Below are 85,001 nucleotides of genomic sequence, written 5' to 3'. Positions count from 1 at the left end.
CCGCCCTCTCTGTTTCTTCAGACGCTCACTGGTTCAGCACGTACACCGGCGCACCGTCCTCGGCCCCGCCCCGGGAGCGGATACAGGCGTGCCGGCGCAGCAGCCGCAGACACTCGTTGACGCGCCGCACCGAGAGACCCGTACGGGCCGCGATGGATTCGAGGGGCTCGCGTAGCTCGCCCTTTTCGACGAGGACGGGGGCGATCACGACGGCGACCGTCCACACGTCCTCCGTCACGGACAGCCGCTGCCGCCAGTCGGCCAGGACGGATTCGGTGGTGCGCGGCGCTGCGAGGTGACGGCCGGGCCTCCGCACGTCGAGGACGAGAGTGTCGAACCGGTCCGCGATGCGTTCCATGGCCCGGACCATGGCCTGTTGCACGGCGAGGGTGGCCTTCTGCGTGGCCAGAGTCTCCCTCTGGACGGTCAGCATCTCCCTTTGCAGCGCGATCGATTCGCGCTGTCCGTTCGCGAGCTCCTCGTCCAGCTGAAGGTTGTGCGTCTCCAGCCGGACGATGGCTTCCGCCACCTGTTCCGGCATGGCGTAGGCGATGGGAGCACCGGGGTCGGCGGGCTGCACCTCGGCCTCTTCCAAGGTGTAGGAACCCTCCCGCTGGACCGTCTCGATCACCTCGGCGGCCCACTGCTTGAAGGGGGCGCAGGCGGGCTTGGTGCAGGCGTTGACGAGGAGGATGAGACCTTGGAGAGAGATGACATTCAGGTCTCGGCGCCACTCCCTACCTGCGGGAATGCTGAGACCGTAACCTCCAGTTAGGGTCTCAAGACACTCTCGATGCTCTTCGGGAACATGGTCGGAGAGCGCCTTCTGCGTGTTGGTGTGCCCGAGTTCCTTGCACACATCCACCGCCGGGAACCAGTGGGTCCCGTCCGGCATCGTCAGCCGGCGGACGCGCGCCCCTGTCGCCGCGTACACGAAGTCGCTGACGTCGATCGCCTCGTGCCGGTGGGACGAGTCGGGCTGCTTGCTGGGTTCGATCATGTGAACCACCTCCGCTCCGGAACGTAGAGCGGGGCAAACCGAATATGCCAACTGAATACGGGAGCTTCACGATTGAGGGTGAAGCTTGTCTAAAACGGCAGACACCGGAAAGGAAGTCGGTCTTCGCCGACCTGAATCAGCGCGATGAACCGGTGGCCGTCGGTGCCGGTGACAAGGCCGTCGACGAGTGCGCATTTCGGCGGCGGCAGCGGCCCGCACCCCGCTTCATGCCACCGGACGTCACCGGCAGCCGTACCGAGCGGACGTAGACGCGTCCGGGCTGGGCCAGTCGTTTCGCCACCGGTGTCAACTCATCCTTGTGGCGAGGCACTTCGATCTGCTCAGACGGAGGGGCCGTAGTCGGCACGTGGTGTGGCAAGCCGCCCGGCGATCCGCGCCAGCCAGCCACTGGGCGAGTACGGCGCCGGTGCGTCGACTTCCATGCCCAGTTCGGCGACGGCGAGGGCGTAGTCGGACTCGTCCAGGTCCAGGGCGAGCAGCTCGTGGAGTTCACCGACGAGCCGGGCTACGAGCTGGGGGTCGGTGGAGGTCCGGTAGTCGTCGACCGCGGCATCGTGGTCGTCGAACTCGTCCGGCATGTCCTGTGAGAACCAGCCGCCGAGGAACTGGCCGAGTTCGGGGAAGCGGGCGTGCCACTCCCAGTGGGTGGTGGGGGCGGCCGGGGGCGGTACTTCGCCGGTGTCGATGCTGTGCCTGATGTGGTCCGCGAGGCAGTTCAGCCACGGCTGGATGTCGGCTTCGGGCAGGCCGACGTCGGGGATGGCGTAGAACTCGCCGAGGCGCAGCCGGAGCCGTCCCGGTGGGTTGTCGGCGTAGTCCCGCAGTTGCCGTTCCGCGATGGCGAGCGCCCAGGGGCGCTGGTGCCAGGTGTGGCGGAGGTAGGCGGTGAGGGCCTGGCCGGGCCGCTCCGGGGTGTCGTCCGCAGGCTGACCAAGGTAGGCACGCATCACATGGTCGAGTTCGCCGTAGCGGCGGTCGTGTTCTAGGGGGCTCAGGGGCACGGTCGTCAGCCTCTACAGGTCGCTACAGGTAGATCGGGAACGTGGCGTGGACGGCGAAGCCGTGCGGGCGGGAGGTGTCCCGCTTGAGGATCACCCTGGCCGCGTGCACGTCGACCGGCTCCCGGCCGGCCAGCATCATCGCCTGCAACAGCACTCGGCCGACCGGCTCGGACCGGGACGGCCAGGAGGCCTCGATGGTCAGGCGGGGGCGCGTGGACTGAGCGAGCCAGCGGTGGATGAGCTGCTCGTTCGCGGAGACGACCTGCTGGGTGGCCCATTGGGCGGATTCGCGGTCGGGGTAGGTGGAACTTCGGGTACGCACAGGCCTCGGCTCCGTCGGATCAGTAGGTGTTGAATCGCCAGAAGACGCCGACTTCCGCCGACGAGACGGCAATGAGCCCGAGGTCCGACATGTAGTCGGTGACGCCGAGGCCACCGGTGACGGAATGGAAGAAGTCGGCATTCGGGTCGCCGCTCGCGTTTCCAGCCGTTGTATGGAACGTGCAGCCTGGCGAATATCGGCTCAGCAGTGTGCGGGCATCGCTGAGCAATGCCTCTCTACGGTCCGAGAAGTCGGGGATGTTCTTCACCTGAAACCACTCGTCCGTCAAGGCCACAAGCAACTGTGCGGCCGACTCGGGTGCCACCTCGTGAAGAATGTCCCCCAGTCCGCTCTCAGTGGAGACGACGAACGGAAAAGAATGTCCCCGTTCCGGATCTGCCGCATTCTCCTCGCTGTCCCAGTCCAGCGTGACCCAGCCGCGTGGATCACCACAGGAGCGTGCCATGACGGCCAGGACATCGGTGCGCCAGTCGGTGTGGTCGCGCGGTCCGGTCGCCACAAAAGCGTACTCGTCCTCGAACAGGCGCAGCGCTGCCGCTTCCCATTCCTGCTGTGTGGGCGGATTCATCACGGATTCTCGTGGTTCTGTCAGGGGATCGGCATGGAGGTGAGGACGACGAAGGGCGGGTTCAGGTGGTCATCGTACTTAAGCACGGTCCTGATTCCCTTGACCCTGACGGCTTTGGCCTGCATACCGCCGTCCTTGTAGCCGCTCTGCGGGTCGTTCGGGTCGGTGGGTTGCTTGGAGACGCTCCGGCCGCTGTACTCCCCGTTGGGCGCGGTGCCGTCGAACGACTCAGGTCTGCTGTTGTTCGTGGGTGGCGGCGGGCCCTTCAGCCACGCCGTGATCTCCGCGGAATTCCGGTCGATGTTGTACTGGGTCAGTTCCTGGGCACTTTCGACGGTTTCGAAGGTCGAGGCCGCTCCGATGCTCGGTTTTCCGTACGGCCAGGACTGCGTGGGCGGATTGCCCTGGTCACGCAGGCGCTGAGCGAGCTGTTCGTCGGTCTTGCCGACGTGTTTGTCGAGGGTGTGTCCGCCGCCGAGCCATTCCATGCTCGCCAGGTCGATCTTGTAGACGCCGTTCTTGGTGTCATCCGGATTGGTCCACTTGTACTCGTTCTTGAAGGAGTTGAGCGCTCGCATGCCGAAGGCCTCGGCCCTGGCGTCCTCCGCGACGAAGGTGGGCGCGCTTCTGAGAGCCTCGTCCAGTTCCCATTCCAGCGCGAGGAGCGTGGAGGCGGCCTCGCTGAACTTCTGCTGGTAGATCTCGACGGCGCGGTCCGCGGCCGCCCGGTCCATGTGCCTGCGGAAGGCCATCACCAGTTCGCCGAACATGTCGGTGGCCGCCAGTTTGAGCAGTTCGAGCGGGTCGAGCCGGGTGGTCAGGTCCTTCGCCATCTCCTCGGCGGCGTGCTTGGCGAGATTGGTGGTTGTCTCCCGGCAGGTCCGGGCGACCTGGACCAACTCGTCACACGTCTTCTGCAGGGTGTCGGCGGTGTGGTGCAGCACCTCCAGGATTGGTCTGCGCTGCGCGGGCGCCACATCCCCTGCCGTCTTCCAGCTGCGGCCGCCCTGTGTGTCGACCTGTCCCTGCGCGTTCCGGCTGCGGCCCCAGGCGGTGGTCCCCCAGATCGACTGGCAGAACCCGTTCATGGCGCTCTGCCATTCGTTGTTTCCGTGCGGGGCGGTGATGTAGCTGATGGCTGAGGTGAAGTTGTCGCCGGCCTTCAGCGCCGTGTTCCCGGCTTCCCGCCACGCGGTGGCCATTCCGTTCAGATCGTCCTCCCGGGCACCCGGCGTGATCTCATGGGTCTTGCCGAGGTTCAGCCCGTACTCGACGGCTGGCCGGATGATGTTCGCGAGAAAGTCCGGAATCTCACCGAGCACCCCGGAGATGGCCCAGGAGCCGGCGTCCTGTCCGGTACCGGACCATTTGATGTCATTGATCTTCCCGTAGTCGGGCGCTTTGTCGATGACGACGGGCGGTGTGTGGCGGGGCGGGGGGCCGTACATGCCTCGCGAAGCCCAGTCAGCCGCCTGGTAGTTGTTGGCCGTGAGGGTCAGGCCGACGGCGACGCCGCCGACACTCACCACGCTGGCCGCCCAGGCCTGGAGGAACTTCTCGGCGATCTGCATATAGGCCTTGGCGAAGGCATCGGGCCCCGCCCCCGTGCCTGCCGACTGGCTGTACTGATTGAGGGCGTTCACCAACGTCGTCGCGCCCTTGTCGTAGTCGAACTGCCCGTCGCGCACCACGGCCGAGGTGTAGTAAAGGTGCTGCGGTTTCAGTTCGAATCCACCGCTGGCGCCGGGTGCCGCCGTTTTGAGCTGCTCCCGTTCCTGCTGACGTTCGGAATCGCTCGGAAGGCTTCCCATCAGGCCCCTCCCCAGCCTCGCAGAACCGCCTTGTGGGCGGCCGCGTAGTTGGTGTGGCCGGTGGTGACGTACTCGTGAAGCCACTTCTGGGCCGCCTGGAGATCCTTGGCGGAGCGGTCCCATTCGTCGAGTTTCTGGACGAAGATCTCGCGGGCCTCGCCCTTCCAGGACAGGACGACCGGCTCGACACGGTCGTAGAGGTCGTCGAGCTTGCCGTTGAGCTTCTTGAGGATGTCTTCCAGCTCGACGGCGAGTTCGTGCAGCGTGCTGAAGGACACCGCTATGTGGTCGTCGGCGGGCTGCGATCCGGTCGACATGTCATCCCCCTGGTACTTCCTGCGTATGTCGATCCCGCAGGTATGTCGTGGCTCCTCGTATCAGTACGAGTCGAGACTGCTGCGTGGTTGCGCCGGAGCGCCGGTCGCCTCGGCCCCCGTGTTCGGGGTGGAGAGCCTGTTGACTTCGCTGTCGATGTCGACACGGATGCGACGCATTTGTTCGAGTACGCCGAGATCTCGTTCGGAGAAGCCGTCCCGGCTGAGCCGTACTGCTTCCTCCAACTGCTTCATCACCTCACGGATGCGCACGGCGTCCTCGGCGGCCGCTCGGTGGAACTCCCGGTACGTAGTGGCCGCCGGCCCGCGCCAGCCGGCCTCGATCCGGTCGACGAGTTCGTCCATGCGCCGGACCTGCTTGTCGAGGTGGTCCTGCATGCTGTCGAGGTCTTCCGCGAGCTTCGTCAGATCCTTGGACGAAACGCGAAGGTCGGCGCCCCCGCTCTGCTCTGGTCCCATTCCTTGAACCATGTCCTATGCGTCCCCCCGGACATAGGCAACACCACCGTCTTACCGATGCCGTCATCCTAAGAAAGACGACTGACACGGAGGCCAGGTCTTTCACCGGCTGTGTTCAAGAACGACCAAAGTGAAGACAGAAACGTGACGGAACGACAGCACGGCACGCTCGGGGATGGCGTGCCGGAAGGCGTTTGTCGCGCACCGAGCGCCGGGCGGCGACCCCAACTGCCGTAAATTTGCTGCATGGTTACGGGGGAGAGGGCAGCAGCCCGCCATGCGAAGCCCAAAGCCGAGGCGGGTGTCGGGCGGGCATCTGTGCTGATGGCCGGCGGGACCGTCGTCTCGCGGGCCAGTGGGCTGATCCGGCAGGTGCTGCAAGGAGCGGCACTCGGGACGGCGCAGTTCGCCACCACGTACAACACGGCCAACACCGTGCCGACCAGCCTGTACACCCTGCTGATCGGCGGTGCGCTGAATGCCGTGCTGGTGCCGCAGCTGGTACGCGCGCGTGCCACGCACGCCGATGGCGGGCGGGCGTACGAGCAGCGGCTCATGACCCTCGTCGTCAGCGTGCTGGCCGTCGGGACGGCGCTCGCGGTGTGGGCGGCGCCGGAGATCGTGAGCCTGTACCTCCGGGACACGCCCAAGAAGCATGACGCGTTCCGGCTGACCGTCGTCTTCGCCCGGTTCCTGCTCCCGCAGATCTTCTTCTACGGCCTGTTCGCCATCTACGGCCAGATCCTCAACGCCCGCGGGAAGTTCGGCGCGATGATGTGGACGCCGGTGCTCAACAACGTCGTGCTCGTGGCGATGTTCGGCGTCTATCTCGGGATGATGAGCGGCCCGCCCTCCATTGCCGACGTCACCGATACCCAGGTCCGCTGGCTCGGTGTCGGTACGACCCTCGGGATCGCCGTCCAGGCCCTCGCCCTCGTTCCCTTCGCGCGTGCCGCCGGTTTCCGGTTCCGGCCCCGGTTCGACTGGCGCGGCGCGGGGCTCGGCTCCGGGATCCACGCGGCCAAGTGGACGCTGCTGTTCGTGCTGACCAACCTGGTCGCCCTCACCGTCGTCACCAACTACGCCAACACCGCCGACCAGCAGCTGCCGAACGCGGGCGTCGGCTACACGGCGTACAGCTATGCGCAGACCATCTGGATGCTGCCCCAGTCCATCGTCACCGTGTCCCTGGTCACGGCCCTGCTGCCGCGCATGAGCAAGGCGGCGGCCGAGGGGCGGATCGCCGACCTGCGCGCCGATCTGTCCCGGGCGCTGCGGGTCAGCGGGGTCGTGGTCGTCCCGGCCGCCTTCCTGTTCACCGTGCTCGGCCCGGACATCGCCACCCTCCTCTTCGCCCATGGCGCCGCCGACCCGGCCACCGCGCAGCCGCTCGGCCATATGCTCCAGGCTTTCGGGCTCGGGCTGATCCCCTTCTCCGCTCAGTACCTGCTGCTGCGTGGCTTCTACGCCTTCGAGGCCACCCGTACGCCGTTCTTCATGGCCGTGTGGATCGCGGTCGTGAACATCGCCCTCGCCACCGCCTGCCATCTGCTGCTGCCCGCGCGCTGGGCGGTCACCGGTATGGCCGGCGCCTACACCCTCTCCTACTTCGCAGGCCTCGCTCTCACCTCCCGGCTGCTGGCCCGCCGCATGGGTGGCCGTCTCGACGACGGCTCCCTGCGCGGCACGTACGCCAAGCTGCTGTGTGCCGGCGCCGGGGGCGCGGTGGCCGGCTGGGCGGCTGCCCGGGGCTGTGCCGGGGTTCTCGGACACGGTACGGCGGGTGCGATCCTGACGACCACGGCCGGGACGCTCGCCCTGGCCCTCGGCTATGTGGTGCTGGCCCGGGTGCTCAAGGTCGGCGAGCTGCGGCGGCTGCCGGGTCTCGGCTGACACCGGACGCTCCCTGGAGAACAGGACCCTGACGTTGCATCAGGGCGCGGTCAGGGTGCTGCTGGGGATGTCACCGATGGTGGTGGTGTGGTGCCGGGCGGCACGCTGATGGCATGACGAAATCCGCTGCTGCTCGTCCCGGTTGCTCCCTCGTCCGCCGCGTCGCTGGTGTCGCCGGCGTCGCCCTCCTCGCCGGTACGGCGGCGGTGGGTGCGTCGGGTGTGGCCTACTCCGCGCCGTCCGCCGCCCCCGCCCCTCCGGCGGTTCCTTCTGTTCCCTCTTCCGTGGCCTCTTCCGCGACCGACTTCAGCGACTGCCCGGCCCTGCCCGAGGGGGTCGACCCGGCGCGGTGGAGATGCGAAGTGCACACTGCGGCACCGAAGCTGACCATGGGCAAGATCACGGTGACCCTCGCCCCGATCACCATGACGCACGCCGAGGGGCCGTTGCCGGACGGCGGCAAGGGGCAGGTGTGGGGTGCGATGCACAGCTCCCCGACTGCCGTACCGGGAGGCCTGACCGGCACCCCCGCGGGCGACCACGCGACCGCCCTGGGGCTGGCGATACAGCCGGAGTACGGGGGCCGGTCCGACTTTTACACCGGTCAGTTCAGCCTCCGCTTCCGGCTCCTGAGCCCGCTGCTGCCGCCTGGCTGCACCATCGGGGCCGGCGAGCCCGTCGACTTCCAGCTGAAGCGCTCGGGGCCCTCCACGTGGATATCCCAGGACCCTCCGGTGATCGATTTCTCGGCGTACGACGACACCTTCACCGCTCCGGCCGCCGGACACTGCGGACCGCTCACCGGAGCCCTCAACCGCCGGCTGGGCCTGCCGGCGGCCGGGGGGAACCTGATGTCGTACGACGCCTCGTACACCTTCACGACCTACGACCGGCTCCCGGCGAAGAACGGCGGCTGACCCCGCCTTCCGGTCAGGGCCGCGCTGTGCCGGACCGGCGGCCGGTTCAGCTCCGTCGGCGGAGTGCGTTCAGCAGGGCCGCACCCCGCTCGGCGTCGTCCACGCTGAACGCGAAGTCGCTACGACGGCCCCGGGGGCGTACGACCAGGCAGTCCCCGGCGCGGAGCATGACCGTCGTGCCGAGGCCGCTGAGGCGGTAGCCCCAGCCGCCGACCTGGGAGGGCAGCCGCTGTTCGGCGTGGGCGGACTCGATTGCGGCCGGGGACCAGTGGCGGGCGGGCCAGCCGAGCGGGCCGAACGCCACCTCCAGACCCGCTTCCGACACCTTCGCCCGAAGAGAGGAGAAGAGAGCACCGGCGAGGGCGGTGACACCGCAGGCCACGCCCACCGGCCACAGGACGGCGGGGTCGGCCAGGCCGACGGCCAGGGCCACCAGGGCGCCGGCGGCGATCAGTCCGGTGGCCGCCGACAGCACTTGCAGCCATGGGTTGGCCGCGTACGAGAACCACACCAGTCGCTGGCCCTCGGGCAGGTCCAGCTCGGGGGATGCGGGGACGGAGGAGGCGGGGGTGGCGCGGACGGTCATGCGCCAGGCGACGGCCAGCGCGGCCGCCGTGAGGGCCAGGATCAGCACGATGACCCAGGCCGGCTGGCGGGCCTGGTGCCAGTCGGTGTGGTCGAGGTTCGCCCGGACGATGGACGCCTGCGCGCCGACGAGGACCACACCCGTGGGGGCCAGGGTCATCGCCCGCCAGGGGCGCACGGTCGTCGTTGTCCAGGAACGGCGCCAGGGCACGGACACCGCGAGGGCGAGCAGCAGCCAGACCCCGGCCGGGAACAGGGTGTCCGCCCACAGCGGCATCGAGCCGTCAGGGGCGGCGCCGCCGCTCCAGTGAGTGGCCAGCCGGTCCGGCAGCCGGCCGTGCGCGGCCCAGGGCAGGCCGGCGAGGAGGGCGGTGACGGCCGCGATCCACGCCGCGGTCCCCCAGCGCGCGGCCCGGCTCCGGCCGCCTTTCAGATCGTCCCCGTCCGTCATGGTGTCGTCCCCCGGATCATGTCGATGAGGTCGGTGCGGCTGTAGCCGAGCCGGGATGCCTCCGCGACCAGCTCCCGCACCCTGATCTGCAGTCCGGAGCGCCGGGCGGCCCCTTCGGCGACGGTGATCCCGCGGCCCCGGCGGAACTCCAGCAGGCCTTCGTCCCGCAGTTCGCGCAGGCCGCGCAGGACCGTGTTGACGTTGATGTCCAGGGCCTCGGAGAGCTCGCGGGCCGAGGGCAGGCGGTCGCCGGCGCGGCACTCGCCCTCGGCGACGGCCCGCCGGATCGCCGCCGCGACCTGCTCGTGCAGGGGGCGGGTGTCGGTCTTGTCCAGACGCAGCAGCATGGTGCCAATGACGCTAGCACCATTCGCTTCATCTGGCGATGCGCTCAACGCCTCCCTGATGGGGACCTGACGGGGGTCCGGGCAGCAGAACGGGCCCGCCGCTCATCGCGACGGGCCCGTGGGTGTCTGAGGTGGCGTCAGCCGAGCCGGGCGAAGCTGTAGTTGAGGAGCTTCGTGGCGTCCGTGGCGCGCTGTGCGTACGTGGTGGAGGCCAGGACGGTGCCGATGACCGTCTTGCCGTTGCGGGTGGCGGCGAAGACGAGGCACGCACCGGCCTCGGGGCCGGAGCCGGTCTTCACGCCGATGGTGCCGCTGTAGCTGGAGAGCAGCGTGTTGGTGTTGGTCCACGTCTGCATCGTGCGGATGCTGCCCGTCTTGGTGACCGTCTTGGCGGTGTACGCCTTGGTCTTGACGATCGCACGGAACGTGGCGTTCTTCATCGCGCTGCTGGCGATCTTCGTCAGGTCGCGCGGCGTCGAGTAGTTGTTGCCGTTGCCGATGCCGTCGAACGAGTCGAAGTGAGTGTTCTTCAGGCCCAGGCTGCCGGCGGCGGCGTTCATCTTGCCGATGAAGTTCTTCACGCGTGCGTCGCGGGTGGTGCCGGAGCCGTAGGTGTCGGCGAGTGCGTAGGCGGCGTCGCAGCCGGACGGCAGCATCAGGCCGTACAGCAGCTGGCGGACGGTGACCTTGTCGCCGACGATCAGGTGCGCCTGGGAGGCGTTGTTCTTGACGACGTAGTCGCTGTAGACCTTCTGGATCGTCACCTGCTTGTCGAGGTTGAGGTTCGACTGGGCGAGCACGACCTTGGCGGTCATGATCTTGGTGGTGGATCCGGTGGAGCGACGCGTGTCCGCTGTCTTGTTGTACAGCGTCGCGCCGTTCGCGTTGTTCATGACGTAGCCACCCTTGGCCACGATCGAGGGCGCCGTGACGGCCTGCGCGGGAACCGCGGTGAGGGCACCGGTCGCGAGCAGTGCGCCGGAGGTGACGGCGACGGCGGCGCCTCTGCGGATGCGGGTCCTGCGGGTGCCGTGAATGCCGGTAATCAAAGTGAGATACCCCGATTGTCTTGAATGCCCCTGAAGTGCGGCCGAGTTGAGATGGCAAGAGCAGGGGGCCGCACAGGTGTGACACGTAAGTAGCACAGATGGTTGTGCGGTTGGTGCCCGTGATTTCGGTCACGTCCGCATGATGGACGCCGCCCCCGCATGCGTACGTGTTGTATCTATCCTGTGGGCATGAACACGGCCGTCCAGCAGCCCGCCCCACCGATGAACCACCCCATGAAGCAGCCGACGAACCAGCCGGAGACCCGGTCGATGAAGCAGCCTCCCGCGGCCGACCGCGTCTACACGCATGTCAAGCAGGGCGTTCTCGACCGTCGTTACGAGGGCGGGACCCTGCTCACCGAGGGTGAGCTGGCCGAGGCCGTCGGGGTCTCGCGCACGCCGGTGCGCGAGGCGCTGCTGCGGCTGGAGGTCGAGGGCCTGATCCGGCTCTACCCGAAGAAGGGCGCCCTCGTGCTGCCCGTCTCCGCGCAGGAGATCGCCGACGTCGTGGAGACCCGGCTGCTGGTCGAGGAGCACGCGGCGCGCAAGGCCGTACCCGCGCCGCCGGGCCTGCTGGAGCGGCTGGCCGAGCTGCTGGAGCGGCAGAAGGCGCAGGCCGCCGCCGGTGATCTGGCTGCGGCCGCGGTGACCGACCGGGCCTTTCACGCCGAGGTCGTGCGCAGCGGAGGCAACGAGATCCTGTCCCGGCTCTACGACCAGCTGCGCGACCGCCAGCTGCGGATGGGCGTCGCCATCATGCACTCGCACCCGGACCGGATCGCCAAGACGCTCGCCGAGCACGAGGAGATCCTGGACGCGCTGCGTGCCGGGGACGCGGACGCGGCCGTCGGGGTCGTGCACCGGCATGTGAGCTGGTTCTCGCACCTCGCGCGGGGTGAGGTGCGATGAGCGCCACCAGCAGCAAGGCCACCCTCCCGGGTGACCCGCCGGGCGGCCGACGCGCCGTCACCGTGTGGTCCATAGGCGTCGCCGTCTACTTCGTCGCCGTCATCTTCCGTACGTCACTGGGCGTCGCGGGCCTGGACGCGGCCGACCGCTTCCACGTCAACGCCTCCGCGTTGTCCACGTTCTCCATACTCCAGCTGCTGGTCTACGCCGGCATGCAGATACCCGTCGGGCTGCTGGTCGACCGGCTCGGCACGAAGAAGGTGCTGAGCATCGGCGCCGTGCTGTTCACGGCCGGGCAGCTCGGCTTCGCCTTCTCGCCGTCGTACGGCACCGCACTCGCCTCCCGGGCGCTGCTGGGCTGCGGGGATGCGATGACCTTCATCAGCGTGCTGCGGCTCGGCACCCGCTGGTTCCCGGCCCGGCGCGGGCCGCTGGTCGCGCAGCTCGCGGGGCTGGCCGGCATGGCGGGCAACCTGGTCTCCACCCTGGTCATCGCCAGGCTGCTGCACGGCATCGGCTGGACCCCGGCGTTCGCGGGCAGCGCGCTCGCGGGGGTCGTGGTGCTGGTGCTGACGCTGCTGTTCTTGCAGGACCATCCCGAGGGGTACGAGCCGGAGCCGTCGCCGCATCAGGGGGCGGCGTATGTGCGGCGGCAGATCGCGGCGGCCTGGCGGGAGCCGGGGACGCGGCTGGGGCTGTGGGTGCACTTCACCACACAGTTCCCGGCGATGGTGTTCCTGCTGCTGTGGGGCATGCCGTTCCTGGTGCAGGCGCAGGGGCTGAGCCGGGCGACGGCCGGTGAGCTGCTGACGCTGGTCGTGCTGGCCAACATGGTGATCGGGCTCGTCTACGGGCAGATCGTCGCCCGGCATCATGCGGCGCGGCTGCCGCTGGCGTTGGGGACGGTGGGGGCGACGGCGCTGCTGTGGGCCGGGACGCTGGTGTATCCCGGTGCACATGCGCCGATGTGGCTGTTGGTGGTGCTGTGTGCGGTGCTCGGGGCGTGTGGGCCGGCGTCGATGCTCGGCTTCGATTTCGCTCGGCCGGCCAACCCGCCCGAGCGGCAGGGGACGGCGTCGGGGATCACCAACATGGGTGGGTTCATCGCCTCGATGACGACATTGTTCGCGGTCGGGCTGCTGCTGGATGCCACCGGTGACGATTACGGCGTGGCGTTCTCCGCGGTGTTCGTGTTGCAGGCGCTGGGGGTCAGCCAGATCCTGCGGTTCCGTGGGCGGGCTGCTAGGCGTGAGCGTGAGCGGCTTGTCGCGAGCCGGGTGGAGACGGTGCACGTGCCTGCGGCGTAGCCGTGTTCTCCCACCCGCGCACCGCCCGTTTCCAGTTGGGTCGAGAGGCTGGACGACCTGCTGCGGGGATCGCCGTCGGCGGCTGCCCGCCACGGCATCGCCTACGGCGTCACCGCCCAGCCCACCCGCTGCGGCCTCACCGCGAAGTTCCACCCGCTGTGGCGTCAGCGCGACGCCCCGCCCGTTATGGCGTCACCGCGAAGTTCCGCAGGATCGCGGCCGTCAGTTCCGGGTCGCCCTCTGTTTTCACTCGGTCTGTGGCCGCTTCCGGGGTGATGCGGCCGCAGGACAGGCGGACGTAGGTTTCCCAGTCGAGGGTGAGGGTGGCGGCGGGGCCGAGGGCCGGGGCTGTTTCGAGGGTGCCGCGGCCCTGGATGTCGACGCGGATCGTGCGCAGGAACTCCACCGGGCCGTGCACGTCGAAGACGATCGCCGAGCTGCGCGGGGCGCCGGCGTCCTTCGCCACCACCTTGGGGAGTGCTTCGAGGAGGACATCGCGGGCCACGTGCGCGCCCGGTGAGTCGAGGTTGCCGGGGCGGCCCAGGGCGGTGCGCAGGTCCTGCTCGTGCACCCAGACGTCGAACGCCCGGGTGCGGTAGGCCTCTTCCAGGGTGATGTCCTTGCCGAGCGGCCCGCGCACCGTGGTGTCGGGGTCGCGGGACTCGTTGCGCAGCTGGCGGTTGCGGCGGATGACCGTGTACTCCAGCTCGGCCGTCATCTCCGGCCCGGTGTGATGCCGGCGGCTGTCGACCTGCATCTCCATGTACCGCTGGTGCTCGGTCCGGACGTGGAAGAGGTCGCGCGGCAGGGAGTGGATCGGGCGCGGGTCGCCGAGCATCTCGCAGTCCATGCCGATCACGTGGGACACGACGTCGCGCACCGACCAACCCGGGCAGGGGGTCCGCCGGTTCCACTCGCCCTCGACGAGCGACTGGACCATCTCGGATATCGCGTCGATGGAGTGCGTCCAGGCGTCGGCGTAGGGCTGGAGGGTGGGATGCAGACTCACGGAACGGGACCCCTCGGCGGTCGGTACACGGGCAGGTTGCGGCGGCGTTGCCAGCGGGCGGCGGCGGCACGGCGGCGGGTGTCTGAGTGGCTAAGTTACGCTGCCTTCAGGCACCCCGGCAGTGCTTTCGTGTGACGATCGTAGGCCTGTGTGGACGACTCGAATGCCAGGACGGTGGTAGTGTGCGCGCCTCGCTGATCCAGATCGCCGTGAACGAGGACGAATCGGTCGACTCCCGGCGGCAGCGGGCGGCCGCGCTGGTCCGCCGGCAGGCCGGGTCCGATCTCGTCGTCCTGCCCGAGCTGTGGACCACCGGTGCCTTCGCCTACGAGGACTTCACCCGCGAGGCCGAGCCGCTCGACGGGCCGACGTACGAGGTCATGGCCAAGGCCGCGAGTGACGCCGGGGTGTGGCTGCACGCCGGTTCGATCCCCGAGCGAGACCCGGACGGGCCCGTCTACAACACTTCTCTCGTCTTCTCTCCCTCCGGCGAGTTGGCCGGCGCCTACCGCAAGATCCACCGCTTCGGCTTCGACAAGGGTGAGGCCGTGCTGATGGGCGCCGGGCAGGAGCTGGTGACGGTCCGGCTGCCCGAGACCACGCTGGGCGTGGCCACCTGCTACGACCTCCGTTTCCCCGAGCTCTTCCGCGCACTGGTCGACGCCGGTGCCGAGACCTTCGTACTCCCCGCGGGCTGGCCCGAGCGGCGGCGGGCGCACTGGACGCTGCTGGCTCAGGCGCGGGCGGTGGAGAACCAGGCGTTCGTGCTCGCCTGTGGAACGGCCGGGACCCACGCGGGAGTTCCACAGGCGGGTCACTCGATCGTGGTGGATCCGTGGGGCGAGGTGCTCGCCGAGGCGGGCCCGGACGAGGAGGTCCTCACGGTCGACTTCGACCCGGCGAAGGCTGTGGCCACCCGCGAGCAGTTCCCGGTCCTGAAGGACCGGGTGCTCGGCCTGCGACCGCCCCGGTAGTCCGCCTTCAGTCCGCCTTCAGCCCGCCGTCAGTCCTCCTCCCGCTCCTTCTCCGCCAGGTGGATCACGCACACCGCCACCGCGATCAGCAGCGCCGGGTCCGTGTCCTCCCGCACGACGTCGACGCCGTAGGTCTCGCGCAGGTGCAGCCAGCGGCGGGAGATGACCGCGAGGAGTTCGCCGTCGTACTCGACGACGAACTCGCGGTCCAGGATCTTTCCGCTGACGTCCAGCTCGGTGCCGTCCGCCATGGTGACCCGGTAGTGGTTGCGCAGCAGGGACAGCCGCTTGCGCTTGATCCTGGCCAGGCCCTCGCCGTCCCGCTCGATCACCATCGTGTCGCGCAGGGCGAACATCTTCTGGTGGATGTCGATCAGGACGCGGCCATGGGTGTCCTTCAGCTCGAAGGTGTCCCGCAGCCGCATCGCCTTGCCGTCGACGAGGTACACCTTGCGGCCGTGCTCGTCCTCGATCCAGTAGTCCTCACCGATGCCGAGGAGCCGGTCGCGTACGTGGAATCTCATGCGGGTACCGTTCCCCGCCGCTTGCCCGCCATCACCGGCTCGCCGGCCCGAAGCGTCTGCGGTACGCCGACGGGCTCAGGCCCGTCTCGCGGCGCAGGCGGGCCCGCAGGTTGGCCGCCGTACCGAGGCCGCTGCGGGCCGCGACGACGTCCAGGCGCTCCTCGCCGCGCTCGATCAGCCGGCAGGCCAGCGCAACGCGCTCGCCGGTGAGCCAGGCCAGCGGGGTCGTGCCCAGCTGGGCACGGAAGCGGCGGTGCAAGGTGGCGGGGCTGACGACCGCGCGGGCCGCCAGGTCGGCCACGGTCAGCGGTTCGTCCAGCCGTTCCTGCGCCCAGGCCAGCAGCGGGCCGAGCGACTCGTCGGGCACGTGGGGCAGCGGGCGCTCGACGAACTGCCGCTGGTCGCCGTCCCGGTGAGCGGCGAAGACCAGGCGCCGGGAGACGTGGTTGGCGATCTCCGCGCCGTGGTCCCGGCGCACGATGTGCAGGCCCAGGTCGAGCGCCGAGGCGCTGCCGGAGGCGGTGAGGATGTCGCCGTCGTCCACGAAGAGCACGTCCGGCTCCAGTCGTACCGCCGGGAAGCGGGTGCGGAAGGACTGCTCCCACATCCAGTGGCAGGCCGCCCGGCGCCCGTCCAGCAGCCCGGCTTCCGCGATCGTGAACGCGCCGGAACAGAACCCGACGAGCCGGGCGCCACGCGCATGTGCCCGGCGTACGACGTCCAGTACGCGCTCCGCGCGCGGGACCTCGGTGTCGGGCCGGTTCGGCACGATCAGCGTGTCGGCGTCCTCGGCGGCCTCCAGCCCGGCCACCCCGGTGAGCGTGAAGAAACCGTCCCGCATCCGGGTCAGCGGGTCGGCCGCGCACAGCTGGAAGTCGTACAGCTCCCGGCCGAGTTCGGGCCGGGGCAGCCCGAAGATCTCGATGGCGCAGCTCATCTCGAAGGGGTTGGAGTTCTCGTCGACCACCAGCACGACACGGTGCGAGGATCCTTGCGGCATGTGCTATTCCTAGCACTCGTCGGCCGTCCCGTCGCCCCCGACGATGAACCCATGGAACCCACGGAACCCACAGAACCCGTCTCCCTGGACAAGGCCCTCGCCTCCTTCGACGAGTGCTGGAGCCCCCGCATCGTCGCCGCCGTCAACGACTACGACGTCCGTCTCGCCAAGTTCGAGGGCGAGCACGTCTGGCACGTGCACGAGGACACCGACGAGTTCTTCCTGGTCCTCGACGGCGAGGTGCACATCGGTCTGCGCGAGCCGGCCGGGGAGCGCACGGTCGTGCTGACCAAGGGATCGTTGTTCACCGTCCCGCACGGCACCTGGCACAAGCCGTCTGCCCCCCGGCGCGCCGAAGTCCTCCTCTTCGAGCCCACCAACACCCTCTCGGTCGGCGACCAGCACGAGGAGGTGCCCGACTACGTGGACGTCACGACGGGCCACGCCCTGACCTGATCGGACCGACAGAGCTGTCGGCGTCCGCGGAGTTGTCCACAGGCACTTCAGCGGGTGTCGGAGTCCGGTGGCACTCTTGGGGGCATGACCGACTCCGCACCCCGCCGAGCCCGTGTCCGCGCCCCCGAGCTGATCGGCAAGGGCGGCTGGCTGAACACGGGCGAGAAGCAGTACACCCTCGCCGACCTGCGCGGACGCATCGTCGTCCTGGACTTCTGGACCTTCTGCTGCATCAACTGCCTGCACGTCCTCGACGAGCTGCGCGAGCTGGAGGAGAAGCACCGGGACACGGTGGTGGTCATCGGTGTGCATTCCCCGAAGTTCGTGCACGAGGCGGAGCACCAGGCGGTCGTGGACGCGGTCGAGCGGTACGGCGTGGAGCACCCGGTGCTGGACGACCCGGAGCTGGCCACCTGGAAGCAGTACGCGGTGCGCGCGTGGCCGACGCTGGTCGTCATCGACCCCGAGGGCTACGTCGTCGCCCAGCACGCGGGCGAGGGCCATGCGCACGCCATCGAGCGGCTGGTCGAGGAGCTGGAGGCGGAGCACGCGGCGAAGGGCACCCTGCGCCGCGGCGACGGCCCGTACGTGCCGCCGGAGCCGGAGCCGACGACCCTGCGCTTCCCGGGCAAGGTCCTGCTTCTGCCGTCCGGGAACCTCCTGGTCAGCGACACCACCCGGCACCAGCTGGTGGAGCTGGCCGCGGACGCGGAGACCGTCGTACGGCGCATCGGTTCCGGTGCGCGCGGCTTCACGGACGGCGGCCCGGGGGAGGCCTCCTTCAACGAACCGCAGGGTCTCGCGCTCCTCGACGACGGCTCGGTGGTCGTGGCCGACACCGTCAACCACGCGCTGCGCCGCCTGGACCTCGCCACGGGCGCGGTGACCACCCTGGCCGGCACCGGCCGGCAGTGGTGGCAGGGCTCCCCCACCTCCGGCCCGGCCCGCGAGGTGGACATGTCCTCGCCGTGGGACGTGGCGGTCTTCGGCGGCAAGGTGTGGATCGCCATGGCGGGCGTCCACCAGCTGTGGACGTACGACCCCGCGGCGGGCACGGTCGCCGTGGCGGCGGGCACCACCAACGAGGGCCTGGTGGACGGCCCTGGCGCTGAGGCCTGGTTCGCCCAGCCCTCCGGCCTCGCGGCCACCGCCGACCGGCTGTGGCTGGCCGACTCCGAGACGAGCGCCCTGCGCTGGGTGGACCCGGACGGGCACGTCCACACCGCCGTCGGCACCGGCCTGTTCGACTTCGGCCACCGGGACGGTGCCGCCGGGCAGGCCCTGTTCCAGCACCCGCTGGGCGTCACCGCGCTGCCGGACGGCTCGGTCGCGGTCGCCGACACCTACAACCACGCCCTGCGCCGCTACGACCCGGCGACCGGTGAGGTCACCACGCTCGCCACCGATCTGCGCGAGCCCAGCGACGCCGTGCTCGTCGGCGCGGACATCGTGGTCGTGGAGTCGGCCCGACACCGGCTGACCCGGCTGAGGCTGCCGGAGGAGGCGGTGCGGGTGGAGTCGGTCGCCCACCGTACCCAGCGCGCGGCGACCGAGGTGGCCCCCGGCCGCCTCCGCCTGGACGTGATCTTCCAGGCCCCGGCGGGCCAGAAGCTGGACACGCGGTACGGCCCCTCGACGCGCCTGCTGGTCTCCTCGACCCCGCCCGAGCTGCTGCTCAAGGGGGAGGGCGCGGACACGGACCTGAGCCGCGAACTGGAGTTGAACCCGGCCATCACCGAGGGCGTCCTGCACGTCTCCGCAATGGCTGCGAGCTGCGACGACGATCCTGCCAACGAGTACCCCGCCTGCCATGTCCATCAGCAGGACTGGGGTGTTCCGGTCCGGCTCATAGCGGGCGGGGCGGAGCGGCTGCCGCTCGTCCTGGCCGGGATGGACGAGCAGTAGCCGGGCGTTGCCGTCAGACGCCGTAGCCGTCGTGGTAGCCGTCGACATGGTGGTGGCGGTGGGGTTCCTCCTCCACCACCGGTGTCGTCGGCGGGACCACGACCCGCCGGCGCCGCGCGATCCCTGTGAACGTCACGACGCCGATCAGTCCCACGGCCATCAGGATCAGCCCGACGACCGGGAGGTTGACGCCCTTCATGTGCCAGTCGGTCGCGAACGTCAGGATGGCTCCCGCGGCGAGGAGGATGATGCATCCGCCGAGCCCCATGGGAATTCGCCTCCCTTTCCGGTTCCGGAATCTCCGGTGCCGGCCGGGTACCCGGCGGTTCGCGAACTAGCCCTCCAGGAAGGCCGTGAGGGCGTTCGCCAGCAGGAACGGGTCGTCGGCGCCGCACAGTTCGCGGGCGCTGTGCATCGACAGGATCGCCACGCCGATGTCGACCGTGCGGATGCCGTGCCGGGCCGCGGTGATCGGGCCGATGGTGGTGCCGCACGGCATGGAGTTGTTGGAGACGAAGGACTGGAAGGGGACGTTCGCCTTCTCGCAGGCAGCGGCGAAGACGGCGCGGCCCGAACCGTCCGTGGCGTAGCGGTTGTTGACGTTGACCTTGAGGATGGGGCCGCCGTTGACCCGGGGGTGGTGGGTGGGGTCGTGGCGCTCGGCGTAGTTGGGGTGGACGGCGTGGCCCGTGTCGGAGGACAGGCAGATCGTGCCGGCGAAGGCGCGGGCCCGGTCCTCGTAGGAGCCGCCGCGCGCGTAGACCGAGCGCTCCAGGACCGATCCGAGCAGCGGGCCGTCGGCGCCGGTGTCCGACTGGGAGCCGTTCTCCTCGTGGTCGAACGCGGCCAGTACGGGGATACGGGTGAGCGGGGCGCCGGAGGTCGCGACGGCGGCCAGGGCGGCCGCGCCCGCGTGCACCGACAGCAGGTTGTCCATGCGCGGCCCGGCGAGCAGCTCGCGGTCCCGGCCGAGGTAGGCCGGTGGTTCCACGGGGTGCACCATCAGGTCCCAGCCCGCCGCGGAACCGGCCGCCAGGCCCGCCTCCTGCTCCAGGAAGGCGATCAGGTCCCCTTCGCGCACGTCGTCGCCGAGGCCCCACACGGGCTGGAGGTGCCGCTGCTTGTCGAGCTTGAGGCCCTCCGTGGAGACCGAGCGGTCCAGGTGGATGGCGAGTTGGGGCACGCGCAGCAGCGGGCGGTCCACGTTCACCAGGACCGAGGAGCCGTCGCGCAGGGTGAGGCGGCCGGCCAGGCCCAGGTCGCGGTCCAGCCAGGAGTTCATCAGCGGGCCGCCGTAGATCTCGACGGCGACCTGGCGCCAGCCGTGTGCCCCGCTGTCCGGCCGCGGCTTGATACGCAGGTTGGGGGAGTCGGTGTGGGCGCCGATGATGTGGAAGGGGGTGTGCGGCTCGGCGCCCTCGGGGACGTACCAGGCGACGATCGCACCGCCGCGCAGCACGTACTTGCCGCCGCTCGTCCCCTCCCAGGCGTCCGTCTCCGCGACCTGCCGGAAGCCCGCCTTCTCCAGCCGCTCCGCGGTGGTGGCCACCGCGTGGTACGGCGACGCTCCGGCCGCCAGGAAGGACATCAGGTCGTCGGTGTGGCCGCGGTCGAAGCGGGCTGGTGCGCTCATGGGGTTCACCTTAACGACGTGCACGGGCTCGCTCCCGGTATGGGAGCGAGCCCGTGGGACCGAATCGACGGGACTAGAACGCGGCCTCGTCCAGCTCCATCAGGTCCAGCTCGACATTCCCGGCGACCTTGCGGGCCAGGGTGACGCCCGGCAGGACGTTCGCCGCGAAGAACTTCGCCGCGGCGATCTTGCCGGTGTAGAAGGCCTGGTCCTTCGCCGAGGCCGTGGCCAGCTTCTCGGCGGCGATCGCGGCGCCCTTGAGCAGCAGGTAGCCGACGACGACGTCACCGGAGGCCATGAGCAGGCGGGTGGTGTTCAGGCCCACCTTGTAGATGTTCTTGGTGTCCTGCTCGGTGGCCGCGAGGTCGGTCAGCATCAGGCCGACGATCGCCTCCAGCTCCACGGCGGCCTTGGCCAGGTGCTCACGGGCGCCGGCCAGCTCCTCGCCGCCGGTGCCGAGCGCCAGGAACTTCTTGATGTCCTCGGCGAGGGCGTTCAGTGCGGCGCCCTGGTTGCGGACGATCTTCCGGAAGAAGAAGTCCTGGCCCTGGATCGCCGTGGTGCCCTCGTAGAGGGTGTCGATCTTGGAGTCCCGGATGTACTGCTCGATCGGGTACTCCTGGAGGAAGCCGGAGCCGCCGAAGGTCTGCAGCGACTGGGCGAGCTGCTCGTAGCCCTTCTCGGAGCCGTAGCCCTTGACGATGGGCAGCAGCAGGTCGTTCAGCGCGTGCTCGGCGGAGGCGTCCTCGCCGTTCGCCTCCTTGACCTGGATCGCGTCCTGGATCGAGGCGGTGTACAGCACCAGGGCGCGCATGCCCTCCGCGTACGCCTTCTGCGTGATCAGCGAGCGGCGCACGTCCGGGTGGTGGGTGATGGTGACCTTGGGCGCGGTCTTGTCCATGAACTGCGCGAGGTCCGGGCCCTGGACGCGCTCCTTGGCGTACTCCAGCGCGTTCAGGTAGCCCGTGGACAGCGTGGAGATCGCCTTCGTGCCGACCATCATGCGGGCGAACTCGATGATGCGGAACATCTGGCGGATGCCGTCGTGCTTGTCGCCGATGAGCCAGCCCTTGGCGGGGTGCTGGTCGCCGAAGGTCATCTCGCAGGTGTTGGAGGCCTTCAGGCCCATCTTGTGCTCGACGTTGGTGGCGTAGACGCCGTTGCGCTCGCCCAGCTCGCCGGTCTCGAAGTCGAACTCGTACTTCGGGACGAGGAAGAGGGAGAGGCCCTTGGTGCCGGGGCCGGCGCCCTCGGGGCGGGCGAGCACGTAGTGGAGGATGTTCTCCGACATGTCGTGCTCACCGGAGGTGATGAAGCGCTTCACGCCCTCGATGTGCCAGGAGCCGTCCTCCTGCTGGACCGCCTTGGTGCGGCCGGCGCCCACGTCGGAGCCCGCGTCGGGCTCGGTGAGCACCATCGTGGAGCCCCACTGCTTCTCCACGGCGATCTTGGCGATGTGCTTCTGGACCTCGTTGCCCTCCTCGAAGAGGATGCCGGCGAAGGCCGGGCCCGAGGAGTACATCCACACGGCCGGGTTGGCGCCCAGGATCAGCTCGGCGTAGGCCCAGATCAGGGAGCGCGGCGAGGTGGTGCCGCCGATCTCCTCGGGCAGGCCGAGGCGCCAGTACTCGGAGTCCATGAAGGCCTGGTAGCTCTTCTTGAAGGATGCCGGGACGGGCGCGGTGTTGGTCTCCGGGTCGAAGACCGGCGGGTTGCGGTCGGCGTCGGCGAAGGACTCGGCCAGCTCGTTCTCGGAGAGGCGGGTCAGCTCCTCCAGGACGCTCTTGGCGGTGTCGACGTCCATCTCCTCGAACGGGCCGGTGCCGTACACCTTGTCGCGCCCCAGTACCTCGAAGAGGTTGAACTCGATGTCGCGGAGATTCGACTTGTAGTGCCCCATGGCGACGGCTCCGTAGAGGGATCGGCGAGGCACTGTCTCCTCGCAACCTAAGTTCACGTACCAACAAGTAGCTACGATGATGCTACCCGTCGGTAATAAGACGCAACCCCTATCGCTCCGAGTGTGAGAAGGGTCTACTCGGCCCCGCTCGCCGGCGGCGCCGCCCACCGGCCCGGGATGCTCGGCGAACGGCAGATGGCCGCCGGGCGGCTCCGCCGGCCGGGCCCCGGGTGTCCCCGCCGTCACCGCGCGGTGCAGCCGGGGCGGGATCAGGGCGTCGCCGGCTGTCGAGACCATCAGGGTGGGTGCGGTGATCCGGGCGGGGTCCGCCGTCACGCCCAGCCGCTCCACCGGCTCCACCTGTTCCGCTGTCCCCGCCGGTACCCCCGCCCCGGTCTCCTCGGCGGCAGCCTCCAGCGCCGCCGGGTCCAGTGCCGCCAGTGCGGCGGGGCTCAGGCAATGCGCGAGCAGGAACCGGTCGAGCCGGCCGGGATCGCCCGCCTCGGCAAGCTCGCGCCGGCCCGCCTCGACGAGCTCCCGCCACACCCGCGCGGTCAGCCGCACCTGCGCGTCCGCGCGGGCGAAGGGCGCGGTCGGCACCAGCGAGCTCACCCGCTCCGGGTGCCGCGCGGCCGGCCGGAGCGCCACCGCGCCGCCCAGTGAGTATCCCGAGAGGGCGAACCGGAACCGGTGCCGGACATGACGTACCCCCGAGTGCGCTATCCGTAGTGGATCTGTAGCGGTCGCTAAAGAAAACCGTAGCAAGATTCCCTAGCGATCGCTATATAAATCTCCCGTCACTCATCCGGACGCCCTCGCTCGGTACGCTTGCGCCCATGTACGGATACGGCCAGCCCATGGACGGCGGCGCTGCTCAGCAGCAGTACGCCCCGCCGCAGCAGCAGATGCCGGGCGGTGTCGGCGGGTACGGCCAGCAGCCGCCGCTCTACCCGGAGCCGTCCCCGCCCTCCCTCGCGGACGCGGTGCGCGCCTTCACCACCGGGCAGATGTCCGCCGAGGACTTCCAGCAGATCTTCGCCACGTCGAAGGTGTACTGCCCGCGCGGCGACACCCCCGGCTTCCTCGCCCTGCACAACACCCAGCAGCCGGTGATCCCGATGTTCACCTCGCTCAAGGAGCTGCGCCGGTACGCGGGCAAGGAGTCCAAGTACTTCGTGATCACGGGGGCGGAGGTCATCGATCTCCTCCCGACCGGCTACGGCTTCGTCCTGGACATGGAGGGCGAGCACCGGATGGTGTTCGACGCGAAGGCGGTCGAGCAGATGGTCGACTTCGCGATGCGCCGGATGTACGGCGGCTGAGCCGGCGTGTTCCACGCGACCCCGGGCCCGGAGGGAATTCCCTCCGGGCTCTCTCTGTTACGGGTGGCAGAAAGTTCAACGCTCAACTAAAGTGGGCGCACAAGGAGGTACCGACCATGCCTGCAGTGACCGTCGAGAACCCGCTGACGCTGCCCCGCGTGACCGCGCCGGCCGACGCCGTGGCCCGCCCCGTGCTGGCCGTCACGACCGCGCCGAGCGGCTTCGAGGGCGAGGGTTTCCCGGTGCGCCGGGCGTTCGCCGGGATCAACTACCGCCACCTCGACCCGTTCATCATGATGGACCAGATGGGCGAGGTGGAGTACGCGCCGGGCGAGCCCAAGGGCACCCCGTGGCATCCGCATCGTGGCTTCGAGACCGTCACCTACATCATCGACGGCGTATTCGACCACCAGGACAGCAACGGCGGTGGCGGCACCATCACCAACGGCGACACCCAGTGGATGACAGCGGGCTCGGGCCTGCTGCACATCGAGGCCCCGCCGGAGTCCCTCGTCGTGTCCGGCGGTCTCTTCCACGGCCTGCAGCTGTGGGTGAACCTGCCTGCCAAGGACAAGATGATGGCCCCGAGGTACCAGGACATCCGGGGTGGCCAGGTGCAGCTGCTCACCTCGCCCGACGGCGGCGCGCTGCTGCGGGTCATCGCGGGTGAGCTGGACGGCCACCAGGGTCCCGGCATCACGCACACGCCGATCACGATGATCCACGCGACCCTCGCCCCGGGCGCGGAGATCACCCTGCCCTGGCGGGAGGACTTCAACGGCCTGGCCTACGTCCTCGCGGGCCGCGGCAGCGTCGGTACGGACCGCCGGCCGGTCCACCTCGGCCAGACCGCGGTGTTCGGCGCCGGGTCCTCGCTGACCGTCCGCGCGGACGAGCGGCAGGACAGCCACACCCCGGACCTGGAGGTCGTCCTCCTCGGCGGACAGCCGATCCGTGAGCCCATGGCCCACTACGGCCCGTTCGTCATGAACACCCGCGAGGAACTCCAGCAGGCCTTCGAGGACTTCCAGAAGGGCAGGCTGGGCACCGTTCCCGCGGTGCACGGCATGACCGAGAGCGGTCCGCGGGGCTGACGGCGACGACGGGGCCGGGTGGGGGCCGGGCGGGCCTCACCCACCCGGCCCCGCACGGCGGGACACCCGTCGGCGGGCGTGATCCGCTGGACCCGTGCAGCTGCTCCCCGACCCCGTGCGCCGGCTCGGCGCCTGGTGTGTCGTGCTGTTGCTCGTCGCCGGGGTGGGGTGGGTGGGGGTGCGGTTGTGCGGGGAGTTCCGTACGGCCGTCACGCCGGTGCTGCTCGCGCTGCTCGGGACCGCGCTGCTCGGGCCGTTGTACCGGCGGATGGTGCAGGCACGGGTGCAGCCGTCGATCGCGGCCGGGCTGACCTGCGTCGCCGTCGTGGCCGTCGTCGGCGGTGCCGTCTACATCGTCGTCGCCGCGCTCATCGACACCGGCGACCAGATCATCGCCTCGCTGCGCGATGCCGCCAAGGGGATCTCCCGGCACTTCGGGGCCGCCGGGACCGGGCTCGACAATTTCGCCGCCAACTCCCGTCAGCTGCTGAGCAAGTTCGGCGGGACGGCCGTGTCCAATGTGATCAGCGGGGTCAGCGTCGCCGCCGAGAGCGTCGCCATGGCCGTACTGGCTCTGCTGCTCGTCTTCTTCTTTCTGCGCGACTCCCACCGAGTCGTCGAGACGCTGCGTGCCGTCGCGCCCGGCGACACCGCCGACGCCCTGGAGGCCGTCTGCCGGCGGGCCTTCGAGGCGGTGGAGGGGTTCATGCGGGGGACCACGCTCATCGCGCTCATCGACGCCCTCTGCATCACCATCGGGCTGCTGATCCTCCGGGTGCCCGGCGCGATCGGGCTCGGCGCGCTGGTCTTCGTCGGCGCCTACATCCCCTATCTCGGCGCTTTCATCTCCGGCGCCGCGGCCGTCCTGGTCGCCCTCGCCGACCGCGGCTTCGTCATCGCGCTGTGGGCGCTCGGTGTCGTGCTCGCCGTGCAGGTGCTGGAGGGGCATGTGCTCCAGCCGGTCATCCAGAGCCGGACCGTGCAGATGCATCCGGCGGTCGTCATGCTCGCCATCACCGCCGGGGCGTCCGTCGCCGGGATCCTCGGCATGCTGCTCGCCGTACCACTGACGGCCGCCGCCTTCGGGGTCGTACAGGAGGTACGGGCCCGTTACGCGGCCCCCGCCGACGCCTCTCCCGACTCGGCCTCAGACCCGTCCCCCGACTCGGCCTCCGACGCGTCCCCCGACTCGTAGAGCTCGAACCAGATGCTCTTGCCCTCGCCCCGCGGGTCCACTCCCCAGGCGTCGGCGAGCAGCTCGATCAGCATCAGACCGCGCCCGGAGGAGGCCAGCTCGCCGGGCCGGCGCCGGTGCGGGAGGTCGTCGCCCGCGTCGGTGACCTCGACCCGGAGCCGGCGCGTGCCCGGCTCGCCGATCGCCTCGGCCAGCAGCAGCGCGTCGGCGTCGGTGTGGACGAGGACGTTGGTCACCATCTCCGAGACCAGCAGCACCGCCGCGTCGGTCTGCTCCGGCGAGACCCAGTCGTGCAGCAGCTCGCGCAGGTGCTGGCGGGCCTCGGAGATCCGGTCCGGCTCGTCCTGGGCCACCGACAGCAGTGTGCGCCGGACCGCGGGGCGTACGGTGCCGTCCAGCGGCCGGCTCAGCAGCACCAGTGCGATGTCGTCCTCGCGGCGGTCGGCCAGCGGGCCGGTGGTGTGGTGCGAGGACGGTCCGTGCACGCCCTGCACCAGCGCGTCGGCCAGCGACTCCAGGTCGGGATCGTCCTCGTGCTCCTCCAGGATCGCCCGCAGCCGCCCCCAGCCGCTCTCCATGTCGTGCCCGCCGGTCTCGATCAGCCCGTCGGTGCACAGGGTCATCGTCTCGCCGGGCCCGAGGGCGAACCGGGTCGTCGGATAGTCGGCGTCCGGGTCGATGCCCAGCGGCAGCCCGCCCGCCGTCGGCCGCATCATCACCGTGCCGTCGGCCATCCGGATCGCCGGGTCCGGGTGCCCGGCGCGAGCGATCTCCAGCATGCCGGTCGCAGGGTCGACCTCCGCGTACACGCAGGTCGCGAAGCGCAGGTCGGCCGGCTCGCCGGCCGTCTCGTCGGTCCGGACGTCGTGCGTGATGCCGTGCAGGAAACGGGAGGCGCGGGAGAGCACGGCGTCCGGGCGGTGGCCCTCGGAGGCGTAGGCGCGCAGGGCGATGCGCAGCTGGCCCATGAGGCCCGCCGCGCGTACGTCATGGCCCTGGACGTCCCCGACGACCAGCGCGAAGCGGCCGGAGGGCAGCGCGATCATGTCGTACCAGTCACCGCCGACCTGGAGTCCGCCGCCGGTCGGGATGTACCGGGCGGCCATCCGCATGCCCGGGATCTCGGGGCCGAGCGAGGGCAGCATGGAGCGCTGGAGGCCCTCCGTCAGCTCCCGCTCGGACTCGGCGGCGCCGGCCCGGGTCAGGGCCTGGGCGAGCATCCGGGCGACCGTGGTGAGAACCGCGCGCTCGTCGGGCGTGAACGCCACCGGGTAGGCGAAGGCGGCCATCCAGGCGCCCATCGTGCGACCGGCGACCGTCAGCGGCAGAAAGGCCCAGGACCGTCGGCCGAAGGGCCGGGCCAGCGGCCAGGTGACCGGGTAGCGCTCCTTGTACTCCTCCGGCGAGGAGAGGTAGACGGCGCGTCCGGTGCGGGCGACCTCGGCGGCCGGGTAGTCGGTGGTCAGCGGCATGTTCGAGAACGGGTTCATGTCGCCGGGTTCGTGCCCGTGCTGTCCGATGATCGTCAGCCGGTCGCCCTCGGCGCCGAACACCACGAGCCCGTCCGGCGAGAAGCCCGGCATCGACAGGCCGTACGCCACGCGCAGCACCTCCGCCGTGGACCGGGCCTCCGCCAGCGCCCGGCCCGCGTCCAGCAGGAACGCCTCGCGCGAGCGCCGCCAGTCCCCGGTGACCGCGCTGCGCCCGGCCGACGTGCCCGGGGTCGGCTCGGTGACCTCCTGGAGGGTGCCGATCAGCTCGTACGCCTGCCGCTCGGGGTCGTACGACGGCTTCGACCGGCTGCGGACGACCCGCAGGATGTCGCCCTGCTCGTCCATGATCCGGATGCGCACCTCGGCGAGCGTGCCCTCGGCGACCGCCAGCGGGATCACCCCGGTGATCTCGTTCCAGTCGACGGGGTGCAGCCGGGCCCGGGCCTCGACCTCGGTGAGCGTGACCGGCTCCGCGGGCAGGCCGAGGAGCCGCGCCGCCTCCGCGTCGACGGTGACCAGGCCGGCGGCCGTGTCCCAGTGCCACAGCCCGGTCGCGAGGGCGGCGAGGACGTCCCCGATGGCCGGAAGCGGCTCGCCTGTGCGCATTGCCCCACTTTAGGAAGATCTCATCGAGGGCTGCCACCGTAGAAACGTGAGGATCCTCCCCTCCTGGGAGTCGGAGGATCCTCCAGCGCGGGGCTTGCAAAAGGGTGGGGAGCCGATCTTGGGGTGCCCGGTACCCTTGGGATGGCCTAGGCCCTATCCGCCGGGCGACACCCCGATTCGCAAAGACTGGATGAACGACGATGCATCGGTACAGGTCCCACACCTGCGGCCAGCTCCGCGCTTCTGACGTCGGCACCGACGTCCGGCTGAGTGGCTGGCTGCACAATCGGCGCGACCTGGGTGGCATCCTCTTCATCGATCTGCGCGACCACTACGGCATCACGCAGCTGGTCGCCCGTCCGGGCACGCCCGCGTACGAGGCCCTGGACAAGATCTCCAAGGAGTCCACGGTCCGGGTCGACGGCCGCGTTGTTTCACGTGGAACCGAGAACGTGAACCCGGACCTGCCCACCGGTGAGATCGAGGTCGAGGTGGCCGAGGTCGAGCTGCTCGGCGCGGCCGCCCCGCTGCCCTTCACGATCAACGCCGAGGACGGGGTCAACGAGGAGCGGCGCCTGGAGTACCGCTTCCTGGACCTGCGCCGCGAGCGCATGCACCGCAACATCATGCTGCGTACGGCCGTGATCTCCGCGATGCGGCAGAAGATGGCGGCGATGGGCTTCAACGAGATGGCGACGCCGATCCTGTCCGCCACCTCCCCCGAGGGCGCCCGTGACTACGTGGTCCCCTCCCGGGTGCACCCCGGCAAGTTCTACGCCCTGCCGCAGGCCCCGCAGCAGTTCAAGCAGCTGCTGATGATCTCCGGCTTCGACCGCTACTTCCAGATCGCGCCCTGCTTCCGTGACGAGGACGCCCGCGCCGACCGCTCGCCGGGCGAGTTCTACCAGCTCGACGTCGAGATGAGCTTCGTCGAGCAGGAGGACGTCTTCCAGCCGATCGAGAAGCTCATGACCGAGCTCTTCGAGGAGTTCGGCAACGGCCGTCACGTCACCTCTCCCTTCCCGCGCATCCCGTTCCGCGAGGCGATGCTGAAGTACGGCTCCGACAAGCCGGACCTGCGCGCCAAGCTGGAGCTGGTGGACATCACCGATGTCTTCGAGGGCTCGGAGTTCAAGGCGTTCGCCGACAAGCACGTGCGCGCGCTGGCGGTGCCGGCGGTCCAGGACCAGCCGCGCAAGTTCTTCGACCAGCTCGGCGAGTTCGCGATCTCGCTCGGCGCCAGGGGCCTGGCCTGGGTCCGCGTCGGCGAGGACGGCGCGCTGACCGGCCCGATCGCGAAGTTCCTCACCGAGGAGAACGTCGCCGAGCTGACCAAGCGCCTCTCCCTGGCCCCCGGCCACGCGGTGTTCTTCGGCGCGGGCGAGTTCGACGAGGTCTCCAAGATCATGGGCGCGGTGCGGGTCGAGGCCGCCAAGCGTGCCGGGCACTTCGAGGAGGGCGTCTTCCGGTTCTGCTGGATCGTCGACTTCCCGATGTACGAGAAGGACGAGGAGACCGGCGCGATCGACTTCTCGCACAACCCCTTCTCCATGCCGCAGGGCGGCCTGGAGGCCCTGGAGACCCAGGACCCGCTGGACATCCTGGGCTGGCAGTACGACATCGTCTGCAATGGCGTCGAGCTGTCCTCCGGCGCGATCCGGAACCACGAGCCGGACATCATGCTCAAGGCCTTCGAGATCGCCGGTTACGACCGTGAGACCGTCGAGGAGAAGTTCGCGGGCATGCTGCGCGCGTTCCGCTTCGGCGCCCCGCCGCACGGCGGCATCGCCCCCGGCGTGGACCGCATCGTCATGCTCCTCGCGGACGAGCCCAACATCCGCGAGACGATCTCGTTCCCGCTCAACGGCAACGCCCAGGACCTGATGATGGGCGCCCCGACCGAGCTGGACGAGCTCCGCCTGCGCGAGCTGCACCTGAACATCAGGAAGCCGCAGCCGAAGTAAGCAGTGTGTGCGGCCGAGGCCCGGAACCCCGAGAAGGGGCTTTCCGGGCCTCAGCCGTCTCCGGGCTCCCCGTCCTCGGTGTCGGGGGACTCCTCGTCAGGGGACTCCTCGTCGGGGGACGCACCCTCCTCCAGCAGCCGTTCGGCGATGTCGTCGGACCAGTGCTGGGCCCAGGCGCGCAGGGCGACGACCTCGTCCTCGTCCAGGCCGTAGCGCAGGAAGTCCCGGTCGGCGTAGAAGTCCGTGCCGGTCAGCCGGGACTGGAGGGTGGGCAGGTCGAAGGGGTCGTGGGCGTGCCGGCGGCCCAGCTCCTCCAGACCGGGCAGCGGGAACCGGGTGGCGGCGGCCCGCGCGTCGATGAGGTCGACGGCCGCGCCCCGGTCGTACAGCGCGCGGATCTTCGTACCGACGGCGTCCTCCAGGGACAGCGTGGGGCCGTACTCGGTGAGGGCCGGCGGCTGCCAGAACGCCTCCTTGTGCAGCGCCAGCGCACACGGCTTGCCGCTCGCCGGGTCGGTGACTGTCAGCTGCGCAGTGAACACGCTCACGGCGTCGGCGCGCACCTGCCGCCCCCGCGCCTCCAGTACGGCGGCCACGGCACCGGCGATCACCCCCAGGTCCTCGGCGCTCTCCGTGGCGAAGTCGAGGTTCGCGTGCGGCCGGCGCAGCAGACCGTGCGCTTCGAGGGCGTAGCCGCCGGCGAGGACGAGTCCGTACGGACCGCCCGCGGTGACGACGTCGGCGAGCAGCCGGTGCCGGTGTTCGGGGAGGTTCACGAGACCGACACTCTGCCAGGAAAATTGCTCCACGGACGGCAACTCTTCCCGGCGCGGCGGCTACTGACGCGTCGTAAGGCACGTTCAGCAACCCTTTAAGGACTCCCCCGTGGCAGCTCCCTCCCACCGCCGGTCCCTCCGCAAGCGGCGCACCCTCGCCGTGTCCGCCGCAGTCGTGGCTGCGGGTGCCGGCGCCGGAGTGTTCGTGATGAACGCCAACGCCGGTGCCGTCGACCTGTACCACCAGACCCTCGCCGCCAAGGACGGCTGGGCCGCCTCCGGCACCGGGACCACCGGCGGCGCGAAGGCCGACTCCGCGCACACCTTCACCGTCTCCACCCGCGCCCAGCTGGTGAAGGCGCTCGGTTCCGCCACCGACACCGCGCCCCGGATCATCAAGGTCAAGGGCACGATCGACGCCAACACCGACGACAGCGGCAAGAAGCTGACCTGCGCCGACTACGCGGCCGGGACCGGCTACTCGCTGTCCGCCTACCTGAAGGCGTTCGACCCGTCGACGTACGGCCGCTCCAAGCTGCCCTCCGGCACCCAGGAGAAGGCCCGCGCCGCGGCCCAGCAGAAGCAGGCGAAGAATGTCGTCCTCAAGGTGCCGGCCAACACCACCATCGTGGGCGTGCCCGGCACCGACGCCGGTATCACCGGCGGCGACCTCACGGTGAAGGGCGTCGACAACGTCATCATCCGCAACCTGACCTTCTCCGCCACCGAGGACTGCTTCCCGCAGTGGGACCCGACGGACGGCGACAAGGGCAACTGGAACTCGCAGTACGACGCGGTCACCCTGCGCGGCGCGACCCATGTCTGGGCGGACCACAACACGTTCACCGACGCCCCGCACTTCGACAGCGCCACTCCGAACCACTACGGCCGCCAGTACCAGGTCCACGACGGCGACCTGGACATCACCAACGGCTCGGACCTGGTCACCGTCGAGCACAACCGGTTCACCGACCACGACAAGACGATGCTGATCGGCAGCAGCGACAAGGACAGCACCGGCAAGCTGCGCGTCTCGATCCACCACAACGTGTGGAAGGGCATCGTCCAGCGCGCCCCGCTCGCCCGGATCGGCCAGATTCATGTGTACAACAACGTGTACGACACGACGACGATCGATGGCTACGCGCCCCTGTACAGCATCAACTCCCGCGCGAAGGCCCAGGTCGTGGCCCAGGCCAACTACTGGAAGGTGCCGGCCGGCGGCAAGGTCGCCAAGCTGCTCAGCGGCGACGGCACCGGCTCGATCGCGGGCAGCGGCAACCTCGTCGACGGCACCGCCACCGACCTGGTCGCCGCGTACAACGCGTCGAACTCCAAGAAGATCAAGACGACCGTGAACTGGACCCCGACGCTCGCGGCGGGGCTGGAGACGAGCGCGAACAACCTGCCGACGGAGCTGGCGACGACGACCGGCGCCGGGGTCCTGTCCTAGGGCACCTGTTCCGCCGCTCCCGCGCCGCGCCGGGCACTGCCCTCGCGGGCCTGCCCTGCCGGGACCACCCTGGAGGCGGAGGTGTTCGACAGATGGCCGGTCGGATGCGCAGGGGTGCTGCGCTGGCGCTGTGCGGGATGGCGGTGGCGGTGGTGGCGGCGTCGCCGTCGTGTGAGCAGGAGCGGGGGCACGGCGAGGTGCGGGGAGTGGTCGTACGGCCGCCCGGGCGGGATCCGCGATCCGGTGCGGGTGTCGCGAACAGCTCGCCCGTACCGGTGAACGGTGATCCGGTACGGGCTCGTGACCTGCACGGACAGGTGGTGGCGAGCACGGTCACCGCGCCACCGGACGGGTCGTTCTCCCTCAGCCTGACGCCCGGGGCGTACCGGATCACCGAGGACATCTTCGGCATCGGCCGGCAGGTCGAGGTACGCGCCGGCGCGACGGTGTCGGTGACGCTGACCATCCCCAGCGCGCGCTGAACCCGGGCGGTCCGAGGGGCGGCTCCGCTCGGCCAAGGGAGTGGAATTGTCCGGACGAATGAACGGCCGGCGCCGCGTCTGCGCAGGTCCCGATACGGGAGGGCCGCCACTCTGCTGAGCGGTTCGTATCTCTCGACGAGGGGATCCGTACGTGGACGCCGTTCCACCTGCGACCGCATCCGGGCGGTCGCCTTCCGTGCTCAGAAACCTTCTCACCACTGCCGTCGTGATGGGGCTCGCCGCTGCCCCCGTCGGCGTGCCCGTCCAGGCCTGGGCCGCGACGCCGCAACCGACGCCGCCGGTGCGCGAACACCAGGACCTCAACAGCAGCCCGCCGGATCTCACCGTCCGTGAGGGAACCGGGCGCCGGGCGGCCAAGAAGGCGCGGCGGGTGCCGGGCCTGGCCGGGGCGTTCGTCATCGACGCGTCGGCCTCGGCGAGCAGCGGGGGTGGCAACGAACCGTCCATCGCGATCAACCCCGCCAACCCCGACCAGATCGCGATCACCCGGTTCAACGGCCAGTTCTGGCAGAACGGCAACGCCGATCTGCTCTACTCCGACGACGGCGGCATCAGCTGGAACGAAGAGACCAGCATCCCGACGCCGGGCGTGACGGGCGCGCCCAACGGCCCGTACGACCAGAGCATCGACTACGGGCGCGACGGCAGGCTCTACGGCGCGTTCCTCGCGTGCAGCGCCCCGGTCACCGGCCCCCCGGCCGTTCCCGAGTGCAACACGCTTGCGGTGGCGACCGGTTCGACGACCGACCCCACCAAGGCCGCGTCCTGGACCTGGAAGGACAGCCCGGGCGGGGCCAGCAGCGGCACCCGCACCAACGTCGACCAGCCCTGGCTGCTGGTCAACCGCGACAACGCCACGGCGAGCCAGGACAACGCCTACACCGCCTACCAGGACTTCGGTGGCAGCCCGGACGCGCGCGTGGCTGTCTACCGCCCCGCGACCACGGCCAATGTCTCCGCGGACAACAAGGCGGGCACGATGAGCCCGCTCGTCACCAACGGTGGCCTGCGGCTGGCCAAGGACACGCGCAACGGCACGATGTACGCGCTGTACCAGACGTCGACCGGTACCAACCAGACCAACAGCGTCCTGAAGAACCAGCCGGTCAACGTCACCTACCGGATCAACCGGTCGACCGACGGCGGGGCGAACTGGACGCTGGGCGGCAGCAACGACGGCATCGCCGTGGACACCGTCAACAGCGACCAGGGCCTCGGGTACAAGTTCGGCAGCGTGAACGCGCTGCTCGGCGGCGTGGACCACGCTGCCGTCGACCCGAGCAACGGCGACGTGTACGTCGTCTACGGCCAGGACGTCTCGGGCAACAACCAGCTCAAGATCCGCCGCCTCACCGACAACGGATCCGGCGGCCTCAACGTCGGCGCGGCCACCAACGTCTCCGCATCGACGAACGCGGCGCTTCCTTCGGTCACGGTGCTCGACGACGGGACCATCGGTGTCCTCTACACCACCTCCGACGGCAACAACACCGCCGGCTTCCCCATCTTCACCGCGCACCTGGCCCGCAGCACGGACCACGGCGCCACCTTCACCGACACCGTGCTGCAGACGTTCTCCTCGCCGGAGAAGGACCAGACCGGCTGCAACACCACGCCGAAGCCGCCCAACCCCAACCAGCCCGACCTGACCTGCGCCCGGCAGCGCGTGCTCGGCGACTACCAGCAGCTCAAGTCGGTCGGCAACACCTTCTACGGCACCTTCCCCGGCAACACCGACGGTGCGAACCCGAGCGGGACCCCACCGATCCACGCGATGTTCTTCAGCGTGCCGCAGGGAACCCGGACGACCCTGGCCTCCTCGGACAACCCGTCGGTCTACGGCGAGCCGGTGACCTTCACCGCGACCGTCAAGCCCGTTCCCGACGGCGGCACGGTGAGCTTCAAGGTGGACGGTAACGCCCTGGGCGGCCCGGTCGCGGTCAACACGACCACCGGCAAGGCGACGTCCAGCGCGATCTCCGGTCTGAGTCCGGGGTCGCACACCGTGGACGCCAGTTACAGCGGTGACGCCAACTTCAAGCCGAGTAATGCCTCCTCCCTGATCCAGCAGGTCAACAAGGCACCGGTGGTCACGACGCTCTCCTCCAGCGCGAGTTCGTCCGCGTTCGGTCACGCCGTGACCTTCACCGACACCGTCTGCCCGGGTGCCGCCAGCACCAACCCGACCTCACCGCCGACCGGAACCGTCACGATCAAGGACGGCACCACCGTGCTCGGCACACCGACCCTGGCCCCGGGTGGCGGAACCAACTGCAGCCAGGTCCACGTCACCTCGTCCAACCTGCTGCCCGGCACCCACACCATCACCGCCGACTACGGCGGCGACGGCAACTACCAGGCAGCCGCTACCGAGACCCTCACCCAGACGGTCACCTGCACCCGGACCATCACCGGCCAGGTCAACAGCTCCATCACGGCGTCCCGTGAGAGCACCTGCATCATCGATGCCAACGTCAGTGGCGCGGTGCGCGGTGTCTCGGGCGGTGCGCTGTTCATCAGCAACTCGACCATCGGAGGCACCATCCAGTCCTCGAACGGCACGCTGTTCGGCCTCTGTGGCAGCACGGTCATTGGATCGGTGCAGGTCAGCGGAGCCACGGGCTTCGTCCTCATCGGGGACCCGGGCGACGACCACTGCCCGGGCAACCGCACCACCGGCGGCGTCCAGCTCACCAACAACCATGCCGGTGCCGAGCTGGTCACCAATGACATCGGCGGTACGGCTCAGGTGAACGGTACGACAGGCGCCGGGCCGTTCACGGTGGACAGCGGCGCCGGCATCGTGGGCAATACGATCCACGGCTCGCTGCACTGCTCGGGCAACGTGCCACCGCCGACCAACCGCGGTGTCCCCAACATGGTGACCGGAACCCGCTCAGGCCAGTGCACGGCACTCTGAGACCCGGTCCGTAGCACCACACACCACGTCCGGCCAGGCCCACCAGGGCCTGGCCGGACGTCGTCTCGCCCTACGGGGTGTGTTACGCCGGCTCGCCGCCGAAGCGCTCCTTGTAGGCCGCCAGGTCGTCGTCGGTCAGCTTGGCGAAGAGGACCGGCGGGACGGTGAAGGCGGTGCCGGAGGGGACGAAGGCCAAGGACTTCGCCTCGTCCGCCGTGACCCAGGAGGCGGTGTCGTCAGGCAGGGCGAAGGCCTCGCGCATCGCCTGGGCGCTGGCCGGGATCAGCGGCTCGGAGACCACCGCGTACAGGTGGATCAGGTTCATCGCCGTACGCAGCGTCAGGGCGGCCGCGTCCTTGTCGGTCTTGATCTCCAGCCAGGGGGCCTTCTCCTCCAGGTAGGAGTTGCCCGCCGACCACAGGGCGCGCAGGGCGGCGGCTGCCTTGCGGAACTGCAGGGTCTCCATGTGGCCCTCGTACTCGGCGATGAGCTCGGCGATCTGCTCGCCCAGCTTCGTCTCGGCCTCGCCGGGGGTGCCGCCGGCCGGGACCTCGTCGCCGAAGCGCTTCTTGGAGAAGGACAGCACGCGGTTGACGAAGTTGCCGAGCGTGTCGGCGAGGTCCTTGTTGACCGTGGCCGTGAAGTGCTCCCACGTGAAGGAGGAGTCGTCGGACTCGGGCGCGTTGGCGATGAGGAAGTAGCGCCAGTAGTCGGCGGGCAGGATCTCCAGGGCCTGGTCCGTGAAGACGCCCCGCTTCTGCGAGGTGGAGAACTTTCCGCCGTAGTACGTCAGCCAGTTGAAGGCCTTGACGTAGTCGACCATCTTCCAGGGCTCGCGGATGCCGAGTTCCGTGGCCGGGAACATCACCGTGTGGAAGGGGACGTTGTCCTTGGCCATGAACTCGGTGTACCGGACGGGGTTCTCGCCGGAGTCCGCCTCGTACCACCAGGACTTCCAGTCCCGGTTCTCCGGGTCCTGGTCGGCCCATTCCTTCGTCGCGCCGATGTACTCGATCGGGGCGTCGAACCAGACGTAGAAGACCTTGCCCTCGGCGGCCAGCTCCGGCCAGGTGTCGGCCGGGACCGGGACGCCCCAGTCCAGGTCACGGGTGATCGCGCGGTCGTGCAGGCCCTCGGTCAGCCACTTGTGGGCGATGGAGGAGGCCAGCTGCGGCCAGTCCCTGTCGTGCCGGGCGACCCACTCGCGGACCTCGTTCTCCAGCTTGGACTGGAGGAGGAAGAGGTGCTTGGTCTCGCGCACTTCGAGGTCCGTGCTGCCGGAGATCGCCGAGCGCGGGTTGATCAGGTCGGTGGGGTCGAGGACCCGCGTGCAGTTCTCGCACTGGTCGCCGCGGGCCTTGTCGTAACCGCAGTGGGGGCAGGTGCCCTCGACGTAGCGGTCGGGGAGGAAGCGGCCGTCGGCGGGGCTGTAGACCTGCCGGATCGCGCGCTCCTCGATGAAGCCGTTCTCGTTCAGCTTGCGGGCGAAGTGCTGGGTGATCTCGCGGTTCTCGGGGCTTGAGCTGCGGCCGAAGTAGTCGAAGGACAGTGCGAAGCCGTCGTAGACCGCCTTCTGCGCGTCGTGCGCCTGCGCGCAGAACTCGGCGACCGGCAGGCCCTGCTCCTTGGCGGCCAGCTCGGCGGGGGTGCCGTGCTCGTCGGTGGCGCAGATGTAGAGGACGTCGTGGCCGGTCTGGCGGAGGTACCGGGAGTACACGTCCGCCGGGAGCATGGACCCCACCATGTTGCCCAGGTGCTTGATCCCGTTGATGTACGGAAGGGCGCTGGTGATGAGGTGTCGAGCCATCGTGGCTGCTCCCAGGTCGCTGCGGTTGCTGCTTTTTCTGCGGTTTCGAACCTTGAAATCGTAGCCGACAGGGGTGGGCCGCCCGCTTCCCGTTTTGCTGGGTGGGACCGGTTCGGGAAGGGGGCGGCCCGGGGTGTTACGTAGGGTTACGGCCCGTTACGGGCGCCAGGTGGCGAGGACGCCCGCGTAGAGCTCGGAGTCCGTCAGCTCGCGGGGGGCGGGGCCCGCGTGGAAGAAGGCCGTGTTGGGGGTCTTCAGCTTGCGGAGGTAGTCGAAGGCCTTGTTGTCGTGCTCTCCGAAGGCGACGAAGGAGAAGAAGACGGCGGGGTGGGTCTTGGCGGCCTCGGTGAGGGCCTGGGTGGCGGGGGTCTTCGCGTCGGGGGCGCCGTCGGTCTGGAACACGACGAGGGCGGGGGTGTCGGTGCCGGTGGTGTGCTTGTCGTAGTGGGTGAGTACGGCCTCCACGGCGGCGTGGTAGCTGGTACGGCCCATGCGGCCCAGGCCGGCGTGGACGTCGTCGATCTTCGTCTCGTGGTCCGGGGTGAGGGTGAGGTCGGTGGTGCCGTCGACCTCCGTCGAGAAGAAGACGACGTGGACCGTGGTGTCCCCGGGGTCCAGGTGCGCGGCGAGGGCGAGGGTCTGGTCGGCGAGGGCCTGGGCCGAGCCGTCCTTGTAGTACGGGCGCATGCTCGCGGAGCGGTCCAGCACGAGGTAGAGCTTCGCTCGGGTGCCGGTGAGGTCGGTCTTGGCGAGGGCGGCTGTGGCGGCGGTGTGGGCGGTGGTGAGGGTGGGGGGCAGGGGGGCGGCGGGCAGGGGGGTGCCTGCGCTATCCGGTACCGCCTCGGCTTCGCCTTCGGCGGTGGTGTTCCCACCCGCACCACCCGTGCGGGTCTCGTCGTCGGCTGCGAGTGGCCCCTGCGGGGCGTCCTCGCCGTCGGCGGCTTGCGGGGGGATGGGGGCTTCGGATGGTGCGGCGGGTTCGGCGGGGGTTTCGGTGGTGGGTGCGGTGGTGGGTGCGGTGGTTTCTGCGGCGGGGGTGACGGGTTCGTCGGCGGGGGTGGTGGTTTCTTCGGCGACGGCGGGTTCGTTCGTGGGTGCGGCGGCTTCTTCGGTGGGTGCGGGAGCCTCGTCGGTCGGTGCGGTTGCCTCGGGGGTTGCGGGGTTCGAAGCCGTGGTCGGGTCGGTTGCCTTCGCGAGGGCCGGTTCCGACTCCGGCTTCGGGTCGGTTGCCTCCGTGGCGGACGCTTCCGATGCCGGCTCCGGCTCCGAGACCGACTGGGGCTCGGTCTCCGCCTGAGGCCTGGGCTGCGGCTCCGATTCGGTGGGCTCGGTCGCGGGCTCCGTCACCTGCTCCGGTTCGGTTGCCGCCGCCGCGATCGGTTCCTGGGCAGTGGCGTCAGCCGTCGGCTCCGCTGCCGCGACCGGCTCCGGGGTGTCGGTCTCGGTCTGCTCGGGCTCCGTTTCCGCGGCCGGGGTGGTGTCGGTGGCCGTGGGCTCGGACTTCTCCTCCACCTCCGCCTCGATGCTGCCCTGGGCCTCCGGCTCGGCAGTCTCCGCAACCTTCTCCGTGACGGCTTCCCCGGCCTCGGTCGTCTCCTCGGCCTCCACCTGGACGGCCGCCTCGGCGTCGGCCTCGGCCTGCGGCTCTTCGCTTGTGGCCTTCGGCTCGGTCGCGGTCTCGGTCGGCTCCTCGGCCTCCGGCTGGACGACCGGCTCGGCCGTGGCCTCGGCCTTCTCGGGGGTCGGCTCCTCGGCCGCAGCCTTCTCCTCGGCCGCGCCCTCGGCCTCCGCCGGCGCGCCGTTCTCGGGCTTCTCCGTGACGGGCTCCTCGGCCTTCGCCTGGGCAGCGACGGGCTCGGACGCTTCCCGGTTCTCCGGCTGGGACGGGAAGGGGACCTGGACGTTGTCGAAGGCCGCTGCCACCAGGTCGTGGGCCTCGCGGCGGGGTTCCGGGACCGTGGGGGCCGGTGCCGGAGTCTCGGAGGCCGCCGCGGCCTGCGCTTCGGGGGTCGCCTGGGCCGGGGTTTCCGGAGTTTCCGGAGCCGTCTGGGCCGGGGGTTCGGCGGTGGGCGGGACGCGGGTCGCACCCTCTGCCTCGGCGGCTCGTCCCTTGCGGGAGCGGCCGAATGCGTTCCGCAGGAGAGTGAGAATGCCCATGTGCGCAACCCTTCGCGTGAGTTGATCCCGTCGATCCCTGGCCAGGACGGACACGTAAGGTTAGCGAAGGGCTCAGTGGGGGGAAGCGATCGACCGGGCCGCGGCCACCTCTTGGCGTAGAGGTTCCAGAACGCTGCCCGGCGGGCCGGTGAGATCCGTGCGAACCGGGATCAACGTTTCCGCGTTGCGCACCCCCTCCGACAGCTCCCTGAGCTGCAGTGCGATCTGCGTGACTTCGGCCGCGGACGGTGTCGGCGCGCCATGCTTCACGCGCACCCGGGCCGCCGTCGTCGCGTCCACGATGCGTTCCACGGCGACGACCAGCGGCCACCACGCGGCGGCACGGCGGCCGGTCGGCGGCGGTTCGGTCAGGGCCCGCTGGAACTCCGTACGGATGACCGACAGGTCGCGGTACAGGCGGCGGCGCATCCGGGCCCGGGCCGCCGGGTCGGTCGCCGTACCCGCCGTACCCGAGGTGAACGCTGCCTCCACGTACTGCGCCGTGTCCGCCACCGCGTCCGCCAGGCGGTCGCCCACCCGGGTGCGCCAGCTCTCCGGCCAGAGGAGATAGCCCGCCGTCAGCGCGATCGCGCAGCCCAGGAGGGAGTCCGTGAGGCGGGGGAGCAGCAGGGCCGTGCCCTGGTGGTTCAGGATGTCCGACAGGAGCAGGATCACGGGGGTGATCGCCGCCGTCTGGTAGCCGTAGCCCCGTGGGGTCAGCGCCGGGACCAGCGGGGCCAGGAGCAGCATCGCCGGTACGTCCCACCAGCCGAGCGGGACCTCCGCCAGGACCACCGCCGCGATCGCCAGTCCCGCCACCGTGCCCAGTGCGCGCAGCAGGGCGCGGGAGAAGACCGAGCCGAAGTCGGGCTTCAGGACGAAGGTGATCGTCAGGGCCACCCAGTACGAGCGCGGGACCGGGATCAGGGAGACCAGGGCCTGGGCGATGCCGATGCAGACCGCCAGGCGCAGGCCGTAGCGCCAGGAGTTGGCGGACAGCACCACGTTGCGGGCCGCTCTTGCCGTGCGGATGCCCAGGGTTGCCGGGCGGCCCAGGCGGTCGTCGATTCCTCTCGGGTCCACGTCCGGTGATGCCACCACCTCGGCCGTGTGGCGCAGGGCGTGGTCCACCGCGCGGGCCGTCTCCGTCTCCGGGAGGGGCAGGGACAGGGCGGCCGGGCCCGGGGAGCCCGCCTCCACCGCCCGGGCCAGCAGGCCGATCGCCTCCGGGATCTGCGGGGGGAGGGGGCGGGCCGCCCAGTGGGCCGCGGGGGCCGCCTCCACCACGGGTGTGATCGCGTTCAACTGGGCCAGCAGGCGGGTGAGTTCGGGGCTGCGGCCGTGGTGGCGGGCGCGCCGGGCCAGGATCAGGTCGTACGACTGGTTGATGGACTGGGTGACGTTCCGGCGGGCGTCCTCGTACTCCTCCGTACGGTCCGTGCCCGAGACGGCGAGGAGTGCGGCGACCGTGCGGTACGTCGCCGCCACCGCCGCGCGCTCCGGGACGCCCGAGCGCAACGGCCAGGCGAGCAGGGCGAGGAGGAGGACCAGCAGGCCGCCGCCGGTCAGCAGGGCCGGGGCCAGCCACCAGGGGTGGGGCATCGGCAGGCCCGCGCCCACCACGCAGTTCAGGAGCAGGAGCAGGCCGGAGACCGAGGCCACCGCGCCGATCGTCGAGATCATGCCGGAGAGCAGGGCGACCCCGGTCACCGCGGCCACCGCCTGCCAGCCGTGGCCGTACACCAGCACGCCCAGCGTGATGCCCACCGCGCCGAAGAGCTGCGGAACGGCGATGTTGAGGATGCGCATGCGGTACGCGTCGGCGGTGTCGCTGATGACGCCGGACAGGGCGCCCATGGAGGCGAGGGCGCCGTACGCCGGGTGACCGGTCGTGAGACCGATCACCAGGGGCAGGGTCAGGGCGATCGCGGCGCGGGCCGCGGCGGGCCGGTTGACGGGTGCCGGGTGGGCTTGGAGGTTCCGCACCAGCCAGTCGGGAGGGGTGAGGCCGATGGGGAACTCTCGGGGCATGCGCCCATTATCAGGTGCCGTCCGCCGACCGGTGCCGTCCGCACACGGGCCCGGCGTCGGCTCGGCTACCCCCTTGGTGGCTGCCGTCTGCGTACGTTGCGGGTCAGCCAGGTCGTGAGTGCCGCCGTCAGGCCCAGGGCCAGCAGGAGCCAGGACGTCCAGCGCAGGGTGGAGGTGAGTGCGTCGTAGACCGCGGCGGCGGCGGGGTGGGGGACGTCGGACGGGAGGTCGGCCAGGGTCAGGGTGCGGCCCACGTACAGGGCGACGGTCAGCAGCGCGCCGCCCAGCGCCGTGCCCAGGGCCGTCGCCGTGATGGCGCGGCGGCGGTGGACGGCCAGGGCGATGCCGGTCGTGGCGAAGGCGACCGCCGCGACCGGCAGCCAGAAGCCGGCGACCTCCAGCACATGGAACCCCTTGCGGAACGCGGCCAGTTCGTCGCCGGGCAGTACGGCCACCGGCGTGTGTTCCACCGGGATGCGCGCGGCGAGCGGTACGTGGTCCTCGGCGAGCCGGCGCTTGACCGTGTCCGTGACGGAGGCGAGGTCCACGGTGACCGGCTGTCCGGCGGTCACGTCCTGCTCGTCGCGCAGGGCCCGCAGGACCGCGTCGTGGGTGACCCGGTTGCCGGTGTCCCAGGCCAGCCGGAAGGCCTCGGTCTGGGTGAAGGAGCGCACCGCGTCGTGCACGAACGGGCGGATGGAGCCTCCCCCGGAGGGGGTACCCCCAGCCGGGTGGGCGTCCAGATGCTGGTCCACCGCGCGCAGGATGCCGTCGCCGACCGTGGCCGCGACGGCGTCCCGTACGTCGGGGTCGGCGGCGAGCGGAGCCATCGTGGTGACGTACCGGCCCGTGTCCACGAGCCCGTACGCCGCCCAGGCCGCCAGCGCGCCGAACGGCACGAGAAGGCAGGACAGGGCGATCAGCGCGGCCGACAGGGCGCTCCTGAGACGTGCGGGCAGGCGTGGAGGCACCCTTCCAGGCAACGATCGTTCGGGCGCGGGCGCGAGCCGGATTCGGCCCTCCGGTGGAGGGTTCACCCGAACGGGTGTTTCCTGGTGCTGGGGAGACGGAAACCGGCCCATGGGGCCGGTGTGGGAAGAGGGAACCAGGGGAGCGCGTGGGCCCCGGTCAAGGAGTCGGCCGGGGCCCACGCGTGCGCCGGTCAGCGGCGTGCTCAGCGGATACGGCGGCCGAACGCGTCCTCCCGCGTGTAGTAGCGGTAGAAGAACGCGATGAACGTCACCGCCGCCACCGCCACCGCCATTCCCACCGACCGCCAGATCGCCTCGCCGGTCATGCTGTACATGAACCCGAACGCGCAGCCCGCGAAGGCTGTCCACAGCAGCGCGTGCAGTTCCCGCGGCATCCGCGGGGCCAGCGTCAGCAGGGCCACGCACACCACCGCGAAGACCAGTGCGCTGGCGAACCCGAGCAGCAGGTTCCAGCCGGTGATGGCGCCGCCGGCGCGATTGTTGGCCGCGACCCAGTAGCCGTAGACCAGGCCGAGCACGACCGGGACGGCGATGCGGCCGATGCGGTGGGTGCGCTCGTCGAAGATGTCGGGTGGGTGGGACGGTGCGCGGAGTGCCGGTGCCGGTGCCGCTTGAGTCATGAGAGTGCTCCTCTCTCTCCTCGCCCCCGCCTTCCAGAGCACACCTGGGGCCGCCGCCCGGCAAGTCGGCCGACAGAGGGAAACGAAGGGGAAAGCGGGGAGGGAGAGGGAAGAGGGCCCGGATGCGGGCGGTTGTCCGGCGTGTTTCGCTGGGTGCATGCTGCGCATGCGCGGCCGGAGCTTCGCCTGGGTGCCGTCGCTGCTGCTGCTCGTCGGCATCGTGCTGGTGGACCTCAACACCGGCGAACGGTTCCGGATCATCTCCTGGATCGTCCTGGTCCCCGGCACGGCCGCCGCGATCTGCGGGGTGTGGACGACGGGGGCCTTCGCCGCGCTCGCGGTGGTGACGTACTTCGCCGTCGACCACGCCTGGCCGGGCGAGTACCGGGCCGGTCTCGGGGACTTCGTCCTGGTCGCCCTCGGCGGCGTCCTCGCCACGCTGGCCGCGGCCGTGCGCGTGCGCAGGGAGCGGCAGACGCTGCGCATCATGGACATCGCGGAGACCACCCGGCGTACCGTGCTGCGCCCGCTGCCGGCGCGCTGGGCCGGGCTGGAGCACGCGGGCGTGTATCTGGCCGCCGATGTCGACGCCCAGGTCGGCGGCGACTTCTACGACATCCAGCCGGGCCCGCACGGCACCCGGGTCCTCGTCGGCGACGTCCAGGGCAAGGGGCTCGGCGCGGTGGAGGCCGCCGCCGCGCTGCTCGGCACCTTCCGTGAAGCCGGCTACCACGAGAAGGACCTCGCGACCGTCGCCGAACGCCTGGAGATCCGGATGCTGCGGCACCGCCGGCACACCACCGCGCTCGGCCGGGACGACGGCGACCGGTTCGCCACCGCCGTGCTGATCGGCTTTTCCGAGGACGCCCCGGACATGATCGAGACCGTCAACTTCGGGCACGAGGCCCCGCTCGCCGTCGGGCCGCACGGCGTGCGGGCGCTGCCGAGCGGTGACGGGCTGCCGCTCGGGCTCGGCGATCTCGCGGCGGGGCTGCCGCCCGTGCACCGGGTGCCGCTGGCCGCCGACGAGACGCTGCTGCTGGTCACCGACGGGGTGACCGAGGCGCGGGACGGGTCCGGCGTCTTCTATCCGCTGGTCCGGGACCTCGCCCGCGTGGTCGGTGCCGACCCGGACCTGGACCGCACCGAGCCCCAGCGCCTCGTGCGTACGGTCCGTGACGCCGTGCTGCGGCACAGCGCGGGGCGGCTCGCCGACGACACGACCGTGTTCGCCGTACGGCGGCTGGACGAGAAGGCGGGCGAAGGGGCCGAACAGGGAGGTTTGCGGTCCTGAGACGCGCGTTTGCAGCCGCAGCGGTTACGGTGCTGGCTGGAGGGACTCGGAGAACCTGGGGGAGGGACGATGCCCGGAACCGTGCTGCTGCTCGCGGCCTCGCCGCTGGGCAGGGGGCGCCTGGTGGACGCGGCCGGCGTGCTGCCGGTGCTGGCCGCGGTCGCCCCTGCCGTGCTGTCCGGCACCGAGACCGCCAACGTGGTCGAACTCGCCGACCCGCTGGAACCGCAGGCCGTACTGACCCGGCTGCGTGCCGCGGCGGCCGCGCCGGGACCGCTGACCGTGTACATCACCGGTCAGCTCCAGCTGGACCGCAAGCAGCGGCTGCCGCATCTCGGGCTGGCCCGCACCACCGCGGCGACCGTCCGCTACACCGCGCTGCCCTGGCACTGGATCCGCGAGGAACTGCGGCTGCGCTCCGCCGCGGACACCGCGCTCCTCGTGGATCTGCATGCGGAGGCGGAGGCATGGAGTCACGTCGCCGAGCGGGGCCTCGACTCCGGGCCCAACGCGGCGGTGTACGGCCGTGTCGCCCCGGCGTCCGGGCGGCGCGGGCCGGGCGAGCCGGCGTACATGAAGGCGGTGGCGACGCTGCTGCGCAGCGGGCACCGGCCCCCGCTTCCCGCGCTGCACGAGCAGGCGCTGGCCCGGATCGCCGAGTCCAGCGCGGGCCGGGACCTGGTGCTCGCCGCCGGCGGCTCCGCCCCCAGACCCCCGTTCGCCCACCCGGCCACCCGTCTCGGCCGGCCGGAAGCGCACGCCGCAACCCCGCCGGGCACCGAGCACGCCCCTGACGCCATGGGACACGCCCCCCACACCCTTGCGCACGACCCCCACGCCGCGATCAGCGCCGCCGTCCGAGCCGGGCGCCATGGTGATGCCGATGCGCTGGCCGCTCGGCACGAGGCCGCTGCTGTGCGCGCTCATGGTCCCGCCTCCGACGATGCTCTGCACTGGGCCGAGGTGCGGGCCGATCTGGCGATGTTCGCGGGGGACGCGGTGGGGAGCTGCCGGGCCTGGCTCGCGGTGGCCGGGGTGCGGCTGGCCGCCGGGCAGGCGGTGGACGCGCCTGCCGTGGAGGCGGCCGTGGACCGGGCTCACCACCAGTGGGGCCGGATCAGGGACACGGCGTGGGCCCGTGAACTCGGGCCCGCGCTCGCGGAGTTGCGGCTACGGGTGCCGGGCCGCCGGGAGGGCGCGCTGGAGAACGTCCAGCGGCAGCTGCGCCAACTCCAGGCGGCAGTCCGGTAGTTACCCGCTCACCTGGTGAACGTGAAGTACTTCCACGGGCCGTTCGTCGTGGAGTTCACGATGTCGCCGGAGGAGCCGTCGATGTACGACGAGCGGATGCGGAAGCGCCAGCCGACGTCCTTGCTGTGGTCGCCGGTGATCTGCACCCGGGAGACGCCGTCGCTGCCGAGCTTGAAGTACGCAGGGTCGCCCGGGTACCAGGTGCCCTGGTAGTACACCTGGAACTCGAACTTCTGCGCCCGGCCCGGGTAGTACGTCATCCTGGTCGTGATCAGCGGGTTCTTGTTCGTGTGGAAGTAGGAGTAGGTCTGGCCCCAGACGTACGCCGACTTGTACTGGTTGCCCACCGACGTGGAGATGCTCACCCGGTCGCCGACGATGCTCCTGGCCGATGCCGGCTGGTAGCGGGCGTCGCCCGCGAACTTCGCGGTGACCGTGGTGTCCCGCCACAGGTTCAGGGTGACCGAGAGGTTGCCGTGGGAGTCGACCCTGCCGGACTTCACCAGCTTGTTCGGCCGGTCGGAGCCGTAGGGGTCGGCCCAGATCTCCACCGTGCGGTTCGTGTACGTCGTACCGAGGTGGGCGGTGAACTTCACCGCTTTGCCGTAGTCGTACACCGTGCGGTTGTTGTTCAGGGTCAGCGCCGTCGTGGCGCGGGAGACGGACACCGAGTCCGAGGCGGAGGCCGCCGCGTGGTCCGCGTCGCCGGCGTACGACACCGTGTACGTCACCTTGCCGCCCGCCGGCGGGGTGTCGGTGAAGGAGAACGTGCCGTCCGCCCTGACCGCGACCGGGGTCAGGGCCTTGCCCTTGGGGGACTCCACGTCGGTGCGGGTGACGGTCAGTTGCGTGCCGGTCGGCAGCGGGACCGACGAGATCACCTTGCCCGTGACGGTGAGCTGCTTGGCGCGGGCGGCGGTGGCCGGGGCGTCGACGGTCAGCGCCGTGGCCGCCTTGGCGGGCGAGGTGAACACCCGCAGCGAGTAGACGCCGTTGCTGTTGTACGACACCGCGAACAGGCGGGAGGAGTCGGGCGCCCAGGCGAGGGCGGAGTCGGCGAGTTCGTCCGCGCCGCTGGTGCTGCCGGTGTTCGGGAAGTCGTAGGTGCGCAGCGGGGTCGTGCCGCCCGGCTTGTAGACGAAGATGTCCGGGTTGTACCAGCCGTCGACGCCCGCCGCGACCGTGCCGTCCGGGGCGATGGCCACCGCGTTCGGGTAGGTGGCGCTGGCGTAGCCGCCGTCCGGGGTCATGTCGGCCGTCTTGAACACCGGGTGCTTGTACGGCGCTCCGCTCGCCGTGATGACGTCCTTGCCATCCGGTGTGACGGCCAGGTCGCGCAGGTTGGAGCCGACCTCGGCGCTCGCCAGGCGGGTGGGCGTGCCCATCGAGACGTCGTAGGAGGTGACCGTGCTGGGGCTCAGGCCCGGCTCCCCGGCCAGCAGGGTGGTGGAGCCGGGAGCCGCGTCCAGGATCGGGCCGCCGTACCAGCCCCTGGCCTGGTCGAGGGTGACCTGGTGCTGCTCGCCGACGAGGTCGACGGAGCCGATGTCGCCGTTGCCTGTCGAGCCGTAGCCGAACCACAGCCGGCCTCCCGCGACGGCGACGCTGACCGGGCGGTCGCCCACCGTGAACGGTGTGCCGGGTGTGTCGGTGGCGGTGTCGATGACCGCGATCTGGTTCGCGTCCCGCACGGCCGCGTACAACGTGCCGGAGTCGGCGGACAGTTCGAGGCCGGTGACGCCCGGCAGCGAGGGCAGTTCCTTGAGGACCTTGCCGGTGTAGTCGGTGACCACGATCGTGCCGTTCGCCGGGTCACTGATGAAGACCTGCTGGTGAGCGCCGTCGACCACGAGGTCGCCGGTCTTCTTGACCGGCAGGACGCTGCTGGAGTCGGCGAATGCCGAGGGCGCGGCGAGGGCCGCCGAGCCGATGAGGACCGCCAGGGCGGTGACAGCCGTGAGAGAGCGCTTGCGCACGCTGATTCGAACCCCCCGGAACGAATGAGTCGCCTGACTCGAAGGAAGAGAGTGGGCCGCAACTCGGCCACGGCCACGGCGATATGAGTCCCCTGTGCCTGCCGTGCCTGCCGTGTGTGCCTCGTGTGGCGAGTGAGCGAAGACTAGGTCATGCCACTGACAACAGTGCAAGGGCCCCCGAGACGAGTGTGCGGACACCCGGGGCGATCGTGGACAGATCGGGTGCGAAGTGCGGGCTGTGGTTGCTCGGCACGGCCGCGAACTTCTCCGGGAGGGTCTCGCCGGGGGCCTGTTCCCAGACCTCGGCGGGGGTGGTGGTCACGAACCAGTACGAGTACGGGATGGCGCCGTCGAGGGCCAGTTGGGGGAAGTCCTCGCTGCCCATCGCCGGGCCCGGGTCGAACACCGTGCCCGCGCCGAACACCTCGCCGTGCACGGCGGCCACGGCGGTGTCGGTGGCCGCGTCGTTCACGGTCACCGGGAAGGCGTTGCCGACCGTGACCTCGGGCTCGCGCGGGCAGCCGGCGGCCAGGCACTCGCCACGCGTGATGCGCTCGATCGCGGCCAGCATCCGCTGCCGTACCGCCTCCGACTGGCTGCGCAGGTTGAGGGAGATGCGCGCCTCGGACGGGATGATGTTGTGCCGGGTGCCCGCCTCGATCCGGCCCACGGTCAGCACGGCGGACTCACCGGCGGCGATCTCCCGGGAGACCACCGTCTGCAGGCGGGTGACGAGATAGGCGGCCGTCACCACCGGGTCCACCGTGGCCTCCGGGCGCGAGCCGTGCCCGCCCCGGCCGTGGACGACGATGTCCACGTCCGTCGCCGCCGACATGATCAGGCCGGGCGCGTGCGGGTACAGGCCCGCCGGGCCGGGGGCGGCGTGCTGGCCGAGCAGGACGTCCGGGCGGCCGAAGCGTTCGTACAGGCCGTCCGCCACCATCCGCTGCGCGCCCTGCCCGGTCTCCTCGGCGGGCTGGCCCACCACCAGCAGGGTGCCGCGCCAGGTGTCCCGCCCGGCGGCCAGCGCCTCGGCGGCGCCGGTCAGCCAGGTGACGTGCAGATCGTGCCCGCAAGCGTGCATCACGCCGTCCGCCTCGGAGGCGTACGGCAGCCCGCTCTCCTCCCGCACCGGCAGCGCGTCCATGTCGGCCCGCAGCAGCACGGCCGGCCCGTCCCCGTTGCGCAGCCGCCCCACGACCCCGGTCCCGCCGACCCCCTCGGCGGTCTCGAACCCCGCCCCCTTGAGCCGCCCGGCCAGCGTGCCCGCGGTGCGGTGCTCGCGCAGGGACAGCTCGGGGTGCCGGTGCAGATCCCGGTACAGATCCTCCAGGTCCGGCACCGGGAGGTCGGCGGTCAGGTCCAGGGCGGTGCGGGCGGCGGGGGAGGCTGCGGAGGTCATGGCCGCAGCGTAGGCCGCCCGGCGGCACGGGGGGAGCCCCCGGCGGGACAGGGGGGAGTGTCCCGCCGGGGGCGGCTCGTCACGGTGTCGTCCGAGCGAGTACCGGAGGGCTACGGCCGGCTGTGCGTCGAAGGCGGACAGCGTCGTGATCGTGCCGTCGCCGATGCGGACATGGGGGGCGGTGGGCGCCGGGGACACGCCCGCCCCCCATCGCGGCCTCGCCCGGTTTTCTTCACGGGCGTGCGGGTGCCGCTGCCGCCTGTTGTGTACCGCTCCGGCCGGACGGGGTCGGGTCCGCGTGGGCCGGGACCGCGTTCGCCGCTGTGACCAGTGCCGCCACGGCCAGCACTGCCGCGGCGACGCTCCGGGCATACCTGGTGGTGGGACGTCCGTAGGGGGCGGGCGTACGTCCTTGCACGGCGACCTCGCAACACGACAACGACGAACACAACAGCAACGTATTAAGCACGCTTAATCCGCCGTTTAACCTAGGGCTGCCAGGGTCGAACGGCAAGAGGCACCAGGGGAGTTGAGGGGGAACGGCGGATGCGGGAACGGGACGATCCGACAGTCATCGGGCGGCGCGTGCAGCAACTGCGCACCGAACGCGGGCTGACTCAGCGGCAGTTGGCCGAGCCCGCCTACACGCCCGCGTACATCTCCACCCTGGAGGCGGGCCGGGTGCGGGCCTCCGACGAGGCGCTGCGGCACATCGCCGGCCGGCTCGGCGTGGCCTACGAGGAGCTGGCCGTCGGCCGCCCCGCCCACCTCGCCACCGACCTGCGCCTGCGGCTCACCGAGGCCCAGCGGGTGCTCGCCGACGGCCGGGCCGAGGAGGCCGCCGTACAGTACGTGGCGCTGCTCGCGGAGGCCGAGGCGCACGGGCTGGGCCACGAGCGGACGACCGCGCTGCTGGGCCTGGGGGAATCCGCCCTGGAGACGGGGGAGTTGGCGAAGGCGCGGGAGTTCTTCGAGCGGGCCGAGCGCGGCCTGGCCGACGAGTCGCTGCCGGTGCGGGTGCCGGCCGTCCGCGGCCGCGCGGTCTCGCACTACCTGGCCGGTGAACTCCGTTACGCCGTCTACCTGCTGGAGTCCACCCTCGACGAGCTGAACCGCGGTGGACTGCACGACCCCGACGCCCTGCTGCTGCTCTACGCCAGCGTCATCGGCCCGTACATGGACATGGGCGCGCACGCCCGCGCCGCCCAGGCCGCCGAGTTCGCCCTCGCGCTCGCCCCGCAGGCTGGTGACCAGGCGCTGATCGCCCGGATGCACCGCTCGGTCGCCCGCACCCTGCTCGCCGAGGGCCGCCTCGCCGAGGCCGACGCCTCCCTGGCGAAGGCGGCCGACCTGTACCGCCGCCTCCGGCTGCGCACCGAGCTGGCCAACTGCCACTGGATGCGCGGCTACGTCTGCGCCCAGAACGGCGAACTGGAACGCGCGGAGGCGGAGTTGCGCCAGGCGCACACGATGCTCTCGGAGACCCGGGCGGCCCTGTACCGCAGCCAGGCGGCGGTGGAACTGGCGGACGTCCTGCACCGCCGGGGCAAGTCGGAGGAGGCCGCGATCCTGCTCCAGGAGGTTCTCGGCGACTTCTCCTCCGAACGCGGCGCGGTGCATTCCGCCGCGGCTCACCGTCTCCTCGGCATCATCGCCGAGGACGCCCGCGACACCGAGGCCGCCGAGGAGCACTACGTTCGCGCCCTCAGCCTCCTGGAACGCGCGGGCGCGGCCGGCGATCTGGCCGACCTGTGCCGTCTCCTGGGCGACCTGCTCCGCCGCACGGGCCGCACCGAGGCGGCCCTGGACGCCTACCGCACCGGCCTCGGCCACCGTACGGCTCCGGGCACGACGACCCTGGGCCCGGCACCGGCGCAGCCACCACTGTGAGCAGAGCGGGAAAAAGGGGTGCAGGGACGATCACCCGGCTGATAGCTTTCCGCCGTCCGTGACGCGACCAAGGAGGTGAGACCCATGAACGCTGTATCGATGTGGGTGCTCCCCCTTCCCGTCACGGCCGGGCGAACGACATAGGTGTCGCCGGGAGCGCCTCGCCAACAAGGCACTCCCGAAAGGCAACACCATGCACTCTCTGCACTCCCAGCACTCTCTGCGGTTCACCGCCGAGTCGTCGTCGAACGGCATGACCGAGCGTGACTTCACCGTGGGCGACGTCCCCGGAGTCCTCTGGTCGCCGGCCTCCGGCGCCGGTCGCGCACCCCTCGTCCTGATGGGACACGGCGGCGGCAACCACAAGAAGCATCCGGCGATGTCGGGCCGGGCCCAGCTCCTCGTGACGGGCTGCGGCTTCCACGTCGCCGTCCTCGACGCGCCCGGTCACGGCGACCGGCCGCGCACGGCGCACGACGAGGAAGAGATCGCCGAGCTGTACCGGGCGCGGGCGGCGGGCGAGCCGGAAGGCCCGATCGTCGTCCGCTACAACGCCCACCTGGCCGAGCAGGCCGTACCCGAGTGGCAGGCGGCCCTGGACGCCCTTCAGGAGCTCCCGGAGATCGGCACCGACGGGCCGGTCGGCTTCTGGGGCATCAACATGGGCACCGCGATCGGGGTGCCGCTGGTGGCGGTCGAACCCAGGATCACGGCCGCGGTCTTCGGCCTGCACTGGCCCGACGTCCTGGCCGAGCAGGCCAAGCGGATCACCATCCCGATCGAGTTCGACATGCAGTGGGACGACGAGCACATCCCGCGCGAGGCCGGCCTCACGCTGTTCGACGCCTTCGCCTCGAAGGAGAAGACCCTGCACGTCAACACGGGCAAGCACAAGGAACTGCCCCGGTTCGAGGCCGACAGCGCGGTCCGCTTCTTCGCCCGCCACTTCGGCGGGGCGGTGCGTGTGGTCGCATGAACCCCCGGGGTCAGACCTGCGCCCTTCCGTGCCTCCGCACATCCGCCAGCCGCAGCGCCCCCACCTGTACGGCGGCCTGGGTCGCGTCGTTCGGTACGTTCCCCAGGCCGGCGTTGGTGAAGGCGAAGGCGTCCTGGCCGACGCGGACGGCGGCCAGGTCCAGGGTGAGGAGGTGGTCCCGGCCGTCGGACGTCGTGGTGGCGATGGTGATGTGCAGGCCCTGGCGGGCGTCACCGACATTCGGCAGGGGGGCCTCGTTGACCCGGACGTCCTCCACCAGGCCGTTGTCGGTCTTGGCCGTGAAGCGGGCGCACTGCACCGGCAGCGTCTTCAGCCAGGCGAGGGCTGCGTCGACGTCGGCGGGGCGGCGGGCGCCGATCTGGTAGCGGAACTGGGCGTCGGTGTCGGGGTCGTCCAGGCTGATCGTGGCGCGGGGCGGGCCGCCGAGGAGTGCGTCGGTGTAGAGCGTCTCCATCAGGCGCCCGCACTCCGCCGCCGTGCTGGTCGCCTTCAGCATGCCGTCCCGCCAGGTGGCCGCCCCACGGGTCGCCGTCCAGGTGGCGCCGAGGTCTTTCTGGGTGAGGAGCGCGGCCTGCGCCTGCTCGTCGGTGAGCGCGGCACCGTTCGCCCGGCCGGAGGCCCGCGGTATCGGGGTCGGCTTGTCGATCGTGGGGAGGGGCTGCGGCGCGGTCGCCGGGTGCTTCAGGCCCAGGGCCGCGCAGCCGCCCACCGCGATGAGGCCGAGGGCTATGAGGGTCAGCTGGAGCCGGCGGCGGGAGCGTATCGCCTCGATCAACGCGGTCAACGAGGTCATCGACGACATCGAGGTGCCTCCTCCTGGACTGACGGGCCGGTGCGGTGGGTGCCTGTTCTCACGGGATCACCGCCCCGCCCGCCTCACCAGCGCTCCGGGCCGTACGGGTGAGGGGCCGGGTGAGGGGCTCGGGGAAAATGCGTCGCCCCGCGGCCGAGGCGATTGCTACGGTCGCCGTATGCAGCGCGCCCAGCAGTGCCCTCGTAGCACGACGACGCCGGAGACCGTCCCGGCGCGCTGACACCTGACCAGCTTCGAAGCCCCGGGGCGAGTGCCCCGGGGCTTCGGCGTTCCCGCGTCCCGGTGCCTCGCCCTCGCGCTCCCTTCGCGAGAGGAACCAGCCGTGAACGACTCGATCCGCGAGCTTCCCGACCACCGCCGCCTCGGCCGCGAGCTCGGTCTGTTCGAAACCGACCCGCTGATGGGGGCCGGGCTGCCGTACTGGCTGCCGGACGGCGCGGTCGTCCGGCACACCCTGGAGGAGTACATCCGTGAGGCCGAACGCCGGGCCGGGTACCGGCACGTGTACTCGCCCGCGCTCGGCAAGCGGGAGCTCTACGAGATCTCCGGGCACTGGGGGCATTACCGGGACGACATGTATCCGGCCATGCGGCTCGGGGCGGAGGAGTCGGAAGAGATCGTGCTGCGGCCCAGTCTCTGTCCCCATCACGCCCTGATCTATCGCTCCCGCTCCCACAGTTACCGGGAACTGCCGCTCCGTATCGCCGAGTTGGGGAGCATGTATCGCGCCGAGCTGTCCGGTGTCCTCGGCGGGCTGACCCGCGTCCGCGCCATCCAGCTCAACGACGCCCACATCTTCTGCACCCTGGAGCAGGCGGTGCAGGAGGCGCGGGGCGCGCTGGAGCTGATCGCCCGTGCCTACGCCGACCTCGGCATCGAGGCCGTACGGCACCGGCTGTCGCTGCCCGGGGAGGGCGGCAAGTACGTCGCCGACCCGGAGCTGTGGCGGCGGGCGACCGCGCTGCTGCGGGAGGTGCTGGAGGAGTCCGGCATCGACTACGAGGAGGCGGAGGGCGAGGCGGCCTTCTACGGGCCCAAGATCGACGTTCAGATCGCGGATCCGGCCGGCCGCGAGTCCACCCTGTCCACCGTGCAGATCGACTTTCACCAGCCGGCCCGCTTCGATCTGCACTACATCGGTGCCGACGGCGCGAAACACCGTCCGGTGATGGTGCACCGCAGCATCATCGGCAGCGTCGAGCGGGCCGTCGCCCATCTCATCGAGGCCCACCGGGGCGCCTTCCCGGCCTGGCTGGCGCCGGTGCAGGTGGTCGTGCTGCCGGTGAGCGAGGAGCAGGCCGGGCAGGCGGCGGCCGTCGTCCGCGAAGCCGTGGAGCTGGGCCTGCGGGCCGAGGTCGCCGGGCCCGAGGACGGCTCCCTGGGTGCCCGGATCCGGGCCGCGCGGCTGGTGCCGTACCAGGTGGTCATCGGCGCCCGGGAGGCGGCGGAGGGCCGGGCCGCCGTACGGCTGCGGGACGGCCGGCGGCCCGGGGAACTGCCGGTGCCGGAGTTGCTGCGCCGGATCGCGGACCGGGTCGCGCGACGCGGAATCGCTCTGTGGGACCGACCGGAGTGATCTAGGGTCGATTCGACGGAAGGAGTCCGCCGTGACCGGTCAGCCCATTCCCGTGATCATCGACTGCGACACGGGTGTCGACGACGCCCTCGCCCTGCTCTTCGCCGTACGCCACCCCGGGATCGACCTGCGCGCGGTGACCTGCGTGGCCGGGAACACGGACGTCGACGGCGTGGTCCGCAACACCCTGACCGTGCTGGAGCAGGCGGGCGCCCCCGACATCCCGGTGGGCCGGGGTGCCGCCCGCCCGCTGATCGAGCCGGCCCGCTCGGCCCAGCATGTGCACGGCTCCGACGGCATGGGCGACCTGGGCCTGCCCGCGCCGAAGCGGAGGGCGTCCGAGCTGGACGCCGTAGCCCTGCTGCGCCGCGAGATCCTCGCCTCCCCGCGCCCGGTCACGCTCATCCCGACCGCGCCCCTGACGAACATCGCCCTGCTCCTGCGCACCCACCCGGAGGTGACCCGCAACATCGAGCGGATCGTCTTCATGGGCGGGGCCGTGGGCAGCGGGAACGCCACGCCGGTCGCCGAGTTCAACGTCTGGCACGACCCGGAGGCGGCGGCGATCCTGCTCACGGCCGGGGTGCCGATCACGATGTACGGGCTCGACGTCTTCATGCAGGTCGTCGTGGACACCCCGGACGTGCACCGGCTGCGCGCGAGCGCCGACCCCGGCACCCGGCTGGCCGGCGACCTCCTCGCGCACCGGCCGACCGCGATCGGCGAGGAGCCGGAGGCGGAGGAGGCGGGCGGGCTCGGCGACGCGGGCGCGGTGTGCGCGGTCGCCGACCCGGGCGGTCTCACCACCCGCCTGCTGCCGGTCGAGGTCTCCCTGGACGCCGGCCCGACCCGAGGCCAGACGGTGGTCGACCGCCGGCCCCGCGCCGGCGAGTACGAGATCCACGAGGGCAGTCGCGAACGGGCCCTGGTGGACGTGGCGTTGGAGGTGGACGTGGAGCGGTACGTGAAGCTGTACCTGGAGACGGTGGAGGGGGCCTCCCGGACGTCGTCCTCCTCGTAGTGTTTCGTCAGGTTCTGGCTCTGGCACTGTCTGCGGTGAGTGGCCGCCCGCAGGTGGTGCAGGTGCCAGTCCAGCACCTCAACAGGTCCTGAAGAACGTCGAGGACCTGGCAGAGGGTCCTGCCCCAGGCGCCCTGCTGGTCGGGCCCAAGGTTCGCTCTCCTGGCCGGATGGACAGATTCTTCACGGTGTCCTTCCCCAGGGAGTCCGTATGGCAGACCTCTCCTCCAGGAACCCGGACTGGTGGCGGCAGGCCGTCGTCTACCAGGTCTATCCCCGCAGTTTCGCCGACGCCGACGGTGACGGCCTCGGCGACCTGCGGGGCATCACCGAGCGGCTGAACCACCTTGCCGCACTCGGTGTCGACGCGCTGTGGCTGAGCCCCTTCTACCCCTCCGAACTCGCCGACGGCGGCTACGACATCGCCGACCACCGGGACGTCGACCCCCGCCTCGGCACGCTGGACGACTTCGACGCCCTCGTGACCGAGGCGCACCGGCTCGGTCTGAAGGTCGTCGTCGACATCGTCCCGAACCACACCTCGCATCTGCATCCCTGGTTCCAGGAGGCGCTGCGGGCGGAGCCCGGCTCGGCCGCCCGCGACCGTTACGTCTTCCGCTCCGGCCGGGGCGCGCACGGTGAACTCCCGCCCACGGACTGGCAGTCCGTGTTCGGCGGCAGCGCCTGGCGGCGGACGCCCGACGGCGCGTGGTACCTGCACCTGTTCGCCCCCGAGCAGCCCGACCTGAACTGGGACAACGAGGAGGTCCGCGCCAACTTCCGCACCACCCTGCGCTTCTGGTCCGACCGGGGTGTCGACGGCTTCCGCGTCGACGTCGCACACGGCCTCGCCAAGGACCTCACCGAACCGCTGCGGGACACCGGGGACATCGGCGCGACCGGTGAGGAGTCCCTGCTGCGGGTCGCGCCGGGCAGCCACCCGTACTGGGACCGTGACGAGGTCCACGAGATCTACCGCGACTGGCGCACCCTCTTCGACACGTACGCCCCGCCGCGCACCGCCGTCGCCGAGGCCTGGGTCCCGGGTGCCCGCAGGGCGCGGTACGCCCGCCCGGACGAACTGGGCCAGGCCTTCAACTTCGAGTATCTGGAGGCAGGCTGGGACGCGGACGAGCTGCGTGAGCTGATCACTGGGGCCCTGCTCGGCGCCCGGTCCGCCGGTGCCTCCGCCACCTGGGTGCTGTCCAACCACGACGTCGTCCGCCACGCCTCCCGCCTGATGCTCCCGCCCGGCACGGACCCGGGAGCCTGGCTGCTGTCCGACGGCACCGAACCCGCCCTCGACCCCGCCGCCGGGCTGCGCCGGGCCCGCGCGGCGACCCTGCTGATGCTGGCCCTGCCCGGTTCGGCGTACCTCTACCAGGGCGAGGAACTGGGCCTGCCCGAGGTCGCCGACCTGCCCGCCGGCGCCCTCCAGGACCCCATCTGGGAGCAGACCGGCCACACCCGCAAGGGCCGCGACGGATGCCGGGTCCCGCTGCCGTGGACGACGGCCGGACCGTCGTACGGCTTCGGCGCCGGCCCCGGCTGGCTCCCGCAGCCGCCGTCCTTCGCGTCGTACGCCGTCGAGGCACAGGCGGGGACCGAGGGCTCGACGCTGGAGCTCTACCGCATGGCCCTGCGACTACGGCGCAAGCTGCTGGAGGGGGAGGAGCTGAGGTGGTCCGCCGACAGCGGGGCCGCGGTGCTGGACTTCAGCCGGTCCCCGGGCTGGCGCTGCGTCACCAACCTTGGCGCAGGCCCCGTACCGCTGCCCATGGGCGAGGTGCTGCTGTCCAGTGTCCCGCTGTCCGGCGGTGGGCTGCTGCCGCCGGACACCACGGTCTGGATCGCATAACCATATATTTCGGCTGATCAGGGACATTAACCATGACTTTGTCCCATAGGGAGTGATTGGCTTCGGGCTAGCCCGCCGTCGGCGCCGGACTCACTCCCGGTGAAGCGCCCGTCGCACCGCCGGCCCCGCCGCCCGCGATCCCGTTGATGTCGACGGGGGTCGACGTGGCGTTCGGCGGCGGGGTCAGGACCACCTCGGGCTGGCCTGCCGGGGGCGGGGGTGGGGTCAGGTCGGAGTCGGGGAGCTTCGGTGGGGTCGTCTGCTGGAAGATCGTCTGGTCGAAGTCGACGAAACCGGTCTTCTCCATCACCGTGATGTGGTCGAGCACGGTGTTGTTGGCCTGGTCGGCGAGGGCGCGGACCAGTGTGTTCTTCGTCGTGGACCGGATCTTCGCGACGGTGTTGAAGATCGAACCGTGCGTCATCCGCAGGATGTTGGCGAAGTCGCTGTCGAACTTCTTCCCGCTGTCGGCCTGCAACTGCTTGACGAAGCCCTCCTGTTGCGGGCTCGCGATGTTGGGCAGCGTGATGTTGAGCATCGGGGCGATCTTGCGGCAGGTGGTGTCCAGCGCCGCGTGCCCGTCGACCAGATGCTCGCTGGCCGTCTTGACCGCCGGTGTGGTGCCCTTCTGGAGCCCCATCTGGCCGACCGGGTACTCCCACAGGCCGGCCGCCCGCACCTTCACCACGAAGTCCCGGTCCTGTTCGGTGAGCGGTCCCCACTGGGTGTTGGCGATGACGCGGTCCTGGGCGGTGGCGACCTTGCTCAGACCGAGCATGCCCGGGTAGGCCAGCGCCGCGAGGGTCACGGCCATGGCACCGCCCACGAAGAGAGTTCCCGTCGCGTTCCGCGAAAAGCGCACCATGCCTCCTGCCCGGTCGGGGAGCCGCCCACCTACGGCGCGGGGCGGTTCTTACACACAGCAGTACGGATGCGGAAGGCGTTCGTCTCTGCGCAACAGGTAAAGAAGAGTTGACCAACTCCCGGGAGACGTTGACCTTTTGCTGGGAGAGGCGAGAGGAAACGCTGCCATAGATTCGCCGCATGCCCCCACAACTGCCCCCACAGCCCGCCCCCCGGATGCCCGCCGCACTGCCCGTCCTGCCCTACCGCAAGCCCACCAAGGGCCGCGACTACTGGGTCTTCGACGACGCCCTGCCCGACGTCGACGCCGTACGGGAGCGGTGTCTGGCCAAGGACGACTGGGTGCAGGGGTATCCGTACACGTCCGAGACCTGGCCGGGGCTGCGGGCCATGCCCGGACTGGAGCCCGGTGAACTCGCCGTGATCGAACGGCTGGTGAAGCGGGCGACCGGGGCGAAGGAGCTGTGGGTGCAGCAGGCGCCCGGCGGCGGGACCCTGAACCACAACTGCGTCCAGGTGGTCGGCGAGGGCGAGAGCGAGCCCCGCCCGCACACCGACTCCCGCGCGCTGTGCCGGTACGCGGCCGTGCTCTATCTGAACCCCGGCGTGCCCAAGGACTGCGGCACCGCCTTCTACCGCCAGTCCCTGCCCGGCGGCCGGCTCGGCGGCAACATCGTCCAGGCCCCGCACAACAACCTCGTCGAGGCCCTGGGTACGCGCTTCGTCCCGGGCGACCACTTCGAGGAGGACGTCCGCGTCCCGCACAAGTACAACCGCCTGCTCCTCTACAACGCCAACCTCGTGCACAGCGCGACGGGTTACTTCGGCGGCACCCTGGAGGAGAAGCGCATGACGGCGGTCTTCTTCTGGATGGCGTGAGCGCCGTACGGGCCGCTGTGCCCGTCAGGCCGCGGGGCCGGGTGGCATCTGGACCGTCATGATCAGGTGGCAGGTCTCGGTGCCGGTGCCGCGGTAGGTGTGCGGGGTGTCGGCGTCGAAGGTGGCGGTCTGGCCGGCTTCCAGAGGGTGTTCGGCGCCGTCGACGACCAGGGTCATGCGGCCGGCGGTGACGCTGAGCGTCTCCACGACGCCGGCCTGGTGGGGATGGCTCGGGTACTCCTCGTCCGGTTCCAGCCGCCAGCGCCAGACCTCGACCGGGGCCGGGCCGGAGGTCGTGAGCATCAGCCGGGCCTCGCTGCCCAGCTCACCGGTCCACAGCGGGTCCACGGAGTCGGCGGCCACGACGCGGACCCGGTCTTCGTGCGGCCCCTGCATCAGGGCGGACACGGAGATGCCGAGCGTGTCGGCCAGCCGGACCAGGGTGGCCAGGTTGGGGTTGCCCTGTGCCTTCTCCAGCGCCACCAGGGCACCCTTGCTGACCTGGGCGCGCCGGCCGAGCTCCTCCAGGGACAGGCCCGCGCGGACCCGGGCCGACCGGACGTTGTGTGCCACCGTCCGCAGGGCCGCGGCTGTCTCGGCCACCTGATCACCATCCTTCCTGATCATTGCACTGTACCGCTCGGTCGTTCGGTTGACACCGGGCGGTCGTTCCGTTGTACGGTGGGGTCGTTCTGTTGGTATTACCCTTGAATGGTATGGCACGAAAGGCCCCGCGATGCCCGCCTTCCGCCTCGCCTCCGCCGTCGCGGACGCCTTCCCGGACACCCTGATCGCCCTGGTCACCGCCACCGGCGTGCGCGGTCACGAGCCCTGGCCGCACACCGCCGACGCGGTGGCCGAGCTGGAGCAGCGCCTCGCCGAGGGCAGCTGGGCGCCCGCCGACGAGAGCGACCCCCGCATCGACGCCTGGCACACCGCCTACCGTTCCTTCGGCACCAACCCGCGCCGGATCCGCCCCAGCGTCGACGCGCTCGGCCGCCGGCTCGCCAAGAAGGGGAGCCTGCCGCGCATCAGCCCGGCCGTCGACTCCTACAACGCCGTGTCCGTCCGCCATGCCCTGCCCGCCGGCGCCTTCGACCTGGACCAGGTGAAGGGTGACGTCGACATCCGGCACGCGGACGGCACCGAGTCCTTCACCCCGCTCGGCGAGCCCGGCACCGTCGAGACGCCCAGGCCCGGGGAGATCATCTACGCCGACACGGCCGGGGTCCTGACCCGCCACTGGAACCACCGCGACGCCCATCGCACCCGCGTCACCGACGACTCCGCCCACGTCGCCTTCGTCCTGGAGACCCTGCGTGCCGACCGTGACGGCGACCTGCTGAAGACGGCGGCCGACGAACTCCAGAGCCTGCTCGCCCCGCACGCGGCCCGCACCACCCTGCACTACCTGAGCCCGGCCCAGCCGGAGGCGGCCGTCTGACCCCAGGTCCCAGCTCCCGTGCGTACCGGGGCCGGCCGGGCGTGTGGGGCGGTGCGATGTGCGGTACGGATGGCCGGCATGAGCAGCAGTCTTGTCATCGTGGGTGCCGGGCCTGGGCTGGGGGCTGCCGTCGCCCGGCGGTTCGGGCGGGAGGGGTTCGCCGTCGGGCTCGTCGCGCGGGACCGGGAGCGGCTCGACCGGCTGGTGGAGGAGCTGGCGGAGAGCGGGGTGCGGGCCGGCGGGTTTGTCGCCGACGTGCGCCGGCCGGAGGAGCTGACCGGGGCGCTGGAGCGGGCGGGCCGGGAGCTGGGGACCGTCGAGGTGCTGCAGTACAGCCCGGTGCCGCACCGGGACTTCATGCGGCCCGTGCTGGAGACCCGGCACCGGGATCTGATCGGGCCCGTCGAGTTCTCCGTGTACGGGGCCGTCGCCGCCGTACAGGCCGTGCTGCCGGGGATGCGGCGGCTCGGGCGCGGCACGATCCTCTTCGTCAACGGCGGGACCGCCGCCGTGCCCCACCCCGAGCGGGCCGGCACCTCGATCGCCTTCGCGGCCGAGAGCGCGTACGGCCGTCTGCTGCACGAACGCCTCGCCGGGGAGGGGATCCACGTGGCGCAGCTGGTGATTCCGGGCGCCATCACCCCCGGGCACGCCCGCAAGGATCCGGAGGTGCTGGCCGGGGTGCTGTGGGGCATGCACCGGGAGCGGCACGGGTTCCGGCACTTCGCCGACGACCTGGACAGCCGCTGACGGGGCACCGGCAACCTGCGGGGTGGGGGCTTCTAGTCCAATATGGTGACGTTGGCCGGAATTGCTCTCTTCTCAAGGGGGCCTGGAATGGCTGTGGAAATCCCCGCGATCATCAAGCCGTCCCGGTTGCGCAGCCGGCGTGGGCTGCTCGGTGAGTGCCTCGCCGAGTTCCTCGGGACCTTCGTGCTCATCTCCTTCGGCTGCGGTGTGGTCGCGATGGCGGTCGCCGCGCTGCCCGGTTCGGGCCGCGCCGCCACGCCCACCACGATCTTCCTCGCGGCCGGGGACTGGCTGCTGATCACGTGGGGCTGGGCACTGGCCGTCACCTTCGGCGTCTACGCGGGCGGCGGGGTCAGCGGCGCCCACCTGAACCCGGCGGTCACCCTCGCCATGGCCGTGCGCCGCGGCTTCGCCTGGGCGAAGGTCGTGCCGTACTGGTTCTCCCAGGTCCTCGGCGCCTTCGCCGGGGCGGCGCTGGTCTACCTCGTCTACCACGACGCCATCCACGCCTACGACCGGGCGGCAGCCGGCCCGAAGGTGAACGGCCGCACGAACGCCACCTTCTCCATCTTCGCGACCTTCCCCGCCGCGTACTTCCACGGTGGCGTCTGGGGACCGCTGATCGACCAGATCGTCGGTACGGCGTTCCTGCTCATGCTGATCGCCGCCGTCCTCGACGTACGCAACCAGGCCGTCAAGTCCAACCTCGCCCCCCTCGTCGTGGGCTTCGTCGTCGCCGCGATCGGCATGTCCTACGGCGCGAACGCGGGGTACGCCATCAACCCGGCCCGCGACTTCGGGCCCCGCCTGCTGACCTGGATCGAGGGCTGGAAGAGCCTGGCCTTCCCGGGCAGCGTGTCCGGCTCGTTCAGCTCCTACTGGTGGATCCCGATCGTCGGTCCGCTGATCGGCGGTGTGGTCGGGATCGTCGTGTACGACCTGTTCGTCGGCGACATCCTGCTGCTGCGGGCGCAGACCATGGAGCCGCCGGAGCCGGGGGAGTCGACACCGGTACGGACGGTGAACCGCACCTAGCTCTGTTCAACTCCCGCTGTCCGACGGGTCCTTGGCGCAGCCTCCGGCCGCCCGTCTGGCGGTGGCCGCGATCTCCTCCAGCGCCGCCAGGTGCCGGTTCAGTGCCCGGCGGCCGGTGAAGGTGAGCGAGGCCCAGGTGCGCGGACGCTTGCCCAGGTAGCCCTTGCGGACGCTGACATAGCCGGTCTTCTCCAGCGCGGAAAGGGTCTTGCTCAGCGTGGAGTCGGACACCTGGCAGTAGTCCCGCAGAACGGCGAACTCCGCCTCGCCGCAGGCCGAGAGATAGGCGGCGAGGGCCAGTCGCGTGGGGTGGTGCAGCTCGCGGTCGAGGGCGGGAGGTGCGTCGCCGCGGGACCCGGGCCCGGTCATGCGGTGCCGCCCTGGTGCTGCCGGAGCCCGCGCAGCACATGTTCCGCGCCGGTGGCCACACCGAAGCCGATGAGCCAGCCGGTCGTGCCGTACGGGACGGCGGCCAGCGCGCCGACGGCGATCGCGGCGAGGGGCGCCACCCAGAGCTCCCAGGCCGAACGCCGGGGTCCGCCGTCCCGGCTGAACCAGCGGGTCACGCCGCCGTGGTGGGCGCCGGTCCAGATCAGTGCGAAGAAGCCGACCGCGCAGGCGAGGCCGGCGAGCGTCAGCCATGCCCCGTACCGCGGCAGCAGGTTGGCCAGCCCGAGCGCGGTGAAGCCGGCCGCGCAGGTCAGTCCCTGGCCGATGACGTACCCCCGGGGCCGCTCCCGCCCCCCGGCCTCCCGCGCCGCGGCCCGCGCGGCACACACCGCACCGAGCGCATCCCGCGCCCGCCCGGCATCCATCGGCTCGTCCATCGGTTCCCCCGTGCTGTTCATACGTCAACCTCCGCTGAGGACAGGGCGGTTGGTCGGACCGCCCCGGGTTCGTACGGCGTCTTCCCTGTCAGCATGGACACTACTTTCCATGAATGCAAGTACTTTCCCAGCGGCAGGACAGCGGATTTCTGTCATCCCCGCCCCCTCACCCGCGTCTCCGCACCATGCACGCGACCACCCAGCCCAGCCGCCGCGCCCTCCTCAAAGCCGCGGGAACCGCATCCGCGGCGACCGTCACAGGCACGACCGCCCTCGGTGCGACCGCTCTCACCACCACCCCCGCGGCCGCCGCGAGCGGCTACGCCCACCCCGGGCTCCTCCACACCCGTACCGACCTGGACGGTATGGCGGCCAAGGTGAGGGCGGGCGCCTCGCTCTTCCTGCGCCGACGGGACCGGATCAGGCGCGGAGCCCGGTAGGCAGTACCCCTACGGCTCCGGTGCCTGCTCACAACGGCCTGTTCGGCCAGTCCAGCAGGCGGGCTCCGATGACTGCCGTCTGGAGCATGTAGCGGTGGGCCGGGTCGGCCGGGTCGGCGGTGGTGAGGTGGTGGATGCGTTCCAGACGGTAGGTGAGGGCGCGCACGCTCAGATTGAGGCGGCGGGCCGCCTCGGCGGCCACGCAGCCCGCGTCGAAGTAGGCCGTCAGGGTCTCCAGCAGCGGGCCGGCGCCGCCGCGCGCCGCCGTCAGGGGGCCCAGGGTGTGGGAGACCAGGTCGGCCATCGCCTGGCGGTCGCGGGTCAGGACCGGGTAGATCAGGAGGTCGGCGGCGCGCAGCACCGGGCCCGAGAGGTTCAGGCGCTCGGCCATCTCCAGGGCGGCCAGGGCCTCCTCGTAGGACTGGACGACCCCGCCCGGGCCCGGCTGCGGACGGCCGATGGCGACGCGGCCGCCGTCCGTCGCCGTGTACGCCTGCTGGGCGAAGTGGGCGAGGATCTCGTCCTCGTCGCCGGGGGCGATGCACAGGAGGCGGCCGTTCTTGGTGGTGAGGAGGATGTTGTGGGAGTCGTAGCGGGCCAGTACCGCCGAGGCCACCCGGCGGGCGGTCGGGCCGCCCTCGACGTAGGCGCTCGGGCCCTCCGCCACGGCCACCGCGTGCGCCCGGGACAGGTGCAGGCCGAAGCGTTCGGCGCGCTCGGCGAGGCGGCCCAGGTCGCTACGGCCGTACAGCAGGTCGTCGATGAACTCCCGGCGGGCCGCCTCCTCCCGGCGCACGGTGAGCCGCTGGGCGCGCTCGTAGCCCTCGGCGAACGCGTCGACCGCCTGCTCCACGGCGGCCAGCGCGGCCAGCGTGCTCTCCGTCGAGCCGGGTCCGGTCGGCCAGGCGGCGCGGGCGGCGGCGAGGTGGGCGACGACCAGGGCGCGCAGCCCGTGTCCGTCCTCGGCGGCCTGTTCGCCCAGGGTGCGGCGGGTCTTCAGCTCCTCCCGGGTCAGCCGCCGCCCGGTGGCCGCGACCTCGGCCAGTGCCCGGGGCAGGCCGTCCAGGTAGTGCTCGTACGGCCCCGAACTCTCGTGCGGTATTCCGTGCTGTGTCCCCCGACGTTCCGGCACGCTGTCCCGACCCCCCGTGTCCCCGTTCCCCCCCAGGGAGCAGTTCCGCTCGGCTCCCCGGCTCCCCGTTGCCCCCGCGCCCCGCCGCTTTGCGATCTTGACGCTCCGGTGACGTTTTCTTAGCGTCTGTCCGGCATCAAGACCCTAGTCAACGTTGCCGGAAACCGGCAATGCGCGGGCGTGCGCTCGTCTCGCACCATGTCCCACGGGGAGCACTACGGAGGGCCGCGGTGCCGGGCACCGGCGGACGACCGGCGGGAACGACCGGCTCGGACACCACAACGGGGGGTCCGGCACCGCGGCCTCGGGGGGCTCCGTAACTCATCGTCTGACGCAAGGACGTTGCCATGGAAGCCCTCGGCGTGCTCGTCGCCGTCTGTCTCGTCGTCGTGGTGCTCGCGGTGCTCGCGTTCTCCCGGCTGTACCGCAAGGTGGACCAGAGCCAGGCCCTGATCGTGTCGAAGACGCGCCGGGTGGACGTGTCCTTCACCGGTCAGGTCGTGCTGCCGATCCTGCACAAGGCCGAGGTCATGGACATCTCGGTGAAGACCATCGAGATCAGCCGCTCGGGGCGGGACGGACTGATCTGCCGGGACAACATCCGCGCCGACATCCGGATCCTGTTCTTCGTGAAGGTCAACAAGACCGTCGAGGACGTCATCAAGGTCGCCCAGACGGTCGGCACCGAGCGCGCCAGCCACCAGGACACGCTCCAGGAGCTGTTCCACGCGAAGTTCTCCGAGGCGCTGAAGACCGTCGGCAAGCAGCTGGACTTCACCGACCTCTACACCAAGCGCGAGGAACTCCGCTACCACGTCATCGAGTTGATCGGCATCGACCTCAACGGCTACCACCTTGAGGACGCCGCGATCGACTACCTGGAGCAGACCCCGCTCACCCAGCTCGACCCGGCCAACGTCCTCGACGCGCAGGGCATCCGCAAGATCACCGAGCTGACGGCGATCGAGCACGTGCGCACCAACGAGGCGCAGCGCACGGAGCAGAAGGAGATCACTCGGCAGAACGTCGACGCCCGCGAGGCCATCCTGGAGCTGGAGCGGCGGCAGGCGGACGCCGAGATCAAGCAGAAGCGGGAGATCGAGACCTCCCGCGCCCGCGAGGAGGCCGAGACCGCCCGCGTGGTGGAGGAGGAGCGGCTGCGTGCGCAGGGCGCCTTCCTGCGGACCGAGGAGCAGCTGGGCGTCCAGCGGGAGAACCAGGCCCGGGAGATCGCCGTCGCCGCGAAGAACCGGGAGCGGGTCATCGCCGTCGAGAGCGAGCGTGTCGAGAAGGACCGGCTGCTCGAAGTCATCGCGCGGGAGCGGGAGACCCAGCTGACGAGGATCGCCGCCGAGAAGGAGGTCGAGGCGGAGAAGCGGGACATCGCCGAGGTCATCCGGGAGCGGGTCGCGGTGGACCGTACGGTCGCCGAGCAGGAGGAGTCCATCAAGAAGCTGCGCGTGGTCGAGGAGGCCGAGCGCGAGCGGCAGGCCCTTGTCATCGCCGCCGAGGCGGAGGCGCAGGAGCGGCTGGTCAAGGACATCAAGGCCGCCGAGGCCGCCGAGCAGGCCGCCACGCACCGGGCCGCCGAGGAACTCACCCTCGCCGAGGCCCGGTTGAAGACCGCCGACATGGACGCCCGCGCCAAGCTGCGGCTCGCCGAGGGCGTGCAGGCCGAGGCCGCCGCTGAAGGTCTGGCCGCCGTCCAGGTCCGCGACAAGGAGGCCGAGGTCACCGTCAAGGCCGGCCGCGCGGAGGCGGAGGCCGCGGCGGCACTGCTGCGGGCCGAGGCCGAGGGCACCCAGGCCAAGGCGCTCGCCGAGGCCGAGGGTGCGCGGGCGAAGGGTCTCGCGGAGGCGGAAGGTGCGCGGGCGGCGGCGGAGGCTGTCGAGGCGCGGCTGAAGGCCGAGGCGGAAGGCGCTCGGGCGAAGGGTCTCGCGGAGGCGGAAGGTGCGCGGGCGGCGGCGGAGGCTGTCGAGGCGCGGCTGAAGGCCGAGGCGGAAGGCGCTCGGGCGAAGGGTCTCGCGGAGGCCGAGGGTGCGCGGGCGGCGGCGGAGGCTGTCGAGGCGCGGCTGAAGGCCGAGGCGGAAGGCGCTCGGGCGCAGAGCCTCGCCGAGGCGGAGGGTGCCAAGGCGAGGGCGCTCGCGGAGGCCGTCGCGATCGGCGAGAAGCTGAAGGCCGAGGCCGCGGGTCTCACCGAGAAGGCCGCCGCCATGGCCGCCCTGGACGACGCCTCGCGCGGGCACGAGGAGTACCGGCTCCGGCTCCAGGCGGAGAAGGAGATACGGCTGGCCGGGCTGGAGACGCAGCGGCAGGTCGCCGAGTCGCAGGCGACCGTCCTCGCGACCGGGCTGGAGCACGCCGACATCGACATCGTCGGCGGGGAGTCCGTCTTCTTCGACCGGTTGGTGTCCTCCATCTCGCTCGGCAAGGGCGTGGACGGCTTCGTCGACAACTCCCGCACCGCCCAGGCCCTGGCGAAGCCCTGGCTGGACGGCTCGGGCAGCTTCACGGAGGACCTGAGCCGCGTCCTCGGCTCGCTGGGCTCGGCGGATGTGCGGAACCTGACGGTGTCGGCCCTGCTGATGAAGCAGATCAAGGGCGGCGGCCCCGAGGCGGGACAGCTCCAGCAGCTCCTCGACCGGGCAAGCGAACTGGGCCTGCAGGACACCCCGCTGACCGCGCTGAACGGAAGCAGTGCGCTGAACTGAGGCCGGCGGGGGTGGGCGCCGCCTCAGCGGCGGCGCCTCGCAGGCCGACGGCACGGCAACTCCCCAGGGGCGCGGGGCCGCATCGATGTGCGGCTCCGCCGCGTGGGCGCGACCAGCCACCCACCCACCCACCCACCCGCACCCGGCATACGACCCGCAGCCCAACGGCGCTCCCCCGGCCCGACTCTCCGAGCCCACGAAGAAAGGCACACCCCATGGCCACCGCTGAGGCGCCGCAGGTCGATGCCGGCACCTACGAGGTGCTGCGCGACCGGCTGGCCGGACACGCGGCTGAGCTGGCCCGCAGGGCCGAGGCGCTCAACGGACGGCGGGCCGAGGAGTTCGGGTCGGCCCGGGTCGAGCTGGCAGCCACCGCCCGGCTCGGCACCGGCCACCCGTGCGTGCCCTGCGACATCGTGGCCGTCGGCGACACCCTCCTCTTCGGCGGGACCGGCAACACCACCGACGGAACCGACGTCGCCGTCTCCGACGTACTCACGCTCTACGACCGGGACGGCACGCCGCTGCCCGACACCGCCGTACCCGGACTCCTCGACGACCCGGCGTTCGTGCGGGAGTTCACCGCGCTGCACCGCTACTACCGGCAGGCCCGGCTGCTGCGGCTGCGCCGGGTCGACGGCCGGCTGCTGGCGGTGTTCCGCACCGGCGAGAAGGCCGACGACGTGCGCGCGCTGCGCTGGAGCGTCGGCGACGACGGCCGCGTGGCGTTCCTGGACGCGCGCGGCGACCGCGACGACGTCTGCCCGCCCGGCCAGGACGTCACCTGGACCGAGACCACCCGCGTGGACCACGTCCTCGGCCGTGACCCCTACGTGGCCGTACCCGGCGGGCTCGGGGTCACCACCATCGGCGGCTCCCTCACCGTACGCACCACGGACGGCGAGGCACTGCACACCGAGCCCGTGCAGGAGCCCCTCCAGTCCCTCGCCGACGCCGCCGTCGCGCATGCCCAGGCCGGCCCGCTGGTGCTGCTGCGGATCCGGCCGTACAAGGAGGACGCCGACCGGCATCTGGTCTTCGACACGCTGACCCGGACCGTCGTCCGGCTCGACGGGATCGGCGAGGCCTGCCGGCGGCTGCCCGAGGAGCAGGGCATCGTCTTCCCCGGCGGCTACTGCCTGGCCGGTGGCGGGCACAAGACGTACGAACTCGACATCAGCGGGCTGGAGTTCGAACGGGAGGTGCGCGCGCCGAACGGTGAGGACGTGCTGTACGCGTTCCGCTCCCGCGCCGAGGGCCGCACGCTGCTGATGCCGTACAACACCCTGCGCAAGGAGGTCGCGGCCCCGCTGCCGTGCCGGGGCTGGGCGCTGTTCGAGGACGGCGCGCTGGCCGTGCTGCGGGCCGGCGGCGACGAACCCGCGCACACCCACCCGCTCCAGTGGTGGACCTCGCCGTACGTCTCCGACACCCACGCGGCCGCCCTGCGCACCGGCACCGGCGCCCTGGCCAGGGTCGGCAACGCCGATCTCGTGCGCGGGCTCGCCGACTGTCTGTCCGTCGCCGGGCTCGTCGCCGACGGCATCGAGACCGGTGAGGGCTATCGCGCGCTGGCCGCCGCGTGCGTACGTGCCGCTGACACCCACCACTGGCTCGCCGACCCCGAACTCGGCGATCTGGCTGACCCGTTGGAGGAGGTCCGGGTCACCGCCGAGCAGGTGCTGGGCGAGTTCGAGACCGTGCGGGAGCTGACCCGGCAGGCCGCCGAGGCCCTCGACGAGGCGGCCGAGCGGATCGCCGCCGTCGTACGGCGGCTGCGCGGCGAGGCGCCGCGCGAGGCCGCCGCCTGGGTGCGAGGACTCACCGAACTCCGGCACGCGCACGGGCACCTGCTCACCCTGCGGGAGCTGCGGTACATCGATGCCGACCGCCTGGAGGAGCTGGCGAACACCGCCGAGGGCGACCTCGCCGCGTTCGGGCGGCGCGCGGTGACGTTCCTGGCCCGCGAGGACGCCTTCACCGGGCAGCGGGAGGAGGTCGAGCGGCTGGTCGCGGACGCGGCGGCCATCGAGACCGTCGCCGGTGCGCAGCCCGTCGCCGCCCGCCTCGACGACCTCGCCGACGGGCTGCGCACGGTCACCGAGGTGGTCACCGGACTCGACATCGCCGACGCCACCGTCCGTACGGCCGTGCTGGAACGGATCGCCGATGTGCTGGGCGGGGTCAACCGGGCCCGCGCCACTCTCGACGCCCGCCGGCGCAGCCTTCAGGACAGCGAGGGGCGGGCCGAGTTCGCCGCCGAGACCGCCCTGCTCGCCCAGGCCGTCACCGCCGCGCTCGCCGGCTCCGGCACCCCCGAGGAATGCGACGACCAACTCGCCTCCGTACTCGGCCGGTTGGAGGACCTGGACGGACGGTTCGCCGAGTTCGACGACTTCCTCGCCGAACTCGACAGCCGGCGCACCGAGATCTACGAGGCCTTCGCCGCCCGCAAGCAGTCCCTCGCCGACGCCCGCGCCCGCCGCGCCGAGCAGCTCGCCGTCTCGGCGGGGCGGATGCTGGAGACGATCGGCCGCCGGGCGGCCACCCTGGCCGACACGGACGCGGTGACCACGTACTTCGCCTCCGACCCGCTGGTCGCCAAGGTCCGCCGCACCGCCGACGACCTGCGCGCCATCGGTGACAGCGTGCGCGCCGAGGAGCTGGACGGGCGCCTGAAGACCGCACGGCAGGAGGCGGTCCGCGCCCTGCGCGACCGCACCGATCTGTACGCCGACGACGGCCGCACCCTGCTGCTCGGCGGCCACCGCTTCGCCGTGAACACCCAGCCGCTCGACCTCACCCTCGTGCCGCACGGCGACGCCCTCGCCTTCGCGGTGACCGGCACGGACTACCGCGCCCCGGTCACCGACCCGGACTTCGCCGCGTACCGCCCCTACTGGGAGCGCCATCTGCCCTCCGAGTCCTCCGACGTCTACCGCGCCGAGCACCTGGCCGCCCGCCTGCTCGCCGAGCACGGCCCGGCCGCCCTCGCCGCCGCCGACGACCTGCCCGGCCTGGTCCGCCGGGCGGCGCAGGAGTCGTACGACGAGGGGTACGAGCGCGGGGTCCACGACCATGACGCGACCCTCGTCCTGACGGCCCTGTTGCCGCTGTACGAGGGCGCCGGGACCCTGCGCCACGAGCCCGCCGCCCGTGCCGCCGCCCAGCTGTTCTGGGTGCACGGCACCACGGAGGAGGCCCGTGCCGCATGGACCCGGCGGGCGGTGTCGCTGGCCCGCGCCCGGGACGCCTTCGGTGCCGTACCGGCGGTCGGCGAGCTGGAGCGGGAGCTGGCCGCCGCCGTCGAGGACTGGGATCCGGCTCTGGAGGGCGGTCCGGCCGCCGCGTACCTCTTCGAGGAGCTGACGTCCGGCCCCGGGGGCTTCGTGCTCGGCGCCACCGCCCGCGCCCTGCTGGAGAAGTTCCGCCACGCGGGCGGGAGTTACGGCGACGAGCTGGCGGACCTCCCCGATCTCGGCGCGCGCCGGCAGGTGGTCGCGGCCTGGCTCGGCGCGTACGTCAGCGCCACCGGCACCGAGGCAGGGCCGGGGGAGCTGGCGGAGGCGGTCGCGGCCGAGCTGTGCCCCGGGCTCCCCCGTTACGACGGTGACGCCCGGCTCACGGCGACGGCGGACGGCCTGCTGGGCAGCCACCCTCGCATCGACGGCGGTCAACTGCCGCTCCGCCTCGACGAGTTCCTGTCCCGCACCGCCCGTTTCGCGGCCGAGGAGGTCCCCGCCTTCCGCGCTTACCAGCACCGCCGTACGACCCTGGTGGCGGCCGAACGCGACCGGCTCCGCCTGGACGACCACCGCCCCCGGGTGATGTCGGCGTTCGTCCGCAACCGGCTGGTGGACGAGGTGTACCTCCCCCTGCTCGGCGACAGCCTGGCCCGCCAGCTCGGCACCACCGGCGCATCCAAGCGCACCGACACCGGCGGCCTGCTCCTCCTCATCTCCCCGCCCGGCTACGGCAAGACGACCCTCATGGAGTACGTCGCCGACCGGCTCGGCCTGATGCTGGTCAAGGTCAGCGGCCCGGCGCTGGGCCACACCGTCACCTCGCTCGACCCGGCCGACGCCCCGAACGTCACCGCCCGGCACGAGATCGAGAAGATCAACTTCGCGCTGGCGGCCGGCAACAACACGCTCCTGTACCTGGACGACATCCAGCACACCTCGCCCGAGCTGCTGCAGAAGTTCATCCCGCTGTGCGACGCAACCCGCCGGGTGGACGGCGTGTGGGAGGGCGAGCCGCGCACCTACGACCTGCGCGGCAAGCGGTTCGCGGTGTGCATGGCCGGCAACCCCTACACCGAGTCCGGCGAGCGGTTCCGCATCCCCGACATGCTCGCCAACCGGGCCGACGTGTGGAACCTCGGCGACGTCCTCACCGGCAAGGAGGACGTCTTCGCGCTCAGCTTCGTCGAGAACGCCCTCACCGCCAACCCGGTCCTCGCCCCGCTCGCCGCCCGCGACCGCGCCGACCTCGACCTGCTGGTCCGGCTGGCCACCGCCGACCCCACGGCCCGCGCCGACCGCCTGTCCGCGCCGATGCCGCCGTCCGAACTGGACCGTGTGGTGGCCGTGTTGGGGCATGTGGTGGCGGTCCGCGAGACGGTGCTGAAGGTCAACGCGGCCTACATCGCCTCCGCCGCCCAGTCGGAGGCCGCCCGCACGGAACCCCCGTTCCGGCTCCAGGGCTCCTACCGCGACATGAACAAGATCGCCCAGCGGCTGCGCCCGGTCATGAACGACGCCGAACGCGAGGCCGTGATCCACGACCACTACACCGCCGAGGCCCAGACCCTCACCACGGGCGCCGAGGCCAACCTCCTGAAACTGGCCGAACTGCGCGGCACCCTGGACGCCGGTCAGGCCGCCCGCTGGGCCGAGGTGAAGACGGCCCACGTCCGCGCCAGCACGCTGGGCGGCCCGGAGGACGACCCGGTGACGCGTGCGGTGGCGGCGCTGGGGCTGCTGGCGGACCGGGTGGCGGCGGTGGAGTCGGCGATCAACCGGGTGCGGGGTGGCGGAGCGGACGAGTGAGGGCGGGGGCGGGCGTTCGTCGCTGACCCGCACTCCGCCAGTGACAGGCGCAACGGCAGCGACGCACCAGCAGCAGGCCCTTACCGTGGGGCAGGGGCACGTCCCTCGTCTGACGGCACCAGGCGTGCAGGTCTTCGTGCCCGTGGCGCGTGGCGAGCGTGCACTCGGCCGACCGCGCCGACGCGTCCGCCGTGGTGGGGGCGCTCACGGCTCACCCCCTGCACGGCGGGAGCCGGGCAGCAGGATGAGCACGTCCGGCTGGGGCGGGAAGTACATCGCGCAGTCCGGGCAGGCGTACCACACTCCTGCGGGCCCTCCTCGTGCTGACGAATGCCGAGGTCAAACGGTGACGGGCGATGACCCAACGCGGTGAGGGCAAGGCGTCGCGGCCCGCGCGAGCACCCCGGCTTCGGCCCACGCCAGCCCCATGACCTGAGCTTCAGGTTGGACAATGTCTCTTGTCAGTGCGGTGCGCTTCACTGTCCGCCATGGAGCTCACGCAAGCGACCGTCAACGACCTGCTGGCCCAACTCGGCCCGGGGAACGGCTACATCTACCTGCCTAGCGACCTGGACCCGCAGGACCTGACCGACCTGATCGCCGACAGGTACGGTGCCCCGCGCACCCTCGTCCTCGACGGCTTCACTGATCCGACGGTCGACGAGTCCCGGGGCGCGGCTCTCCTCGTCCCCTTCGAGGACCGGGCCGTGATGATACGGGCGTGGGCATATGGAGATCAGTGGGTCGGCACGGGTACGGCGCGGGACGCCGAGGGGGCCGAGCGGCCGGTACTGGTGGTCGCTCACAGGGAAGTGCCAGAACCCTTGGCGGTCGCTCCGGATGAGGACGAGGACGTCGACTGGATGGAGCGGCTCAGACGAATCACCGGCTGGACACAGCCCGCCCAGCGGCCGCACGTGGACTGGGCGGAGGCGGAGTCGCGCCTGGGCACCGCGCTGCCGAGCGACTACAAGCGCATGGTCGAGACGTTCGGCAAGGGCGCCTTCGACGGTTTCCTGGACCTGTACCAGGAGCCGTGGGCGGGTCTCAGGGAGGACGGGCTGCTCATCTGGGCCGGCACGGAGCACGAGGACCGGTACTGCTGGAGGGCCGACGGTGACGACCCCGACCGTTGGCCCGTCGTGGTCCGGTCCTTCGACGGCGAGGACATCCCCTTTGACTGCCAGGCCGCGGAGTTCGTCTGCCGCATCCTCATCGACCCGCACCACCCCCACACAATGGCGCACTATTTCGACACCCACTGGTTCATGAACTATCGGGAAAGCGGCTGACCGAACCCCGCCGCCAACGGCCCCCGGCTCTCCTCGGAGCCCACGAGGCACTCCACCCAAGGGCGCGGCCGGCGGTGTGGTCGATGATGTCCCAGGCCGTGCCGGGCCGCAGGTAGAACGCGGGCACCGGAGGCATGACGATCCCGCCTGCCTCGGTCACCGCCGTCATGGCGCGCAGATGGGTGAGGGTCAGCGGGGTCTCGCGGACCATCAGGACCAGGCGCCGGCGTTCCTTCAAGGTCCCGTCCGCGGCGCGGGTGAGCAGGTTGTCGCCGCTCGCGTACGCGATCGCGGACAGGGTGTGCACGGAGCAGGGCGCCACGATCATCCCGTCGGCCGGGAACGAGCCCGACGCGATCGCGGCTCCGATGTCGGCGGGGCGGTGGCTGACGTCCGCGAGGGCGGCCAGGTCACGCGCGCTCAGATCCGTCTCGTAGGCCCTGGTCTGCTGGCTCGCGGGGGTCACGACCAGGTGCGTCTCCACACCGGCCTTGCGGGCCAGCTCCAGGACGCGGACGCCGTAGGCGATGCCGGTCGCGCCGCTGATCCCCACCACCAGACGACGCGGCCGTCCGGTCCGGCTGTTCCGTGGTCCGTCTCCGTGCGTGTTCCGTGGTCCGTCTCCGTGCGTGTTCTGCGGTCCGTCTCCGCGCGTGTTCAGTGGTCCGTCTCCGCGCGTGTTCAGTGGTCCGTCTCCGCGCGGAAGGCGGCCGCGTGCTCGGTGACGAAGGTGGCGAGTGAGCGGGCCGGCCGGCCGGTCAGCTTCTCCACGTCGTTCGTGACGGCCGACGCGCCGCCGGCCGCGTAGAGGCCGTACAGCTCGACCATGCCCTCCGCCCGCCAGGGCGCCCAGCCGGCGGCGAGCATTCCGGCGAGAGCGGCCTCGGGCTCCAGCGCCTCGTACGCCACCGGGTGCCCGACCGCCTCGCCGAGCACACCGGCGATCTCGGCGTGGGTCAGGGCGGCCGGGCCGGTCAGCGTGTAGATGGCGTTCTCGTGGCCCTCGCCGGTCAGCACCGCGACCGCTGCTTCGGCGACGTCCCGCGTGTCGACGTACGACACCGCGCCCGTGCCGCCCGGCAGCGCCAGCCGGCCGGTGCGCAGTGCGGCCGCCATGCCGAGGAAGTTCTGGTAGAAGCCGTTCGGCGCCAGCACCGTCCAGGGCAGGCCGGACGCGCCCAGATACCCGAGTCCGGCGGTGTGCGCGGCGAGGAACCGGATGCCTTCGCCGTGCTCGCCGACCCCGGCGGCGGCGTGCAGCACGACGTGTGGGCGGCGGCCGGTGCGTACGGCGGCGTCGATCACGTTCCGCTCGTGCGTGTCCATCTCCGGGTGCACCGCCACCAGTACGTACACGGCGTCGGCGTCGGCCAGCGCCCGGTCCAGCGACGCCGGGTTCGTGAAGTCGGCGGCCACCGCCTCCACTTCGGCATCCCAGTGTGCCGGTACGGCCGAGCCGTCCCGCACCAGCGCCCGCACCCGCTCGCCCCGCGCCCGCAGGCCACTGACCACCTCGGAACCGACGGTCCCGGTCGCTCCGGTGACGACGATCATCTGTCTCCCCCATGTCTCGTAAGGCTTCAACGAGACGATCGCAGCGGAGAGTTGCTTGATCAAGGCGGAAGTCATGCACGATCCTTCAGCCACGCTCATCGATACGGCTCGGGGGGACCGCAATGGAGCTGACGGAGATCGAAGCGTTCCTCGCGCTGGCGGAGGAACTGCACTTCGGCCGCACCGCCGAGCGGCTGCGGCTGTCCCAGTCCCGGGTCAGCCAGCTGATCCGCTCGCTGGAACGCCGGGTGGGCGCACCGCTGTTCACCCGGACCAGCCGCCGGGTCGCGCTGACCCCGCTCGGCGAACACACCCGGCGCACGGTCGGCGCCGCCTACACGGGCCTGAAGAAGAGCTACGAGGAAACGTGCGCCCTCGCGCAGGGCATGGTCGGCACGCTGTGCGTCGGCTTCCTCGGCTGTCTCAACGGGCCGCCGCTGACCGATCTGGTCGTCGCGTTCGGCCGCCTGCACCCGGCCTGCGAGGTCACGGTGGCCGAGGTGTCCTGGGCCGACCCCTACGGGCCGCTGCGCGCCGGGGAGATCGACGTCCTGTTCACCCTGCTGCCGCTCGACGAGCCGGATCTGCGGGTGGGCCCGGTCCTGGTCTCCTACGGCAGGGTGCTGGCCGTCGCCCGGGACCACGCGCTGGCCGGGCGGGACACCGTCGACATCGAGGACCTGGCCGACTCGGTGCTGCTCGACGGCCCGGCCGAACTCCCCGAGGCCCTCCGGCACGGCTACTGCCCGCCGTTCACCCCGCTCGGCCGTCCGCTGCGCCGCGGGAAGGGCAGCCGTACGTATCAGGAGGCGCTGCACCGGGTCGCCGCGGGCGAGACGGTGTGGACGACCCACGAGGGCCTCTTCCACACCTACGCCCACCCCGGCGTCGTCCACCGCCCCCTGACCGGCCTGCCCCCGGCGAACGCCGCCCTCGTCTGGCGCGCGGACACCGAGACCGCGAAGATCCGCGCGTTCACCGGGCTGGGGGCGCGGCCGGCCTCCGGGAGCGCCGGGTGACGCGTCAGCCCAGGCAGACCACGACGAGGCAGAGCTTGCCGGACGAGGAGGAGGACGAGGTCGAGGAGGAGGACCCCGACGTCGACGAGCCTGTCTGACCGGAAGTGGAGGAGCCGCTGGTGCTCGTGCCGGTCCCGGTGCCGGTGGTGGGCGCCGGGTTCGCCGTCGTGCCTGTGCCCGTGCCCGTGCCGGAAGAGGGCGACGGTATGGGGGTCGACGTCGGGTCCGTGATCGGCGTGGAGGCGGTGTCCGTCCGGCTCGCCGGAGCGGCGTGGCGGGGTGCGGAGGACTGGGCACGCTGCTGCGGGACGCCGGCGGGGGAGACGACGTAGCCGACCGGCGCCGTCCGTGCCGTGGGCGTGTGGGGGGTGGAGGTCGGCTGCCGGTGCCGTCCGGACGCGGTGGGCGTGCCGGACGGCGGAGTGGCGGAGGCCGGCTTCTCGCCGACGCCCATGCTGCGGTTGTCCGGCGCGGTGGCCGCCTGGGCGCGGTCGCCGGAGCCGCGGTCCAGCGAGGCGAGGGTCACCCCGCCGCCGACGAGCGCGACGGCGGTCGCCACCACGGCCCGGCGCTGGCTCTTCTTCCAGCGGGCCAGCTGGCGCCGCCGGGCCGCCCGTCCCTGCGGGGCACGCGGCGCGTCGGTGACATCGACGGCCGCCGCGGTGCCGGTGGGGGCGGGGGTGTCCGGGGTGTCCAGGGCGTCGGGCAGGTGCGTGTCGTCGTACCAGGTGTCTGGGCCGGGGTACGGCTCGGCAGCGGCAGGTGTCTGTGTGGCGGCCACCGGCGTCATCGGCGTCAGCGACGTCATCGGTGCCGTCATCGGCGTCGTACCGGCGGAGCCGTCGGTGCCGGGCGGGGCGATGTCCGGGGCGTAGGCGCCGCACCCGGGACAGACCAGGGCGCCGTTGAGGTGCCGGCGGCATGAGGAGCAGTAGTCCATCTGCGGTCTTCCTGAGTCGACTGCGCCGTTGGTCACCGGGACCCCGGCCTGGTCACGCCCGTACGGGAGATCGAGCGATCAGACACGCTAACGAGCCTTTCGAAAGGCTGTGTGCAGTCCGTGTGGTGCTCCTGCACAGATTCCCGGCCGATGGCATATGGATCGCCTCAGCGGGCACTCCGCCGCGCCTCGCGGCATCGTGGAGGCGGGCGCCCCCGCACCGGATCGGCAGGAGGACACGCATGCTCGGCACAGACTTCCGCACCGGCTCACCCGTCTGGCTCGACCTCGGCAGCCCCGACATCGAGGCCACCGCCGCGTTCTACGGCGCCGTCTTCGGCTGGACGTTCGCGCCCGCCGGTCCCGAGGCGGGCGGGTACGGCTACCTCCAGAAGGACGGCGCGACCGTGGCCGCCGTAGGCCCGCTGACCGAACCGGGCGCGACGCCCGCGTGGATGACGTACTTCAAGGCCGCCGACGCCCTGGCCACCGCCGACGCCGTGATCTCGGCCGGCGGAACGGTGCGGGCGGAACCGGTGAACATGGGCGAGGTGTGGATGGCCCAGTTCACCGATCCGCAGGGCGCCGAGTTCGCCGTGCTGCAGTCCGGCGAGGGGCTCGGGCGGACGTCGGAGGACGACGCCCTGGTGTGGGTGGAACTGCACGTCGGCGACCCGGTGGCGGCCATCGCCTTCTACCGGGAGCTGTTCGGCTGGCGCTCGGCGGAGATGCACGCGCCGGGCATGACGTACCGCGTCCTCAGCATCGCCGACGGCGACCAGCAGGAGGGTTCCTTCGGCGGTGTGGCCCCGCTGCGCGACGGTCAGGAGCGGGCGCGCTGGGTGCCGTACTTCGCGGTGGCCGACGCGGACGCGACCGTCGCCAGGGCGCGGGACAACGGCGGCACGGTCGTGATGCCGGCCGCGGACGTCCCGGACGTCGGCCGCATCGCCTGGCTGGCCGACCCGGCCGGCGCGGTCTTCGCGGTCCTGAAGCCGAACCCGCGGCAGGCCGCCGCCTAGCCGGACCCCGGACCCCGGACGCCTCGCTCCGCCGGGAGTTCATCCCCGGCAACTCCCGTATGTGCACGCAACGTTGTCCGGACAGAACGCACTGTGTTCCACTAATGTCCTTCCACCACCACGATCACGTGCTCCTGGGCGGGAGAGCATCCATGGGGGATCCGAGTGAGGAGCTGGGGTTCGAAGGACTCCTCGGTGAGGAAGGCTTCTTCGCGCGTCTGCTCGGGCGGTCACCGTCGGGCGGCGGCCGAGCGGAGCTGTACGGGCCCGATCTGCCCGTCGTGCTGCTCACCGGCGGCCCGGGCATGGGCAAGGGACGGCTGCTGGACGTGGTGTGGCGGCAATTCGCCACCCAGCTGCCGGTCGTCCGCCTGGACTGCGGCTCGGGGGAGTACGCGGACCGGGCGGCGCGGGAAAAGGGTGCCCGTTCGGCCGCGACCGAGATCCTGGTCGAGGCCGCCCGGACGCTGAGAACCTGGCCGGGGACGGGCGGCTCGTTCCTCTTCCCCCGGTTCTTCTCGGGCCTGGTGCTGGTCACGACCGGCGTCACCGGGGGCACTCCCCGAGCGGTCCGGGCAGAGATCGAGCGGTACACGGACCTGCCGGAGAAGCGGCGGCTGCGCGCCCTGTTCACAGGTGGCTTCTGGCGGGACCGAGGAGTCGTCCGGAATCTGCTGGCGGCCCTGGAGCAGCCGCTCGACGGGGCCGCGGTGGGCACCGCGTTGCTGGCCGCCCTCGACACGAGCCTGACCCCCAAAGGCCGCAGGGAACTGACACGGATCTACGGCGCGTATCTGGGCGCGGACCGCCGGTACCAGCACGGACTGCGCAGCCTCGCCGCCGACTTCCGGGCCCGCGGAGAGGGGCGCGAAGTGGCGGAGAGCTTCCTCTTCTGGGCGCTGCGTGAGGACCTTGAGGCGGCGTACGCGGGGGTGCTGGCCTACCTGAGCCGGGTCGGCCGCCCGGCGATGCTGCTGGACCGCTCCGAATCACCGCTGGGGGAGCAGCTGTTGCGCGCCGTGCTCACCGACCGCCGGGCCGGGCGGCGCGATCGTGTGGTGATCGTGGGCACCGCGCGCCGGGCGGACGGCGGGGCCTTTCTGTACGGGGGCCTGCGGCGGGAGGAGGTGCTGCCCCCGGCGGAGTTCCGGCCCGCCGACGAGGTGCCGCCCGCATGGTCCCGCCGTAAGCACAAGGGAACGGATCTGGCGCCGCTGGCCGACGGGGTGCTCCTGCTGCGGATGCCCCTGCTCACCGGCGACCAGATCGGCGAGGAGACCGCGCGCAGACAGCTGCGCGCGGAGCCGGAGGGCGGTACGAACCGTCGTCGTATCGACGCCGCCGTGGCCCGGCTGAGCGGCGGACGGCCGCACATGGTGCTCCGGCTGGCCGCCGCTGCCGCCGCCTTCCAGATGCCGGCGGACGCCAACGACCGGGACCTCCTGGACGCACCGCTGCACCTTGCGGCCGACGGCGACGGCGAAGGTGACGGCGAGCGGCCCGTGTTCGACGTCCTGCTGCGGGAGCTGATCCTGAAGCAGCTGCCGGTGCGGCTGCCGCAAGAGCACCACGGCCAGTGGCTGGATCTGCTCACCCATCTCTCGGTCGCGCACGACATGGAGTGCGCTGACGTCCTGCTCGACTATCACCAGCGCGGCCGGCTCAACCGCCTGACGGCACATCAGGTCGGGCAACTGCTCGCCGACACCGGATGGCCCAGCTGCGAGCGGCACTTCATCGGGGACTTCGGGCTGCGCCAGCTGCTGGTGCACCGGCTGTACGGGCTGCACCCCGACGGAGCCGCCTGGTACGACGACCACCGTCTGCTGCGCAACCACTACAGCCGGCGCGCGAAGGACGAGGCGACGGCCGACGGTGGGGCGACGGCGGACGGCAGGGCGACGGCGGACGGCGGGGCGCCGGTGGACGGCGGGGCGACGGCGGAGGGCGGGGCGTTCCGCTCGGTCATGGCGCACCGGATGAACCACCACCTGGTGTCCGGCGGCGTGGACGGCGTGGTCGGCCATCTGGTCGCCACGCTGCCCGGCCGTCCGCTGAAGTGGTGCGCGGAGCTGCTGGAGATCGCCCAGGCGCCGTATCCGGGCGGCGCGGACACCCGCCGGCAGCGCGCCGAGGGCCTGGTCGCGCTGGAGGGAGACGCGCTGCGCCGCACCGTGGACCGGCTGCTGCACGCCGTGTGGCTGTGCGAGGAGCGGACCAGGCCGACGGGACAGGAGACCGCCGGCACGCTGGCCAGGCTGCTGGACCTGCTTTCGATCATGGAGTTCGACGGCGCCGGGCAGCTCGGCAGGGTGGCCACCGAGTGGAGAAGCCTGGCGGAGAACGAGCTGCCGTTGCTGGGCTGCGCCTGCACCGGACAGCTCGGGCGAAGGAGGTAGCGGGGATGCCCAGGTGGCAGAAGATCCTTTACGCGTTGCTCGTCGCGGCCGTGGTCGTGACCGGGGGCGTGTTCCTCTGGTCGTACCTCCAGCGGCCGGACACGTGTGCCGACGGGGTCGACCGGATCGGCGGCGAGTGCGTCGGCGTCAACGGCTCGGGCTACGACTTCGGCAACGGGGACATCACCGCCGTGGTCCGGGCCATCGCCCAGGAGAACAAGAAGATCGAGGGCCAGCCCCATGTGACGGTGGCGATGGTGCTGCCGCTGCGGTCGGACAAGGCCGGCCTGCGGCGGGAGATCCGCAGCGATCTTCAGGGGGCGTATCTGGGGCAGCTGCAGGCCAACGCGGGCGAGGGGGAACCGCCGAAGATCAAGCTGGTGCTGGCCGACCCCGGGCAGGACTACCGGCACCAGGCGACGGTCGTGGACACCTTGGTGCGCATGGCCGGTTCGCCGAAGGACCAGCTGCGCGCCGTCACCGGCTTCAACCTCAGCCTCGACGCCACGAAGGACGCCATCGCGCACCTGACGCAACACGGCGTTCCCGTGCTCGCCTCCCGGATCACCGGAGACCAGATCGCGAACGCGGACGGGCTGGCGAAGCCGCAGTTCCCCGGCCTGGCCCGGATCATCACCACCAACCACGACGCGGCCCAGGCGCTGGCCAACTTCAACGGTGCGCAGGACCGGGAGGACAGCAAGACGGTGGTGGTCTACGACACGCGCCAGGATGCCTACGACGAGTCGCTGGCGAAGGCGTTCAGCGGGATCAAGGAGACGGGTCCACCCGGTCCCGACGCGATGAGCTTCACCTCCCCGGCGATCGACGAGGCGGGTTCGGCCGGCAACCAGCTCGAACAGATAGCCAACAACATCTGCCAGAGCTCGGCCGACACCATCTACTTCGCGGGGCGCAATCTGCACCTGCGGCTCTTCGCGCTCAAGCTCGCCAAGCTGGACTGCGAGAACCGGCACTACACCATCATCACCGGTGCCGACGCCGCCTCGTTGCAGCAGAACATGACGGCAGGCGACTGGGAGGAACTGCGCGGCACGGGCGGCACGGCGAAGGTGACGGTGCAGTACGCCGCCCCCGCGCACCCGGACGCCTGGAGCACCGAACTGGCCGCCTGGCGCAAGAACTGGGTCGCGGCCCACCACCGCGAGCCCACCGACGCCGAGCTCCCCCAGTACCTCACCGAGCCCCAGGCGGCTCTGGACAACCTGAAGCGGCTGATCACCAGCACACTCCACGCGGGGACGAGCCTCGGCTCCACACCGGACCTGGAGGACTCCCGCACCATGCTCAACTACGACGGCATGGTCACCATCGGCCGGGCACTGCACGAGGCACAGAGCGGCGACGCCGCGAATGTGCCGAGCCTGCAGGACGTCGGCGGCGAGTGGGCCCAGCTCCAGTCCGCCCACCGCGTGCAGGGCACCAGCGGCCTGATCTGCCTGACCCGTGGTGGAAACCCGTACGACAAACCGGTCGCGGTGGTCGAACTGGATCCGGGCCGGCAGAGGATGGGCACCCTGAAGTTCATCGGCCTCGGCTGGCCCACGGGCCGGGAACAGCCGAAGAACTGCGTGATCCCGAGCCGTACGTCCTGACCGGGCGGCCGTCACCCTCCTCGGCGACCCGACGGCCGGCCGCCCCCTGCTACTTGTGCTTGCCGCCGCCCCGGCCGCCCGACTTGCCCGTACCGCCGGAGCCGTCGCCCGACTTGACCGTGCCGCCGGACGTGCCGTTGCCGGAGGCGCCGGATCTGCCGGAGGCGCCGTTGCCCGCGCCCGCGGCTTTGCCGGACTTGTCCGGGTCGGCGGACTTGCTCGGGGTGGCCGTCGCCCCGGACAACTGCTCGGCGCAGTACGTGGCGACCTTGGCCTCGCCGCCGGCCTCGGTGACGAGCCGCTGCCAGGCCTTGGCGTCGAGCGCCTTGCCGCGGCCCTGGACGTGCTCGTAGGCGCGGCAGTGGGCCTCGGTGTCCTTGGCTGTGGCCGGGCGGTCCGTCGGGGGGCGGCCGCCAGTGGACGCCGAGGGGGCGGTGCCGCCCGGCCGGCCGGGAGCGACCGACGACGGGTGCGCGGAGCCGTGGCCGGTGCCGTGGCTGGAGGAGGCGACGGAACCGATGGCCGCGACGGCGACCCCGCCCAGGGTGAGGCTCGCGAACACCACGCCGAGCGTCATCCGCAACGGGCGCCGGGCCCGCCGCTCCTCGCGCCGGCGCCAGTCGTCCCGGCGCCGGGTGCGGGCCCGGTGCGCGCCCGTGTCGCGGGCGGCCAGGAAGGCGGCCACGGCCCGCTGCTCGGCGCGGGGGTCGACGTCGGCCGCGCGGATGGCGGCGGCCAGGGCCGTTTCCAGGGCGGCGGCGTCCCGCGCGTACCGGGGGTCGGACAGAGCGCCGTCAGGCTCACGTCGACGGCCCGGGAATCCGCCGCCGCTCGGACCTTCACTCATGTCCGCTTCCGTCTCATGTCCGCTTCCGTTCATTTCGACTCCCCCAGCGTCCGGGCGGCGCGATCCGTCACACCCGGCTCCGCCTCGCCGCCGAAGCCCAGCTCGCGGGCGAGGCGCTTCAGGCCCCGGTGGGCCGCCGTGCGCACCGCTCCCGGGCGCTTGCCGAGGACGCGGGCGGCGGCGGGACCGTCCAGGCCGACGACGACGCGCAGGAGCACCGCCTCGGCCTGGTCCTTGGGCAGCCCGCGGACCAGTTCCAGGGCCCGCTCGGTGGAGAGGGACTCCAGGGCCTGCTCGTGGGTGCTGTGCTGCGCGGGCAGGTCCAGCACGTCCTGCTCGGTGCCGCCCGCCCGGGGCCGGGTGCGCTGGCGGCGCAGATGGTCCAGCGCCCGGTGCCGGGCGATGGTCGCGGTCCAGCCGCGGAAGCCCGCACCGTCGCCCTTGAACCGCCCGAGGTCGCGGGATATGTCCAGCCAGGTGTCGGACGCCACGTCCTCCGCGTCGTCGCCGACGATGCCGCGCAGGTAGCCGAGCAGGCCCGGCTGGACGAGGCGGAAGGCGACCGCGAAGGCGGCCTCGTCGCCGTCCTGGGCCCGTGCGACGGCTGCGCCCAGTTCCCCGTCGTACGCCTGTACGCGCCGGGGTTGCCGTGCCTGGCCCAAGATCGTCCTCGTTCGCGCCGGTTCCTAGCGAGCCGCTGCCGTCCGTCGGGCTCCCGTCGCGCCGACGGCCCATGATGGACAGCGTCTGTAGTCACAGAAATGTCACAACGCCTCAGGCGTTCTCCCGGTCCCGTGGCTGCCGGCCGGGCCGGGTGACGTTTCGCGCGGGCCGTGCGCTGGGGGAGTGCCGGGCGCGGTACCAGGCAGGCCGAGGGAGACCGCTCGCCCACGCCGGTGCCGCAGACCGCCCCGGCCCCCGTCTCCGTGCCGTCCGTGTCTCCCCCCGCGGACGGCACGGAGCGGGACAGGACGGTCCGGTGGCATGAGTGCGTACCTCTCAACAGCCTCAAGGGCGTCTACGCCCGCGGCGTGAACGCCGGGGCATTCTGCAAGAGGCCTGGTAACACTTCCGGCCCGCCGCGCTCTGTCCGTGGACGGTCGCGTCGGCGGCCAGTACAGGAGACACGGCCCGTGCAGTGGACGGACACGCCCCCGCACCGCAGCCCGCCCACGACACCACCGCGCCGCAGTGGTACTGAGAGCAGATTGAATCCTCCCCTCCCTTCAGGGAGGGGATTCCTGGCTCAGGCCGCCTCCTGGAGCAGCGCTCCAGGAGGTCTTGCGCCATCGGCACCAGCCGGGTTGAGACCAGCCCGGACGAGCATCACGCGTGCGGAGTTCTTGTCCCTGGGGGACACCGTTCCGCACGTGGTGCAGGTGTAGGTGCGCTCCCCCAGCGGCAGTGCGTGCTTGGCTCTCGCATCGCAGTGCGCGCAGTCCATCGTGGTGTGCGCGGGGTGGACAAGGCGGATGTCCCGCCCGTGCTTGCGGCCCATCTCGATCAGAGCGGCCTTGGTGGCGCCGATGGCGGCGTCGGCGGCCTTACGGGCCATCGTGGTCCTGGCGAGGAATCTCGCACGGAAGTCCTCGACCGCGACGGCGTCGTGGTCACGGACGACTTTCTTGGCCCATTTGCGGCCGGAGTCCTCACGCTGCCGAGCGACCTTCTTGTACGCCTTCGCCCGCAGTCTCTTCGCCGCGCGGTACCCCTTCGAGGCAGCCTGGCCCTTCTTCGGCTTGCGGCGGGCCATCATCCGGTCGTACCGGGT

70 protein-coding genes and 1 pseudogene are annotated in these 85,001 nt (G+C 71.5%); 33 read left to right on the top strand and 38 right to left on the bottom strand.

The genetic code is table 11. From position 1 onward, the window contains the following. Positions 1-25: 25 nt before the first annotated feature. The 7 genes from LE548_RS30810 to LE548_RS30780 all read right to left on the bottom strand — a co-directional run bounded on the left by LE548_RS30810 (position 26) and on the right by LE548_RS30780 (position 5,538). The gene (locus LE548_RS30810; protein WP_225100258.1) at positions 26-1,000 is read right to left on the bottom strand and encodes a Bro-N domain-containing protein; all 975 of its coding nucleotides are present in this window, start codon (positions 998-1,000) and stop codon (positions 26-28) included. Between the two features lie 341 nt (positions 1,001-1,341). Next, entirely contained in the window at positions 1,342-2,022 is a 681-nt protein-coding gene (locus LE548_RS30805; RefSeq protein ID WP_225100257.1) for a contact-dependent growth inhibition system immunity protein, read from the bottom strand. 22 nt (positions 2,023-2,044) lie between these two features. Continuing rightward, the gene (locus LE548_RS30800) at positions 2,045-2,344 is read right to left on the bottom strand and encodes an RNase A-like domain-containing protein (protein WP_225100256.1); all 300 of its coding nucleotides are present in this window, start codon (positions 2,342-2,344) and stop codon (positions 2,045-2,047) included. A gap of 19 nt (positions 2,345-2,363) precedes the next feature. Continuing rightward, positions 2,364-2,933 (bottom strand): hypothetical protein, encoded by a 570-nt coding sequence (locus LE548_RS30795; RefSeq protein ID WP_225100255.1) that lies wholly within the window; start codon positions 2,931-2,933, stop codon positions 2,364-2,366. A 20-nt stretch (positions 2,934-2,953) separates the two neighbouring features. Then, on the bottom strand, positions 2,954-4,744 hold the full coding sequence (locus LE548_RS30790) for an RNase A-like domain-containing protein (protein ID WP_225100254.1): 1,791 nt from the start codon (positions 4,742-4,744) through the stop codon (positions 2,954-2,956). Next, positions 4,744-5,061, bottom strand: a complete 318-nt coding sequence (locus LE548_RS30785) for a WXG100 family type VII secretion target (RefSeq protein ID WP_225100253.1) — start codon at positions 5,059-5,061, stop codon at positions 4,744-4,746. Before LE548_RS30785 ends, LE548_RS30790 begins: the two co-directional genes overlap by 1 nt. A gap of 60 nt (positions 5,062-5,121) precedes the next feature. Beyond that, positions 5,122-5,538 carry a WXG100 family type VII secretion target gene (locus tag LE548_RS30780; protein ID WP_225100252.1) on the bottom strand — a complete coding sequence of 139 codons (417 nt, stop codon included), beginning with the start codon at positions 5,536-5,538 and terminating at the stop codon, positions 5,122-5,124. A 246-nt stretch (positions 5,539-5,784) separates the two neighbouring features. Here LE548_RS30780 and murJ point away from each other — a divergent pair, with 246 nt between their 5' ends. Next, positions 5,785-7,431, top strand: a complete 1,647-nt coding sequence (murJ, locus tag LE548_RS30775; RefSeq protein ID WP_225100251.1) for a murein biosynthesis integral membrane protein MurJ — start codon at positions 5,785-5,787, stop codon at positions 7,429-7,431. Positions 7,432-7,544: 113 nt separating this feature from the next. After that, positions 7,545-8,348 (top strand): hypothetical protein, encoded by an 804-nt coding sequence (locus tag LE548_RS30770; RefSeq protein ID WP_225100250.1) that lies wholly within the window; start codon positions 7,545-7,547, stop codon positions 8,346-8,348. 46 nt (positions 8,349-8,394) lie between these two features. Here LE548_RS30770 and LE548_RS30765 read toward each other — a convergent pair whose 3' ends face one another. The 3 genes from LE548_RS30765 to LE548_RS30755 all read right to left on the bottom strand — a co-directional run bounded on the left by LE548_RS30765 (position 8,395) and on the right by LE548_RS30755 (position 10,780). Beyond that, positions 8,395-9,384, bottom strand: coding sequence for a DUF1648 domain-containing protein (locus LE548_RS30765; RefSeq protein WP_225100249.1), 990 nt, complete (start codon positions 9,382-9,384; stop codon positions 8,395-8,397). Next, positions 9,381-9,731: a GntR family transcriptional regulator gene (locus LE548_RS30760; protein ID WP_225100248.1), complete on the bottom strand. Its 351-nt coding sequence runs from the start codon at positions 9,729-9,731 to the stop codon at positions 9,381-9,383. Before LE548_RS30760 ends, LE548_RS30765 begins: the two co-directional genes overlap by 4 nt. A gap of 137 nt (positions 9,732-9,868) precedes the next feature. Continuing rightward, positions 9,869-10,780 (bottom strand): D-alanyl-D-alanine carboxypeptidase family protein, encoded by a 912-nt coding sequence (locus LE548_RS30755; RefSeq protein WP_225100247.1) that lies wholly within the window; start codon positions 10,778-10,780, stop codon positions 9,869-9,871. A gap of 234 nt (positions 10,781-11,014) precedes the next feature. On the opposite strand from LE548_RS30755, the gene LE548_RS30750 reads away from it, so the two are divergent. Next, entirely contained in the window at positions 11,015-11,689 is a 675-nt protein-coding gene (locus LE548_RS30750; protein WP_225100390.1) for a GntR family transcriptional regulator, read from the top strand. Next, entirely contained in the window at positions 11,686-12,996 is a 1,311-nt protein-coding gene (locus tag LE548_RS30745) for a nitrate/nitrite transporter (RefSeq protein ID WP_225100246.1), read from the top strand. The genes LE548_RS30750 and LE548_RS30745 overlap by 4 nt, the downstream gene beginning before the upstream one ends. Before the next feature lie 184 nt (positions 12,997-13,180). Here LE548_RS30745 and LE548_RS30740 read toward each other — a convergent pair whose 3' ends face one another. Then, positions 13,181-14,005 carry a maleylpyruvate isomerase family mycothiol-dependent enzyme gene (locus LE548_RS30740; RefSeq protein ID WP_225100245.1) on the bottom strand — a complete coding sequence of 275 codons (825 nt, stop codon included), beginning with the start codon at positions 14,003-14,005 and terminating at the stop codon, positions 13,181-13,183. 182 nt (positions 14,006-14,187) lie between these two features. Between LE548_RS30740 and LE548_RS30735 the strand changes: the two genes are divergently transcribed. Then, positions 14,188-14,979 carry a carbon-nitrogen family hydrolase gene (locus LE548_RS30735; protein ID WP_225100244.1) on the top strand — a complete coding sequence of 264 codons (792 nt, stop codon included), beginning with the start codon at positions 14,188-14,190 and terminating at the stop codon, positions 14,977-14,979. Positions 14,980-15,008: 29 nt separating this feature from the next. On the opposite strand, the gene LE548_RS30730 is transcribed toward LE548_RS30735, so the two are convergent. Together LE548_RS30730 and LE548_RS30725 are read right to left on the bottom strand one after the other, a co-directional pair. Next, positions 15,009-15,503 (bottom strand): LURP-one-related/scramblase family protein, encoded by a 495-nt coding sequence (locus LE548_RS30730; protein WP_225100243.1) that lies wholly within the window; start codon positions 15,501-15,503, stop codon positions 15,009-15,011. A 31-nt stretch (positions 15,504-15,534) separates the two neighbouring features. After that, positions 15,535-16,503: a GlxA family transcriptional regulator gene (locus LE548_RS30725; protein WP_225100242.1), complete on the bottom strand. Its 969-nt coding sequence runs from the start codon at positions 16,501-16,503 to the stop codon at positions 15,535-15,537. A gap of 51 nt (positions 16,504-16,554) precedes the next feature. Between LE548_RS30725 and LE548_RS30720 the strand changes: the two genes are divergently transcribed. Together LE548_RS30720 and LE548_RS30715 are read left to right on the top strand one after the other, a co-directional pair. Next, positions 16,555-16,959 carry a cupin domain-containing protein gene (locus LE548_RS30720; protein ID WP_225100241.1) on the top strand — a complete coding sequence of 135 codons (405 nt, stop codon included), beginning with the start codon at positions 16,555-16,557 and terminating at the stop codon, positions 16,957-16,959. An 84-nt stretch (positions 16,960-17,043) separates the two neighbouring features. After that, a complete protein-coding gene (locus LE548_RS30715; protein ID WP_225100240.1) occupies positions 17,044-18,864 on the top strand; it encodes a thioredoxin-like domain-containing protein in 1,821 nt (606 codons plus the stop codon). Between the two features lie 13 nt (positions 18,865-18,877). On the opposite strand, the gene LE548_RS30710 is transcribed toward LE548_RS30715, so the two are convergent. The 4 genes and pseudogenes from LE548_RS30710 to LE548_RS30695 all read right to left on the bottom strand — a co-directional run. Continuing rightward, positions 18,878-19,132, bottom strand: a complete 255-nt coding sequence (locus LE548_RS30710) for a DUF6458 family protein (protein WP_225100239.1) — start codon at positions 19,130-19,132, stop codon at positions 18,878-18,880. A 66-nt stretch (positions 19,133-19,198) separates the two neighbouring features. Further along, positions 19,199-20,497 (bottom strand): M18 family aminopeptidase, encoded by a 1,299-nt coding sequence (locus LE548_RS30705; protein ID WP_225100238.1) that lies wholly within the window; start codon positions 20,495-20,497, stop codon positions 19,199-19,201. A 73-nt stretch (positions 20,498-20,570) separates the two neighbouring features. Continuing rightward, entirely contained in the window at positions 20,571-22,397 is a 1,827-nt protein-coding gene (locus LE548_RS30700) for an acyl-CoA dehydrogenase (protein WP_225100389.1), read from the bottom strand. A 186-nt stretch (positions 22,398-22,583) separates the two neighbouring features. Beyond that, positions 22,584-23,162: pseudogene (locus LE548_RS30695) on the bottom strand (alpha/beta fold hydrolase); the annotation flags it as partial. Positions 23,163-23,233: 71 nt separating this feature from the next. Here LE548_RS30695 and LE548_RS30690 point away from each other — a divergent pair. The 3 genes from LE548_RS30690 to LE548_RS30680 all read left to right on the top strand — a co-directional run bounded on the left by LE548_RS30690 (position 23,234) and on the right by LE548_RS30680 (position 26,008). After that, the gene (locus LE548_RS30690; RefSeq protein ID WP_225100237.1) at positions 23,234-23,719 is read left to right on the top strand and encodes an SseB family protein; all 486 of its coding nucleotides are present in this window, start codon (positions 23,234-23,236) and stop codon (positions 23,717-23,719) included. 116 nt (positions 23,720-23,835) lie between these two features. Then, positions 23,836-24,813, top strand: a complete 978-nt coding sequence (locus tag LE548_RS30685; protein ID WP_225100236.1) for a pirin family protein — start codon at positions 23,836-23,838, stop codon at positions 24,811-24,813. A 94-nt stretch (positions 24,814-24,907) separates the two neighbouring features. Further along, complete coding sequence (locus LE548_RS30680; RefSeq protein WP_225100235.1) at positions 24,908-26,008, top strand: AI-2E family transporter; 1,101 nt, start codon at positions 24,908-24,910, stop codon at positions 26,006-26,008. Here the strand turns inward: LE548_RS30680 and LE548_RS30675 are convergent. Then, complete coding sequence (locus LE548_RS30675) at positions 25,924-28,107, bottom strand: SpoIIE family protein phosphatase (RefSeq protein WP_225100234.1); 2,184 nt, start codon at positions 28,105-28,107, stop codon at positions 25,924-25,926. The two genes, LE548_RS30680 and LE548_RS30675, sit on opposite strands and share 85 nt — an antisense overlap. A 200-nt stretch (positions 28,108-28,307) precedes the next feature. Between LE548_RS30675 and aspS the strand changes: the two genes are divergently transcribed. After that, positions 28,308-30,071 carry an aspartate--tRNA ligase gene (gene aspS / locus LE548_RS30670; RefSeq protein ID WP_225100233.1) on the top strand — a complete coding sequence of 588 codons (1,764 nt, stop codon included), beginning with the start codon at positions 28,308-28,310 and terminating at the stop codon, positions 30,069-30,071. A gap of 50 nt (positions 30,072-30,121) precedes the next feature. On the opposite strand, the gene LE548_RS30665 is transcribed toward aspS, so the two are convergent. After that, positions 30,122-30,847 carry a hypothetical protein gene (locus tag LE548_RS30665; RefSeq protein ID WP_225100232.1) on the bottom strand — a complete coding sequence of 242 codons (726 nt, stop codon included), beginning with the start codon at positions 30,845-30,847 and terminating at the stop codon, positions 30,122-30,124. Positions 30,848-30,956: 109 nt separating this feature from the next. On the opposite strand from LE548_RS30665, the gene LE548_RS30660 reads away from it, so the two are divergent. From LE548_RS30660 to LE548_RS46160, 3 genes are all read left to right on the top strand, one after another. Beyond that, the gene (locus LE548_RS30660) at positions 30,957-32,300 is read left to right on the top strand and encodes a pectate lyase (RefSeq protein ID WP_308030796.1); all 1,344 of its coding nucleotides are present in this window, start codon (positions 30,957-30,959) and stop codon (positions 32,298-32,300) included. A gap of 92 nt (positions 32,301-32,392) precedes the next feature. Next, the gene (locus LE548_RS30655) at positions 32,393-32,782 is read left to right on the top strand and encodes a hypothetical protein (RefSeq protein WP_225100231.1); all 390 of its coding nucleotides are present in this window, start codon (positions 32,393-32,395) and stop codon (positions 32,780-32,782) included. A 196-nt stretch (positions 32,783-32,978) separates the two neighbouring features. Then, positions 32,979-35,723 (top strand): Ig-like domain-containing protein, encoded by a 2,745-nt coding sequence (locus tag LE548_RS46160; protein WP_225100230.1) that lies wholly within the window; start codon positions 32,979-32,981, stop codon positions 35,721-35,723. Between the two features lie 82 nt (positions 35,724-35,805). On the opposite strand, the gene metG is transcribed toward LE548_RS46160, so the two are convergent. The 5 genes from metG to LE548_RS30625 form a co-directional block, all read right to left on the bottom strand. Further along, positions 35,806-37,530 carry a methionine--tRNA ligase gene (gene metG / locus LE548_RS30645; RefSeq protein WP_225100229.1) on the bottom strand — a complete coding sequence of 575 codons (1,725 nt, stop codon included), beginning with the start codon at positions 37,528-37,530 and terminating at the stop codon, positions 35,806-35,808. A gap of 156 nt (positions 37,531-37,686) precedes the next feature. Next, positions 37,687-39,687 (bottom strand): VWA domain-containing protein, encoded by a 2,001-nt coding sequence (locus LE548_RS30640; RefSeq protein WP_225100228.1) that lies wholly within the window; start codon positions 39,685-39,687, stop codon positions 37,687-37,689. 72 nt (positions 39,688-39,759) lie between these two features. Continuing rightward, positions 39,760-41,718, bottom strand: a complete 1,959-nt coding sequence (locus LE548_RS30635; RefSeq protein ID WP_225100227.1) for an FUSC family protein — start codon at positions 41,716-41,718, stop codon at positions 39,760-39,762. Positions 41,719-41,783: 65 nt separating this feature from the next. Beyond that, positions 41,784-42,677, bottom strand: a complete 894-nt coding sequence (locus LE548_RS30630; RefSeq protein ID WP_225100387.1) for a hypothetical protein — start codon at positions 42,675-42,677, stop codon at positions 41,784-41,786. Between the two features lie 215 nt (positions 42,678-42,892). Next, positions 42,893-43,330: a hypothetical protein gene (locus tag LE548_RS30625; RefSeq protein ID WP_225100226.1), complete on the bottom strand. Its 438-nt coding sequence runs from the start codon at positions 43,328-43,330 to the stop codon at positions 42,893-42,895. Positions 43,331-43,487: 157 nt separating this feature from the next. On the opposite strand from LE548_RS30625, the gene LE548_RS30620 reads away from it, so the two are divergent. Next, positions 43,488-44,624: a PP2C family protein-serine/threonine phosphatase gene (locus LE548_RS30620; protein ID WP_225100225.1), complete on the top strand. Its 1,137-nt coding sequence runs from the start codon at positions 43,488-43,490 to the stop codon at positions 44,622-44,624. Between the two features lie 69 nt (positions 44,625-44,693). Further along, complete coding sequence (locus tag LE548_RS30615) at positions 44,694-45,875, top strand: hypothetical protein (protein ID WP_225100224.1); 1,182 nt, start codon at positions 44,694-44,696, stop codon at positions 45,873-45,875. Between the two features lie 8 nt (positions 45,876-45,883). On the opposite strand, the gene LE548_RS30610 is transcribed toward LE548_RS30615, so the two are convergent. Then, entirely contained in the window at positions 45,884-47,851 is a 1,968-nt protein-coding gene (locus LE548_RS30610) for an Ig-like domain repeat protein (protein WP_225100223.1), read from the bottom strand. A 148-nt stretch (positions 47,852-47,999) separates the two neighbouring features. Beyond that, positions 48,000-49,253, bottom strand: a complete 1,254-nt coding sequence (locus LE548_RS30605) for an amidohydrolase (RefSeq protein ID WP_225100222.1) — start codon at positions 49,251-49,253, stop codon at positions 48,000-48,002. 546 nt (positions 49,254-49,799) lie between these two features. On the opposite strand from LE548_RS30605, the gene LE548_RS30595 reads away from it, so the two are divergent. Then, on the top strand, positions 49,800-51,143 hold the full coding sequence (locus LE548_RS30595; protein ID WP_225100220.1) for a helix-turn-helix domain-containing protein: 1,344 nt from the start codon (positions 49,800-49,802) through the stop codon (positions 51,141-51,143). Between the two features lie 193 nt (positions 51,144-51,336). Further along, positions 51,337-52,119, top strand: a complete 783-nt coding sequence (locus tag LE548_RS30590; protein ID WP_225100219.1) for an alpha/beta hydrolase — start codon at positions 51,337-51,339, stop codon at positions 52,117-52,119. Positions 52,120-52,129: 10 nt separating this feature from the next. On the opposite strand, the gene LE548_RS30585 is transcribed toward LE548_RS30590, so the two are convergent. After that, a complete protein-coding gene (locus tag LE548_RS30585; RefSeq protein ID WP_225100218.1) occupies positions 52,130-52,942 on the bottom strand; it encodes a hypothetical protein in 813 nt (270 codons plus the stop codon). A gap of 334 nt (positions 52,943-53,276) precedes the next feature. Here LE548_RS30585 and thrS point away from each other — a divergent pair, with 334 nt between their 5' ends. The 3 genes from thrS (at position 53,277) to LE548_RS30570 (ending at position 57,408) form a co-directional block, all read left to right on the top strand. Next, the gene (gene thrS, locus LE548_RS30580) at positions 53,277-54,530 is read left to right on the top strand and encodes a threonine--tRNA ligase (protein ID WP_225100217.1); all 1,254 of its coding nucleotides are present in this window, start codon (positions 53,277-53,279) and stop codon (positions 54,528-54,530) included. 31 nt (positions 54,531-54,561) lie between these two features. Further along, a complete protein-coding gene (locus LE548_RS30575; protein ID WP_225100216.1) occupies positions 54,562-55,551 on the top strand; it encodes a nucleoside hydrolase in 990 nt (329 codons plus the stop codon). Positions 55,552-55,761: 210 nt separating this feature from the next. Next, positions 55,762-57,408, top strand: coding sequence for a glycoside hydrolase family 13 protein (locus LE548_RS30570; RefSeq protein WP_225100215.1), 1,647 nt, complete (start codon positions 55,762-55,764; stop codon positions 57,406-57,408). Between the two features lie 67 nt (positions 57,409-57,475). On the opposite strand, the gene LE548_RS30565 is transcribed toward LE548_RS30570, so the two are convergent. Continuing rightward, entirely contained in the window at positions 57,476-58,273 is a 798-nt protein-coding gene (locus LE548_RS30565) for a DUF4142 domain-containing protein (protein ID WP_225100214.1), read from the bottom strand. A 179-nt stretch (positions 58,274-58,452) separates the two neighbouring features. On the opposite strand from LE548_RS30565, the gene LE548_RS30560 reads away from it, so the two are divergent. Then, positions 58,453-59,151 (top strand): DUF6445 family protein, encoded by a 699-nt coding sequence (locus LE548_RS30560; RefSeq protein WP_225100213.1) that lies wholly within the window; start codon positions 58,453-58,455, stop codon positions 59,149-59,151. 24 nt (positions 59,152-59,175) lie between these two features. Here LE548_RS30560 and LE548_RS30555 read toward each other — a convergent pair whose 3' ends face one another. Beyond that, positions 59,176-59,754 (bottom strand): helix-turn-helix domain-containing protein, encoded by a 579-nt coding sequence (locus tag LE548_RS30555; protein WP_225100212.1) that lies wholly within the window; start codon positions 59,752-59,754, stop codon positions 59,176-59,178. Between the two features lie 133 nt (positions 59,755-59,887). On the opposite strand from LE548_RS30555, the gene LE548_RS30550 reads away from it, so the two are divergent. The 3 genes from LE548_RS30550 (at position 59,888) to LE548_RS30540 (ending at position 62,380) form a co-directional block, all read left to right on the top strand. Further along, positions 59,888-60,595 carry a B3/4 domain-containing protein gene (locus LE548_RS30550; protein ID WP_225100211.1) on the top strand — a complete coding sequence of 236 codons (708 nt, stop codon included), beginning with the start codon at positions 59,888-59,890 and terminating at the stop codon, positions 60,593-60,595. 69 nt (positions 60,596-60,664) lie between these two features. Beyond that, positions 60,665-61,345 (top strand): SDR family NAD(P)-dependent oxidoreductase, encoded by a 681-nt coding sequence (locus tag LE548_RS30545; RefSeq protein WP_225100210.1) that lies wholly within the window; start codon positions 60,665-60,667, stop codon positions 61,343-61,345. An 87-nt stretch (positions 61,346-61,432) separates the two neighbouring features. Then, a complete protein-coding gene (locus LE548_RS30540; protein WP_225100209.1) occupies positions 61,433-62,380 on the top strand; it encodes an MIP/aquaporin family protein in 948 nt (315 codons plus the stop codon). A 6-nt stretch (positions 62,381-62,386) separates the two neighbouring features. On the opposite strand, the gene LE548_RS30535 is transcribed toward LE548_RS30540, so the two are convergent. Both LE548_RS30535 and LE548_RS30530 read right to left on the bottom strand, forming a co-directional pair. Beyond that, entirely contained in the window at positions 62,387-62,749 is a 363-nt protein-coding gene (locus LE548_RS30535) for a transcriptional regulator (RefSeq protein ID WP_225100208.1), read from the bottom strand. Then, a complete protein-coding gene (locus tag LE548_RS30530; protein ID WP_225100207.1) occupies positions 62,746-63,228 on the bottom strand; it encodes a hypothetical protein in 483 nt (160 codons plus the stop codon). Before LE548_RS30530 ends, LE548_RS30535 begins: the two co-directional genes overlap by 4 nt. 164 nt (positions 63,229-63,392) lie before the next feature. Here LE548_RS30530 and LE548_RS30525 point away from each other — a divergent pair, with 164 nt between their 5' ends. Beyond that, a complete protein-coding gene (locus tag LE548_RS30525; protein WP_225100206.1) occupies positions 63,393-63,647 on the top strand; it encodes a hypothetical protein in 255 nt (84 codons plus the stop codon). Between the two features lie 28 nt (positions 63,648-63,675). Here LE548_RS30525 and LE548_RS30520 read toward each other — a convergent pair whose 3' ends face one another. Then, positions 63,676-64,779, bottom strand: coding sequence for a CdaR family transcriptional regulator (locus LE548_RS30520; RefSeq protein WP_225100205.1), 1,104 nt, complete (start codon positions 64,777-64,779; stop codon positions 63,676-63,678). A gap of 347 nt (positions 64,780-65,126) precedes the next feature. On the opposite strand from LE548_RS30520, the gene LE548_RS30515 reads away from it, so the two are divergent. From LE548_RS30515 to LE548_RS30505, 3 genes are all read left to right on the top strand, one after another. Then, the gene (locus tag LE548_RS30515; protein WP_225100204.1) at positions 65,127-67,490 is read left to right on the top strand and encodes a flotillin family protein; all 2,364 of its coding nucleotides are present in this window, start codon (positions 65,127-65,129) and stop codon (positions 67,488-67,490) included. A 215-nt stretch (positions 67,491-67,705) separates the two neighbouring features. Continuing rightward, on the top strand, positions 67,706-72,541 hold the full coding sequence (locus LE548_RS30510) for a DNA repair ATPase (protein ID WP_225100203.1): 4,836 nt from the start codon (positions 67,706-67,708) through the stop codon (positions 72,539-72,541). A 488-nt stretch (positions 72,542-73,029) separates the two neighbouring features. After that, the gene (locus LE548_RS30505) at positions 73,030-73,833 is read left to right on the top strand and encodes an SMI1/KNR4 family protein (protein ID WP_225100202.1); all 804 of its coding nucleotides are present in this window, start codon (positions 73,030-73,032) and stop codon (positions 73,831-73,833) included. Here the strand turns inward: LE548_RS30505 and LE548_RS30500 are convergent. Then, entirely contained in the window at positions 73,808-74,389 is a 582-nt protein-coding gene (locus tag LE548_RS30500) for a UbiX family flavin prenyltransferase (RefSeq protein WP_308030793.1), read from the bottom strand. The genes LE548_RS30505 and LE548_RS30500 overlap by 26 nt on opposite strands. 125 nt (positions 74,390-74,514) lie before the next feature. Further along, complete coding sequence (locus LE548_RS30495; protein WP_225100201.1) at positions 74,515-75,462, bottom strand: SDR family oxidoreductase; 948 nt, start codon at positions 75,460-75,462, stop codon at positions 74,515-74,517. 47 nt (positions 75,463-75,509) lie between these two features. Between LE548_RS30495 and LE548_RS30490 the strand changes: the two genes are divergently transcribed. Continuing rightward, entirely contained in the window at positions 75,510-76,406 is an 897-nt protein-coding gene (locus LE548_RS30490) for a LysR family transcriptional regulator (RefSeq protein ID WP_225100200.1), read from the top strand. Between the two features lie 4 nt (positions 76,407-76,410). Here LE548_RS30490 and LE548_RS30485 read toward each other — a convergent pair whose 3' ends face one another. Then, on the bottom strand, positions 76,411-77,346 hold the full coding sequence (locus LE548_RS30485; protein WP_225100199.1) for a hypothetical protein: 936 nt from the start codon (positions 77,344-77,346) through the stop codon (positions 76,411-76,413). Between the two features lie 242 nt (positions 77,347-77,588). Between LE548_RS30485 and LE548_RS30480 the strand changes: the two genes are divergently transcribed. The 3 genes from LE548_RS30480 (at position 77,589) to LE548_RS30470 (ending at position 82,383) form a co-directional block, all read left to right on the top strand. After that, a complete protein-coding gene (locus tag LE548_RS30480) occupies positions 77,589-78,368 on the top strand; it encodes a VOC family protein (RefSeq protein ID WP_225100198.1) in 780 nt (259 codons plus the stop codon). Between the two features lie 152 nt (positions 78,369-78,520). Next, complete coding sequence (locus LE548_RS30475) at positions 78,521-80,767, top strand: hypothetical protein (protein ID WP_225100197.1); 2,247 nt, start codon at positions 78,521-78,523, stop codon at positions 80,765-80,767. Positions 80,768-80,772: 5 nt separating this feature from the next. Further along, entirely contained in the window at positions 80,773-82,383 is a 1,611-nt protein-coding gene (locus LE548_RS30470; protein WP_225100196.1) for an ABC transporter substrate-binding protein, read from the top strand. 49 nt (positions 82,384-82,432) lie between these two features. On the opposite strand, the gene LE548_RS30465 is transcribed toward LE548_RS30470, so the two are convergent. From LE548_RS30465 to LE548_RS30455, 3 genes are all read right to left on the bottom strand, one after another. After that, a complete protein-coding gene (locus LE548_RS30465; protein WP_225100195.1) occupies positions 82,433-83,230 on the bottom strand; it encodes a hypothetical protein in 798 nt (265 codons plus the stop codon). 29 nt (positions 83,231-83,259) lie between these two features. Continuing rightward, positions 83,260-83,892, bottom strand: coding sequence for an RNA polymerase sigma factor (locus tag LE548_RS30460; RefSeq protein ID WP_225100194.1), 633 nt, complete (start codon positions 83,890-83,892; stop codon positions 83,260-83,262). A 584-nt stretch (positions 83,893-84,476) separates the two neighbouring features. Further along, a partial coding sequence (locus tag LE548_RS30455; RefSeq protein WP_225100193.1) for a zinc ribbon domain-containing protein occupies positions 84,477-85,001 on the bottom strand: 525 nt, incomplete at its 5' end.

It is taken from the genome of Streptomyces sp. CoH27 (assembly GCF_020181035.1).
Taxonomy (GTDB): domain Bacteria; phylum Actinomycetota; class Actinomycetes; order Streptomycetales; family Streptomycetaceae; genus Streptomyces; species Streptomyces camelliae.
The sequence above is the reverse complement of the archived record's forward strand: the minus strand, read 5'-3'. Positions and strand labels throughout refer to the sequence as shown.

Bases quoted from the DNA above. Each gene is read 5' to 3' on its own strand.
- LE548_RS30810 (WP_225100258.1), bottom strand. From the start codon at position 1,000: ATGATCGAACCCAGCAAGCAGCCCGACTCGTCCCACCGGCACGAGGCG.
- LE548_RS30795 (WP_225100255.1), bottom strand. From the start codon at position 2,933: ATGAATCCGCCCACACAGCAGGAATGGGAAGCGGCAGCGCTGCGCCTG.
- LE548_RS30790 (WP_225100254.1), bottom strand. From the start codon at position 4,744: ATGGGAAGCCTTCCGAGCGATTCCGAACGTCAGCAGGAACGGGAGCAG.
- LE548_RS30785 (WP_225100253.1), bottom strand. From the start codon at position 5,061: ATGTCGACCGGATCGCAGCCCGCCGACGACCACATAGCGGTGTCCTTC.
- LE548_RS30780 (WP_225100252.1), bottom strand. From the start codon at position 5,538: ATGGGACCAGAGCAGAGCGGGGGCGCCGACCTTCGCGTTTCGTCCAAG.
- murJ (WP_225100251.1), top strand. From the start codon at position 5,785: ATGGTTACGGGGGAGAGGGCAGCAGCCCGCCATGCGAAGCCCAAAGCC.
- LE548_RS30770 (WP_225100250.1), top strand. From the start codon at position 7,545: ATGACGAAATCCGCTGCTGCTCGTCCCGGTTGCTCCCTCGTCCGCCGC.
- LE548_RS30765 (WP_225100249.1), bottom strand. From the start codon at position 9,384: ATGACGGACGGGGACGATCTGAAAGGCGGCCGGAGCCGGGCCGCGCGC.
- LE548_RS30760 (WP_225100248.1), bottom strand. From the start codon at position 9,731: ATGCTGCTGCGTCTGGACAAGACCGACACCCGCCCCCTGCACGAGCAG.
- LE548_RS30750 (WP_225100390.1), top strand. From the start codon at position 11,015: ATGAAGCAGCCGACGAACCAGCCGGAGACCCGGTCGATGAAGCAGCCT.
- LE548_RS30745 (WP_225100246.1), top strand. From the start codon at position 11,686: ATGAGCGCCACCAGCAGCAAGGCCACCCTCCCGGGTGACCCGCCGGGC.
- LE548_RS30730 (WP_225100243.1), bottom strand. From the start codon at position 15,503: ATGAGATTCCACGTACGCGACCGGCTCCTCGGCATCGGTGAGGACTAC.
- LE548_RS30725 (WP_225100242.1), bottom strand. From the start codon at position 16,503: ATGCCGCAAGGATCCTCGCACCGTGTCGTGCTGGTGGTCGACGAGAAC.
- LE548_RS30720 (WP_225100241.1), top strand. From the start codon at position 16,555: ATGGAACCCACGGAACCCACAGAACCCGTCTCCCTGGACAAGGCCCTC.
- LE548_RS30715 (WP_225100240.1), top strand. From the start codon at position 17,044: ATGACCGACTCCGCACCCCGCCGAGCCCGTGTCCGCGCCCCCGAGCTG.
- LE548_RS30710 (WP_225100239.1), bottom strand. From the start codon at position 19,132: ATGGGGCTCGGCGGATGCATCATCCTCCTCGCCGCGGGAGCCATCCTG.
- LE548_RS30705 (WP_225100238.1), bottom strand. From the start codon at position 20,497: ATGAGCGCACCAGCCCGCTTCGACCGCGGCCACACCGACGACCTGATG.
- LE548_RS30700 (WP_225100389.1), bottom strand. From the start codon at position 22,397: ATGGGGCACTACAAGTCGAATCTCCGCGACATCGAGTTCAACCTCTTC.
- LE548_RS30690 (WP_225100237.1), top strand. From the start codon at position 23,234: ATGTACGGATACGGCCAGCCCATGGACGGCGGCGCTGCTCAGCAGCAG.
- LE548_RS30685 (WP_225100236.1), top strand. From the start codon at position 23,836: ATGCCTGCAGTGACCGTCGAGAACCCGCTGACGCTGCCCCGCGTGACC.
- LE548_RS30675 (WP_225100234.1), bottom strand. From the start codon at position 28,107: ATGCGCACAGGCGAGCCGCTTCCGGCCATCGGGGACGTCCTCGCCGCC.
- aspS (WP_225100233.1), top strand. From the start codon at position 28,308: ATGCATCGGTACAGGTCCCACACCTGCGGCCAGCTCCGCGCTTCTGAC.
- LE548_RS30655 (WP_225100231.1), top strand. From the start codon at position 32,393: ATGGCCGGTCGGATGCGCAGGGGTGCTGCGCTGGCGCTGTGCGGGATG.
- metG (WP_225100229.1), bottom strand. From the start codon at position 37,530: ATGGCTCGACACCTCATCACCAGCGCCCTTCCGTACATCAACGGGATC.
- LE548_RS30640 (WP_225100228.1), bottom strand. From the start codon at position 39,687: ATGGGCATTCTCACTCTCCTGCGGAACGCATTCGGCCGCTCCCGCAAG.
- LE548_RS30635 (WP_225100227.1), bottom strand. From the start codon at position 41,718: ATGCCCCGAGAGTTCCCCATCGGCCTCACCCCTCCCGACTGGCTGGTG.
- LE548_RS30625 (WP_225100226.1), bottom strand. From the start codon at position 43,330: ATGACTCAAGCGGCACCGGCACCGGCACTCCGCGCACCGTCCCACCCA.
- LE548_RS30620 (WP_225100225.1), top strand. From the start codon at position 43,488: ATGCTGCGCATGCGCGGCCGGAGCTTCGCCTGGGTGCCGTCGCTGCTG.
- LE548_RS30615 (WP_225100224.1), top strand. From the start codon at position 44,694: ATGCCCGGAACCGTGCTGCTGCTCGCGGCCTCGCCGCTGGGCAGGGGG.
- LE548_RS30605 (WP_225100222.1), bottom strand. From the start codon at position 49,253: ATGACCTCCGCAGCCTCCCCCGCCGCCCGCACCGCCCTGGACCTGACC.
- LE548_RS30595 (WP_225100220.1), top strand. From the start codon at position 49,800: ATGCGGGAACGGGACGATCCGACAGTCATCGGGCGGCGCGTGCAGCAA.
- LE548_RS30590 (WP_225100219.1), top strand. From the start codon at position 51,337: ATGCACTCTCTGCACTCCCAGCACTCTCTGCGGTTCACCGCCGAGTCG.
- LE548_RS30585 (WP_225100218.1), bottom strand. From the start codon at position 52,942: ATGTCGTCGATGACCTCGTTGACCGCGTTGATCGAGGCGATACGCTCC.
- LE548_RS30570 (WP_225100215.1), top strand. From the start codon at position 55,762: ATGGCAGACCTCTCCTCCAGGAACCCGGACTGGTGGCGGCAGGCCGTC.
- LE548_RS30565 (WP_225100214.1), bottom strand. From the start codon at position 58,273: ATGGTGCGCTTTTCGCGGAACGCGACGGGAACTCTCTTCGTGGGCGGT.
- LE548_RS30560 (WP_225100213.1), top strand. From the start codon at position 58,453: ATGCCCCCACAACTGCCCCCACAGCCCGCCCCCCGGATGCCCGCCGCA.
- LE548_RS30550 (WP_225100211.1), top strand. From the start codon at position 59,888: ATGCCCGCCTTCCGCCTCGCCTCCGCCGTCGCGGACGCCTTCCCGGAC.
- LE548_RS30545 (WP_225100210.1), top strand. From the start codon at position 60,665: ATGGCCGGCATGAGCAGCAGTCTTGTCATCGTGGGTGCCGGGCCTGGG.
- LE548_RS30540 (WP_225100209.1), top strand. From the start codon at position 61,433: ATGGCTGTGGAAATCCCCGCGATCATCAAGCCGTCCCGGTTGCGCAGC.
- LE548_RS30535 (WP_225100208.1), bottom strand. From the start codon at position 62,749: ATGACCGGGCCCGGGTCCCGCGGCGACGCACCTCCCGCCCTCGACCGC.
- LE548_RS30530 (WP_225100207.1), bottom strand. From the start codon at position 63,228: ATGAACAGCACGGGGGAACCGATGGACGAGCCGATGGATGCCGGGCGG.
- LE548_RS30525 (WP_225100206.1), top strand. From the start codon at position 63,393: ATGCACGCGACCACCCAGCCCAGCCGCCGCGCCCTCCTCAAAGCCGCG.
- LE548_RS30515 (WP_225100204.1), top strand. From the start codon at position 65,127: ATGGAAGCCCTCGGCGTGCTCGTCGCCGTCTGTCTCGTCGTCGTGGTG.
- LE548_RS30510 (WP_225100203.1), top strand. From the start codon at position 67,706: ATGGCCACCGCTGAGGCGCCGCAGGTCGATGCCGGCACCTACGAGGTG.
- LE548_RS30505 (WP_225100202.1), top strand. From the start codon at position 73,030: ATGGAGCTCACGCAAGCGACCGTCAACGACCTGCTGGCCCAACTCGGC.
- LE548_RS30495 (WP_225100201.1), bottom strand. From the start codon at position 75,462: ATGACTTCCGCCTTGATCAAGCAACTCTCCGCTGCGATCGTCTCGTTG.
- LE548_RS30490 (WP_225100200.1), top strand. From the start codon at position 75,510: ATGGAGCTGACGGAGATCGAAGCGTTCCTCGCGCTGGCGGAGGAACTG.
- LE548_RS30485 (WP_225100199.1), bottom strand. From the start codon at position 77,346: ATGGACTACTGCTCCTCATGCCGCCGGCACCTCAACGGCGCCCTGGTC.
- LE548_RS30480 (WP_225100198.1), top strand. From the start codon at position 77,589: ATGCTCGGCACAGACTTCCGCACCGGCTCACCCGTCTGGCTCGACCTC.
- LE548_RS30475 (WP_225100197.1), top strand. From the start codon at position 78,521: ATGGGGGATCCGAGTGAGGAGCTGGGGTTCGAAGGACTCCTCGGTGAG.
- LE548_RS30470 (WP_225100196.1), top strand. From the start codon at position 80,773: ATGCCCAGGTGGCAGAAGATCCTTTACGCGTTGCTCGTCGCGGCCGTG.
- LE548_RS30465 (WP_225100195.1), bottom strand. From the start codon at position 83,230: ATGAGTGAAGGTCCGAGCGGCGGCGGATTCCCGGGCCGTCGACGTGAG.